Origin of the sequence: Nocardia sp. No.11 (assembly GCF_038752175.1) — a bacterium.
Classification (GTDB): Bacteria; Actinomycetota; Actinomycetes; order Mycobacteriales; family Mycobacteriaceae; genus Nocardia; species Nocardia canadensis.
The window spans coordinates 1-115343 of record NZ_JBCGFB010000001.1 but is presented as its reverse complement, the minus strand read 5'-3'; the positions used below and the strand labels follow the sequence as shown (position 1 = coordinate 115343).

Sequence of the window (115343 nt, the reverse complement as noted above, 5' to 3'; positions counted from 1 at the left end):
GGCAGTGACCTGCTGTTCTACGAGGGATTGCACGGAGCGGCGGTCACCGACGCCGTCGACGTCGCCCAATACACCGATCTGCTGGTGGGGGTGGTGCCGATCATCAATCTCGAGTGGATTCAGAAGGTGTACCGGGACAAGACCCATCGCGGGTATTCCAGTGAGGCGGTGATCGACACGATCTTGCGGCGGATGCCCGATTACGTGAAATACATCTGTCCGCAGTTCTCGCGGACCTATGTGAACTTCCAGCGGGTGCCGACCGTCGACACGTCGAATCCGTTCATCGCGCGCAGTATTCCGACTGCTGACGAGAGTTTCGTGGTGATCCGGTTCGCCGATCCGAAGGTGATCGACTTCCCGTATCTGCTGTCGATGCTGCACGATTCGTTCATGTCGCGGCCGAATTGCATCGTGGTGCCCGGCGGCAAGATGGAACTGGCCATGCAGCTGATCTTCACCCCGCTGATCCTGCGGCTGATGGACAAACGGCCCAAACGGCTCGTGTGAGGGCGGCCGCCGTCACCGGATGGCTACCGGGCTGTGGCGGTGGTACTCGGCGACAGCGGTGAAGGCGGCTTTGGGCTCCCAGTGCAGGTTCGGGTAGGTCCGGCCCGGGTGGTCGAGGACGGCGACGATGCCATAGCTGGCGAGGTCGAGGTCGTCGCGGGGGTCGCCGTCCGCGCGGTGCGGCATGTCGTAGAGAGCGAAGAGGAACACGAACGTCGTGTCGATGCCGCTGTCGTCGAACAACTCCAGCAGCTCGGCGAGATAGGCGGCCTGGCCTGCTTCGTCGCGGTCGACGTCGGCGGTGAGGCGGATCGGGCCGGGGTTGTACTCGACGATGTCGAGGCCGTTGGCGCCGACATCGCCGGCGCCGCGGAAGGTAGCGGCGCCGAATTCGGTGACGGCCACCGGCTTTCCCTGGGCGACGATGTCGCGGATGCCGTCGGCGAAGCGATCGGCCACCTCGGCGGAGCGATAGAGGTCCAGGGAGACCATATCGAACAGGTCCCAATCGACGCGCTCGAGCGGGATCGCGGCATAGGTCAGCGTGCCGCCGAACCGCTGGCGGATCAGCGGCACCGCGGTGTGGAAGAAGTCGTTGAGCCGGGCGCCGACCTGCAGTACCACCTTCGGGAGCGCGTCGGACGCGGTGAGGCCGGCGACTCGCTCGCGCACGGTGGCGCCGGCGAGGAAGCCGATGTTCATGATGCTGATCTCGGCGCCGGTGACGAAGACGACCTCGGCTCCGCGACGCCGGAGTCGCTCCGCGCGGTCGGCGCAGTCGAGCAGGAGCGCCACCATCTCCTCGGCGGTCTGTTCCAGCGGATAGGGCGAGAACCACACCTCCAGACCGAGGTCGGCGGCCAAGCCCGCAGCGATCTCGAGGCGGTCGGCGTCGCCGCCCACGAGCCGGACCGCGAGGACGCGATCCTGCGTGCCGCGGCGGCGGAGCTGAGCGAGGGCGGCTACGCCCGGCTGACCATGGACAAGGTCGCCCAGCGCGCGGGGACCAACAAGAACGCCCTCTACCGCCGCTGGCCGAATCGGCTCGCCCTCGGCATTGCGGCCTACCGGCTCCTGACGACCACCGTCGACATCCCCGACACCGGCGACCTGCGCGCCGACGCGCTGGAACTGCTGCGCCGAGCCAATCGGCACTGGAGTTCGGCACTCGGTGCGATCATGCGCGAACTACTCGCGGCGGCGGGCGGCGCCGCCGAACTGCTCGCCCAGCTGCCCGAACAGTCGGTCGACGCGACGGCGGCCACCTGGCTGACCGTGCTGGGCTTCGCGGTGGCGCGCGGTGAGGCGGCCCCGGAATGTCTGCATCCGCGAGTCGCCACCGTGGCGATCGTGCTGCTGCGCAACGAGTTCGTGCTGCGAGGCGTGCCGACCGCGCCCGACGACGTCCTCGTCGAGATCATCGACGAGGTGTATCTGCCGCTGGTCCGCCGGCGCGGTCGCGGGTGAGCGCGGTCAGTCGGGGAGCATCGGAACCGACAGGCCTTCCCCGGTGGTGAGCAGTGTGGCGCGGGTGACGGCGGCCGAGCCGAACCGGCGGCGCAGATCGTCGAGGGTCGCGTCGAGCGTGTTCTCGGCGCGGGGTTCCAGCGGGAGGGTCAACTGCATGGTGTCGGCGTCGTCGAGATTGGTCAGCGACAATCCGATGAGTGTGATTCCGCGTTCGGCGATCAGCGGCTGCGCGGTGTCGAGCAGCAGGCGGGCGGCGTGGCGCAGCGACACGGTGGCGTCGGTGGCCTCGACCAGGGTGTGTGAGCGGGTCGCGCGGGTGAAGTCGTCGAAGCGCAGTCGCAGGATGACGGTGCGGCACACGCGATCCGCGGCGCGCAGCCGTCGGCCCAGCCGGTCGGTGAGACCGTCGAGGTAGGCCGCGATCTCCTCCGGGGTGCGGTGGCGGCGGCCCAGCGCGCGCTGCGCACCGATCGAGCGCCTGCGCTTGCCGGTCTCCACCCGTCGCGGATCGCGGCCCCACGACAGCGCGAACAGATGCCGTGCCGCGCCCGGCCCGAGGATGGCGCGCAGATGCGGTTCACCGAGTTCGGCGAGCTGCCCGACCCGGGTGATGTTGTTCTCGTGCAGGGTCGCGGCGGTCACCGCGCCGACGCCCCAGAGTCGTTCCACCGGCAGCGGGTGCAGGAAGTCGAGCTCGCGGCCCGGCTCCACCAGCCGCAGCCCGTCGGGTTTGGCCACCGCGGAGGCGACTTTGGCGAGGAACTTGTTGCGGGCGATGCCGACGGAGATCGGCAGCCCGACCTCGCTGCTGATCCGGGCGCGCAGAGCACGGGCGATCTCGATCGGCTCGCCGCTGATCCGCCGCAACCCGCCCACGTCGAGGAAGGCTTCGTCGATCGAGATGCCCTCCACGATCGGGGTGGTGTCGTGGAAGACCGCGAACACCGCCTTACTCGCCGCGGCATAGGCCGACATCCGCGGCGGCACCACCACCGCGTGCGGACACAGGCGCAGTGCCTGTCCGGCGTTCATCGGTGTCCGGATGCCGAACGCCTTGGCCTCGTAGCTCGCGGCGAGCACCACCCCGCCGCCCACGATGACGGGCTTGCCCCGCAACCACGGCTGATCGCGTTGCTCGACCGAGGCGTAGAACGAATCCAGATCGGCGTGCAGGATCGACGCCTCGGCGCGGGTCTGGATGCGCTGGCGGCGGGGCGTAGCGGAGTCGGACACGAACATATGTTCGCATCGGGGTCCGACAGGTGGGGTTGCCGCGCGATAGCGGTCTCACCGAGCCTCACCCGGTAATGTGAAGCCGGTTTCGGCGAGTCGGCGATGATGAGGGAGACGGTAGGCGGTGCGTGGTTTCGGTGATCTCGAGGCGGTGCTGATGGACCGCCTCTGGGATCGCGATGTGGACTCGACCACCGTGCGCGAACTGTTCGACGAACTCGCCGCCGAACGCGATATCGCCTACACCACGGTCATGTCGACCATGGACAACCTGCATCGCAAGGGATGGCTGGCCAGGGAACGCGACGGTCGCGCCTACCGGTATTGGCCGACGATGACCCGCGAGGAACACAGCGCCCAGCTCATGCACGAGGCGCTCGGGATCGGCGGCCGGTCCGATCTCGTGCTGAGTCATTTCGTCGACCGGATCAGTGACGACGAATTCGCCGGATTGCGGGCCGCGTTACGCCGGGTCGCCACCCGGCGCGCGGAGGAGAACTAATGCTCGAAGTCGGGTGGGACCAGGTTTTCGCCTGGCGGTTGCGCAGGCAGTTCGTCGCCGAGCCCAGCACAAGCGGGGTCGAGACGATCGCTGCCCGGCTGGCCGGGGTGCAGGCGCAGGTCGCCTCGGCGGCGGAGACGGCCGTCGCGATCCGCAGCGGTGACGCGGCGCCGACCGCGGTGGCCGACGCGCTCGGCGCGGGCACGCTCGTCAAGACCTGGGCGATGCGCGGCACCCTGCACGCGATGGTCCCCGACCAGGCCGCGGCAGCGCTGTCGCTGATCGGCGCGGCGCGCACGTGGGAGAAGCCCTCGTGGCAGAAGACCTTCGGCGCCACCCCCGAGCAGGTGGCGGCGCTGGTGGAGGTGGTCTCCGCGGTCCTGGCCGACCGGGTCCTCACCCGGGAGGAACTCGTCGACGCCGTGCTCGCCGAGCCCGGCTTCGCCCACCTCGGCGAGCAGCTGCGCTCCGGCTGGGGCGCGGTGCTCAAGCCGCTGGCCTGGCAGGGTGCGCTGTGCCATGGTCCCGCACGCGGGACGAAGATCACCTTCACCAGTCCCGGGCATCTGGTCCCCGGTTGGACCGGCGTTCCCGACCCCGAACTCGCCGCGCCGACCCTGATCAGTGCCTACCTCGGCGCGTACGGTCCGGCGACGCCGGAGGTCTTCGATGCCTGGCTCAGCCGCAACAGCCTGCGCAAGACCGTGGTCCGCGGTTGGTTCGCCGCGCTGGGCGACGCGCTGACCGAGGTCGACGTCGAGGGCCGCCGCGGCTGGATCCCGACCGAACTCGCCGACGAACTGGCCGATACGCGCCTCGACGGCGCCGTTCACCTGCTCGGGCCTTTCGATCAGTACGTCCTGGGTCCCGGCACCGCCGATACCGCGCTGCTGCCGGCCGAGCATCGGGCGAAGGTCAGTCGCACGGCCGGTTGGATCTCGCCGCTGGTCGTGGTCGACGGGCGGGTCGCGGGGACCTGGGATCGCGTCGACGGCGAGGTCGTGGTGTCGATGTTCGACGGTGGACAGCTGCCCGCGCGGGCGCTGTCGTCGGCGGTGGCGGCGGTGCGAGAGGGCTGATCAGAGGCCGGATTTCGGATAATCCGGACACCGAACCAAGCGCTTGCTACGCTCGCGCGATGATCCCCACGATCGTCTGGGGCACCGGCAACGTAGGCCGAGCGGCCCTGCGTGCCGTGGCTGCCCACCCGGCGCTGGAACTCACGGGGGTGCTGGTGCACAACCCCGACAAGGTCGGGCGTGACGCCGGTACGCTCGCCGGACTCGACTACGGGCTGGGGGTGGCGGCCACCGACGACATCGACGCGCTGCTGGCCACCGGGCCGCGCGCGGTCGTCTACGCCGCCTCCGGCGATATCCGTCCCGACGAGGCCCTCGCCGACATCGTGCGCGCGATCCGCGCCGGTGCCGTCGTCGTCACGCCGGCCCTCTATGCCCTCTACGACCCGCGCAACGCACCCGCCGAGCTGCGTGACCCGGTGCTGGCCGCGATCGCCGAGGGTGGCGGTTCGCTGTTCGTCTCCGGCGTCGATCCCGGCTGGGGCAACGATGTGCTGCCGCTGTTGATCAGCGGGCTCTCGAGCACCGTCGAGGTGGTGCGCTGCCAGGAGATCTTCGACTACTCCACCTACGACCAGCCCGACTCGGTGCGTTATCTGGTCGGCATGGGACAGCCGATGGACTACCAGCCGCCGATGCTGCTGCCCTCGGTGCCCACCATGGTCTGGGGCGGGCAGGTCCGGCTCATGGCCAGGGCGCTGGGGGTGGAACTCGACGAGATCCGCGAGACGCTGGACCGGCGTGCACTCGATGCGACGGTGCAGACCGTGCAGATGGGCGACTTCGATGCGGGCACCCAGGGCGCGGTGCGCTTCGAAGTGCAGGGCATCGTCGACGGGGAGCCACGCATCGTCATCGAGCACGTCACCCGGATCCATCCCAGCTGCGCACCGGACTGGCCCACACCGCCCGACGGCGTCGGCGCGCACCGCGTGATCATCGAGGGCACACCCCGCATCGAGGTCAGCGTCGAAGCCGCCGACGAGGGTGGCAACCGATCGGCGGGCGGCAACGCCACGGCGGTGGGCCGCTTGGTGAACGCCATCGACTGGCTGGTCGAGGCCGAACCCGGCCTCTACGACGCACTCGATGTGCCGCTGCGGGCAGCGGTCGGCAAACTCGGAAGGAAAACACCATGATCATCGACATTCCCGAAGGCAAGGACCCGATCGGCTACGTCTGGGGCGAGATGGTTCCCGGGATCGGTGTCGCCGCCGCTGCGTTCTCGCTGTCGGTCTACGAGCACTCGACCCTGGGGCTGCGCGAGTTCGAGGCGGCCAGGCTGCGGATCGCGCAGATCAACGGGTGCCTGTTCTGTCAGGACTGGCGCACCGAACGCGACGGGCAGAAGGTCGAGGCCGAGTTCGCCGACGCCGTCACGAACTGGCGCACCACCGAACTGTTCGACGAGCGCGCTCGGCTCGCCGCCGAATACGCCGAGCGCTACGCCACCGACCACCACAGCCTCGACGACGAGTTCTGGGCCAGGATGTTCGAGCACTACACCCAGACCGAGGTGGTCGAGCTCAGCATGAGCATCGGGTCGTGGCTGGCCTTCGGCCGACTCAACCGGGTTCTCGGCCTGGACACCGTCTGCGTGCTGCCCGGCCACTGACCGAGGCGCAGTAGGCTGCGGGCCGTGGTGGACTCTCCGGTACAGCAGCTGATCGACACCGTGGCCTGGGTACTGATCGACGACGGGCGCATCCTGTGCGCGCGCCCCCGGGGCAAGGACGTCTTCTTCATCCCCGGTGGGAAACGCGAGGGCGCCGAAACCGATGTGGAGACGCTGGTGCGTGAGGTCGCCGAGGAGCTGAGCGTGGATCTGGCGCCGGAGAGCGCGGCCCATGTCGGCACCTACGAGGCCGCGATCTCCGATGGTCATCCCACCGTCGTGCGGATGGCTTGTTACACCGCCGACTATCGCGGTGTTCTCACCGCCAGCAGCGAGATCGAGGCACTGGCGTGGTTCGGCTATCGCGATCGTGACCTGGTGCCGCCGGTCGACCAATTGCTCTTCGACGACTTGGCGGCAGCGGGTTCGCTACGGTGAGCGCGCTCGGGCGGACGATCATCTACGCGCTGCTCGCGCTGCCCCTGGCCGTGTCACCGGTGCGGACCCGGCTCCGGGTGCCGCGCCTGCTCCTGCACGAACCCGTTTCCGCCCGGCGGGTCTCGGCGCTGCGCTGTGTGGTCCACTCCGTCCTGTCCGCAGGGGCCGGCGTGGTCGCCTGGTTTCTCACCCTGCTCGCCGGTCTGGTCCTGGTCCGCGGCCTCGCCTACCCGCTGGTCGCCGCGAACGCCTACGAAACCTCGTGGGGCGGGCCCACACTCGCCGGAGCCTGGGCCGTGCACGCCGCACTCGGCCTGCTGCTGGCTCCGGCCTTCCTCGGTGTCGTGGCTCTGCTCGGCCGCCTCGAATTACGGCTGACCCGCACCGTCCTCGGCCGCGACGGAACCTGGTGGACCATCCCGATCAGCCTCGCCCTCACCGCCGCGGGCGCGGTGTTCTTCGTCGCCTGGACCCACCAGATCTGATCGCGCTCAGGCGAATTCGCGGTCTCGTGGTGCGTCCTCGGGCATCATCACCGGATAGCGCACCAGCCGAAACCCGGTGACCGTGATGTCCCTGACGTGCGTGAAGTCCGACCACAGCAGCTTGCCGCCGCGCATCGGCCGCACCCGGCGGCGCACCTCGTCCAGTTCGTCGGCGGTCGCCGGGCGCCTGGCGCCGCCGATCGCGAGGTTGCCGCGTCTCGGTGCGGGCAGCAGGATCAGGTATCGCGCCGCTGCGCGGAGCCGCGACCCCGTTCTCGGTTCGACCTCGACCGGGAGCCGGTCCGCCTATCCGTGCGGTGCCGGTTCCAGCTCGGTGTCCTGCTTGGTCTCGGTCGGGTTCGTGGTGGGGCGGATGCCGAGGCCGATCAGGCCGGCCAGGACCGCGACTGCCGCGGTCACGTACCAGGCGCGGTGGAAGGCGTCGAGTGTGGCGGCGGGTGTCTCGGGGGAGCCGAGCAAGGCGACCAGGAGGGCGACGCCGACCGCGAGGCCGAGCTGGCGGGACATGCTCAGGACGGCCGACCCCGTCGCGAAGCGATGCGGGGCGAGGGTTCCCGCGCCCGCGGCGAAGGCGGTGGGCAGGGTGAGGCCGACGCCCAGGCCGGTCAGCAGCATTCCGCCGAGCAGTCCGGACGGGTAGTCCGGTGTCAGCTCGGCTGCCCGCGCCCACCACAGCAGTCCGCCGCCGAAGGCCAGCCCGCCGGCGGCGATCACCGGGCCCGCACCGACGCGGCCGATGATCCGGCCCGCCGCGATCGCGACGAACGGGACGAGCAGCGGCCCCGGCGCGATCGCGAGCCCGGTCCGCAGTGCCGACCAGCCCCACACGTTCTGCGCCCACAGTGTCACCGACAGCAACATGCCCGCGAACGCGATCTGGAACACGAGTGAATTGGCGCTCGCCAGCGTGAAATTCGGAGCGTGCAGCAGTGCCGGGTCCACCACCGGACTGTGGTGCCGCGCCGAGGACACGGCGAATACCCCACCGAGGACGGCCGCCACCGCGAACGCGGCCAGCACTCCCGTCGACGTCCACCCCCACTCCGGGCCCTGCACCACGGCCAGGATGAACGACCCGACGGCGCCGATCAGCGTCACCGCGCCCAGCAGATCGGGCAGCGGGCCGCGCTCGGCGGCCGGGCGCGGCAGCGTGCGCGCACCGACCGCCAGGGCGGCCAGCCCGATCGGCACGTTCACCAGAAACACCCAGCGCCAATCGAGTTCGACGAGCAACCCACCGATCACCGGCCCCAGCGCGGCACCGAGACCACCGAACGCGACCCACAACCGCACCGCGCCCGCGCGCCGCTCGGGTGGTGTCGCGGCCAGCACCAGGGCCAGCGAAGACGGTGTCAGCAGCGCGCACCCGACGGCCTGGACGACGCGGAACCCGACGAGCGAGCCCACATCCCAGGCCACCGCGCACAGCGCCGAACCCGCGACGAAGACCGCGAGGCCGATCAGGAAGGTCGCGCGATTGCCGTTGCGGTCGCCGAGGCGGCCTGCGGGCACGAGCAGCGCGGCGAAGACGATCGCGTAGAGGTTGAGCACCCAGGACAGCCCGGTGAGCCCGGCGCCGAAATCGGTGGCCATGGCGGGCAGGGCGACATTGACGATGAACAGGTCCAGGCTCGACAGCAGGACGCCGGTGGAGACGACGGCGAGCACCACCCGGGGATCGGTGGGGCGCGCGGTGGCAACGGAATTCATGCGGAAGCTCTCGATCAGCCGAGGACGCGGCGGGTTTGGCGGGCGGTGGCGAGCAGGACTCCGTCGCGGTCCCAGATGTCGGTGTCGTCGACCGTCCAGCCGTCGCCGGCGCTGACCGCGGCGGCACCCACCAGTACGGGAGCCTCGGCGCGGCGGGCGGTGTCGGTGTGCAGTTGCAGCGACAGGGTGACGGTGGGCACCGCCACCGGGGCGGTGAGCAGTGGGAACAGTCCGGGCGGGAGCGCGTCGGCGAGCACGGCCAGGCTCGGCGCGTCCAGCGGCAGGGCGGGATCGAGCGCGATCCAGGCGCACATCATCGCCTCGTCGGCGCCGCTGAGCGGTAGCGGGCCCGCGGCGGGCCGGATGACGAAATGCGCACCGACCGGGACGATCTGCGGCGGCAACTGGAACAGCGCGCACTCCTGCGGGGCCGCGACGGTGGGTGCGGGCCGGGCGGAGTGGGCGGCGATCGCGGTCGTGCTCGCCGCGCCGAGGGTGATCGAGGCCGCGGCGACGGCCACGCCGTTCTGCTCGGCGACCACGTCGAGGATCGTCGTGCTGCGCCCGACGACGTGCTCGGTCGTGCGCAGGGTGAACGCGCCGGTCGCGGGCCTGCCGAGGAAGCGGATCTCGGCGGCGCGCACGGGCTGGTCGCGGGTGCTCGCGCGCTGGGCGGTCTCGATCAGCAGTCCGGCGAGCGCGCCACCGTGCGGGCCGGTCCAGCCCCGCCAGGAATCGTCGACGACGGCGTGCCAACGCCCCGATTCGGCGGCGGTGAGGGCGAATTCCGCACCCAACCGCCCAGTGAGTTTCATCATGAAACTTACGGTAGATGGGTGAGTTCTATGACGCAACCCACTAGACTCGGGGTATGCGCCGCACCAGTTTCGAGGACATGAACTGCTCCCTGGCCCAATGCCTGGAGGTGGTCGGGGAGTGGTGGACGCTGCTGATCGTGCGTGACGCCCTGTTCGGGGTGACTCGTTTCGACGAGTTCCGCGACCGGCTCGGTATCGCCCGCAACGTGCTCACCCAACGCCTCGACGGCCTGGTCGAACACGGGATCATGACCAAGGAGCCCTATCAGGACAACCCGGTCCGCTACGACTACCTGCTCACCCCCAAGGGGCGCTCGCTGTGGCAGGTCGTCACCGCGATGCGGCAGTGGGGCGACGAATGGGCCGCGCCCGACGGCGCGCCGGTCGTGGCCGTGCATCGCGCCTGCGGTCACGTCGCCACCGTCGAACCGGTGTGCTCGCACTGCGGCGAGCGGGTGATCGGCCGGGATCTGACGCCGGTCGACGGGCCCGGAGCCGGTCCGGTGTCGCTGCTGCCGACGCGCTGACCACGCCGGGGCGGGTTCGGCCGCGGCCCGCGGAGCGCGTGCGTACCGGGCGACGCCACTGTGAAGTGTGCCAAGGTGTGCGCGGTGTGGCGAGGAGTCCGCTAGCCTGCCGGGTGTCCGTTCCCCGAACGAAGGTGATCGAAAAGTGACTTCCGTGGTCGATGCCCCTGATATCGCGTCGAAGGTTGGGCATTACTACCGGGTCGACGACGTCTACGAGGTCGGCCGCGAGAAGATCCGCGAATATGCCCGCGCGGTACAGGATTTCCACCCCGCGCACTGGGACGAGGACGCGGCGCTCGCGCTAGGCTATCCGGGCCTGGTCGCGCCGCTGACCTTCGTCTCCATCCCGGCCATGGCCGCCAACCGGCCGCTGTTCGAGTCGGTCGTCGTCGGCTACGACATGTTCGTGCAGACCGAGCAGGTCTTCGAACAGCACAAGCCGATCGTCGCCGGTGACCGGCTGGTCGTCGACGTCGAACTGTCGTCGGTGCGCCGGATCGCGGGCAAGGACCTGATCACCGTCACCAACACCTTCGCCGACGAATCCGGCGAGACGGTGCACATCATGCACACCACGGTCGTCGGCATCACCGGCGAGGGCGTCGATCCCGAGATCACCAGCGCGGTGGAGAACGTGATGGTCCACGGCGTCAAGGTGTTCGGCAACAGCGACGCCTCGGCCCAGGAGCCGGTCGAGACCACCCTGCGCCCGGAAGGCGAGCTCCGGCTCTCGGTCGCCGGCGCGGCCCGCGTCCCCAGCACGACACTGGCGTTCGAGGAACTCACCGTCGGTGCCGAGCTGCCGCTGCGCGACGCGCACCTCTCGCGCGGTGACCTCGTCAACTACGCGGGCGTCTCCGGCGACAACAACCCGATCCACTGGGACGAGAGCATCGCCCGCCTCGCCGGCCTGCCCAACGTGATCGCACACGGCATGCTCACCATGGGTCTGGGCGCCGGTTTCGTCTCGACCTGGTCCGGCGATCCGGGCGCGGTGACCCGTTACGGCGTGCGGCTGTCGAACTACACCATCGTCGACTTCCAGAGCGGCGGCGGGGTGGAGTTCACCGGGCGGGTGAAGTCGCTCGACGCCGACACCAAGACCGCGGTGATCGCGATCGTCGCCAAGTCCGGTGGCCGCAAGATCTTCGGCCTGGCCACCACCACCCTGCGCGTCCGCTGATCCGATCGTGGTGAACCCGGACGGCCGGGTTCACCACGACGGGCGCATCAGCCGGACACGCCGATCCGGGCGTCCGCGGGGTCGGCCACGTCCTGCTCGACCACGACCGGGCCGACCCGCACCCAGGTGTTGTTGACCGCCGCGGTCCCGGTCAGCGGGTCGGCGCGGGACGGATCGTGCAGCAGATTGACGTTGACGCCCGGCTGCGCGGCGGCCACCTGCCAGCCGACGCCGGGTTCCTGATGGCCCCAGCCGTGCGGGATGGCGACCACGCCGGGGCGGATGTCGTCACTGACCTCCACGGGCACGACGATCGTCCCGACCGGCGACTCGACGCGCGCCGGATCACCGTCGCGCAGACCACGGGCGGTGGCGTCGTCGGGGTGGACCAACACGGTGCACCGGTCGCGGCCCTTCATCATGGACGGGATGTTGTGCAGCCAGGAGTTGTTGCTGCGCAGGTGGCGTCGGCCGATCAGTTGCAGGTCGTAGCCGTCGGTCGCCGCGGTGACGGTCTCGTCGAGGACGGTGCGGAGCGCGGCGAGGAAATCCGGCGGCGTCAGGTGCACTTTGCGGTCCTCGGTTCCGATCAGCTCGCGCAAGCGCGGCACCAACGGCCCCAGATCGACACCGCCTGCGGCGGCACGAATCCTGTTGACCGTCAATCCCTTCCGGCCCTTGCGCAGGATGCCGTGCGGTCCGGTGGCGATGGCGGCGGCGCTCAATCGCAGTGGGCTGAGCTGTTCGAGCACGGCGGTGAGCGCGCGGCCGGTGACCCACCGTGCGGGCAGCGGCACCACCTCGGCGAGCAGGCGGGCCAGGATCTGCCAGTCCTCGAGTCCGTCGGCGGGCGGCTCGAACACGTGGGCGTCGAAGCGCGCGTTGTTGCGGACACTGAACACCGGGAACAGCAGGTTGAGATCCTCGCGTTCCAGCGGCGAGACCGGCGGCAGGATGATGTCGGCGTGGCGGGTGGTCTCGGTGATGTACATGTCGACGGCGACATAGAAGTCCAGTGAGTCCAGGGCCTCGTCGAGGCGGCCGCCCTGGGGTGTGGACAGCACCGGGTTGCCCGCGTAGGTGATCATCGCCCGGATCCGGTCCGGGCCGTCGGCGAGGATGTCCTCGGCCAGCACCGACACCGGCAGCTCGCCGCGGAAGGATTTCCGGGTGCCGGAGCGGTCGGTCCACGCGCCGTAGCCCATCGGCAGGTATTTGCCGTAGCGGGCGACGTCGACCGGCGGGGTCGCGAACATCTGCCCGCCCGCGCGATCGAGATTGCCGGTGACGGCGTTGATCGTGTTCACCAGCCAATGGGTCAGCGCGCCGGTGGTCTGCAAGCAGACACCGATGCGCGCGTACAGCACCGCCGAGGGTGCCGCGGCGTGGTCGCGGGCCAGGCGCCGGATGGTGTCGGCGTCGACGCCCGCGTGCGGTGCCATCCGGTCCGGGGTCGTGTCCGCGACCAGGTCGGTGAGCTGGTCCCAGCCCGCGCACTGCGCGCGGACCACCCGCTCGTCACACAGCCCCTCGGTGACCAGCACGTGCAGCATCCCCAGCAGCAGGTAGAGGTCGCCGCCGGGCCGCACCGCGACGTGCTCGTCGGCCAGCCGGGCGGTCTCGGTGCGCCGCGGATCGATGACCACGACGGTGCCGCCGCGTTTGCGCACATCCCGGATGCGCAGCTTCGCGCCGGGCATGGTGGTGATCGACCCGTTGGACACCGCCGGGTTGGCACCGAGCACCACCAGCCGGTCGGTGCGGTCGATATCGGCGATCGGCATCAGCACATTGGCGCCGAACATCCGCCAGGCGACGAATTCCTGCGGGAACTGGTCGATGGAGGACGCGGAGAAGAAGTTGCGGGTCGCCAGCGCGGTCCGCAACGCGATGCCGTAGATCACCGAGGAGCTGTGGGCGGCGGGATTACCCATGTACATCCCGATCGCGCTGGGACCGTGGGCCGCGCGCACCGCCCGCAAGCGCTGTCCGATCTCGCGGAACGCCTCGTCCCAGCCGATCGGTTCGAAGGTGCCGCCGACGCGCCGGACGGGGGTGCGCAATCGGTCGGGATCGTGGTGCAGGCCGCCCATGGCGGTCGCCTTGGGACAGATGTAGCCCTTCGACAGTACGTCGTCGGGATTGCCCTCGATCCGCGTGACCTGCTCGTCTCGCACCGTCACCAGAATTCCGCAGTGTGCCTCGCACAGTGTGCACTGCCTCGCGATGGTCTTGCTGTTCACAGCTTCCCCGCCTTTCGCCGAACCGCTCGATCCACGCTAACCCGGCCGCAGCCCCCGCAGATCCGTCTACGGGCGGAAATTTCCGAGTGGTCACAGGTGGGTGGGCGTCGGCCTCGTGCGTTCGACTCGAATCACGGTGCTCGATCCGCCTGCTCGACACGGTTGGCCGCGCCCGCGAGGATAGGTCGATGTCGACACGCGAACTGGTCGTGCTCGGGACGGCGGGGGCTGTGCCGACGCGACGTCGTAACCACAACGGGTATCTCCTGCGCTGGGACGGCCGGGGCGTGCTGTTCGATCCCGGTGAGGGTACGCAGCGGCAGATGTCGCAGGCGGGTGCGTCGGCGACGGAACTGCGCTGGCTGTGCGTTACCCACTTCCACGGCGATCACTGCCTCGGGGTGCCCGGCATCGTGCAGCGGTTGGGGCGGGACGGCGTCCCGCATGACGTGCACGCGGTGTTTCCCGCCGACGGCGCCGACTACTGGGAGCGGCTGAAGTACGCGACGAGCTACTACGACGAGCCGCATCTGGTGGAACATCCGCTCAGCGGGCCCGGTGCAACGCTGCAGGGCGACGGTTTCACCCTCACCGCGCTGCCACTCGACCACAGCATCACCACCTACGGCTATCGACTCGCCGAGCCCGACAGCCGGACGTTTCTGCCCGAACGTCTACGCGCGCACGGGATTTCCGGTGCGGCGGTCCGGGAACTGTCCGGGCCGCTGCTCGAGGAGTGCACGGTGCCCAGGCCGGGCCAGAAGGTGGCGTTCGTGATGGATACCCGCCTGTGCGACAACGTCTACGCGCTGGCCGAGGGCGTGGACATGCTCATCATCGAGTCCACGTTCCTGGACTCCGAGACCGACCAGGCCCGGGAACGCGGCCACCTCACCGCGCGGCAGGCGGGTGAGGTGGCCCGGTCGTGTGGGGTGCGAACCCTGGTCCTGACCCACTTCTCGGAACGCTACGGCGAAGGCGACGACCCGCTGTTCCTCGCGCAGGCCGATTTCCCCGAGGCCGTACTCGCGCACGATCTGGACCGGATCCCGTTGCCGGCCCGGCGGCCGGCTCGCTGAACCGTTACCGCTGGTAGTCCCGCACGAACGGCGTGTCCACGCCCAACGGCCCGAGCGCGGTCGCACCACCGGGCTCCCCCAGCGGTGCGTCCCGCCCGGACAGCGGTTCGGTGAAGAATCGGGCGTCGGCTCGGCGGGTAGTAGGCCCGTGCCTATCACCCCATCAGCGCCACTGATGGGTTCGTGATCGTCACAGCCACTCCCGCAACACCTTGGCGATCGACTCGAGCGCGCGGCTCTCGGTCATCCGCCAGTGCGTCGCGTCCACGAGATGGTTGCGCACCGGGCGGCTGGCGGCCTCGGTCCAGGACGCGGCGCCGGTGGAGCCGGTCGGATCGTCCTGGGCGGCGGTGAAATAGGTGATGGCACCGTCGAATCGGCGTGGCCGGTAGGCCGCGTCGAGTGCCGCCGAAGCGATCGCCGCGTCGACGACGCGCTCGATCCGGGCGGAGTCCAGCGATGCCAGCGGTGCGGCCAGCCGGCCGAGGACCTCGGCCAGACCCTGCGCGTCGGCCACCTCGTCGAAGGTGCCGTCGGCAGCGAGGTCACCGGCGAACCCGCCGAGCAGATCGGCCGCCGTGACCGGGCTCGCCGTAGCCTGCGACGCGGCGCTGAGCGTGCTGTCCAGCATGCCCAACAGCGCGACCTCCTCACCGTCTTCCTGCAGTTGCACCGCCATGGCGTGCGCGAGCACTCCGCCCAGTGACCAGCCGAGCAGGTGGTAGGGCCCTTCGGCTTGGATCTGTCGAATCTGCTTGAGATAGAGCAGCGCCCATTCCTCGATCGAATCCGGCAGCGGCTCGGCCGAGCTCAGCGCCGGCGACTGCAGACCGTAGATCGGCCGGTCGGGATGCAGGTGCGCGGCGAGCCCACCGAACGACCAGGCGACACCGCTGATCGGGTGCACGCAGAACAGCGGCTCGCGGGTGCCGACGGTCCGCAACGGCAACAAGACATCGAACGCCGCGTCGGCGCCGGTGCTGTCGGCTCCGTCGGCACGCAGCGCGGCGAGGATCCCCGCGGGCGTCGGGGTGGTGAACAGCCACGTCACCGGGATGGTCGCGGCCACCGCGGCACCGAGTTGGGTCGCCAGACGGGTAGCACTGAGGGAGGTGCCACCCAGTTCGAAGAAGTGGTCGTCCATGCCGACCCGGTCCAACCGCAGGACATCGGCGAAGATCTCGCACACCGTCTGCTCGATCGCGGTGCCGGGGGCACGGTAGGCGCGGGTCGCGACTTCGGGTGCGGGCAGCGCGGCGCGGTCGAGTTTGCCGACCGAGGTGAGCGGCACCTCGTCGATGACCATGATCGTGGCGGGCACCATGTGCGAGGGCAGCGACCGCGACGCCCACTCGCGCAGATCCTCGACGACGACCATCCGATCCGGCGCGGCGACCACATACGACACCAGCACCGTCGCGCCGGTCTGGTTCTCCCGGCCCATCGTGACCGCGTAGCCGACATCGGCGTGCGCGGCGAGCACCGCGTCGATCTCCTCCAGCTCGATGCGGAAGCCGCGGATCTTCAGCTGGAAATCGGTGCGCCCGCGATACTCCAAGGCCCCGTCGGCATTCCACGCCGCCAGGTCACCGGTGCGATACAACCGGGTGCCGGCGTGGAAGGGATTCGCCACGAAGCGTTCGGCGGTCAGGTCGGGCCTGCCGAGGTAGCCGCCTGCCAGCTGGGCGCCGGCCAGATACAGCTCACCCGGCACACCGACCGGCACCGGCCGCAGACGGGCATCGAGCACGTAGACCTGACTGTTCCACACCGGCTTGCCGATCGGGACCGTCGCGGTGTCCGCGGCGCGGACCTGGTGGCTGGTGATCGAGACCGCCGCCTCGGTCGGTCCGTACACGTTGAACAGCGTGGCCTGCGGTGCCGCGGATTCGACTCGACGGGCCAACGCCACGGGCAGCGTCTCGCCGATCGCCAGGACCCGGCGCAGCGAGGCGGGCAGCCCATCGGCGGGCAGCGCGTCGAGCATCGACGGCACCGCGTGCAAGGTGGTGACAGCCTCGCGGCGCATCAGCTCGGCGAGGTAGGCCGGATCGCGGTGACCGTCGGGTGCGGCGATGACCAGGCGACCGCCCGAGACCGCCGTCGACCAGAACTCCCACACCGACAGGTCGAAGGTCGCCGCCGTCTTCAACAGCACGACGTCCTCGGCGGTGAGGCCGAATCTCTCGGCCTTCCACCGCAACTGGTTGACCACGGCCGCGTGCGAGACCACCACACCCTTCGGACGCCCCGTCGAGCCCGACGTGAAGATCACATAGGCGGTATTGGCCGCCCGCAGCGGAGCGCGCCGGTCGCGATCGGTGAGCGGGGCGGCACTCAGCGCCGACAGCTCGAGCTGGTCGACCCGCACGACCCGGATCCCGGCTGCCGCGAACCCGGTGTCGGTGTCGGTGAGCACCAGCATCGGCAGCGCCGTGTCCAGGATGTACTCGGTACGCGCGAGCGGCTGATCGGGATCGATCGGCACATAGGCGCCACCCGCGGTGGCGACCGCGTACATCGCGATCACCAGCTCGACCGAGCGCCGCATGGCCAGCGCCACCCGGGTCTCCGGGCCGACCCCCGCGGCGACGAGATACCGGGCCAGCCGGTTCACCCGGGCGTCGAGCTCGGCGAAGGTCCACCGTCGGTCCTCGGCCACGAGCGCCACCGCATGCGGGTCCGCGGCCACGGTCTCGTCCAGCAGCGACACCAGGGTCGCGGCCGGATCGGTCTGACGCGCGGTGCGATTCCACCGTTCGACAATGCGGGTCCGCTCCGCCGGAGCGAGCAGATCGATCGTGTGCAGCGGTGCGCCGGGCGCGGCGACCACCGCGGCGATGATCCGGGTGAAGCGCTCCAGGAATCCGCGCACTGTCACGGCGTCGAACAGATCGGTGGCGAAAGTGCAGTAACCGCCGATCCCGGCGGCCGCGCCGTCGCCGGTGTAGCGATCGGCCAGAATGAAATGCAGGTCGAACTGCGAGAGCTCGCGGTCGGTCTCCACCGAGGACACGCTGATGCCGGGCAGGTCCATCCGTACTTCGGCGAGGTTCTGGAACGACAGGCCCACCTGGAACAGCGGATGCCGAGCCGTGGAGCGGACCGGATTGAGCACTTCCACGAGCCGCTCGAACGGGACGTCGCTGTGCGCGAACGCCTGCAGGTCGATCTCGCGCTGGCGGGCGAGCAGTTCGGCGAAACTCTCGTCGCCGTCGACCTCGGTGCGGAACACCAACGTGTTGACGAACATGCCGATCAGATCGTCCAGCTCGGCCTCGCCACGTCCGGCGACCGGGGTGCCGATGGCGATGTCGGTGGTGCCCGACAGTCCCGCGAGCAGGACGGCCAGCGCGGTGTGCACGGCCATGAACAGCGTCGCGCCTTGCGTGCGGGCCAATTCGGTGAGCGCGGCATGGGTGGCGGCGTCCACGGTGAACGGCACCCGGCCACCGGCATAGGACTGCACCGCCGGGCGGGGACGGTCGCGGGGCAGGTCGAGCTGGTCGGGCAAATCGGCCAGCGCCCGGCGCCAATAGGCGATCTGTTCGGCGCCCACCGAGGTCGGATCGGTGTCCTCGCCCAACAGCGTCTGCTGCCACACCGCGTAGTCGGCGTACTGCACGGCCAGCGGAGTCCACGTCGGGGCACGCCCGTCGACGCGGGCGCCGTAGGCGGTCACCAGGTCGCGGGTGAGCGGGCCACCGGAGAAGCCGTCACCGGCGATGTGGTGGATCGCCATGGCCAGCACGAAGTCCTCGGGTCCGGCCTCGAACAGCGTCGCCCGCAGCGGCACCTCCGCGGTGACGTCGAAGACCGTCGACACCAGTTGCAGCACAGCGGGTTCCACCTCGGCGGTGGAGCGCACAGCCAACCGGGGCAGATCCGGATGGCCGACGGGCAGGACAACCTGCACCGGCGCGTGATCCACGACCGGATACACGGTGCGCAGGATCTCGTGCCGGGCCACCACATCACCGAACGCCGCCCGCAAGGCCGCGACATCGAGCGCACCGCCCAAGCGCAACACCACCGGAATCGTGTAAGCGGAGGTCCGGGTATCGAAACGGTTGAGGAACCACATGCGCTGCTGGGCGGGCGAGAGCGGGAGCCGCTCGGGCCGAGCCTGGGCGCGCAGCGCGGGACGGCGGCCCGCCCGGGTCAGCCGGGAGACCTCCGCGGCGCACTCGGCGACCGTCGGTGCCGCGAACAGCACCCGCACCGGGACCCGGACCGCCACGGCCGCGCTCAACCGGGCGGACAGCCGGGTCGCCAGCAGCGAGTTGCCGCCACGCTCGAAGAAGTTGTCGTCGGCGCCGACCTGTTCGATGCCCAGCACCTCCGCGAACACCCCGGCGACGGTACGTTCGAGGCCGTTCGCCGGCCGCCGGTAGGGGCGGGCCGTGAAGACGGGCGCGGGCAACGCCTGCCGGTCGAGTTTGCCGGCGGAGGTCAACGGGATCTCGTCCAGCACCATCACGGCCGCCGGAACCATGTGCGCGGGCAGCATCGACGACGACCACCGCGCCACCGCACCGGGATCGATGTCACGGCCGGTCACATACGACACCACCGTCGTCTCGCCCGCCGGATTCTGCGCGCCGACGGTGACCGCGAAGGTGACCTGCGGATGCCGGGCCAGCACGGCGTCGATCTCGCCCAGCTCGATCCGGAAGCCCCGGATCTTGACCTGGAAATCGGTGCGGCCCAGGTACTCCAGCTCGTCGGCGGCCTCCGCGCCACGCACCCAGCGCACGAGATCGCCGGTGCGGTACATGCGTTCGCCCGGCGCACCCCACGGGCAGGCGACGAACCGGTCGGCGGTCACGGCACCACGCCGGTGATAGCCGCGGGCCAAGGCCGGACCGGCCAGATACAGCTCACCGGTGACACCGACGGGCACCGGATGCAACCGCTGGTCGAGCACCATCGCGCGCAACCCCGGCACCGGACGGCCGATCGTGACCCGGTCACCGGCGCGCAACCGCGCGTAGGTCGCGCCGATCGTGGCCTCGGTCGGTCCGTAGCCGTTGAGGAAGCGGCGCCCGCGCTGCCAGGCGGTCAGCAGCTCGGCGGTGGTCGCCTCACCGCCCGCCGAGACACAGCTCAGCTCGGGCAGCCCGGCCGGGTCGAGGGTGCCCAGCAGGGCGGGGGTGATGATCGTGTGGGTCACGCGTTCCCGGCGCAGCAGCTCGTCGAGTTCGACACCGCCGACGGTGCCCGGGGGCGCGATCACCAGGGTGGCGCCGCGATGGAAAGCGGTGCCGATCTCCTCGATCGACTGGTCGAAGCTGGGCGAGCAGACGTGCAGCATCCGGTGGTCGTGCCGCAGGCCCATAATGGTGGCCGAGTGCGCGATCAGCGCGCCGAGGCCCGCGTGGGTGACGGTGACACCCTTGGGCCGCCCGGTGGAGCCGGAGGTGTAGATCACGTAGGCGGCGTGGTCGCGCCGCAGCGGAGCCGTCCGGTCCCGGTCCCGCACCGCGGTGGCGGGGTGGGTGGCGATGCGGGCGCGCACGGCGGGATCGTCGAGCACCAGCCAGCGCGCCGACTCGCCGAGTGCCGCGGCGTGACCGGCGACGGTGACGCCCCTCGTGGCGCCGGAATCGTCGAGCATGTGCCGGACCCGGTCCGCGGGGTAGTTCGGGTCGACCGGCAGATACACGCCACCGGCCTTCGCGATCGCCCAGAACGCCAGGATCGACTGGTAACCGCGCGGGATCGCCGAGGCGACCACGGTTTCCGGTCCGACGCCGTCGGCGATCAACAGCCGGGCCAGGCGTGAGGAGTCGGCGTCCAGGTCACCGTAGGTGTGGCCGCGGCCGTTGTCGCGCACCGCGATCCGGTGCTGGCCGTAGTCGGTGCCGCGCACCAGCAGGTGCGGCAGGGTCGCGGCGGTCGAGGGTGTGCCGCCCTCGCCGATCCGGGTCAGGAAGACGTCCTCGTCGCGATCCGACAGGGGCAGGTCGCCGACCGGTGTGCCCGGTCGCTGGGCGAGCGCGGTCAGGATCCGCACCAGGCGCCGGCCGAACGCGAGCGCTTCGTCGTCGTCGAACACTGTTCGTGCGAAAGACATTTCGATGATCGAACCCGCGTCGTGCTCGACCACGGCCAGGGCCAGTTCACCGGCTCCGGGACCGTCGAACCCCAGCGTCACCTGGTCCAGGTGATCGGCACCGACCAAGGCGGCCAGGTCCGCCGACGGAACTCCCGCGTGCGCGAGCGCCTGGGCCTCACTGCGCTGGGCCCGGGCCAGCAGCGCGAGGAAGGGCTGGCCGAGGTCGACCCGGGTGCGGACCACCATGGTCTGCTCGGGCGCGGCGAGGACGATGTCGTCGGTCCCGGTCAGCCGAGCCAGCAGCACGGCGACAGCGCTGCGGATCAGCGCCGACCAGCCGACTCCGGCCGCATCGGCGAGCGCACGCAGTTCCTGCTGCACCGCGGCCGGAATCGGCAGCCGGGTCTGTCCCCGCCCGCCCCCGCTCTCGCGAGTCGCCGTGGGCAGCGTGAGCCGACCGGGCGGATCGGCCAGGGTCTCCCGCCAGAAGCGGGCACGCGCGATCGGATCGCCGGGTGCGGTCGCGAGCCGCTGCGCGATCGCGCCCGCCGTGGTGTCCGCGCCGGCGGTGATCACGGCGGTCAGGGCGGTGCGCAGCCGGTCGGTCACCGCCTGCGCGGTGGCCTCGGCGACGAGATCACGCCGGTACTTGATCTGCACCTGGGTGCGCGCCCCCAGGAACACCAGGATGGTGAGCGGATAGTGCGTGTAGTCGGCCCCGCGCAGACCATCGATTCGCAGGTTGTCGAGCGCACCGCCCGCCTGCTGGAGCCCTTCGGCGTCGACCGGGTAGGACTCGAAGGCCAGCATCGTGTCGAACAATTCACCGCGCCCGGCTACCCGCTGGATCGCACCGAGACCGAGATGATGGTGATCGAGCACCGAGGCCTGCTCGGCCTGCACCGCACGCACGAGATCGGTGACGGTGCCGGTCGGGTCGAGCCGGACCCGCACCGGCACCGCGTCGACGAACAAACCGATCATGTCGCCGACACCGTCCAGTTGCGGCGGACGGCCGGAGACCGTGGCGCCGAAGACGATGTCGTCGCGCCCGCTGGTCCCCGCGACGACCAGACCCCACGCCGCCTGGAAGACGGTGTTCGCGGTGACCTCGGTGCGGGCGGCGAACGCTGCCAGCTCGGCGGTGCGGTCGGCATCGATGTCGAACTCGCACAGGCCGAATCCGGTGCCGGTGGCCGGCGGCCACGTCAGCTCCGGTGCCAGCATGCTCGGCTCCACCCCGGCCAGCACCGTCGACCACGCGTGCTCGGCGACCCCGCGATCCTGCCGGCTCAGCCAGCGCAGATAGTCACGGTAGGGGCGCACCGGCGGCAGGGGCGCCGCGTCACCGTGCGTGGCGTACAGGACCAGCAGCTCCTTCATCAACAGCGGCATCGACCAGCCGTCGAGCAGGATGTGATGACCCGTCAGCACGAGATGGCTGCGTCCGGAACCGCTGGTGTAGACGGTGAATCGCAGCAGCGGCGCGACCGCCGGATCGAAACCGGCCTCCTGATCGGCGGCCAGCAGCGCGGACAGGTCGGCGTCGTCGACATCGCCGACGACCCGCAACGGCGCCTCGATCGCGTCGGCCACCACCTGCACCGGCGTGCCGTCCGCGGCGGTGACGAACGCCGAGCGCAGGTTCGCGTGCCGGTCCAGCACGGTGGCGGCCGCCCGGCGCAGCCGCTCGGTGTCGAGATCGCCGGAAAGTTCGGCGACGAGCTGGATGACATAGGCGTGCACCGAGTCGTCCAGGAGTTCACCCAGTGCCAGCAGCGACTGCTGCAGCGGGGACAGCGGCAACACCTCCGTCAGCCCGGGGTGGGTGCGGCGCCACAAGTCCAGATCCGCCTGCGACACCCGCACCAACGCGACATCGGACGGAGTCAGACCGCCCGCGTCCGGATGCCGGGTGTGCTCGGCGAGCGCGGCCAGCTGCCCGCGCCACTCGTCGGCCAGCTCCAGCACCTCGTCAGCATCGAGAATGCCGGTGGCGTAACGGAAATCGGCGCGCAGCTGGAGACCGGCGTCGGTGGGCACGGCGATCACGTTGATGTCCACGACGGTGTGCGCCGGCAGCGCGGGGTCGAAGTCGACATCGATGTCGCCGAGATCGGCGGCGGGCAGCCAGGCCGCGTCCGCGGCGGGGTCGTTACCGGTCGTCGCACGGCCCAGATAGTTGAAGCCGACCTGGCCAAGGCCGCCGGTGAGCTGATGCGCCGGGTCCAGGCGCAGCACCCCGAACCCGATGCCGTTGTCCGGCACCGCCAGTAGCTGTTCCTTCACCGACCGCACCGCCGTCGCGAGCGCGGCGTCGTCGACGCGCCCCGGAACCGCGGACAGGTCGAGCACGACCGGGTGGACGCTGGTGAACCAGCCGACGGTCCGGGTCAGATCCGCGCCGGGGACGACGTCTTCAGCACGCCCGTGTCCCTCCAGCCTGATCCGCAGGGTGTCGGCGTCCACGCCACGACGCGCCCGCCATGCGCGCACAGCCAGCGCGAGCGCCGCGAGCAGAGCGTGGTCGGCGCCGGCCCGGTACTGCGCGGGCAGCGTGGTGAGCAGCGGCTCGGTGACCACGGCCGGAACCTGCACCGTGATCGACCGCATCGTCGCCTCGGTGTCGACCGCACTGTCGATGGCCCGCGTCCCCAGCAGCGGATCCGGGGTGGACAGCAGCTGCCGCCAGTAGTCGAGCTCGCCGGTGCGGTCGGCAGCGACCAGCCCGTGGGCCCACCGGCGGAACGAGGTACCGACCGGCGGCAGAACGATCTCCTGCCCGGCGTCGTACTGCGCCCACGCGACGACCAGATCGGGCAGCAGGATCCGCCACGACACACCGTCGATCGCGTAGTGGTGAGCCGCCACCACGAGCAGGTCCCTGGCCTCGCTCCGGCGCACCCAGGTGAACGCGATCATCCGGCCGTAACCCGGGTCGAGCGCCGACAGCGCCGAATCCATGGCGGCACTACCGATCCGGGTCAGCTCCTCGCCGTCGGCAGCCGCCGCGTCGACCTCGCAGACCAGCGCGTCCGCCGACACCGACTCGGGAGCCAAAACCTCGAACCGCCACCGCAGGCCATCGTGACGCAACCGCGAACGCAGCATGTCGTGACGGCGCAGCACCGCGGACACAGTCGCGACCAGACCGGCGCGATCGATACCGTCCGGCAGCGCCAGAACCATCGTCTGCGCGAAGCGATCACTCGAGCCGGTGGCCAGGAACTCGGCCAGCACCGGCGTCAGCGCGACCTCGCCGACCCCGCCACCGGGCAGTTCGGCCAGAGTCACGGCAGGACTGTCGACAGCGGCGACCGCGGCCAGCTTCGCCACGGTGCGGTGTTCGAACACCTGCCTGGTCGTGAACACGATGCCCGCCGCACGGGCCAGCGAGACCAGCTGGATCGACAGAATGCTGTCGCCACCGACGGCGAAGAACGAATCGTCGACCCCCACCGACTCGACCCCGAGCACCCGGGCGAACAACCCAGCCAGCACGGTCTCCCTCGGCGTCGACGGCGCCCGGACGACCGCCGACGCGGCCACCGGCTCCGGGAGCGCGGCACGATCGAGTTTGCCGTTGGAGGTCAGCGGCAGCGCGTCGAGCACGACGATCGCCGAGGGCACCAGATACGACGGCAAGCGTTGCGCGGCGTACTCGGAGAGCGCCGCCGGATCGGCGATCCGGCCCTGCGCGGCAACGACATAGCTGACCAGGACAGTCGACCCCGATGCCGCCGACCGGCCCACGGTCACCACCACCTCGACCTCGGCGCGACCGGTGAGCACCGCGTCGACCTCGCCCGGCTCGATCCGGAACCCGCGCACCTTCAGCTGGGTGTCCGCACGACCCACATAGTGCAGTTGCGCATCGCGCACGCGCACGAGGTCGCCGGTGCGATACATCCGCGCACCCGGGGCACCCCAAGGATCGGGGACGAACCGGGTCGAGGTCGTACCCGGCTGATTACGGTAGCCGCGCGCCACCCCGCGACCGGCCAGATAGAGCTCACCGGTGACCCCCGCCGGCACCGGATGCAACCGCGCGTCCAGGACCATCGCGTACGTGCCGGGCACCGGCGCACCGATCGTGACCGGGCGGCCCGCGGTGAGTTCGGCGTAGGCCGAGATGATCGTGGTCTCGGTGGGACCGTACCCGTTGAGATAGCGGCGACCCGGCTGCCATCTCGCCAGCAGCTCCGGTGTCGTCACATCACCGCCGACCGACAACAGCTCCAGCGCGTCCAGACCCCCGGGATCGAGAGTGCCGAGCACAGCGGGAGTGATGATGGCGTGGGTGACGGCTTCGGCGGCCAGCAGATCGCTCAGCTCGACACCGCCGAGGATCTCCGACGGCGCGACGACCAGCGTCGCCCCCGTCGTGAAGGCACACAGCCATTCCAGGACCGACGGATCGAACCACGGCGCGCAGATGTGCAGGAACCGGTGGTCCCCGGTGAGGCCGTAGCGGCGGACCGCCTCCTCGACCAGCAGACTCAGGCCCGCATGGGTCACGGTGACGCCCTTGGGGACGCCGGTCGACCCGGAGGTGTAGATGACATACGCGGGATGCTCCGCCCGCACCGGCGCACGCCGATCCGCATCCGTGACCGGCGTCGCGGCAGCCGACCCCGCCACCTCGTCGAGAGTCAGCCAATCCACACCCACCGGCACCCGATCGAGATACTCCGGCGCGGTGAGACCCAGGGCGGCCCCCGCATCGGCGACCACGTGAGCGAGACGCGGCGCGGGCTGGTCCGGGTCCAGCGGCACGAACAGCCCGCCCGCCTTCGCGATCGACAAGGCGGCGACGACCATCTCCACCGACCGTGGGAAGGCCACCGCGACAGCCACTTCGGGTCCCACGCCCCGCGCGATCAGGGCACGCGCCACCCGGGAAATCCGCGCGTCGAGTTCGCCATAGGTGACCGAGCGACCCCGGTACCGGATCGCCACTCGATCGGGACCGAGCGCGACACCACGGGAGACGAGATCCGGCAACAGCACCGGGGGAGCGTCGAGCTCGGCCGGACGCTCCGTGAGCTGCTCAGCCGCGTCGAGAAGGGGCAGGTCACCGATCGCGGACTGCGGATGTTCGACGATCGCGGTCAGCAACCGGACGAGTCGTTCGGCGAACACCGAGACGGTTTCCCGGTCGAACAGGGCACTGGTGAAACCGAATTCGGCGCGGACCGGCTCCGCCGATTCGGTGGGGACGGTCAGCGCCAGGTCGAACCCGGTGACGTCCGCTCGCGGGCCCGTCAGCAGCGCGATCCGCGCAGCCGAACGTTCGGCGACACCCAGGGCCGCCGACTCCGCCGCCGACAATTCCGGAAACACGCAGGCCTGCCGCGCCAGCGCGGCCGCATCGGACAGCAGCGCGTCGACGGTCCGGCCGCCAGGCACCGATAGTCGCAGCAGCACCGCCGGATCCCGCGGGGCGAACACGTCCATCGCGATGTCCGCACTGCCGGACAGCCGCGCCAGCAACACCGCGTACGCGACATGGACAACCGTGCGCACCGAAGTCCGCCGCGCCTGCGCGACTTCCCGCATCCGCCCGAACAAATCAGCCGGGATCTCGAACCGCACGTGATCGTCGATAGCCACCGGCCCGGCGGACCGGAGACGATCCGCCGGAAGGTTCAGCTCCGCGGGCAGATCGGCGAGTACCGCACGCCAATAGGCGAATCGGGCCACCGGATCATCGTGCCGGGAGAGCTCCGCGAGCACCGCACCCACCGGGCGATCCGGCGTATCGCGGAGCGCGTCGAGAACCACACGCAGCCGGTGCGTCAGCGCTTCGGCGATATCGGCGCCGACCACCTCGAGCCGGTACTGCAGGCCGACCCGGATACCGTCGCCCACCTCGACCCCGACCGCCACCGGATAGTGCGTCGCATTGGCCGCCTCGACATCGACGATCTCGAGACCGTCGAGGGAACCATGCGCGCGCCGCATCCCCTCGGTATCCACCGGATACGACTCGTAGGCCATCAGCGTGTCGAACAACTCGCCCGCGCCGGCGGCCCGCTGGATATCGGCCAGCCCCAGGTAATGCCCGTCGAGCAGCGCGACCTGCTCGGACTGCACCCGCGACAACACCGCGCGCAGCGACGCGGCAGCGTCGAGCCGCACCCGCACCGGAATGGTGTTCGCGAAAAGACCCACCATGGCGTCGACCCCGTCCAGCTGCGGCGGCCGCCCCGACACCACCGCACCGAACACGACATCGGCCCGGCCGACGACACCGGCCAGCACCACCCCCCACGCCGCCTGGAACAGGGTGTTCAGGGTGACCTCGTGCGCCGCGGCGGCCGCCGACAAAGCCTCCGCCTCGGTCGCCGACAAGTCGAGCGCGCACATCCCGTAACCTGCCACCGCATCCGCGGGCGGTGCGACAGCCGCCGTGAGCAGGGTCGGCTCGTGCCCGGACAGCGCCACGCGCCAATCGTCCAGCGCCGCCGAACGATCCCGGCCGGCCAACCACGCGAGATAGTCCCGATAACCCCGCACCCGCGGCAACAGCGACGGGCCGCCGTCGGTGCCGTAGGAAACCAGCAGTTCGCGCATCAGCAACGGCATCGACCAGCCGTCCACCAGCAGATGATGCGCGGTCAGCACCAGATGCAGATCACCGGAACCGCGGCGGTACACCGTGAACCGCAGCAGCGGCGCCGTCGACAGATCGAAACCGACCCGCGCCTCGGCCGCCAGGAACTCCCGCGGATCGCTGCTCGCGGTGTCGACGATCCGCCACGGCACCGCCACACCCTCGACCACGAAACCGACCGGCGTACCCGACGCCGCCGACCCGAACGAGGTGCGCAGAATGGCGTGCCGATCGAGCACCACCTGCGCGGCCCGCCGCAGTCGCTCGAGATCCACCGCACCCGCCAACTCGACGGCCAACTGGACCAGATACGGATCCGCGTCGGGGGAGACCTGCGCCAGATACAGCAAGCCGAGCTGCAACGGCGCCAACGGCACCACATCGCTGAGCCCGGGCAGCTCGCGATGCCAGGCATCCAATTCGTCCTGGGAAACCCGCACCAGCGCCACATCGGCGGGGGAGAGACCACCGGCCGCCGGGTCACGAAGATGATCGGCGAGCAGCGCCAACGCGTCGGTCCAGCACTCGGCGAGCGCACGCACCGACGCCTCGTCGATGACCCCCGAGGCATAGGAGAACGACGCCCGCAGCACCACACCATCCGCCGAACCGGCCGCCAGCGCGTTGACATCGACCACCGCGGCCGCCGGCAACGCCGGATCCTGGTCGGCGACAGGCTCACCCCACGCATCGGTGGGCAGCCAACCGTGATCGGCCAGCGAATCCGGCACGTCGCCGGCGGACACCCGACCCAGATAGTTGAATCCCACCTGGCCCAACGCACCCGTGAGCAGCGGACCCGACTCGAGGTCCAGATGCCGGAGCATGCCGAAACCGATGCCCTTGTGCGGCACCGCGAGCAGCTGCTCCTTGACCGCCTTCACCAGCGACGCCGTCGCCGCACCACCCCGCCACGCGGCCTCGGTGTCGATCCCGCCCAGCTCGAGCGCCACGGGATACATGCTGGTGAACCAGCCGACCGTCCGGGTCAGATCGGCGCCCGCGAGGGCCGATTCCGTACGACCGTGGCCCTCCAGACGGATCCGCGTCGCCGAGGCATCCACGCCACGGCGAGCCCGCCACGTCCGCACCGCCAGCGCCAGCGCGGCGAGCAGACCGTCCTCGGCGCCCGCACGATACCTCGTCGGCAGGTCGGTCAGCACCGCCCGAGTGACGTCGGCGGGCACCGTGACAGTGAAAGTCCGCACGGTCGACGCGGTATCGACCGAGCGGTCGAGCGCACGCGTACCCAGCAACGGGTCCGGCACCGCCAGCACCCGCCGCCAATGATCGAGTTCGTCCCGGCGGCCGGCCGCCGCCTCGGTCAGGCCGTGCGCCCACCGGCGAAACGACGTCCCGACCGGGGGCAAGCTCACCCGCTGCCCGGCCGCGTACTGTCCCCAGGCGGTCACCAAGTCCGACAACAGGATGCGCCAGGACACCCCGTCGATCACCGCGTGGTTGGCCGCCACGATCAGACCGTCCGGACCGTCCTCACGGCACAACCACACGAACGCGACCATCCGCGATGCCGCTGGGTCCAGCGACGCCAGCGCGGAATCCAGCGCCGCACTCGCGATCTCGGCGCGTTCCCGCTCGGTCCGGCCCGCCGCGACATCGACCCGGGTGAGCAGTTGGTGCGCCGCCACCGAGCCCGGCGGCAGCGCGTTCAGCTCCCAGCGACCGTCCACCTCCCGCACGCAGGCACGCAGCATGTCGTGGTGATTCAGTATCGCGGACAGGGTGTCCACCAACCCGATCCGATCGATACCGGCGGGCAGCGCCAACACCATCTGCTGGCTGAAACGGCCGAACACCCGGCCGCCCGACAGCGAGGCCGCCAGCACCGGCGTCAGCGGCATCGTCCCCACACCACCACCGGGAAGTTCGGCCAACGTCGGCACCGACTCCCCACCGACCACCGCGACCCGGGCCAGCCCCGCCACGGTCCGCTGCTCGAACACCTGCTGCGGAGTGAACGAGATGCCCGCCGTCCGCGCCCGCGAGACCAACTGGATGGACAGAATGCTGTCTCCACCCGAGGCGAAGAACGAATCCTCCGCACCGATCTCGCGCACCCCCAGAACCTGGGTGAACAGCTCGGCGATCGCGACCTCCACCGGACCCTCCGGCGCGCGCGAACCGGCCGCGCCGAAGACCGGCGCGGGCAGCGCCCGGCGGTCCAATTTGCCGTTGGGCGTCAGCGGGATCTCGTCCAGCACGATGAGCACCGACGGGACCATGTGCCCCGGCAACGACGTACCGACGAAACGCCTCACCTGCTCGGTGTCGACCGGAACACCTCGGCGGGGCAGGACATAGGAGACCAGCACCGTCGCCCCCGAGTCGGCCTTCACCCCCATCGTCACCGCGTACTCGAGGTCCGGATGAGCCGTCAGCGCGGCGTCGATCTCTCCGAGCTCGACGCGGAAACCCCGGATCTTCACCTGGAAGTCCGAGCGGCCGAGATACTCGAAGTCACCCTCGGCCGTACGGCGGACCAGATCACCGGTCCGGTACATCCGCGCACCCGCGGCCCCCGCGAACGGCGCGGCGACGAACCGCTCCGAGGTGAGCCCGGGCCTGCCCAGATAACTCTGAGCAAGCGCGGGACCCGACAGATACAGCTCACCGGCCACACCCGCCGGAACCGGCCGCAACCGTGCGTCCAACACCACCGCCCCGACACCAGGAAACGCCGAACCGATCGTGATCGGCGCGCCCGGCCGCAGACCGGCGCTGCCCGTGGCGAGAATCGTGGCCTCGGTCGGGCCGTACCCGTTGAAGAACGCACGCTCGCCGACCGCCCAACGATCGACCAGCGCCGGGCCGAACGCGTCACCGGCCACCACGACCACCCGCAGCTCGTCGAGCCCCTCGGCGTCGACCGACTCGAGCGCGGCAGGCGTGATCAACAGATGGGTCACCCGCTCCCGGCGCACCAGCGCCGCCAGCTCGGGGCCACCGAACACCGTCGGCGGCGACACCACCAATGTCGCACCCGCGTGGAAGGCCACCAGCAGCTCGAGCACCGAGACGTCGAAGTTCGGCGAGCACACGTGCAGCACCCGGTCGCCCGCGTGCACCCCATACCGGTCCCGCGCGGCCGTGACCAGCGCGCCCAGACCGGTGTGCGTGACCACGACGCCCTTGGGCCGCCCGGTCGACCCCGAGGTGTAGATGACATAGGCCGGATGCTGATCGGTGAGCGGACGCACCCGATCGAGATAGGAGATCGGATGCGACGGCCACGCCGCGATCCGGTCCCGGTGCCGGGGCGCGTCGACCTCGATCCACGCGAGCGCCTCGCCCAGGGCGCTCCGGTACGCCGCCGCGGTGAGCCCGAGCACCGCACCCGAGTCCGTCACCAGGTACGCGATCCGTTCCGCCGGCAGGCCGGGATCGACCGGAACATAGGCCGCGCCGGTCTTGGCGACCGCCCACACGGCCAGCACCGACTCGATCGAACGCGTGAATCCGAGCGCGACCACATCACCGGGCCCGATCCCGCGATCCAGCAGCTCCCTGGCCAGCCGCGACGACGACTCGTCGAGCTGGGTGTAGGTGAGTTCGATCCGGTCGCCGTCGGCGGGGGAGAAGGACAGGGCGATCGCCTCGCCCGCCGTGTCGACCGCCGCCGTCAGCAGCTGCGCGAAGAGGGGAGTGCTCGCCTTGCGATTGCCTCGACCTCGCGCCGCGCGACGAACCTCACCCATCCTTGTACAACATCCTTCATCCGTCCGGCCCACAGCTCTGCGATGACCCACGAACCCTGTCGGATTCTGGGCCTACCGGGCGGCGGACCAGTGTCGAACAAGCAAGAAGGAGTCGATATCGGGGCGTTCGGCGACCATGACACCACACGTCACGCTGTCACGACCACACACCCGGCCCGGACAACCACGTCCAGCACCTTGCCCAGCCAGAATTTGTGCGCATGGCACAATATCGGCGGCGGTTTTTGTACAACGGACGGAGCGGGCGGTGGCGGCGTACGGATCCCTCGTCTGGGTCGGTCAGGCACTGGGCCCACTCACCGACGCGATCACCGAGGATCTGATTCGCGTCACCGAGCAGATGATCCCGGTGACCGACATCGCCTTCGATCTGGCGGACCTGCGCGCCGCCAGCATCGCGGAGAACATCGCCGTCGTGCAGTACGTCCTGGCCAACAACATCGACCCGGCCACCGTCAGCCCGCCCGCGGGCGCCGCCGCCTACGCCCAGCGGCTGGCCCGGCGCGGCGTGCCGCTGACCGTCCTGCTGCGTGCGTACGGCCTGGGCCAGTATCGCCTCCTCGACGCGGCCATCGGGCTGATCCTCGCCGTTCCCGGCCCCGACCAGGCCGCCAGAATCGCCGAGTTGCTCCGCTTCGCCGGCACCTACCTGGACCGCCTCAACTCGTCCATGGGCCGCATCTACGAAGCCGAACGCGACCGCTGGCTCAGCAGCCGCCAAGCCGCCCGGCAGCAATGGATCGCCCGCCTCCTCGACAGCGACGACGTCGACGTCCCGGCTGCCGAAGAAGCACTCGACTACCGTCTCGACCGCCGCCACCTCGCCGCGGAGGCCTGGACTCCACCGGACACCCCGGGCGCGGACGCGGCACGCGCGCTCGACCAGACCCGCCAACTCCTGTCCACGGCGATGGGCGCCAGGGGAGCCGAACTGGCGGCGGCCACCGGGGAACGCGCGCTGCGCATCTGGTTCCCGGTCACCGAGGACCACCGCACAGCGCCCGACGACATCGGCGACCGGATCGCGGCGTCCGGCCTGCCCGTCAAGGTCGCTCTCGGCACCGTCGGCGCGGGACTACCGGGATTCCGGACCTCCGCCCGCAGCGCGGCCCGCGCCAAGAACCTCGCCGTCACCGCCGGGCCGGACGCGCCGCCGGTGGTGGACTTCGACACCGTCGCCCCGTTCGCGCTCCTGTCCGACGAACCCGACGAGCTCGCCGGACTGGTCCGTCGCGTTCTCGGCCCCCTCGCCGCCGACGGCACCAAGATGGCCATGCTCCGCCACACCCTGGACGTCTTCCTCGCCGAGGGCGGCAGCTACTCGAGCACCGCCCGCCTCCTCGACGTCCACCGCAACACCGTGCAGTACCGCATCCAGCAGATCACCGGCCGCTACGGAATCACGTTGGACGCGGACAACTTCCGTCTACGGTTCGCCCTCGGTGTGTGCCGCTGGTATCGTCACGTGCTTTTTCGGACAATCTGACTCCCGGTGGTTTGTGCCCGACGCACAGTCCCGAAGAGCGAGACAGGTGCGGCGACGTCGTGAACTCCCGAACCCGGGGGGAGTGCCGGCTCGGTATCGACGCCGTGTTCGCGCACCTTCGACCGGAGTCGGCGGGGGTAGAGTTGGTTACCCGGGTGACAGGAGTTGACGATGTCCACACATGCCACACCATCAATGATCCGGACCGCTGTGATCGCGGTGGCCGTGGGCGCCGCGTCACTCGTCGCCACGGCCGGTCCAGCGTCGGCCGACGTCGAACCCGGCAACTACACGTCGACGACATTGTCGGCGGGCATCGTGCTCCTGCAACGTGACGCGCGCGTCGAAGGCGGGGAGCTGGTCTTGATCGGGCGTTACCCGATTCAGCCGACACCCGACGGTGGTTACGTCGACATCTTTCCCGGCCACCGCGTCGTACTGATCAGTGACGGACGCGGCGGGTACACAGGTCCGGCGTATTTCGGTGGGGTGGAGATCGGCAGCATCACCCTGACGCCCCGATAAGGGTGACCGGGGAGAAGATCCCGATACCGCCGTCGGGTCTGCTGGTAACCCTGCGTATTCGTTTTCTGCATATTCGTCAGATCCGTGCCTGGGGAGGGGAGTGGATCGACGCTGCTAGCCCTGGACAGGCATGCAAGTCCGTCTGGCGGAACTGACTTCCTTCCAACACGACGACTCGCGATCCTCACGGACCGCCCTGCGTCGATTACATCGCGGGTGCCAGCGCTAGGCTATGCGTGGGGCTGAGTATGGACCACGGCCTCCAGCAACTTCTCTGCGATGTGGAGGTTCCTCGACGTGGCTCACGGATCAGTAGTTAGGCGTGTCGCCTTGCCGACAGTTGTGTCGGGCCTTGCCACAACCGCTTTGGCCATCGCGATCAACGTCGCAACCGACGGCCGCTACGGGGTGTTGGCGTGGGTCGCGGTCGGAGTGCTGACGCTAGTTACGCTCGGGCTGACGCTGTGGCTCTACAGTAGACAGAATCCGAGCACTCCAGGCGACCCGGATCGTGTACACATCGGTGGCAACGCAAACGTGCGAGCTGACAATCAGTCGGTGGCAGCGCTGGCAATCGACACGGTCAATATGGGTGGTGGTCCGTCGGCCGTCACCCCTCCCCGGGAGCCCGGACAGCAGGGCCCGTGAGGTTCGAAGGTCCTGTAGGCAGGCCTCCTGCACCTCCTGTTTCGATACTCGCGGACCATGGATCGGTCGCGGCCGCCAATATCGAGCACTTCCACTACCACGCTCCGGAAAACCGGCGCAGCGCTGCGGTCGTTCAGCTACTCGCTGCTGGTAGTCTCGGCGTGCGCCTCGTTGGCCGGGGGGACGAGCTGGCAGAGATCGCGAGCGTACTTGCGCTGCCAGCGAGCGGCAATCTCCGCGCAGCGATCCCGGTGGTGTCAGGCCCTCCTGGCGTCGGTAAGTCGGAACTCGCCCGGCACGCAGGAGTCGCGGCCGCCGAACTGGGCACGTTTGCGCAGGTCGCGTTCGTTGATATGCATGGCTACGATCCGGACCCAGATGTCCGGGTCCAGCCAGCATCGGTATACGCGGCCGCCTTAGTTCAGCTGGGGTTCAATCGCTCTGACCTGCCGAATGGCACGGTCGAGCTGGCTGCGGCATACCAGATACATTTGGCGGGCTTGGCCAAGACAGCGCACCGAGTGCTGCTGATACTCGACAACGTCGGCGACGTCGCGCAGATTGAGTCGCTACTCCCCGACGATTCGGCGCACCGTGTTGTTGTGACATCGCGTGAGACCTTGGCCGCTATACCTCAGGCTCGGATCGTGGAAGTCGAGGTCCTATCGCAAGACAGCGCGGTAAGCCTCGTCGTCGAAGCGGTGGCATCTCGAATTCCGGGTGACAGCCGACTCGGCGACGCCACCGTCCTAGGCGAGCTCGTCTCGCTCTGCGGGCATTTGCCACTGGCGCTGCAGATCGTCGCTGCGTTGCTTGCAGATGAGCCTCAAAGGCAGGTTGCTGATCTCGTCGTCGAGCTTCGGGCGGAAGGCACGAGACTCAGCGGTCTGGATTACGACGGCAACTGGTCGGTACGTGCAGCGTTCGAGTTGTCCTACCGCAGGCTTGGAACTGATCTAGCCGTCTTGTTCGCGCTCCTTCCTGCCGTCCCCGGCGTGGACACAGGATTGGTGGCGGCAGCGGCCTTGACGCAGGACTGCGAAATTGCGGTCCGACGCAAGCTTATGCGCCTGGTGCGAGCGCACCTCGTTGAGCGACCGATCGATGAGCGCTGGCATCTGCACGACCTGATCCGGCTATACGCCAAGGAACTTTCCGATGCGGATCCGTCGGCAACTCTCGCAGCCTTCGTCCGCGTGGCATTCCGACTCGGCCTCCGGATCACCATTGCCGGAGCCCAGGCTATGGGAGAGCCGAGGCCAGCTTTGCCGGCGCGGCTCCCGGTCTTGAATGCGGCGGAAGTCGCCGCCCCGTTCCCGGACGCGGAGAGGGCTGCAGCCTGGCTTGTCGCGGAGCGGCAGACAATAGTTGCCCTTATCGAACGGCTGGCCGATCGCGAAGAGTGGCGTCGCCACATTCGTGAAACTGCCTATCCGATCTGCGTGATCTTCGATCGGCTCCGATTCCTCGACGAATTGATCGCCGTGGCCACCACATGGTCCGTAGCAGCCGCAGCGGTCGGCGATCGCGAGTCGGAAGCCAATGCATTGGACCAGCTCTCGGCAGGGCTGCGAAAAGCCCGCCGATTCGACGAGGCACTCGACGTTATTGTCCAGGCAAGAAAGATCTACCGAGAGATGGGAAATCGCGTCGGCGAGGGCGCAGCGTTGAACAATCAAGCGAACATATTGCAGGAATTTTCGAGGTTCGACGAGGCAATCGAGCTCTATCGGACCGACATCGAGATTTGTTGCCAAACCGGCGAACTAGCTGGCGAGGCTCGCGCGTCGAATAACCTGGGTGGCGTTCTGATCAAAGCAGGACGTCCGATAGAAGCTGCCGCTGCTATCGAGCGAGCGGCAAACCTGTTCGCGCAAGTCGGTGATCGGCGTGGTACAGCTCAGGCGTTGAACAACGCGGGGTCGGCGCTGCAATCAGGTCGCCATTGGGACGACGCTGGTCGTCTACACCGGCGTGCAGCAGCAGCGTTTCTGGAGGTCGGAGACCGGCATGGCGAATTAGGTGCTCTGAACAATCTGGCTGTCGCGATGATGATGGATGGTCGAAACAACGAAGCGATCGAAATCCTACAAGGGGTCCGGCGGACTGCATCACAGATGAACGATCAGCGTCTGGAAGCGGACGTGCTGGACAACATTGGTCTAGCGCATCAGCATGAAGGGCGACCTGCAGCCGCGATCAGCGCGCACACCGAATCAAGTGCTGTTGCCGCTGGAATCGGTGATCTGTTTGCCGAAGGCCGGGCGCAGTATCTTCTCTCAGATGCGCTACTCGCAGACAGCAGCCGCTCCGAGGCAATAGATGCATCGCGGCGCGCAATCAGACTGTTCGACCAAGCTGGAGCACCTGAGATCGCTCAAGCACGTGAGCAACTTCTAAAACTCGAGACCGACAGTCATGACTAGTACCGCTTCGGGAAAGCGTTTTTGCTGGTAAGCCTGAATATTCGATGTCGTTGATTCGCTGGGCACGCGGACTGCTACAGGCCCAGCTGGGTCGTGAGCCTACGCACAGCTGAGTGTCGACGGCGCCGGCGCACCGAGCACACCTCATTTACTCGCGGCTCCGGCTAAGCTTACGCCGTGGAAGCGAGTGAGATCTTCGATGCGTCACAGGTCGAAGCTGAACTGGCGGCAGCACGACGTGCTGCCCGAACGATGCTCAACGACGCCTTATCATCCTTGCGGGAGGGCGGAGCTCTTTACTCCGATGACTTGCCGTACCTGGGGTTTATTGAGCGAGCGCAGGCCTTCCATCTTGGGGTTATCTCGCTTGTCGAGCAGGGGAATCCGCTTGGCGCCGTCACCCTGCTGCGAGCCTACGCAGAGAATGCTGCGGTCGCCTTCTGGATTGATAAGAAACCCCAAGACCTGGACAAACTACGCCCAGGAGCACCTCATGGACTACCGATTGGCCGAGTGGTAGCAGAAGCAGAGCGACAACTTCCTGGTTTCAAAGCACTCTATTCTCTGTGGAGCGACCATGCACATCCCTCTGGCTCTGGAGGTTTCCATACGCTGAAGATCTCCGCCGATGGTCAATTCACATGGCAATCCCACCCCAACTTCAAGTCGGCTGCCGACGCTCGGCAGGTGCTCGACTGGCTCGATTCAATCTGCACTCTCACCACGCAAGTCATCAGCCATACGGGCAAGAATCGAACGTAGGATTCGCTAATAAGCTCGAAGTTCAACCGGTCAGCGAAACTGCGACGTCGACCGTCGCTCATCGAATTCGATGCTGAACATTCGCCCGGGCTCACACCACCCACGCGTTCTCCTCGACAGTCGGCGCAGTCCTGGGGTAGACCTCAGCTATCTGTGGTTTGATCCAGGGATGACCAGCGAGGAAGCGATGCCTGCCAGCGACGAGCTGATGTCAGACGAAGAGGTTGCCGCCAAGTGGGCCGAGCTCGCGCCGCTGATCGACAGGGTGACCGCCCGCATCGCTGATCCGAACGACTTCCAGGTCAGTGCGGGCTCAACGCTCGCCGCTGATGACCTTCGGAGTAGTCCCTTTCAGGTAACGCACGGAGCGAGAACGAGCATCGTCGCAGCCGTAGACCACTTACATGCCGTGAACTGCTGGTCGCGGAGCCGTTTGCCGAGAGCGTTCCAAGGCTGCCCGAGCGAGATGGAGGTCACCCGTAGCCGCGGTCGCCTCCTCATTCACGCAAATGCCCAGGTAGATGCATAATCTCGGTCCAACGTGCGAGGAGCGGTCCTGCGCCCACGGGGAGGAGGCGATGATTCATCTGATGCAATACGCAGACGTTTAGTTGACATAATGTGCATTATCGGCGTTTGAACGGCGCCGGTCGGGCGGGTGTTTTGCATTATTGATGCACTACGTGCCGTGTTGCGTTGCGTGCCGATTCGTCAGCGTTCCACCACCGCGGCGACTGACACCGCGCCGTCGTATCGCGCGCAACAACTCGCGATGTCCATGTCGACGTTTTGCGATGTGACGCGGAATTCGGCGTTTTCCACCTGGTGGCCCATTCATGACCACTCGCGATGAATGCCTGCATCTGCAGCATGCGGCCCCATATGTGGCGAAATGAAGAATTCGTGGGCCTCGGGGTGAACAGGTTCGCACTCCCCCTCCACTTCCCCAGTGCCCTTATTTCGTCACTGTGACGAAATAAGGGCACTGGGGAAACTCAGGAATACATCGCATCGACGTCGGCGGCGTACTTCTTCATGACCTCCGCACGCCTCAGGGACATCTTCGGAGTCAGCTCACCGGTCGCTTCGGTCCATTCGCACGGCAGAATGCGAACCTTCTTGATGCCCTCGGCGTGCGACACGTGAGTATTGGTGGCGGCGACCGCCGCATCGATCTCGGAGACGAGGTCGGGATCGTCGATGAGCGTTTCTACCGAAGTGTCGGCGGGAAGATTGTGGCGGAGTCGCCAATCCGGAAGAACGTCCGGGTCGAGGGTGATCAGGGCGCCGACAAAAGGTCGGCCGTCACCGACGACCATCGCTTGACCGATCAACGAATGTGAACGAAGAGAATCTTCCAGCAGGCCCGGCGAGACGTTCTTACCGCCGGCCGTGACGATGATTTCCTTCTTGCGGCCGGTGATGGTCAGGTAGCCGTCACGGTCGATGGCACCCAGGTCACCCGTGCGGAACCAGCCGTCGGTGAATGCCTCGGCGGTCGCGTCGGGGTTGCCCCAGTACTCGCGGAACACCACCGGGCCACGCAGCAGGAGCTCACCGTCGTCGGCGATCTTGATTCCGTGGCCGTCGGTCGGGCGGCCCACGGTGCCGACCCGGGTGTTTCGTGGGGTGTTCACGGTGATCGCGGCAGTGGTCTCGGTGAGCCCGTAGCCCTCGTAGATGGGAATGCCCACACCGCGGAAGAAGTGGCCGAGGCGGGCGCCGAGCGGTCCGCCACCGGACACCGCCGCACCGCAGCGGCCGCCGAGCGCGCCACGCAGCTGCCGGTACACCAGCTTGTCGAACAGGGCGTGCTCGAGCTTGCGCAGGAGTCCCGGTCCGCCGCTGTCCAGCGATTCGCTCCAGGCGATGGCGGTCTCGGTGGCGCGGTCGAAGATCCGGCCCCTGCCGCCGGAATGTGCCTTCTGCTGGGCACCGTTGAAGACCTTCTCGAATACGCGCGGCACCGCCAGGATGAAGTCCGGCCGGAAACTGCCGAATTGGTCGACGAGCGTGGACCAATCGGAGCTGAACGCCACGATCACTTTGGCGTCGAGGGCGGCCAGGGTGACCGCGCGGGCGAACACGTGCGCGAGCGGCAGGAACATCAGCGACCGGTTGCCTTCGGTGACGAACTCCGCCAAGGCGATCCGGTCGGACTTCGACTCCGCGTAGAGGTTCGCGTGGGACAGCAACACGCCCTTGGGGCGTCCCGTGGTGCCCGAGGTGTAGATCAGGGTGGCCGGGGAGCTGGCGTAGACCTGGGCGCGACGGGTGTGGACCGCCTCGTCGTCGAGGTCGGCGCCGCGCGCTGTCAGCTCCGCGACGGCGCCCTGGTCGATCTGCAGGATTTCGGTCAGCTCGGGGAGAGCGGCGCGGTCGATCTGGTCGATGACCCGACGGTGCTTGTCGCTGTCGACCACCAGCAGCTGGGTCGCGGAGTCCTGCAGGATCCACTTGGCCTGCTCGGCGGCGGAGCTGTCGTAGATGGCGACGGTGCAGCCGCCCGCGGCCCAGATGGCGTGGTCGAGGACCACCCACTCGTAGCGGGTGGGTGCCATGATGGCGACCCGGTCGCCGAGTCCGACGCCGGAGGCGATGAGACCCTTGGCGACATCGGTGACGGTGCGGGCGAATGCCGCGGCGGTGACGTCGGTGAGTCCGCCGTCGCCGGTGTCGACGTTGAACAGCACCGTGTCCGGCGAGTGCTCGGCGTGCCGGAACACGCTGTCGGAGTTGTTCGCGTGTTCTGGAACGGTGTAGGAAGCCGGGGCTTCGAACTCGCGCATCGGGTGCCTTCCGCGTGGGGGTATCGATTCGAGGTGTGCGCTACTGCGCGGTGGCCGGTTCCTGGCGCTGGTCGAGGCCGAGGCGATGCAGGCCGCGCAGGTCGTAGGTGTGGGTGGCGACGGCGCCGAGGATCAGTCCGATCGCGAGGCCGACGAGGGTCATCCACAGGCCCTGGCTCATGCCTGCTTCGAGGTGGCCGTCGAAGAACAGGATGGCGCGCACGGCGAGGTAGATCTGATGCATGGGTTCGAAGGCGGCCAGGTCGGCGATCCAGCGCGGGGTGGCCTCGAGCGGGATGGTGCCCGAGGACGACGGGATGCCCAGGACGACGAAGACGATGAGGTTGATCATCAGGCCGGCGGTGCCGAAGGCGGCCATGACCGACAGTCCGGTGACGGCGATGGCGGTGATGGCGAGGGTGCCGTAGAGGAACAGCATCAGCGGTCGTTCGATGGTCATGTCGAGCAGGGCGCCGACGCCGAGGAACACGCCGGAGGCCAGGGGTGCGCTGATGGCGGCGATACCCCATTTGATGAGCAGGGTGCGCCAGCGGCTGATCTGGGCCCGGGCGGTTCGCTTGTGCCAGGGGCCGTATTCGGCGGGGACGAAGCCGAGGGAGCCGTCGACGAGGGAGTTGATCATCATCGCGCCGCTGAAGCCGACGATCAGCAGGACGAGGGTGTAGAAGAACGCCGCGAGTCCTTGGCCGGTGCCTTCGGGCAGGGGGTGGTACGGAGTGACGACGACGTCGATGGGCTGGGTGAGCTGCAGCTGGGCGGCGCCGCTGAGCGGTGCGGTGCCGATGGCGCCGCGGACCTGGTCGGTGAGCTGGGTGCCGACGGTGGTGTTGACCTGGGTCATGGCCTGGTCGGCGATCGTTTCCATGATCTGGGCGGCGAGGGTGCCCGCGCGGGGGTTGGTCAGGACCGAGATGATCGGCTGTTCGACGGTGCCGGGGACAATCGATGCCGTGCCGAGGATGGCGACGCGTTTGGTGAAGTCGCCGGGGATGACGATGGCGCCGTACACCTCGCCGTTGCGCAGTTGTCGTTGCGCTTCGTTGAGGCCGACGGCGCGCAGGTCGATCTTGTCGGCGGGGATGTTCTCCCCCAGTGCCGTGCTGATCTGGGCGCCGAGGTTGGTGGGCTGGCCGGCGAGGGTGTCGCCGACGTCCTGGTTGACGACGGCGATCGGGAAGTCGTGCAGGTGCTTCTGGGGGTCGGCGGTGTAGCCGAGGTACATGGTGCCCAGGAGCGCGGCCAGCACGGTGACCAGCGTGATCGGTGCCAACCACTCGCGGATCGGCATGCTGCTCGGCGGGCGCGTCGGCGCGGTGTTGTCAGTCATGGCACCCGTCAATGTAGTCAGCGACTACAAAGTAGTCAATGCAAACATTCGGCGCGTGTCGGATATCCTGCTACCACCATGTCCTTGCACTCGCGCTACCACCACGGAGACCTCCGGGCCGCACTGCTGCAGCACGCCGAGGCGGCGCTGCGCACGGTCGGCGCGGACGGCTTGTCGCTGCGTCAGCTGGCCCGCGACACCGGTGTCAGCCACGCGGCCCCGAGCCGGCATTTCCGCGACAAGCAGGCACTGCTCGACGCACTGGCCGTCAGCGGCCTGGAACGGCTCGGCGACTGCTTCGAACAGGCCGTGACCGCCGGGCCGATCACCACGCGGCTCCAGACCTTCGCCCGGGCCTATCTGCGGTTCGCGCTGGACAATCCGGAGTTGCTGCCGCTGATGTTCGCGCGCAGGCACAGCTCCACCGACACCGAGATCCAGGCGGCCGCGGAGCGTGCCTTCGCCATCCCGATCGCGCTCATCGCCGAAGGCCAGGCCGCCGGGGAGATCGTGCCCGGTGACCCGAAACGTCTCGGTGTCACCGCGCTCGCGGCCGTGCAGGGCCTGGCGACCTTCGTCGGGTCGGGCTATACCGCCGACTACGACTCCGAGCAGCTCCTCGACGATCTGGTCCGGCACATGACCCTGGGGCTACTCCCCCGGTCGTGACGAGACCTTCTATTCGGTGCCCGCGAGGATGACAGGGCGGCCGTTGCGCGGCTGCGTGGGCCGGTTGCTGTGCGGGAACAGGGCGCGATACCGGTCGACGTCGGCCACCGCGACAGGACTCGGCGTGCGCAGCACGATCCACGCCACGCCCTCGGTGCACGGCGGCGTGGTGAGTGAGCCTTCGTAGCGGAACTGGGCGAGCTCCGCGGGCAGGAACGTGCGGGGGTCGACGTTGCTGAGCGTGCGGGTGGCGCCGACGCGATCGGGTGCGACGGTGAGGACCCGACTCACCGCCGCCGGTGCCTGCTGGGCGCGCAACATGATCGCGAGCACGGCCAGCCGCCCGGCCCGGTCGGTGTGCACGAGGTGCAGTTCCATGGCGGTCTCGGCGCCGACGACGGTGTGTTCGCTGGGTAGATGGAAGTGGTACTGGGTCAGCGAGAACGGGGTGCCGTCGACGATGATGCGGTTGCCCGAGTCGGCGGGCACGGCGGTCTGGATGGTGTGGCCGGTGTTGGTGATGGTGGCCGTGGGGGTGGGCCCGTAGACGATCTCGATGTGGTCGGCGGGGTGCGTCTCGGCAGCGTCGGGGAGATCGATCGGTGACTGGGCGTGGCCGTTGCGGCAGGTGGCGAAGTGCTTGTCGAGGTCGGCCCAGTGGTCGGGACCTTCGGCGTCGTAGTCCCAGTGTGGCGCGGTGGCGGTGGTGTCGGCGGCGCCGCACCCGGCGGTCGCGAGCAATGCCAGGGCGGCGAACGCCTTGCGGCGGTTCAGGACGACTCGATGTGTCACCGGCGCGACTCCTTGCCACGATTCGGCCGCCGGTCCGGTGCCGGGAAGTCGGCGCGTCCGCAGCGGCGCAACGATCAGAGCGCACGCGGAGATCGGCGCATCATCGAAGGCCATCGGAATGTCCGATTGGTACCGAATATCCCTCTGGTGCAGGTGATTTCGCGCGTGCAACGGACTCTCAGGCTAGGCCGGTGGGTACGGTGCGGACCAGAGCGCGCGGCGGCGAGATACGTCACATCGGACGGGGTGCCGAAGAGGTGGTCCTCCCCCAGGACCGTTGCCCTGAGGGAGGATTCGGGCGAATCAGGCGCCGACGTAGTCGGCGAGGTGCTCGCCGGTGAGGGTGGATCGGGCGGCGACGAGATCGGCGGGCGTGCCTTCGAAGACGATCCGGCCACCGTCGTGACCGGCGCCGGGGCCCAGGTCGATGATCCAGTCGGAGTGGGCCATCACGGCCTGGTGGTGCTCGACGACGATGACCGACTTGCCCGCGTCGACGAGCCGGTCCAGCAGGCCGAGCAGCTGTTCGACATCGGCCAGGTGCAGGCCGGTGGTCGGCTCGTCGAGGATGTAGACGCCGCCCTTGTCGGACATGTGGGTGGCGAGCTTCAGGCGCTGTCGTTCACCGCCGGACAGGGTGGTGAGCGGCTGGCCGATGGTGAGGTAGCCGAGGCCGACCTCGGTGAGGTGGGTGAGGATCTTGTGGGCGGCGAGGGTCTTGGCCTCCCCCTCGCCGAAGAACTCGCGAGCCTCGTCGACGGGCATCGACAGCACCTCGCTGATGTTCTTGCCCGCGAAGGTGTACTCGAGCACCTCGGCCATGAACCGCTTGCCCTCGCACACCTCACACACGGTGGACACCCCGGCCATCATGGCCAGGTCGGTGTAGACGACGCCGGCGCCGTTGCAGTTCGGGCACGCGCCTTCGGAGTTGGCACTGAACAGGGCAGGCTTGGCGCCGGTGGCCTTGGCGAAGGCCTTGCGGATGTGGTCGAGCAGGCCGGTGTAGGTGGCGGGGTTGCTGCGCCGGGAGCCCTTGATGGGTGCCTGGTCGATGGAGATGACGCCCTCGTCGATCGGGATGGAGCCGTGCACGAGCGAGCTCTTGCCCGAACCCGCGACCCCGGTGATCGCGACCAGTACGCCGAGCGGGATGTCGACATCGACCTCGCGCAGGTTGTTGGCCGTCGCGCCGCGGATCTGCAACGCGCCGGTGGCGGTGCGGACTGTGTCCTTGACGGCGGCCCGGTCGTCGAAATGGCGGCCGGTGACGGTCTTGCTGGCGCGCAGGCCGTCGACGCTGCCTTCGAAGCAGATGGTGCCGCCCTTGGAGCCCGCGGCGGGACCGAGGTCGACGATGTGGTCGGCGATGGCGATGGTCTCGGGCTTGTGCTCGACGACCAGGACGGTGTTGCCCTTGTCGCGCAGGCGCAGCAGCAGGTCGTTCATGCGCTGGATGTCGTGCGGGTGCAGGCCGGCGGTGGGCTCGTCGAAGACGTAGGTGACGTCGGTGAGCGAGGAGCCGAGGTGCCGGATCATCTTGACGCGCTGGGCTTCACCGCCGGAGAGGGTGCCCGAGGGCCGCGACAGCGACAGGTAGCCGAGGCCGATCTCGACGAACGAGTCGAGGGTCTGGCGCAGCGATTCCAGCAGCGGGGCGACCGAGGGGTCTTCGATGCTCTTGACCCATTCGGCGAGATCGGTGATCTGCATCGCGCAGGCGTCGGCGATGCTGACGCCGTCGATCTTGGACGAGCGGGCTTCGGCGGACAGGCGGGTGCCGTCGCAGTCGGGGCAGGTGCCGAAGGTGACGGCGCGTTCGACGAAGGCGCGCACGTGCGGTTGCAGTGCTTCGACGTCCTTGGACAGCATGGACTTGCGGATCTTGGGGATCAGGCCCTCGTAGGTGAGGTTGATGCCGTCGACCTTGATCTTGGTCGGTTCCTTGTAGAGCAGGTCGGCGAGCTGCTTCTTGGTGTACTTCTTGATCGGCTTGGCGGGGTCGAAGAAGCCGCTGCCCTTGAAGATCCGGCCCATCCAGCCGTCCATGCTGTAGCCGGGGATGGTGAGGGCGCCCTCGTCGAGGGATTTGTTCTCGTCGTAGAGCTGGGTCAGGTCGATGTCGTTGACGGTGCCCTTGCCCTCGCAGGTGGGACACATGCCGCCGGTGATGGTGAAGCTGCGGCGTTCCTTGACGGTGACGCCGTGCTTCTCCACGGCGACCGCGCCGGAGCCGCTGATCGAGGCGACATTGAAGGAGAAGGCCTGCGAGGAGCCGATGTGCGGGTCGCCGAGGCGGCTGAACAGGATGCGCAGCATGGCGTTGGCGTCGGTGACGGTGCCGACGGTGGAGCGCGGGTCGGCGCCGAGGCGGGACTGGTCGACCAGGATGGCGGTGGTGAGGCCCTCGAGGACGTCGACGTCGGGGCGCGACTGGCTGGGCATGAAGCCCTGCACGAAGGCGCTGTAGGTCTCGTTGATGAGGCGCTGGGATTCGGCGGCGATGGTGCCGAAGACGAGCGAGCTCTTGCCGGAGCCGGAGACGCCGGTGAAGACCGTGAGCCTGCGCTTGGGGATCTCGACGCTGATGTCGCGCAGGTTGTTCACGCGGGCGCCGTGCACCCGGATCAGGTCGTGGGCGTCGGCCGGCTCCACGGTCGCGGTGCTGGACTTCTTGGCCGTGCTCATGGATCTCCCTCAGGTCGGTCGGCGTCGCCGGTTTCTCGAATCTACCGGCGGGGGTGCCTACTTGGTCTGCTGGATGCGGACCATGTTGCCCGCGGGATCGCGGAAGGCGCAGTCGCGGATGCCGTAGGGCTGATCGGTGGGCTCCTGTACGACTTCGACGTCGCCCGCTTGGAGCTTCTCGAACAGGCCGTCGAGGTCGTCGGTGGCGAGGTTGATGCCGGCGTAGGTGCCTTTGGCCATCATCTCGGTGATGACGCGGCGTTCCTCGTCGGTGATGCCGGGGTCGGCGGCGGGCGGGTGCAGCACGATGGAGGTGCTGGGCTGGTCCGCCGGGCCGACGGTGATCCAGCGCATGCCGTTGTAGCCGACGTCGTTGCGGACTTCGAAGCCGAGCGCGTCGCGGTAGAAGGCGAGGGCGGCGTCGGGGTCGTCCTGGGGCAGGTAGCTCTGGTGAATGGTGATGTTCATGGCGACCACGCTAATTGTCGCGGGAGACCGGCGCTTCTCGATTCCTGATCGGTCTGGTCACCTTCTTGACCACGCACGACGGCATGCCCTGGGTCGCCAGCGCCTCCTGCCGGTAGACGCTCGGCGGGACGCCGACGAGTTCGGTGAAGCGGGTGCTGAAGGTGCCCAGTGACGACGATCCGACGGCGAAGCAGACCTCGGTGACGCTCAGGTCGCCGCGGCGCAGCAAGGCCATGGCGCGTTCGATGCGGCGGGTCATCAGGTACGAGTAGGGCGATTCGCCGTAGGCGAGGCGGAACTGGCGGCTGAGGTGCCCGGCGGACATGTGCACGCCGCGCGCGAGCGCCTCGACATCGAGCGGTTGCGCGTATTCGCGGTCGATGCGGTCGCGGACCCGGCGCAGCAGGGCCAGGTCCCGCAGGTGCTGGGGCCGCTCCGGCGTGCTGGTCACATGCGCGATCGTCTCATGTCGGGGCAGGGTTGCCCAGCAGGGCCGGGTGCGCCGCCCTCGGCGATCGGACGGCGGCGACCTGGTCGCGGAAGTGCGGGCAGGTGCGGAAGTCCTCGGCGTCGCAGTCGAGGACGTGGGTGACGGCGTCGAGGGCGGCGCGGGTGCGGGCCAGCTGGTCGGCGAGGCGGGCCCGGTGGGCGTGCAGTACCTGCCTGCGGGTGGCCCGGTCGGGTGCCTGGGTGAACAGGAGGGCCAGGTCGTCCAGGGACAGTCCGGCCTTCTTGCCCAGGACGATCATGGCGATGGTGTCGAGGTCTGTTTCGCGGTAGCGGCGTCGGCCCGCCGAGTCGCGGCCCGGGGTGAGCAGCCCGCGGTCCTCCCAGTGCCGGAGGACGTGGGTGGCGAGTCCGAACCGGGCCGCGGCTGTGCCGATCGTGGTGTGCTCGCCCGTCATCCGTCGAGCCTAGGCGGTGGCGAGGTAGCGGGTGACGACGGCGACGGGATGCCAGGGCAGGCGGATCGCGGTGGACTCGACGGTGCCGAATCGTGCGCGCAGCGAGTCCTGGACGGCCGCGGTGCGGGCGAATCGGAAGTCGTAGACGGCGAGGGTGGCGCCGGGGCGCAGGATGCGGTGCAGTTCGTGGGCGGCCGGGTCGAGGTCGGGCCATTCGTGCATGCTCAGGCTAGACACGGCGAGGTCGATGCTCGTGTCGGGATACGGGAGATCGGTGACGTCGGCGACGGCCAGCTCGACGGTGTGAGCGGACAGGTGCCGGCGGGCGATCTCGATCATGTGTGGGGACAGGTCGATGCCGTGCAGGCGCAGGTCGGGGCGTCGGGTCGCCAAGCAGGACAGCAGCTTTCCCGGGCCGGTGCCGATGTCGGCGACGGTGGCGCCGGGTGTGGTGGCGGCGTCGATGTCGGTGGCGATGCGCCGGTAGAGGCTGCCGAGCAGGCGGGTGGCGCGGCGGTCGTAGCCGAGGCTGCGGGCGTGGTCGAAGGTGGTCATGGGACCACCGTGCCGGTTCAGGTCGACCTGAAGTCAAGCTCCGCGGTCGGGCGGACGGCGGCGGTGCGCCCGGGCGCCCGCTGGTACTGCCAGTAGAGGTTGGTGTGGGCGATGACCTCGGCGGGTTGCGGTGCGCCCCAGGGGGTCTTGTCGAAGGTGGTGTGGGCGTCGGCGACGAGGGTGACGTCGTAGCCGCGCACGAACGCGCCGTGGATGGTGGAGCGGACGCACGCGTCGGACTCGGCGCCGGTGACGACGAGGTGCCCGGCACCGGCCGCGGCGAGCAGCGCTTCGAGGGGCGTGTCCTCGAAGGAGTCGCCGTAGCGCTTGGGGACGAGGGGTTCGTCGTCGCGGCGGGTCAGTTCGGGGACGTACCGCCAGGCCTCGGTCCCGGTGACCAGATCTTCGGCGGAGTGCTGGATCCAGATCACCGGCACCGAGGCGGTGCGAGCCCGGTCGACGAGTGCGGCGATGTTGGCGACCACCTCGTCGCGGCGGATCGCCGCTTCGACGACGCCGTTCTGGACGTCGACGACGAGCAGGGCGGTGCCGGGGCGGTCGGGCAGCGTGGTCACGGCGGATTCCTCGGTGACGGTGGGGTGTTCAGAGCGGACGCAGGACGACGATGCCCGGCGTGGTCCGGACGTAGTCGGCCAGCGGGGTGTCGACGACCTGGTAGGCGGCCAGCGAGGAGGCGTTGCGGAACATCGGGCCGTCGGCGGTCTGGACGATGATGCCGACGTGGGTGACGTCGAGGCCGGCGTCGGGGGTGTAGGCGCCGACGAAGTCACCGGTGCGCAGTGCGGCCATCACTGCCCCGTCGACGGCGGCCGCGGGAATGTGGGTGATCGCGCGGTCGACGACGGGCAGGCCCGGCAGGTAGGTGCCGCCGTCGGCGGTGGCATTGAGGTGCTTGGTGACGGTGACCGCGGCGGGACTCAGACCGGCGGTGATATCGGTGGCGGCGATGCGCCCGGTGCTCGCCCAGTCGGTGAAGAAGTGCTTGCGCTGGGTGAACTCGACGCGGCTGTCGACGTAGCGGGTGGCGACGAGGTTGGCGACGAACTGGTCGCGATCGGCCGAGCGGGACGCGGCGTCGAGATAGTCGAGGTAGGTGAAGCAGTCGACGCGGCGCAGGTCGATGACGAGTTGTTCGGGCTCGGTGGCCGATCCGATGAGCATGTTCGGGCCGTAGGGGGTGCCGAGCAGGTGGCCGGAGAGCCGGGCGAGCAGCTCGGCTCGGCTGATCGCGCCCGCTTCGGCGCGCACGGCGAGCAGTTCGTCGATCTTGCGGCCGGTGGTGTCGTCGATGGCCGGGGTGGCCAGGGCGGGCGCGGCGGCGCAGACCAGGGCGGCGAGCACGAGCAGGATCCGGACGATGATGCGCAAGACGCCTCCCAGCAGCCAAACGGTCGATCGGTGCGAGCGGTCTCCACCGTAGCCGACCCGGTGTCGTCGTCTCAGGCGTCGGGAACGATGACCGCGCGTCCGGTGATCTGTCCCGCGTGCAGGCGCTCATAGGCCAGCGGGGCTTCGTCGAGGGTGAAGGTCTCCACGTGGACCGACACCTCGCCACGGCGGGCGATCTCGAGGACTTCGATGAGTTCGGTGCGGGTGCCCCAATACGGTGAGCGCACGGTCGTCTCGTAGGGCGGGGAGCCGAAGCCGACGGCGACCGTACCGCCCCCGAGCCCGACGACGGTGATGTCGGCGGCGATGCCCGCCGCGGCGGCGGCGGTGGCGGTCGTGGCCGGCGCCCCGACGAAGTCGAGGACGACCTGGGCGCCTTCGCCGTCGGTGAGGGCGCGGATCTTCTCGGCGGCCGAGGCGTCGGACAGGACGGTGTCGTGGGCGCCGACCCGGCGGGCGAGGTCGAGCCGGTCCTCGGAGACATCGAGGGCGATGACGCGGGTGGCGGTCATGGCCCGCAGTAGCTGGATGGCGACGTGGCCGAGGCCGCCGGCGCCGATGACGACGGTGGTGCTGCCGGGCACGAGCTTGGGCAGCGACAACGTGATCGCGTGGTAGGGGGTGAGTCCGGCGTCGGTGAGCGAGACGTTCTGGACGGGATCGAGCTCGCCCATCGGCACGAGGTGGCGGGCGTCGTCGATGATCAGGTACTCGGCCATCGCGCCGGGGGCACCGAGGCCGGGCGGGAAGATGCCGAGTTCCGCGGCGCGCAGGCAGTAGTTCTCGGCGCCGCGGGTGCACATGCGGCACCGTCCGCATCCCCACGGCCCGTACACCGCCATCATGGCGCCGATCTCGACACCTTCCACGCCGGCGCCGACCGCGGCGACGGTGCCCGCGCCTTCGTGGCCGAGGGTCAGTGGCAGCGGGAAGCCGAGGTGGTCGGCGGGCAGGCTCATGACGGCGATGTCGGAGTGGCACACCCCGGCGGCGGCGACTTTCAGCAGGATCTGGCCTGGCCCGGGTTCGGGGTCGGGCACGGTGACGACTTCGGGGGCTGCGCCCGGGGTTCGGTACTGCACGGCTCGCACGGTGACCTCCCACGTCGACGGGGCTGCTCTCGTCGATCGTCGCAGCAGGTCCGGGGAGATTGCAAGCGATTCGCGATCATCGCGCTACTGCGGGAGATGAACCGCTTCCCGTACCGTTGGCGCAGGTGGTGCGTATTCTCCGCGGGTTCGCGAACGAGTTGCTCGTGCAAGTTTGTCGACAGCATCGCCCGGTGCGGCGGAAGGGAAAGCGACATGCGTGCTTTGACCGTTGTTCCAGATCAGCCCGGTTCGCTGAGCGTGCAGGATGTGCCGGATCCGGTGGCCGGGCCGAACGAGTTGCTGGTGGACGGGGTTTCGCTGGGCATCTGCGGCACCGATCGCGAAATCGCGTCGGGAGTGTACGGATGGGCGCCGCCGGGTCGGGAACGGCTGATCCTCGGACACGAGTCGCTGGGCAAGGTACGGACCGCGCCGGCCGGAAGTGATTTCGCGCCGGGCGATCTCGTCGTCGGGATCGTGCGCAGGCCGGACCCGCAACCGTGCGGGGCGTGTGCGCGTGGGGAATTCGACATGTGCCGCAACGGCCAGTACGTGGAACGCGGGATCAAGCAGATCGACGGGTACGGCTCCACCGCGTGGGTCGTCGACGCCGACTACACGGTGAAGCTGGATCCGTCGCTGGCCGAGGTCGGGGTACTGATGGAGCCGACGACGGTGGTGGCCAAGGCGTGGGATCAGATCGAGCGGATCAACAACCGGGCCTGGTTCGAACCGAAGACGGTGATGGTCACCGGCGCGGGGCCGATCGGCCTGTTGGCGGCGATGCTCGGCGCGCAGCGGGGGCTGGATGTGCATGTGCTCGACCGATCGACCGACGGGCCGAAACCCGGTCTGGTGGCCGATCTCGGGGGCACGTTCCATACCGGGCCCGCCGGTGAGGTCGCCGAGAAGATCAATCCGGACGTGGTGATCGAGGCGACGGGCGCGGCGGCGGTCACTTTGCAGTTGATGCAGCTCAACACTCCGGGCTCGATCGTCTGCCTGACCGGGGTGACGGCGGCGGGCAAGGATTCCCCGGTCGACGTGGGTGCGCTCAACCGCAATATCGTGCTCGACAACGCCGTCGTGTTCGGTTCGGTCAACGCCAACCGGCACCACTACCAGCTGGCCGCGGAGTCGCTGGCGAAGGCCGATCCGGCGTGGCTGGCCCGGTTGATCACCCGGCGGCTGCCGTTGGAGCGCGCGCTCGAGGCGTTCGATCCGGGTGATCACACCGATATCAAGGTCGTCATCGACCTGTAGTCCGTCAGATCGCGCAGCCGTCCGGGCCGCAGGTGTCGCCGTCGGCGTCGGTGGCCGGCACCAGCGGTGCCGGACGGTCGTTCCAAGCAGTGGTCAGGGCCTGGGTGAAGACCTCGGTGGGCTGGGCGCCGGAGACGGCGTACTTGTTGTCGAAGACGAAGAACGGCACGCCGGTGGCGCCGAGCTGGGCGGCTTCGCGTTCGTCTTGGCGGACGGCGTCGGCGTAGGCCCGTGGGTCGGCCAGGATCTCGCGCACGGCCGTCTCGGCGAGGCCGGCGCGGACCGCAAGGGTGACGAGGCGCTCGGTGTCGGCGAAGACCGGCTCGGCTTCGGCGAAGTTGGCGGCGTACAGGGCGTCGAGCAGCGCGTCCTGCTTGCCCTGGTCGAGGGCGAAGTGCAGCAGCCGGTGCATGTCGAAGCTGTTGCCGTAGTCGCGACCGGAGGTCTGGTAGGGCAGGCCGAGCTGGGCGGCCTGGGCGCCGATGTTGCGCTCGTTGGCGGCGGCCTGGTCGACGCTGATGCCGTACTTGGCGGCGATGCGCGGGATCACCGGTCCGGTCTCATCGGCGGGCAGGGCGGGATCGAGTTCGAAGGACCGGTGCACGACCTCGACGTCGTCGCGATGGTCGAACTCGGCCAGCGCCTGCTCGAAGCGCGCCTTCCCGAGGTAGCAGAACGGGCAGTTGATGTCGGTCCAGATCTCTACTCTGGTGGTCAAGCGGGCCTCCTCCGGCACACGAAATCCGGCGGCGATCCGCCGAAAATATCTGGACAGGCGTTCAAATTCTCGGGGTGCAACGTCGGCGACGAAGCCGCTATTCCCTGGCGCGTCCGGGCACGACAGGACGAGCACGAAGGACATCGATGGGGTTCGAACAGCGGAGGGGGTGGGTGCAGGTGCCCGAAGGATTGACGGTGCCGCGCGCGCTGGCAGGACTGTGGGCCGTGCGGCACGCCCAGAGCGTGGCCAACGCCTGGTACGCCGACCCGGCGACCGAATTGCGTCCGATGCGCGGCACCGACGCCGAAGTCGAGCTGACCGAGCTGGGGCACTGGCAAGCGCAGTGCCTGGGCGAGTGGCTGGCCGGTCTGGCCGGTGTGCAGCGGCCCGACCTGGTGGTCTGCTCCCCCTATCTGCGGACCCGGCTCACCTGGGCGGTGATGGCCGAGGCCGCCGTCACGCGCAATCGGCATCTGCGCCCCATCCGCACCCTGGTCGACGAGCGGCTGCGCGATCGCGAGATGGGAGTGTTCGAACTGCATCCGCACAAGGCGATCCGGCGCCGCTCCCCCGAGGAAGCGGCCCGGCGCGCCCGGGTCGGCGACTGGGTCTACCGGCCGCCCGGTGGCGAGTCGCTGGCCGATGTCGCCTTGCGGGTGCGCAGTTTTCTCGACGAGCTGGACGTGGTCGCGGCGGGTGAGCAGGTGCTGGTGGTCACCCACGACGCGGTGGTGATGTCGATGCGCTACATCCTCGAGGGCATGGGTACCCCGGTGCCGGACACCCTCGAGCCGGTCCCGAACGCGTCGGTGTCGCAGTGGCGCCGGGAGGGCACTCGGCTGAGCCTGCGGGTGTGGGGCGAGGTCGCCCATCTCGGGGGTGCCGAGCAGGTCGGCTGAGTCCGGCCGTGGCGCCGCGGCCGTCGCCGGTGTGGCCGCGATGGAAGAATGCTGGTCGTGCATGTGGCGATCGGTCTGGTGGTACTCGTCGGCTCGGCGACCGCGCTCGCGGCGCTGGCGCGGCGGTTCGGGGTGTCCGAACCCCTCGTGCTGACGGTCGCCGGCGTCGCCGCGTCCTATCTGCCGATGGTGCCGCAGGTGCATCTCGAGCCCGAGGTGGTGCTGCTGGGGCTGCTGCCGCCGCTGCTCTACACCGCGGCGCTGCGGACCTCGCTGGTCGACTTCAAGGACAATTTGCGCACCATCGCATCGCTGTCGGTCGGGTTGGTGCTGTTCAGTACGTTCGCGGTGGCGCTGGTGGCCTGGTGGCTGCTGCCGATCCCGTTCGCGGCCGCGGTCGCGCTCGGCGCGGTGGTCGCGCCCCCGGACGCCGTGGCCGCCACGGCGATCGCCCGCCGCACCGGCATGCCGCGCAGCATCGTGACCGTCCTCGAGGACGAATCGCTGTTCAACGACGCGACGGCGCTGGTGTCGCTGCGCGGCGCGATCGCCGCGATGGCGGGCGCGGTGACGGTGTGGCAGATCGGCGGGGACTTCCTGCTCGCCGCCGTCGGTGGCGGTGTGGTCGGCGGGATCGTCGCGGCGGCACTGGTGCTGCTGCGCAAGCGGATCACGGACCCCGTACTCGACACCTCGGTGTCGCTGCTCGCGCCGTTCGTGGCGTATCTGCCCGCCGAACACTTCCACGCCTCGGGCGTGATCGCGGTGGTGACGTGCGGGATGATCCTCGGCCACGGCGCGCAACGCTGGCAGGGCGCGGCCTCGCGCGTCGCCGAGTCGACGAATTGGCGGACCATCCAGTTCATCCTGGAGAGCGCGGTCTTCCTGATCATCGGCCTGCAGGTGCGCTGGATCGTCGAGGCTGCCTGGCACAGCGGTCTCGACCGTCGCACGCTGCTGATCGCGGCGGTGGCGGTGCTGGCCGCGGTGATGCTGGCTCGTCCGCTCTGGGTGTTCACGCCGGTGCTGGTGGCGCGGTTGTTCGGGCGCGCGACCGAGCCGCTGAGCCACGCCGCGGTGGTGTCCTGGGCGGGCATGCGCGGGGTGGTGACCCTGGCCGCGGTGCTGCTGCTGCCCGAATCGACCCCGCAGCTGCCGGTGCTGGAACTGCTGGCGCTGGTGGTCGTGGGCGGCACTCTGCTGGTGCAGGGCACATCCCTGCCGTGGCTGGTGCGCCTGCTGCGGCTGCGGGGGCCCAGCCGCGCCGAGGACGCGCTCGCCAAAGCCGATCTGCTGCAACAGGCGTCGAGTGCGGGGCTGGCCGAGCTGGACAAGCGGATCGGCCCGAACACCCCGGAACCGGTGATCGAATCGCTGCGGCAGCGGCTGATCTGGCGCACCAACGCGGCGTGGGAACGTCTGGGCAGGCCCGAGGCCGAACTGGTGACGCCCACGGCGGAGTACCGGCGGCTACGGCTGGCGATGCTGGCCGCCGAACGCGACGCGGTGCTGGCCGTCCGCGACGCCGGTTCGGTGGATTACGAAGTGCTGCAGCATGTTCTCGCGCGCCTGGATCTCGAGGAATCGATGATCGACCGCTTCGACGAGGCCGACGAGGAGCCGGGCACCGAACCGCTGTCCGGGGCCGCGCCCGCCGACGGCTGTACCCATCTCGAACACGCGCCGCTGCTGCGGGAGCCGGTCGGTGACCTGGTGTGCCGGGAGTGCGTCGCCGAAGGTCTGCGCTGGGTGCATCTGCGGATGTGCACCGACTGCGGCAACATCGCCTGCTGCGAGTCGTCGCTGGGCAACCACGCGAGCGCGCATTTCCAGTCCTCGGCGCATCCGGTGATGCGCAGCGTCGAGCCCGGCGAGGTATGGCGCTGGTGCTACGTCGACGAGTTGCTCGGCTGAGGCCGGTGCGAGTAGATCAGCCGCGCGTACTCGGCGAGCAGCTGGTCGAGTTCGGTGGGTTCGCCGGTGGCGGCGAGTTGCTGGTAGCCGATCAGCATCGCCATGCCGAATTCGGTGACCACCGTGGCGGTGGCCGGGTCGCCGACGACACTGTCGATCACGCGATGCACGGTGCGGCGGCGGGATTCGTCGACGCGCTTGACCGTCACGTGGACCGACTCGTCGTTGGCCGCCCAGGCGCGCAGCGCCGCCTCGGCGCCGTGTTCGAGGCCGCCGGCCAGCGCCGACATGGCGCGCACATCGGCGTCGGGATCGCCGTGGCCGACATCGAGCGCGCGTAGCTCGATCATCTGCCGGTTCTCCCAGTGCTCGAGCAGGGTGTCGACGAATCCCTGCCACGATCCGAAGTGGTGGTAGAACGAGCCGCTGGTGACACCGAGGCGACGGCACAGCACACCGATGTTGAGACCTTTGAAGCCGAACTCGGCGAGCACCGCCACGGCGGTGTCGAAGTACTGCTCCTTGGTGACGACTCGGGACATCGCGATGCCGATCTGTTCGTGCGGACAGGACCGAAGAATGCGAACAGTACCCGATCGTAACGAGGGCTCGCGCGAGCGTAACGAAGTCTATGCTGTGGCGGAATCGTCGAAAATGAGATCGAAATACCAAGCGCTGGAACAAAATCCGTGCACTACCAGGTGACAAGTGCACCCGAATGGAATAACAGAGCAGACGCTCTGTAAACTATTGTTCATGCCGAGACCGCGAACTCACGACCCGGAGACCGTGCTGGACGCCGCCGAGAACCTCGCCGCGCGCGCCGGTTCCGCCGCGGTGACCGTGCGCGCCGTCGCTGCCGCGACCGGTGTGTCCAACGGCGCGCTGTACCACACCTTCGGTTCTCGCCAGGAAGTGCTGGCGCGCACCTGGTTACGCGCCGCTCGCCGCTTCCTGGCGCTGCAGGCCACCGACATCGACCGCGCCGTCGCGGCCACCGACCCGGGCGCGCGGATCGACGCGGTCGTCGACGCCGCCGAGACACCGGCCCGCCTGGCCGACGTCCACCCCGACTCGGCCCGGCTGCTGCTGCTCGTCGACCGGGCCGAACTCCTCGACGGCGACCTGCCCGCCGAGCTGGCCCGCGAGATCGCCGACACCGAGAAGGCGCTGCTGACCGCGCTGTCACGGGTCGCGCGAGCACTGTGGGGCCGCGCCGACCGGCGCGGCGTCGCCACCGTCACCACCTGCCTGGTCGACCTGCCGACCGCGCTGCTGCTGCGGCGTGACCGGCTCACCGATCCCGTGGCCCGCAGACACCTGCGCGCCGCTGTCCGTGCCGTGCTCGAACTCGGCCCCCGCTGAAAGGAACCCCCTCCATGCCCACCCTGCGCCACCACGACGCGATCGCGATCCTCGACCTCGGCGACGGGGAGAACCGCTTCTCCCCCGACTTCATCACCGAGGTCCACGCCCATCTCGACACTGTCGTCACCGAGGGCGCCGCGGCGCTGGTGACCACCGCGACCGGCAAGATCTACTCCAACGGGCTTGACCTGGACTGGTTGTCGGCCAACGGCGATCGCGCCGCCGAATACGTCGAAGCCGTGCACACCCTGTTCGGTCGGATGCTCACCCTGCCGATGCCGACCGCCGCCGCCATCGGCGGCCATGCCTTCGGGGCGGGTGCCATGCTCGCCGTCGCCCACGACTACCGCGTCATGCGCGCCGATCGCGGCTTCTTCTGCTTCCCCGAGGCCGACATCCGCATCCCGTTCACCAACGGCATGGCCGCGCTGATCCAGGCCAAGGTCCCGCCCAGGACCGCGATCGCCGCCATGACCACCGGGCGCCGCTTCGGCGGCACCGACGCGCTGGCCTACGACCTGGTCGACGCGGCCGTCGGTGAGCACGAGGTCCTCGACACCGCCCTGGCGACCGTCGCCCCGTTCGGCGGCAAGGACCAGCCGACGCTGACCGCGATCAAATCGGTGATGTTCGCCGGCGTGCTGGACGCGTTGCGCGGCAAGGACTGACGCGGTTCACGGCAGCCGGGGGCCCTTGCCCAGATAGACGTCACCGCGATCGTCGCTGGCCCAGCCGCCCCCGGTGTAGTCGCCGAGCACGAAGCACGCGTCGCAGAACTGCTTGCCGAACACCGTCAGGTAGATGCTGCGGTAGGAGCTGATCGCCCGCATCTTCACCGACTTGTAGGCGGCCTGCGCGCTGGGCTGGGCTTCCAGGAACGCGTACCGGCGGAAGTCGGCGACCGGTTCGGTGGAGAACCGCACCAACCCCAGCCTGCTGAGATTGCCCAGATAGTGGTGATCGCGTTCGGGCAGCGCGCACCCGGCCATGGAGGCGATCATGTTGATGCCGTCGGCCAGGCGCTGCGAGCCGATCCCGAACGGCGCCTTGGTGCGGATGTCGATCGCCGGTTGCGGACCGGCGACGGCCAGGAACCGCAGGATGCGGGCTTCGTCGGGGGTCAGGTCGTGCAGGATCGGCACGAACGAGGGATGCAGGTCGCGGGGCTGCTGCGCCGAATCCCAGCCCTCGGTGATCATCGCGTCGCCCATGGCCTTGAGATCCTCGGCGCCGACACCGGATTCGACGTGCCCGTACACGCCGGCGGCGGTGCTGGTGAGACCGAGCGCGCTCAGCGCGATCTTGCGCAGCGAGTCGATCCGTTCGTCGATGATCTGCGACATCGGCTCGCCGGCACGGATGTCGTCGGCGAGATCGGTGGCGGTGTGCAGCGCTCCCCTGGTGACCGCGCCGACGATGTGGCGCAACGACAGTCCCGCGATGCGCGCCAACCCGACCAGGTCGGTGGGGATCCCGGGCTCGGGCGTCGGTTCGGGGAGGTTCTCGCGCTCGTCCATCTCACACTCCGAAGACCAGTAGGTGCAGGGCCCCGACGATCACACCGAGCGCGCCGCCGTGCGCGTAGAGCAGCCACGCGTCCTGTTCGATGGCGGTGTAGAGCATTTCGACGAACTCCTCCGGCGGCAGTTCGCGCAGTTTCTCGGTGGCGAGGCGATCCACGCTGGCGGCGGTGGTCTGCGAGAACTCGACGTCGTCGACCAGCCACGGCTTCATCTCCGTCGCCAGGCTCGCGCCCGCGGTGGCCTGGATGGCGTCGAACTGCCGCGGCCCCACCGCCAGCCGGGTCACCGAGCGCAGCGGCCCGAGCACCCGGTCGATCTCGGCTTTGAGGAAGTGCGCGATGACCGCGCGGGTCTTGTCACCGCTGGGCCCGTCGAGGAGCTGTTCGGCGACGACGTCGAGGGTGACGATCTGATACCCGATCGCGTGTCCCAGGTCGGCCGCGGCCTGATGCTGGCGTTTGGCGAATTTCGCGACACGCCACGGATATTTGTAGCGCGGTTGCGGGGTGGCCGGCTCGAAGACCACCTTGATGGCGATGATGTTGACCAGCACGCCCACCACGGCGCCGCCGAGGAGCACCCACGCCCACGCGGGCAGGAAATGGAGGATGTCGTAGAGCCAGCCGGGCAGCGAGATCAGCGCCGGGGTGTCACCGTGTGGGGTGCTGTAGTGCAGCAGCGACAACCACAGCGCGACGACGACGCCGAACGGGAACCCGATCACCCCGCTGCGGGTCATGAACCGCAGCTCCGGTGCGCCCAGCCCGTAGATGACGTCCTTGAGCAGTTCCGGGCGCCGCCGCAGATAGCCCACGACCATCAGCTTCACATCGAGCAGCTGATCGATGTTGGCACCGATGAAGTCGAAGGCACGGTCGGTGATCGCCGGCAGTTCCGCCTCCACCCGCGAGTACACGACTTCGCGTGCGCGCGGCGGCATGTCGGCCCACAGCTGCGGATGCTCGGTGTCCATGATCGAGTCGACCATCGACCGCACGTTCGGCAGCGCCACCTGGGCGACCTGCGCGGAGATCTTGCGCGGATCCATCTGATCGAAGAAGTCCTTGGCCGTACCGATCTTGGCGACGGCGTTGTCGACCATCAGGCTCGCCATCTTCTCGGCGCGAGCCGGGATGAAACCCTGGAAGCCGAGGATGCCGCCGGGGGCGAAGGTCGGCAGGATCTGCACCTTGCGCGGCAGCAGTGGGAAGATCGTCTTCAGTCCCGGCACATAGAACCCGGTGAACCGCACCGGCGCGAACAGCATGATCACGCCCGTCCAGTTGGTGATCAGACCGGCCATCGCGCTGAAGATCGGAATGCTGATCATGTCGACCCAGAACTTGCTCAGGCCGGTCGTCTTCTCCCAGTCGAGCAGGCCGAAGAAGCCCGCCGCTTCGATCCCAGCATTCATCCGGCGTCCACTCCGTCGTGTTCCGAACCTCGCGCGTTCGGGTCATCATAAGTGACCGACCAGGTGGTTTCGGGCAGCTTTCGCGGTTACCCGCTAAACCGGAGCAAACTCGAAATCAGGCGTGGGTGGTGTTGACCAGCAGCAGGTTGGTGTCGATGTCGTGGGTGACCTTGTTGGCGACCGAGCCCAACAGCCGTGCGGGACCGCTCATTCCGCGATTGCCGATCACGACGAGGTCGTACTTCCAGGCCGCGTTGCAGATCGCCTCGGCCGCGGGGACTCCGGTGAGGACGTCGTGACCGAACAGCTCCGGATCCTCGACGTGGACCTGGCCCTCCACCTCGATCAGGGTGACGGCGCCGTCGTCGTCGGTCTTGGCGGCGGTCACCAGGAACGGGCGCGCGCCGAGCGCGACGGCGACCTCGTAGCCACGGCGCACCGCGGTGATCGAGCTCGCCGACCCGTCGGTGGTGAGCCCGACCGTGGTCCACCGCTTCGGGATCTTGTGGGTGAACACCACATCGGATTCGCTGTGGTGGGACACGTGATTGGCGGTCGACCCGAGCAGGCGCGCCTTCGAACTGCCCAGCCCACCACCGCCGACGACCAGCAGCGTGCCGGGTTCGGCGGCGGCGACCTCGAGCAGGACCGCGCCCGCCGTGCCGGGCAGTTCCCTGCGGCGCACCTCGGTCACCCCCGCCTCGACGAGAAAGGCGGCCGCCGCCGCGGTGATCTCCGCGGCCCAGGCGGCATCGGTCCCCGCCTTCAGCGTGGCTTCCTTCCAGACGCTCACGACGGTGACCCCGACACCGAGCTTGACCGCCAGTTCCCCCGCGACGACGACCGCCGTCTGTCCGGACTCCGAGCCGTTGGTCCCCACCACGATGCGCTGGTACCCCATGTGACGCTCTCCGATCGACGGCAGGTCAGCTGCGCTTGGCCACAGTATAAACGCCGCACACTCCCGGCAACCGTGGTGCGCGGCTCACGCGCCGGTGCGCAGGTGCCGGTCGAAGAAGGCGAAGATGCGCTGCCAGGCGTCGTCGGTGGCGGCCGCGTCGTAGCCGATGCCGATGCGTTCGAGCACCGCGTTTCCCGGCAGGACATTGGCGAAGCTGTGGGTGGCGTTCGGATAGGTCTTGATGTCGTGGTCGACTCCGCCCGCCGTCAGCGCCGTCTCGAGCTTGTGCGCGGCACCCGGCAGCGCCGGATCGAGTCGTCCGTAGCTGGCAACCACCGGGCACGCGCCGTCGAGCAGGGTCCGGTAGTCGCCGTAGAGGCTGCCGTAGAACGGTGCCGAGGCGTGGAACCCCTGGGGCGCGGTGAGCAGTGCGAAACCACCGCCCAGGCAGAAGCCGAGCACGGCGATCCGGCCGGTGCAGTCGGGGTCTTCGGCGAGCCGGTCGCGGGCGGCGAGGATCTCCCCCACCGCGGGCCCCTTCCCGGTGAACGCGACCGCGCGGAACGCCTGCTGGATGCAGCGGACCCGGCCGCGCGCGAACAGATTCGGCGCGATCGCCAGGTAGCCCGCGTCGGCGACGATGTCGAGCTGGTGGCGCAGGTCGGCGTTGATGCCGAGGGCGTCGTGGAGGACGACCACGCCCGGCCACGGGCCTTCGCCCTGCGGGCGCGCGATCAGCGCGTCGATTCGGCCGGTGGGAGTATCGATCTCGATCGATTCCATCGTTCGAATGTAGGCGTTCGGCCCGCGGTTCGCGGCCAGTCGGCCGGTTACCCGGCGGTGCGTCGCCCGTCCGGCGAGTCGGGCAGCGGCAGGCGTTTGAGGTGCAGCGCGTTGAGGGCGACGATCAAGCTCGATCCCGACATGGCCATAGCCGCGATCTCGGGGCGCATGGTCAGGCCCCACGGGGCGAACACCCCGGCGGCGATGGGCAGCGCGATGCCGTTGTAGCCGATCGCCCAGGCCAGATTCTGGTGTTCCTTGCCAACGGTGCCGCGACCGATGCGCAGCGCGGTCGACACGGTGAACGGGTCCGAGCGCATGAGCACGACGTCGGCGGTCTGAATGGCCACGTCGGTGCCCGCGCCGATGGCGATGCCCAGATCGGCCCGCGCGAGGGCGGGCGCGTCGTTGACGCCGTCGCCGACCATCGCGACCTTCTTGCCCGCCCGCTGCAGCTCGGCGATCCGGTCGGCCTTGTCGCCGGGCAGGACGTCGGCGATCACGGTGTCGATGCCGAGGTCGGTGGCGATGCGCTGGGCGGTCGCCTGGTTGTCGCCGGTCAGCATGACCACGTCCACGCCGAGCTCGTGCAGGGCGGCGACCGCGGCGACGGAGGTGGGCCGCGGGGCGTCGGCGAGGGCGATGACCGCGACCGCGGCGCCGTCGACGGCGACCAGGACGGCGGTGTGGCCCGAGGCCGCCAGGTCCTCGCGCCGGGTCGCCAGCTCGCCCAGGGCGATGTGTTCCCGGTCGAGCAGCCCGCGATTGCCGACGACGACGCGGTGACCGTCGACGGTGGCGATCGCCCCGCGCCCCGGCACATTCCGGAACTCGGTCGCCGACAGTGCCAGGGCGCCCTGGTCTTTCGCGTACTCGACGATCGCCTCGGCCAGCGGATGCTCGGACTCGCGTTCCACCGCCGCGGCCACCGCGAGCATCCGATCGGTGTCGACGCCGGGTGCGGGCACCACGTCGGTGACCTCCGGTGTTCCCTTGGTGAGGGTGCCCGTCTTGTCCATCACCACCACGTCGATGCGGGCCGCGTCCTCGAGCGCCGTCGCGTTCTTGAACAGCACACCGCGTTTCGCGCCGAGCCCGGTGCCGACCAGGATCGCCGTCGGTGTCGCCAGGCCCAGTGCGTCGGGGCAGGTCACGACGACCACGGTGATCGCGAACAACAGCGCCCGGCTCAGCGAGGCACCGGCGAGCAGCCACACCGCCAGCGTGGTCACACTGCCGATCAACGCCACCAGGGTCAGCCAGAACGCCGCCCGGTCGGCGAGCCGTTGACCCGGCGCCTTCGAATTCTGCGCCTGCTGGACTAGGTCGATGATCTGGGCGAGCGCGGTGTCGGAGCCGACTTTGGTGGCCCGCACCCGCAGACTGCCGGTGGTGTTGATGGTCGCGCCGATGACCGGCGAACCGGGTTCCTTGTGCACCGGCAGGCTCTCGCCGGTGACCATGGATTCGTCGACCTCGCTGGATCCGTCGAGCACGGTGCCGTCGACGGCGATCTTGGCACCGGGGCGCACCAGCAGCACGTCACCGACAGCGACGTCGGCGGTGGGGATCTCGACCTCGCTCCCGTCGCGCAGCACCACCGCTTTCGGCGGCGACAGGTCCAGCAGCGTGGAGACCGCGTCGTTGGCGCCGCCGCGCGCTCGCATCTCGAACCAGTGCCCGAGCAACACGAATGTCGCCAGCATGGTGGAGGCCTCGTAGAACACCTCGCCGCCGCCGGTGAGCGTCACGTACAGCGAATACAGCCAGCCGGTGCCGATGCCGACCGAGACCAGCACCATCATGTCGAGGGTGTGCGCCCGCAGCGCCTGCCACGCGCCCGTGAAGAAGATCGTCGACGAGTAGCAGATCACCGGCAGGCTCAGGATCAGCATCCACACGTCGGCGCGCAGGCCGAACGGGACCGCCAGGTGCAGACCCAGCATGTGGGTGGCCATCGGCGACCACAGCATGACCAGGGTGGAGAAGACCAGCGCGACCAGGAAGCGGTTGCGCATGTCGCGGGCCATGTCGTCCATGGACATGGCCGCGTCGCCGCCGTGATGGTGGCCTGCCATCGCCGTGTCGTGGTCGGCGGTACGGCCGCCGGGTGGGGTGGTGGCCGCCGGGGTGTGCTCCACGGCGGAGGGTTCGCTCGCCGGATCGCAGAGGTGGGTGGGCACCGAGCGGCCCGCGCAGTGGTAGCCGCAGTCGCGGATCCAGGTGCGCAGATCGGTGACCGAGGTCACACCCGGGTCGTAGGTGACGGTGGCGGTCTGCGTGAGCGGGTTGGCCTCGACCGCGAGAACTCCGGGCCGATGTCGCAGCGCGGCGGCCAGGGTCTGCCGGGAGCCGGCGCGATGCAGGCCGCCGACGTGCAGGACCGTGGTCGCCGAGGCGGTGACGGGGTGGTGCGTGTCAGGCATCGCCGCTCCTGTCGCCGGTCGAGCGCACGACGCGACAGCGCGCCGCGCCTCACTTGCCGGCGACAGTACCCGGTGCGGGTCACGAGACGACCAATGTCGCCGGGTGACCCGCGATTGTCAGAGCGTGATACCCAGCAGCGCGTCCACGGCGTCACGTACCAGCGCGGGCGCGGCCGGATCGGCCCCACCGTAGGTGAGTGCCTGCTCGACCCAGTTGTCGACGGCGTCGAGCGCCTTCGGGGTGTCCAGGTCGTCGGCCAGGTGCTGGCGCAGCCGGGCGACGGTGTCGGCGGCCGACGGGCCGGTGGCCAGGGCGGCGGCTTCGCGCCAGCGGGCCAGGCGGGCCTGGGCCGCGGTGAGGACGTCGTCGGTCCACATCCGGTCCTCGCGGTAGTGCCCGGCGAGCAGGCCGAGGCGGATCGCGGCCGGGTCGACGCCGGAGCGGCGCAGCTTCGACACCAGCACCAGGTTGCCCTTGGACTTCGACATCTTCTCGCCGTCGAGGCCGATCAGCCCGGCGTGCACGTAGTGGCGGGCGAAGCGGCGCGCGCCGGTGATCGCCTCGGCGTGCGCGGCGGAGTATTCGTGGTGCGGGTAGATCAGGTCCGAGCCGCCGCCTTGGACGTCGAACTCGGTGCCGATGCGGTTGAGCGCGATCGCCGCACATTCGATGTGCCAGCCGGGGCGGCCCGCGCCGAACGGGGCCTGCCAGGACGGTTCGCCCGGGCGCTCGGCCCGCCACAGCAGCGCGTCGATGACGTCGCGCTTGCCGGGACGGTCGGGGTCACCGCCGCGCTCGGCGAACAGCTGCTCCATGGTGGCCCGGTCGTAGCCGGACTCGTAGCCGAACTGCTCGGTGGCGTCGGTACGGAAGTAGATGTCCGGGAACTCGGCGTCGTCGACGATGTAGGCGGCGCCGGCGGCGAGCAGCTTCTGCACCAGCTCCACCACCTCCTCGACGGACTCGATCGCGCCGATGTAGTGCTTCGGGGGCAGCACCTGCAGGGCGGTCATGTCCTCGCGGAACAGCTCGATCTCCGAGCTGCCGAGGTCACGCCAGTCGACGCCGTCGCGGGCGGCGCGCTCGAACAGCGGATCATCGACGTCGGTGACGTTCTGCACGTAGTGCACGTCGTGGCCCGCGTCGCGCCACAGCCGGTTGATCAGGTCGAACGTGAGGTAGGTGGCGGCGTGGCCGAGGTGGGTGGCGTCGTAGGGAGTGATGCCGCAGACGTACATCTTCGCGGTCGCGCCGGGGGTGACCGGGCGGACCTGGCGGTCGGCGGTGTCGAACAACCGCAACGGCGGCCCTGCTCCGGGGACGGTCGGTAGGGCGATATCGGACCAGGACTGCATGATTCGAGGGTAGAGCCCCCGTTGTGGCGCCCGGCCCGCGGGCCGGTCACGCGGTTGCCCGCGGTGTCGCCGGAGCGGCCCGCTACCTGCACACAAACGTGTTCCGGGGGTTGCGTCAAGGGTTGTGCTCAGGCAGATCCGCTGGTCACGGCGGTGGCGGGCGACCTACCGGCCCGAACCCACCCCACCTGGGCAGATGGTTGCCGATGCGGATTCTCCGCGATCATTCTCACACGTCGGACGCTGCTGAATCCCGGACGTCCTCGAAGTGGAGTCGACCTTTCCGGCGCTTCTCGCCGTGCACCGACCGGTTACCGTTCTCCGCCGACGTGGACCTGCGCGCGATGGACGTGCCGGCGCTGGGCGTCGGCGACGTGCTCGTCGATTCGGCGCGCGGTGCCGAGCGGGCGCGGGCTTGCTTCGCGTGGGGCGAGGTGCGTGCGCTGCCCGAGGTGGGTCACGCGGTGCTGGGGCAGTCCGCGGCCATCGAGCGACTCCTCAGCGCGCACTCCGGCTGGGCCGGGGGCTGGGCGACGGCCCGGTGTCGCCGCGCGTCGGGAGCGGCGACACCGAACTCATCGTTCGATCACGCCTGCAGGTAGCACTGCACGTTCGCGCCGTCGACGTCCGGGCCGAACTGCGGCAGCGCGTAGAACGAGGCACCGACCTGATCGGCGGCCTGCACGGTGACGTCGGGCAGCGGAGCACCGGTGTTGCGGTCGGTAGCCTTGCACACGTAGGTCTTCTCGGCCCACCAGCCGCTGGGGAAGGCCTGCGCGGGCGCGGCCACGGCGGCGACGGCGCCGGTGAGTAGCAGCGCGGCGGCGGAGGTGGTGACGATCGATCGGGTCGACATAGATTTCCTCTGATCTTGCGTGGAATGACGAAAGTGCTTGGAGCACACTAGCACCGGCCCCGACCCGGAAAAGCAGCCTCAAGATACCCGACGTCAGCGGATCCGTGGGCCGGAATCGTCGACATCGACGCGGTCCACCGCGGCGCCGTAAACCATCGGGCTCGCATCACATTCGGCGACGAAATCGGCCGGGAAGCCCCGGTCGAACGGCACCGCGTCGTCGAGCACTCGGACCGCGTCGGCGGGCAGGCGCAGTCGCGCCGCCGCCAGATTGCCCGCGAGTTGCTCGGCGGTGCGTACCCCGAGGATCGGCAGCACCGCGCGACTGCGCTGCCGTGTCCAGGCCAAAGCCACCTGCTCGGCCGCGACGCCCAGTCCCGAGGCCACGTGTGTCACTGCCGCGACCGCGGCCAGTTCCGAGGGCGTCGTGGCCCGGCCCGCCCCTGGCGAGAGAGCGCCCCCGGCCAGCGGTGACCACGCGGTGACGGTGAGCCCGAAGGCTTCGGCCATCGGCAGCAGTTCCCGTTCGATGCCACGTTCGAGCAGGTTGTAGGGCACCTGGACGGCGGCGAACGGGGTCCGATCGCGGGACTGCGCGAGCGTGTTGGCGCGGGCGATGACCCAGGCGGGTGCGTCGGAGATGCCGATGGCCAGCGCTTTTCCAGCCCGCACCACGTCGTCGAGGGCGCGCATCGTCTCCTCGATCGGCGTGTGCCGGTCCCACACGTGCACCCAGTACACGTCGACGTAGTCGGTGCGCAGCCTGCGCAGGCTCTGTTCCAGTGACAGCACCAGGTTCTTGCGGTGGTTGCCCGCCGCGTTGGGGTCGGTGGCGTCACGGCTGAGGGTGTACTTGGTGCCGAGCACGAAGCGGTCCCGCGCGCGCAGCACCCGGCCGAGGATCGCCTCGCTCTCGCCGTAGGCGGAGGCGGTGTCGAGGAAGTTGCCGCCCACCTCGGCATAGGTGTCGATGATCCTGGCGGCCTCGACGGGGTCGTCGAAACGCATGGTGCCCAGAGCGAACTCGGAGACGCGCAGGCCGGTATGGCCGAGCAGGCGGTAGCGGAGCATACGGTCAGTCTGGCGGGGAATCGCCGACGCAGGCAGACCGTGACAGGGCCACCCTGGGATCAGAACGCGGGCCAGGGAATCGGGCGCGACGAGTTGGGCAGCGGCATCACCGGATCCTCGAGCAGCGCCTTCGTGCGTTCGGTCAGCGCGGTGATCTCGGCGTCGGTGATGTGCTCGGCCAGCGAATCGGCCACGGCGCCGGGCAGATTCGCGGCGAACGCGGTGATGTCGGTGATCAGTGATTCGTGCACTGGGCGCCCGGCCCAGCCCCACAGCACCGTGCGCAGTTTCGGCTCGGAGTGCAGGCAGATGCCGTGATCGACGCCATAGACCTGCCCGTCGACGCCTTCGAGCGCGTGCCCGCCCTTGCGATCGGCGTTGTTGAGCAGCAGGTCGAGCACCGCCATCCGCTGTAGGCGTGGATCGTCGGCGTGAATCAGTGACACCTCGTTGCCCTCACCGTCGAGAGCACGCAGGACTTCGCAGAAACCGTCGGGCACCGTGCCCGGTCGGCACAGGTCGACCAGATCCAGGCGCGGCTTCGTCTCGGTGTGGTGGTCGACCGAGGTCACCCACCGCTGCACCATGCCGGGCCCGAACGGCCCGTCGCGCAACACCGTCTCCGGGATGACACCCCAGCCCAGCTGTTCGGAGATCAGGTAGGAGGCGACTTCCCGGCCAGCGAGGGTGCCGTCCGGGAAGTCCCACAGCGGACGCTCCCCGCGCACCGGCTTGTACACCACGCGCAGCGGTGCGCCGTCGGGCTCGGGCGCGGCGATCTCGCACACCAGCGTCAGGTTGCTGGCGACGCCGACACGGCCGACGATGTCCAGCTCGCCTTCGGTGAGTGCGGTCACCGGATCACTCCTCGTCGATCTCGGCCGCGCCGAAGATCTCGCCGCGCTTGTAGCCGTTGGTGCGCACGCACATGTGACCACGCGCGGACAGCGGTTCACCGCACAGCGGACACGGCGGCCTACCCGCCGCGATCACCCGCGCCGAGCGCAACGCGAATTCACGGGCCTGGATAGGGGTCAGGAAGACCCGCACGGCGTCGGGGCCTTCCTCGGTGTCGTCGAGCACCACCGATTCGTCGACCTCGGTCTCGGTGATCGCCAGCAGTTCCACCACCACGGCGCCCGCGTCGGCGTCCCAGCCCAGACCCATGGTGCCCACCCGGAACTCGGTATCGATCGGGGTCACCAGCGGCGCGACATCGCGGACGTCCTCGCCCTCCGGCGGCACCTCGGCGCCGAAGCGACGGGCCACCTCGTCGAGCAGCAGTCCCATCCGGTCGGCGAGCACCTTCACCTGCTGCTTCTCCAGCAGCACGCTGACCACGCGCGGTTCCTGCACAGCCTGCAGGTAGAACGAACGATCGCCCGGCTCACCGACGGTACCGGCGACGAAACGATCGGGGGTGCGAAATACATGGATTGCGCGTGACACATGCACCTCCTGCTACGTGACCCTGTTCGACACTCACGAACACCCTCCCTCTAAGGAGAATCGCGGTGTCCCGCATTCCCATTATCCGCGCCCGCGGCATTCGTCACCTCTCCACCGGGAGTCGGCGACGCGGTGACGGCGAGGGCGGACAGGTCGGCACCGGTGTCGTTGAACTTCCACACCGACGGCCCGACCGGGCTGTACCGGACGACGCTGATCGAGGCGGGTTCCACCGCGATCCGCTGGAAACTGTCCAGATGCAGGCCGAGTGCGTCGGCCAGGATCGATTTGATGATGTCGCCGTGCGCGCAGGCGACCCACAGCACGTCACGGCCCGCCTGCTCGGACAAGCGGCGTTCGGTGTCGCGGACCGCGGCGACCGCACGCTGCTGGACCTGAGCCAGGCCCTCCCCACCGGGGAACACCGCACCGGAGGCGTGCCGCTGCACGACCTTCCACAGCGGTTCGGTGAGCAGTTCGGCCAGCGGGCGGCCGGTCCAGTCGCCGTAGTCGACCTCGATGAGCCGTTCGTCGTGCTCGGGTTCGAGGCCGAGTTTCTCGGCGAGCGGGGCGACCGTGCGCTGACAACGCAACAACGGTGAGCTGGCGATGTGTTCGATCGGCAGCGTCGCCAGCCGGTCGGCGACCGCGGCGGCCTGCTCGGTACCGCGGTCGGTGAGTTCGACACCGGGAGTGCGGCCGGCCAGGGTCCGCGCGGTGTTCGACGTGGACACTCCGTGCCGGAGCAGGATCACCGTCATGGGACCAGCCTAACCATCAGTGCCCGGCGGCTCAGGTCGCCGAGACGACGCCCGCGGCGAGCAGGCCCATCACGACCAGGCCGAGGATGATCCGGTAACCGACGAACCAGTAGAACGAATGCTTGCCGACGAACTTGAGCAGCCAGGCGACCGAGGCGTAGCCGACGACGAAGGCGATGATCGTCGCGACCAGCAGCTGCGGACCGCTGGCGTTGAGGCCTTCACCGGCGGGTTCGAAGGCGTCCGGCAGGCTGAACAGGCCCGAGGCGGTGACCGCGGGAATCGCGAGCAGGAACGAGAAGCGGACGGCCGCTTCGCGCTGCAGGCCGAGGAACAGACCCGCGGTGGAGGTGGCGCCGGAGCGCGAGACGCCGGGAACCAGCGCCAGACACTGCGCCAGGCCCATGATCAGGCCGTCGCGGGTGGTCAGCTGCTCGATCGGACGGGTCTTGCTGCCGAAGTGCTCACCGGCGGCGATCACCAGCGCGAACGCGACCAGCATGAACGACACCAGCCACAGGTTCCGGGCGCCGGTGCGGATCTCGTCCTTGAACAGGAACCCGAGCACGCCGATCGGGATGGTGGCGATGATCACGTACCAACCGATGCGGTAGTCCAGTTCGCGCTGGGTGTCACGCTCGTAGGCGTCGCGAGCGCTGCGATCCATCACCGGCAGTTTGGTGGTGACCCGGTCGGCGACCGCGACTTCGCGCTGGGATCGTTCGCGCAGCCGCATACCGAGGGTGGTGAACCAGGCGACGATGATTCGCCAGATGTCCTTGGCGAAGTACACCAGGACGGCGGCCTCGGTACCGAGCTGGGTGACGGCGGTGAACGAGGCGCCGGCGTCGTCGCCGAAGAACACGCCCGAGACGATGCGCAGGTGCGCCGAAGAGGAGACCGGCAGGAACTCGGTAAGTCCTTGCACAAGCCCGAGTACCAATGCCTGTATCCAGGTCATCGACTCGCCCACCGCGTCCTCCTGCTATCTCGTGCCCGAAAGACCGCGTCCTCCTGGGCTTTTGCTTCACGTGCGGCCGGGTGGGGCCGCGATCCCGCAGCGACCCTACCCGCCCGGCTGCGCCGGTGCCGCCCGCCCACCTTGGGATCTGCTGAGAGTGCGCGACGCCACGGGTCGTCGGCGAAGGCGGCCGAGGGCGGCCCATTAGGCTGGTCGACGTGACGAAAACGCGGGCGCGGTGATGGAACAGCGAACGGTGGGACGCAGCGGCCTTCGGGTGTCGCGAATCGGGTTGGCGACCCATACCTGGGGGACCCATACCGACGCCGACGAGGCGTCGGTGCAGTTGGCGGCGTTCACCGAGGCCGGTGGCACTCTCGTCGATCTCTCCCCCGTCTACGGCAACGGCGCGGCGCAGCGGATCCTGGCCGATCTGCTCGGCGATCTGGTCGCCCGCGACGAGCTGGTGCTCAGCGGCAGCGCGGGTGTCGTGCTGCACGCGCCCGGCGCCGGTGTCGGCGATTCGGTGCCGGCCCCCGCGGCGACGGGCCCGGTGGTCGACGCCTCGCGACGGACGCTGCTCGCCCAGCTCGACCGCACGCTGCGTGAGCTCGGCACCGACCATCTCGATATCTGGAGCATCGCCGCCTGGGATCCCTACACCCCGCTCGACGAGGTCGCCGCGACCTTGGAGACCGCGGTCAGGACCGGCCGGACCCGCTACGCGGGCGTGCGCGGATTCGCGGCCTGGCAGCTGGCCAGTCTGGCCGCGATCGCGCCGATCACCGTGGCGCAGACGCCGTATTCGCTGCTCGCGCGGGGCACCGAGTCCGATGTGATCCCGGCCGCCCGGCACCACGGGGTCGGCATCATCGCCTCGGCGCCGCTGGCCGGAGGCATTCTCACCGGCAAGTACCGCGACGGCGTGCCCGCCGACTCGCGGGGTGCCGACGAGGCGACGGCCGCCGAGATCCGACGCAGGCTCGACGACGAGCGGGCGACGCGGGTGGTGGACGCGTTGGTCACCGCGGCTGATGGCCTCGGCACCTCACCGCTGGCGGTCGCGCTGGCCTGGATCCGCGACCGGCCCGGCATCGCGAGCATGATCGTCGGTGCCCGTGACATCGGTCAGCTCACCGGCGTGCTGGCCGCCGAGACCCTCGAGTTGCCGCGCGCGATCGCGGCGGCCCTGGACGATGTGAGCGCCCGTTCCGAATGATGGCTAGCCTTACCTGCATGAGACTGCGTGGTGTGCTGACGGCGATGCTCGCGGCGACGGTGCTGACCGGCGCCGTCGCCTGCACGGGAAGCAACCCCGCATCGACTGCCACCACCGGCGGCCCGGTGACCGCACAGCTGACCGACCTCGACCCGGTCCCGATCGGTGCCGCGCCCACTCCGCAGCTGCCCGTGACCGCACGGTCCTTCGACGGCACCGAGGTGACCGTCACCGACACCTCGCGGATCATCGCCGTCGACCGCTACGGCACCCTGGCCCAGACCGTGTACGCCCTCGGGCTCGGCGCGAACCTCGTCGGCCGCAGCACCTCTGCCTCTTTCCCCGCCGTCGCGAACGTGCCGAACGTGGCCGGCGGCAACGGCAGCCTGAGCGTCGAAGCGGTGCTCGCGCTGCGCCCGTCGGTGTTCCTCACCGATACCACCAGTGCCGCACCCGCCGTGCGTGAACAACTGCGGGCGGCGGGCGTCACCGTCGTCTACTTCGACCCGCAGCGCACCATGGACGGCGTCGTCCCGCAGATCGAGGCCGTCGCCGGCGCACTCGGTGTGCCGGAGGCGGGAACCCGGCTGGGCCAGCGCACCCGCGACGAGATCGCCGCCGCCACAGCCCGCGTGCCGAAGCAGGACCCGCAGCCCACCATCGCCTTCCTGTACTTGCGCAGCAGCGCGATCACCATGATCGCGGGCCGCGGCTCGGGCGCGGACTCGCTGATCACCGCCATCGGCGCCGTCGACGCGGGCACCGCGTCCGGGGTCGGCGAACCGTTCACCGCGATCACCAGCGAGGCGATGATCGCCGCGGCGCCCGATGTGCTGCTGGTGATGTCGGACGGGCTGAAGTCCGTCGGCGGGGTCGACGGCTTGGTGAAGGTGCCCGGCATCGCCCAGACTCCCGCCGGTCGCAATCATCGGGTCGTGGACATGGCCGACGCGGTGGTGCTCAGCTTCGGCCCCAACACCGGCCGCGTCATCACCGCCCTGGCCGACGCCGTCTACGGCAAGCCGGCATGAGCGATGCCCCCGACCTGACGAAGTCCGCGGACGCCCCGCGGATCGACGACGCGACGCCGGACCCGTTACCGCACCCTCGGCACCGGACCGCCCGGGTCGCTGTCGTCTTCGCCGTCGCGCTGCTCGCGCTGGTCGCGCTGGCGCTGGTGTCGTCGGTGCTGGGTCAGGTGCCGACCACCGCGGCCGAGGTGCTGGGCAGCGTCGCCCACCGGATCGGGCTCGATCTCGGCCCCCTGCCCGCCCATCCGGCGGGCGAGGTGACGCTGTGGGAGGTGCGATTCCCCCGGGTGGCCCTCGCGATCCTGGTCGGCGCCGCGCTGGCGACGGCGGGAGCGTTGCTGCAGGGCGTGTTCGCCAACCCGCTCGCCGAACCCGGCGTGATCGGTGTGTCGGCGGGCGCCGCGGTCGGCGCGGGCACGGTCATCGTGGTCGGTGGCGCGTTCGTCGCGGCCTGGTCGGTGGCCGCCGCGGCGTTCGTCGCGGGCCTGCTCACCACAGTGCTCGTGTACCTGCTGTCCCGGTCGGGTGGGCGGACCGAGGTGGTGACGCTGATCCTGACCGGTGTCGCGATCAACGCGTTCGCGGGCGGTCTGATCGCCCTGCTGCTGTTCGTGGCCACTCCCGCCGCGCGCGATCAGATCGTGTTCTGGCAGCTGGGCAGCCTCAACGGCGCCACCTGGCAGGCCGTGGCGATCGTGGCCGTACTCACCGCGGCAGGGGTGCTCGCCGCCGTCCTGATCGCGCCACGCCTGGATCTGCTCGCCCTCGGCGACTCCGCCGCCCGGCACCTCGGTGTCGATGTCGAGCGGTTGCGCAGGCAGGTCATCGTGGTGGTGGCCGTGCTGACCGCCGCGGGTGTGGCGTTCAGCGGCATCATCCTGTTCGTCGGGCTCATCGTGCCGCACGTGGTCCGGATGCTGGTCGGGCCGGGCCATCGAGTGCTGGTGCCGCTGAGCGCGATCGTCGGCGCGGTGGTGCTGCTCGGGGCCGACGTCCTCGCGCGCACCCTGGTCGACAATGCCGACCTGCCCCTGGGCATGTTGACCTCGCTCATCGGCGGCCCGTTCTTCTTCTGGCTGCTGCGCCGCACCCGGGCCCGCGCGGGAGGCTGGGGATGACCGACATCCGACCCCACGATCCGGCGGTGGCCACACCGGTGACGCCCCCGCGCCGCGCCCGGTCCTGGCGCAGCCTGTTCGCCCGGACACCCGATGTGCCGCACCGGCCCGCACCCGGCACGGTGACCCTGCGCGCGGCCGGACTGACCGTTCGGCGGGGTAGCCGGACCGTACTCGAGAACATCGACTTCCAGGTGGCGGCGGGCGAGATCGTCGCCCTGGTCGGCCCGAACGGGGCAGGCAAGTCGAGCCTGCTCGCCGCGCTGGCCGGGGAACTCGAACCCGATTCCGGCGCCGTGCGGCTCGAAGGGCACGCGCTGTCCCACTGGACCCCTGCCGACATGGCTCGCCGCCGCGCGGTGCTGCCGCAGTCGCACGCGGTCGGATTCCCGTTCACCGCACGCGAAGTCGTCGCGATGGGCCGCGCACCGTGGCTGCACACCCCCGCCGCCGACCACGACGACGAGCTCATCGCCGCCGCGCTGGCCGCCACCGACGTCACCCACCTGGCCGAGCGGATCTTCCCGTCGCTGTCCGGCGGCGAACGCGCCAGGGTCGCGCTGGCGCGAGTTCTCGCCCAGGACACCGCCACCCTCTTGCTCGACGAACCCACCGCCGCTCTCGATCTCGGCCACCAGGAGGCCGTGCTGCGCTTGGCCGCGACCCGCGCGACCGAGGGCGCGGCCGTGGTGGTCGTCGTCCACGATCTCGGGGTCGCCGCCGCTTACGCCGACCGGGTCACGGTGCTGGATGCCGGACGGGTCGCCGCAGACGGCCCACCGCGCACGGTCCTGACCCCCGCACTCCTCACCGAGGTCTACCGTCACCCCGTCGACGTCTTCGATCACCCGGTCACCGGCGCCCAACTCGTCCTGCCCGAGCGTGGTCAGCACTGATCGCGAATTCGGGTCGAGTTATTGACCCAGAGGTATAGAACCTCTACGGTGACAACATGGCCAGGCCACGCAACTTCGACGCCGACACGGTGATCGATCGCGCCATGGACCAGTTCTGGTCCTACGGCTACGCCAACACCTCCCCCGCGCAACTCGCCGACGCCACCGGCATCGGCAAAGGCAGTCTCTACAACACCTTCGGCAGCAAGCGCGCGCTGTTCGATCAGGCGCTCGAACGCTACGGGCACAACGGCGTCGCCATGGCCGAGGACTACATGTCGCGCCCTGGCACCACCCGCGACTGTCTGCGTGCCTACCTGCGCGCCGCCGTGGATCTCGACTTCACCACACCGGTCCGGCGCGGCTGCCTGGCGGTCAATACCGCCGCCGAGTTCGGTGGCCAGGACCCGGCGATCACCGAGACCCTGTGTGGCATCGAGCGCCGCATCGTCGCGACACTGGCCGCCCGGATCGACCGAGGTCGCCGCGACGGCGATGTCGACGCCGCCGTCGATCCGGGCGCGGTCGCCGCCCTCCTGTTCACCACCAGCGCCGGCTTGCGCATCATGGCCAAGACCAACGACGCCCCCGAGCTCTACCGTCTCGTCGATGTCGCGCTGACCGTCCTCTGATCTCCCACTCGGCCATCGAGTGGCTTCCGCCTGTCCAAATATTTGACCTGTAGTTCAAGAAAGGTAGTTCCATGGATCTCGCACTCACCGGCAAGACCGCGGTCGTCACCGGGGCCTCCCGTGGCATCGGCTTGGCCGTCGCCGAAGCCTTCGCCGAGGCAGGCGTCCGCGTCGTCGGCGCGGCCCGCACCATCACCCCCGAACTCGAGAAGGTCTCGGCCGCTACGGTTTCCGCCGACCTCAGCACCCGGGACGGTGCGGTCACGGTCATCGGCACCGCGCTCGAGGAACTCGGCGGCATCGACATCCTGGTCAACAACGTCGGCGGCGGCGACCCGGAATGGCTCGACCTGGACGGGTTCCTCCACAGCAGCGACGACCAATGGCGCCACTACCTCGACCTCAACCTCTTCAGCGCGATCTGGGCCACCCGAGCCGCCCTGCCCAGCCTCCTCGACCGGCGGGGCGTCATCGTCAACGTGTCCTCGATCAACGCCCACGTCCCCGGCTCCGGTCCGGTCGGCTACAGCGAGGCCAAGGCCGCCCTGGCGTCGTTCGGCAAGCGTCTCAGCGAGGAGTTCGGTCCGCGAGGGGTGCGGGTCAACACGGTCTCCCCCGGCCCGGTCGGGACCCGGATCTGGCGCGACGAGCATCGCATCGGCGCCAAACTGGCCTCCGCCCAGGGCGTATCGCAGGAGCAGTTCCTCGACGCGCTGCCCGCACAGTTCGACATCGCCTCCCGCCGCATCACCGAACCCGAGGAGGTCGCCGCCCTGATCACGTTCCTCGCCTCCGGCAGAGCCGCCAACATCGTCGGCGCCGACTTCGTCATCGACGGCGGCATCATCAAGACCACCTGATCCCCACCCGGCGGCTGGCCCGTACTCACGCGTCCGCCGCCCGGGTTCAGCCTCACAGCTCGCATGCGCGCCACCACTCGTGCGCAATGGCGATGTCCGCTGAGGTCACGGCGTGACCGACGGATAGCACACGATGGGTCACCGGCGCACCCGCACGACGCAGCCGTCCGGCCAATCGCCGACCGTCGCCAGCTGACCTGCGGTCGTCGTTCGCGCCGTCGACGATCAGCACCGGCGTGCGATCCGACCGGTAGCGATCGTCGTCGGCGAACGGCGACAGTGGCCGGAACAGAATCGCCCCCGCCAGCAACTCGGGGCGGGCCATCAGCAACGCCGCGGCCATGATCGCACCGTTGGAGAACCCGATCACGACCGGCAGGCGGGTGAGATGGAGTCGGGAGCACGACGTTTCGATGAACTCGGCCAGCACCGGCACCCGGGCGTCCAGGTCCGTTTCGTCCACCCGGCGATCCGGAAAGCGACGGAAGAAGGCGTACCCGCCATCCGTGACGACGGTTCCACGGATACCCAGTCGCGCCGCTCCCGGCGCGATGTCCTCGGCCCACGGCAGCAGGTCGGATTCGGTGCCGTCCGAGCCGTGTAGCAGAACGAGCGGAGCACGAGCGGTGTCGATACCGGAGAGGAATCGGTAGGCATGCGACAGTTTCGGCACGGAACCATCCAACACCTCGGTGCCGGCGAGACCCTGGTCAGCGCCGGATGATCTCGAGCAACGCCGGGTGCGGACCGTGCTGGGGTGTGCCCGTGGAGGGGAGGCTCTTTCGGCACCGAGGTCTGTGACAAACGGCCCTGCCTTCGCCAGCGACGCGGGGAGTGTAGTTGGAGGCATCCACGGTGAAGAGAAACACTCGCGGCGGCGTCGGCAGGGCCGGTTCGCATGATCATCGCGTCGTTGCGGTCATGCAGAGGGAGGTGGGTGCGATCAAGACGGTGACAGGGCTCCTGCCGCTGGCGGTCGTTCTCTTGGTGGTGGTCGTCCTGGTCTGGTGGTTGCTGGACCGCGACAGTCCCATGGGTGCGTGGTTGGTCGCGGCGATCCTGTTCGCACACGGCTGGGTGCATCTGGTCTTTCTGTTTCGGGCACCCCCGCGCGGGTCCGCTGACACGGATGCGGACAACTCGTTCGATACGGATCACTCGTGGTTGATCGGTCGGGGAATCGACAGCCGACTCGTGTACTCGGTGGGTCCGGTGCTGGCCGTGGTCACGTTCGTAGCACTGGCCGCGGCCGCGCTGGCGGTGCTCGGATGGCTGGTCCCGGACACCTGGTGGACCGGTCTCACATCGGCCGGAGTCGCCGGTTCCACAGTGTTGCTCGTGTTGTTCTTCGCGCCCACCCTCGTACTCGGGTTCATCATCAACGCCGGCCTGATTGCCTTGGCGTTCCAGACAGCCTGGGTGGTGCCGCGGTGACATCGACCCGCACGCCGCGATGTTGTCTGGAACGGCACCCGCAGCGGCGGGATTCGTCGCGATAGCCGCGCGATTTGTGGGCACGAAACCCGTCGGTGCATCGGCGAAGATTTTCCGGCCCGAGGAATCGGTAGGCATGCGACGGTTTCGGCACGGGGACATTCAACCGGCACGGGCTCGCCGGCAGGAAGATGCCGGCGAGCCTGCGATCAGCGCCAGATGATCTTGAGCAGGGCCGGGGTGAGGACCATGCGGATGATGGTCGCGTCGATGATGAGGGCCACGATCATGCCGTAGGCGATGTACTTCATCAGGACCAGATCGGAGAAGCCGAACGCACCGGTCACCACGATGAGGATCGCCGCGGCCGAGGTGATCACGCCGCCGGTGTGGGCGACGCCGTAGCGGATGGATTCGGTGGCGTCGGCGCCCGATGCCCGTTTCTCCGCGATCCGCGACAGCAGGAACACCTCGTAGTCGGTCGACAACCCGAAGATCACGGTGACGATCAACGCCACCACCGCGAACATCAGCGGGCCGGGCGTGAACTGGAAGGTCCCGGCGCCATGGCCTTCCACGAAGATCCAGGTGAGCACGCCCAGCGTCGAGACCAGGCTCAGCGCGCTCATCGCGACGGCCTTCACGGCCAGGATCACCGACCGGAACGCGATCACCATCATCGCCAGCGCCGCCGCCATCAGAATCGCCAGCAGCAGTGGCAAGCCGTCGATGAGGCCGTTGATACTGTCGCGTTCCAGCGCCGGGATACCGGCGACCATGATCCGCACGCCCGGTGGTTCGGGCAGGGCCCGCAGGGTGTCGATCACCCGGTCGGCGTCGCGCTTGTCGCCCAGCCCGGCCGAGAGCACGTTGACCCCGTCCTTCGTCGGCGCCGCGGGTTCGAACCGCCCGGTCAGCCCGGGCACCTGATTGGCCTCGTACCGGATGTCGCTGAGCTGCTGCGGCGTCGCGTTCACCACGACCAGCTTCAGCGGTTCGGTGCGGAACCCGGGAAACAGATGGTCGAAGTCCTCCTGCGCGACGCGCGCCGGATTGTCCGCGGCCAGGTACTTCTCGCTGATCCCGCCGAACTCGATATGGCGCAGCGGGATGCTCAACGCCAGCAGGCCGAGCACGATCGGGATGACGACCGCCCACGGCCGCCGCATCGCCCACTGCGCCAGCCGGGAGAAGAACCCGGCATCGATCTCGGCCTCGGTCTTGCTGCGGGAGAACCGCTTCCAGCCCAGCCAGTCGATGCGGCGGCCCGCGATGCTCAACGCGGCGGGCAGTGCGGTCACCGACAGCAGCGCCGCCAGCATCACCGCGGAGATGCCGCCGTAGGGCACCGACCGCAGCACGCCGTTGGGGAAGATGAACAACGCGCCGAGACTGATCGCGATGATCGCGGCGGAGAACAACACGGTGCGGCCCGCGGTCGCGACGGTGCGCGCGGTCGCCTCCTCCACGCTGCGCCCCGCCGCCAGCTCCTCCCGGAACCGGGTGACCGTGAAGAGCCCGTAGTCGATCGCCAAGCCGAGGCTGACCAGCGTCATCACCGCGCTGGCGAACACGTTGACCTCGATATGGGCGGTGAGGAACCGCAGGATGCCGGAGGTGCCGAGGACGGTGAGCCCGCCGATCATCACCGGCAGCAACGCCCCGATGACGCCGCCGAACACGAAGTACAGCAGGATCGCCACGATCGGCAGCGCGATGATCTCCGCCCGTCGGATGTCGTGCTGCATACCGATATTGATGCCCTCGACCACCGGCTGGAGCCCGGCCAGCTGCACGGTCGTGCCGCCCGGTCCCGCTCCGGGAACATCGGCGTTCAGATGCGGTTTGAGGGCCAGGTAGTTGTTGACCGTCGCCGTTCCGCCGCCACCGGCCAGACCGATACTGGCGAAGGCGTGCTGCTTGGTGGGGTCGGAAGCGTTCGCCGAGAAGGGACTGTCCCAGTAGCTGTCGATCTTGTGGATGCGCTCGCCGTAGCGTGCGCGCAGGTCCGCCAGCGCGGCGACGACGGGGCCACGCACCCCGGGATCGTCGACGGTGGTGCCCGGTGGCGCGGTGTAGATGACGATCAGGTCGCCGTCGGTGTCGCGGCCGAAGATGTCGTCGGCCAGCTTCGAGGCCGCCACCGACTCGCTGGACTCGTCGAACCAGCCCTCCTGGGTGTAGCGGCCGGCCATATCGCGGCCGAACCAGCCCGAGATCAGCACCGTCAGGACGAACACGCCGAGCACGAGGTAGCGGTGGCGGTGGACGAATCGGCCCCACCGCATCGCGCGCGATTCCCGCATCGTCAGCCGCAGGCGGCGGTGCGGTAGTCGGCCGAGCGCAGGATGCCGCACAGATCGGTGCGCGAGATCTTCCACTTCCCGTCGAGCAGCACGAAATGCACGATAGTGGTGCGGATGTTGGTGCCCGAACCGTCCTTGTCCAGGCGCATGGTGGCGGTCAGGGTGCCGTCACGATTGTCGAAGACCGGGTCGACGACGCCGTACACCGCGTGCGGGTTGTCGCGCAGCGCTTTGTACATATCGGGGATGGCGTCTTTGAACGCGGCGCCGTCCTCGATCAGGTCGGTGCGTTCGACATCGGGCAGGTTCGGGTCGAGCGCGCGCTTGATCTGCGCGTCGAGTTCCGCGGCGGTCGGCAGCGGCACATTGGCCTTGCTCGACGACACCGCGATGGAGGCGGACAGGGAAGCGTTGGCCGAAGACCGTGCGGCGTCGACCGAGGCCTCGTCGGTGCCTCCACCGCATGCGGTGAGAGCGACGAGGGCCGTGAGGCAGGCGGTGGCCGCAGCGGCCCTGGCGAAAAATGTGGAAGACATCACCATCTACATACCATCAATGACGGCACTGATCCGGCCCAGGATGCTCCGCACGGTCGTGGTGTCCCGCGGCGCGGCCCTCGGGACCGGGATCGCGTCGTGGATCAGATCGCGGACGAACGCGGTGACACTGCGCTCGTCCCCGAGGTCGATATCGGTGACCGGTGCCTGCGCGGTGGCGACCACATCGTCGGCGCCGGGCACGGCTTCACCCAGGTCGGGGCGGTAGATCTGCAGCGTGAGGGTGGCGCGGCGGGTGCGGAAGGCGAACAGGCGGCCGTCGTCGGTGGTGCCGAAGCCGTGGGCGAACGGGCCCACGGTGATGTCATCGATGCCGAACCCCGCGGTTGTCCGGTCGGTCATCGCGATGATCTCCTGCCGTTCGCCGGTAACGGATTGTCGACACGTCAACAGTAACCCCCGTCACCGACAGGCCCGACGTGCGCCACCCGGTCGGAGCTACCGGTGAGTCATCATGGTCAGATGGTGATCAGCGGTCACCTCGTGAGATTAGGAGTTCGGTGCATGCGCCCTCGCGGCTCGGTCGCCTCAGCGCTGGTCGGCGCGGCGGCACTGGTATTGCTGACCGGATGCGCCGGTGAGGACGGCGCCCCGGACGTACCGACCAGAGAACCCGCCACCGCGGCCGTCTCCCCCGCCACCGCTACCGCCCCGGCGGGGCAGGTCGTCCCCGCCGCCGCCACGAAAGCCCTGCTGGCCGAACGCGAGACCGGCCGTCTTGCCGCGCTCGACACCGCGGGCACCACACTGTCGCTGATCGACCCGGCCGCGCCCACCGCCGCGCGGACCGTCACCCTGCCCGCCGCGGGCGCCGCCCTCGCCCAGGGCAAGCCGGGCGAAGTCCTCGTCGCCGCGCCGAACCGCGTGCTGCGGGTGGACGCGAGCGCGGGCACCGTCACCGAGGTCGCCGTCGACGGTGACGTGCACAGCGTGCAAACACGCACCGACGGCAACCTCGTGGTCGGCACGGCCGATGGCACGATCGTCGAACTACGCCCCGACGGCAGCGTCGCGCGCACCGTCACCGGCCTCGTCTCGGCCGACGCGATCGCGCTGACCGGCGAGCACATCACCGTCCTCGACCGCAAGCAGACCGCCGTCGTCAGCGTTCGCGACGACGCCCTCGGCCTGATGCTGCGCGCGGGCGACGGCGCCGCCAACGCGATCGCCGACCCGGAGGGACGGATCATCGTCACCGACACCGCGGGCGGCGAACTGCTGGTCTACTCGGCCGGTCCGCTCGTCCTGCGGCAGCGTTTCCCGGTAGCATCATCGCCTTACGCGCTCGCCTACGATCCGCGGTCCAGCACGGTGTGGGTGACCTGCACGCAGAGCAACGAGGTGGTCGGATACGACCTGTCGACCGGGATCGGCGTCGAGGTGGGGCGGTTCCCCACTCTGCGACAGCCCGACGCGGTGACCGTCGACCCCCGCACCGGCGACCTGTTCGTGGCCTCGGCCACGGGCGACGGTCTGCAGCGGATCGGCGCGGACGAGCGGAAGAGAGGGCAGTGATGGCCGCCAGATCTCACGGTTCGCGCTCGGCGGTACCGCCGAGCTGGGAAACCAGCAACGACGACTACGAATACGTCCCCCTGCGTCTGCCACCGGAGGTCACCCGGGTCACCGCCTCGATGCGGTTGGCCATTCAGGCCGAGTTCGGTGGCTGGGAGTTGTCGCGCGTGCGCGCCTACACCGACGGCAGCCGCCGGGTGTTGTTGCGCCGCCGCAAGAATGCCGTCCTGCCTGTGCCCGAGCCCGGAATGTGAGCCGACCCATGTACGCCCTGCTACTACGCCTGATGTTCCTGATCCCGCCGGAGCGGGTGCACCACCTGGTGTTCTCCGCCCTGCGGTTCGCCACCTGGTTCCCGCCGACCCGCTGGCTCGCGCGCAAGTTGACCGTCGTCGACGATCCGATCCTGGCCACCACGGCCTTCGGTGTCGACTTCCCCGCCCCGCTGGGACTGGCCGCCGGTTTCGACAAGAACGCCGACGGCGCGAACACCTGGGGCTCGCTCGGATTCGGTTTCGCCGAGATCGGCACCGTCACCGCGCACGCGCAGCCGGGTAACCCGGCCCCGCGCCTGTTCCGGCTGCCCGCCGACCACGGTCTGATCAACCGGATGGGTTTCAACAACCACGGTGCCGCGGCCGCCGCCGCCCGCCTGCACGGCGCGCACCCCACGGTCCCGATCGGCGCGAACATCGGCAAGACGAAGGTCACCGAACCCGAGGCCGCGGCCGGCGATTACGCCACCAGCGCCCGGTTGCTCGGCCCGCTCGCCGATTTCGTGGTCGTCAACGTCTCGTCCCCGAACACGCCCGGTCTGCGTGACCTGCAGGCGGTCGAGTCGCTGCGCCCGATCCTGCAGGCCGTGCTGGACAGCGTCAGCGTCCCGGTGTTGGTGAAGATCGCCCCCGACCTGTCCGACGACGACATCGACGCGGTCGCCGACCTGGCCGTCGAGCTGGGTCTGGCCGGCATCGTCGCCACCAACACCACCATCCGCCGCGACGGTCTGGCCACGCCTGCCGCCGAGGTGGAGGCGATGGGCGCGGGCGGCCTGTCCGGTGCGCCGGTCGCCGAGCGCTCCCTGGAAGTCCTGCGCCGCCTCTACGCCCGTGTCGGCGACCGGCTGGTCCTGATCTCGGTCGGCGGCATCGAAACCCCCGAGCAGGCCTGGGCCCGTATCCTCGCCGGCGCCACCCTGCTGCAGGGCTACACCGGCTTCATCTACGGCGGCCCGTTCTGGACCACCCGGATCCACCGCGGCATCGCCGCCAACCTGCGGGCGGGTGGTTTCCGTTCGCTGGCCGACGCGGTCGGCGCCGAGCACCGCGCCCCCTCGGCCTGAGGGTCTATCCGTAGTACGCCCGGGGTGCCCGGTCGTCGCTTCCCAGCAGCCGCGTCGGCCGCAGCCTGCTCGGGAAGTGGGCGGGCGCCGGTGGGTCGTGCACGGAATCGCCGGCCGCTCGGGATCGCTCGTCGACACGTTTGGCGAGCTTGATCAGCGCCTGCTGCCAGATGATGCCGAGCACGTCCGCGCGGGCGCTGATCTCGGCGTGCGCGAGGCGATCGTGGGCGGCCGCGAGGTCGCTGACGAGTTCGTCGAGTTCCATCCCCGCCCACGCCTGTTCTCGGGTGACGGTGTACTCGGGCAGCCAGCTCAACCGCCAGGTATCGGGTCCGATGCGTTGTGCGAATTCCGGCGTGCGGTCGCTGCGCAGCGTGTCGTCGGTGCTGTGAATAGTCATCGCGGACCTGCCTTCCCCGGCGGGGAGTCACACCCTCCGAGAGTCTGGCGGGGCATGCGCTCCCCGTATCCCAGTGTGGCATTTGCCTTTTGTTGCGGTCAATTGCCATTGTAGAGAGGTAATTGCCGCAAACCGGGCGCGGCAAACCCGGCATTGTGGCGATCGCAGTACGGCGTCCGCCGCCTCACCGGGGCGCGGGGCCGCCGTCAGGTCATGGGAGGCAGCATGCCGATGGTCCCTCAGGATGCTCGCGTCGCCGCCATTCGCAGCATCCTGACCAGGCTGGGCAAGTACTCGGGCCTGAGCGCAGAACGGCTGCGGCACACCGAGATCGACGCCGCGCCCCTGCTCGAGCTGCTGTCGGTGCGTCGACACGCGCGGCGAACCGGGGCCGGTCCCGAGGAGTCGATCCTGCCGGTGGTGCGTGAGGTCGCGCAGTGGCTGCCCCCGACCGACCGGCTGATCGTGGACGCCGCGCTCTCGCTCGGCCTGTTCCGTGACCGTCCCGGCGTCGGTATCGATGTCGAACGCCTCTATGCGGACAACCTCGGCGAACGTCGAGAGGCCTTGACCGAGCAGTGGGTCGCCCTGCACACCCAGCTCGACGTGGACCCGGTTCCCGAGGCGCCGACCGTCAAACGCCTGCGCACGGTGTCCGAGCACGGCGCCTTCACCGCGCTGGCCGGTCTGCTGGCCACCGACTCCGGCTATCCGATGGCCGGACCGGTCACCGGTCAGCCCGCGGAGGCGGTGTCGGCGCCGCGTGGTGTCGTCACCGTGCTCGGCGACGCGGTCATCGACCACCTCTACCGGGTGGATGCCTTCCCCGCCGCCGACGGCGCGGCCAACGGCAGTTTCACCGGGCATCCCGGCGGCAAGGGCCTCAACCGGGCCGTCGCCGCCGCCCGCCTCGGTATCGACGTGCATCTGGTGGCCGCGGTCGGCGGCGACGAGTACGGGCGCCGGATCCTGGAGTTCATCGAGGCCGAACGGGTCCGGCTGGATCTGATCAAGGTGGTGCCGTTCGCGCCGTCGCTGGTGACCGCGGTGGTGCTGACACCCAACGGCGAGTCCCGCATGATCGGCTGCCGCGACAGCCGGGTCCAGCTCCAGGACGAGGACGTACACCGGCCCGAACTGCGGTCCGCACTGGAAGCCTCCGACGTGGTGATCCTGAGCTTCGAGCCGCCGACGGCGATCATCGAGCAGGTGCTGTCGGTGGTGGCGCAGATCCATCCCAAGCCGCCGGTCATCGTGTGCCCGACGCCGTCGATGGCGGTGCCGCAGAGCCTCTATCAGTACCTGGGCGTGGTCGACTATCTGGTCGGCACCGCGGGTCAGCTCGCGGCGATGCTGCCCGACGTTCCCGCCGAGTCCGCCGACGACATCGCCCGGCTGCTGCGCGGCCTCGGCGTCGGCACCGTGTGCACGGTCGAGAACTTCCGCTGCGCCGTCTCCTCCGACACGGTCGAGACCGTCGTCGACCACTTTCCGCAGGTGCTCAAAGCCTCGGTGGGTGCCGCGGCGGCGTTCACCGCCGCCCTCGCCTACCGGCTCGTCAACGCCCGAACCCCGCTGGTCGCAGCCGATTACGTGTGGACGACGGCGGCGATGATCCCGACGCAGAAACTGGGCGCGGTGGCGGTATCGATGCCCAGTGTCGACGAGATCGACCGCATCGTCCGGCTGTACGCGGCCCCGGGACCGGACCAGGGGTAAAGTCGCGGCGTTCATCTCGCACGCCCAGTCCGACGACGGCGGTCGCGCCGCCCTGTCCCCGCACGGAGGATCGTTGACCATACTGTCGTTCGGCAGTGCCAGAACCGGGCGTGCCGGTGCCGACACCGCGCACCGACTGAGTCGCCGGGGCAGCGACCTCCCGGTCCGGGTCATCGAGATCGCCGATCCCACCGACGGCGGCTATCTGCTCGTCTTCGGCGAACCACGCGACGGCTGCCTCGTGCGGGTGCATTCGCGCTGCCTCTACGGCGAAGGCCTGGGCTCCGACGACTGCGATTGCGGTGCGGAACTGGCGACCTCGATGGACCGGATCCAGGCCGAGGGCGCCGGTGTCCTCGCCTATCTCGAGCAGGAGGGTCGCGGCGCGGGCCTGCTGTGGAAGGCCCGCGGATATCGCGAGAGCGAACGCACCGGCGCCGACACCTTCGACAGCTATCAGCGCTTGGGTCTCGACCCCGACACCCGGCGCTACGACGCCGCCGCGACCGCGGTACGCGAACTCGGGCTCACTCGAGTCCGGCTGCTGACCAACAACCCCGACAAGTGTCGTGCCCTGGACCGCGCGGGCATCGCCGTCGACCCCGTGGCCCTGACCATCACCTTGCATACGGCCCGTGGCAGGCAATACCTGCAGGCCAAGCGCCGACATCGCGCCCACACCATCCCGGCCGATCCGCTCGCCGAGGCGGCACCGAACGCCGCGTCCCCGTCTCGGTGGTGGCCACGTCGTCGGCGGTAACCGCCGCCACAATCCCGTATGTCCGGTTACGATGAGTGAGCTGTGCCACTGTGATGCCCATCGCTCGAGATGATGAGAGGGATTCACTCGCATTGGCTCGGCATCCGGAACGGCCTATTCGGGAACAGGGATATGACAGACATCGGTTTCGCGCACGCCTCGGGCGTCACGGTGCACACCGTGCCCGCCGCCTTCCAGCAGACCGCCGCGTTGCGGCCCGACCAGATCGCCTTGCGCACGGTCGGCGGCACCCAGCAGATCACCTGGGCGGAGTACGCGACACGGGTGCGGGCGCTGGCCGCCGGCCTGGCGAAACTCGGTGTGCGCCACGGTGACGCGGTCGGCATCATGCTCACCAACCGCCCCGAGTTCAATCTGATCGACACCGCGGCCCTGCACCTGGGCGCGACGCCGTTCTCGGTGTACAACACCAGCTCCCCCGAGCAGATCGCGCACGTGTTCGCCAACGCGGGCAACAAGGTGGTGGTCACCGAGCAGGCCTTCCTCGACGTCATCCGGGAATCCGGCGCCGAGGTCGAGCACACCGTGCTGGTCGACGGCACCGCCGAAGGCACCCTCGGCCTGGCCCAGCTGGAATCCGATCCGGAGCCCGACTTCGACTTCGACGCCGCGTGGCAGGCCGTGCAGCCGGGCGATCTGGCCACCCTGATCTACACCTCCGGCACGACCGGCCCGTCCAAGGGCGTCGAGCTCACCCAGAGCAATGTGATCGCGCAGGTCGTCGGCCTGGTGTCCGGTCCGCTGCCGGTCGGTTTCGACGACCGCGCGGTGTCGTACCTGCCCGCCGCGCACGTCGCCGACCGCATCTCCGCGCACGCGATGAGCCTGCTCACCGGCATCCAGATCACCACCGTGCCCGACCCGCGCGAGATCGCCGCCGCGCTGCCCGACGCCCGCCCCACCGTGTTCTTCGGTGTGCCGCGGGTGTGGCAGAAGATCAAGGCGGGCATCGAGAACAAGCTCGCGGTCGAGCCGAGCCCGGTGAAGAAGGCGCTGGCCAACTGGGCGATCGGGGTCGGCGTCGCGCAGGCCAAGGCCAAGCTGTCCGGTGAGGGCGGCTCGCTGCTGCTCGGCGTGCAGCACAAGGCCGCCGACGCCCTGGTGCTGTCCAAGCTGCGCGAGGCGCTCGGTTTCGGTGAGCTGAAGGTCGCCGCTTCCGGTGCCGCCCCGGTGCCCGCGGAGACCCTGGAGTACTTCCTAGGCCTCGGATTCGCGGTCAGCGAGGTGTGGGGCATGTCCGAGACCACCGGTGTCGGTACCTTCACCGATCTGGACAAGCCGCGTCCCGGCTCGGTCGGTCGCGTCATGGACGGCGTCGAGCTGCGGCTCGACGCCGACGGTGAGGTACTGATCCGCGGACCGATCGTCACCCCCGGCTACCGCAACATGCCCGACAAGACCGCCGAGGCGATCGACGACGCCGGCTGGCTGCACACCGGCGACATCGGCACCCTCGACGCCGACGGGTACCTGCGCATCGTCGACCGCAAGAAGGAACTGATCATCAGCGAGGCGGGCAAGAACATCGCCCCCTCCAACATCGAGAACGCGATGAAGGCCGCGTCCTCGATGATCGGTCAGGCCGTCGCGATCGGCGAGGCCCGCCCCTACATCACCGCGCTGATCATGCTCGATCCCGATGTCGCGGCATTGCGCGCCAAGGAGTTCGGTGCCACCGACGCGACCCACGCCGAGCTCGCCCGGCGCAGCGAGATCGTCGAGGAGGTCAAGGCCGCGGTGTCGGCGGGCAACCGCAAGCTGTCCCGGGTGGAGCAGATCAAGCGCTTCGTGATCGTGGAAACCCTGTGGGAGCCGGGCGGTGACGAACTGACCCCGAAGATGTCGCTCAAGCGCACCCCGATCGCGGCCAAGTACGCCGAGCACATCGAGCAGCTGTACGCCGCGACGCCGGCCGAACACGTCGTCAATGTGAAGTAGCACGAGAACGGCGGTGGCCCTGGGAATTCCGACTCCCGGGGCCACCGCCGTACGTGCTCAGTTCTGCTCGTAGGTCCCGATCAGGGTGGCCCGGCCGAGCGTGTGGAAGAACAGGTTGAACCCGAGGTAGGCCGGCGTCGCGTCCGGCCCGACTTCCAGCTCGGGCACGTCGACGGCGTGCACCACCACGAAGTACCGGTGCGGGCCGTGGCCCTGCGGCGGCGCGGCGCCGACGAAGCCCGGGAAACCGCCGTCGTTGCGCAGCGTGACCGCGCCCGTGGGCAGGGTGCCACCTTCACTGCCCGCGCCGGCGTCGAGCTCGGTGACCGAGGCGGGGATGTTGGCCACCGCCCAATGCCAGAAGCCCGAGGCGGTCGGCGCGTCCGGGTCGTAGACGGTGACCGCGAAGCTTTGTGTGCCCTCGGGGAAACCGGACCAGCTCAGCTGGGGCGAGACGTCTTTGCCGCCCGCGCCGAACACGCCGGACACCTGGTCGTTGGCCAGCGGCTGACCATCGGTGATGTCGGCGGAGGTGACGGTGAACGACGGAACCTGCGGCAGTGCGTCATACGGGTTGTAGCTCATGGGGTCTCCGATTCGTGGCGTCGGTGCTCAGCTGTGCAGGAGGAAGTGTTCCAGGACCCGGGTGCCGAATTCCAGTGACCGCACCGGGACCCGCTCGTCCACCCCGTGGAACAGGGCGGTGAAGTCCAGTTCCGGCGGCAGCTGCAGCGGCGCGAAGCCGAAGCAGCGAATACCCAACCGCGCGAACGCTTTCGCGTCGGTGCCGCCGGAGAGCATGTAGGGCACGGTGCGCCCGTCGGCGTCGTGGGCCAGCACCGCGTCGTTCATGGCGTCGACGAGGTGGCCGTCGAAGGTGGTCTCGTAGGAGTCGAGCTTGGTGATCCACTCGCGTTCGACGTCCGGGCCGATGAGCTCGTCGACCTCGCGTTCGAACGCGGCCTGCCGCCCCGGCACCACGCGACAGTCCACCACGGCCTCCGCGGTCTGCGGGATGACATTGGCCTTGTAGCCCGCCTGCAGCATCGTCGGATTGGCGGTATCGCGCAGGGTGGCGCCGATGATGCGGGAGATGGTGCCGAGCTTGGCGAGCTGACCCTCGATATCGGGGCCCTCCGGGTCGAACTGCAACCCGCTCTCCTCGCTGACCGCGGCGAGGAACTCGGCCACCGAGTCCGACAGCACCACCGGGAAGGTGTGCCTGCCCAGCCGCGCGACGGCCTCGGCGAGGATGGTGACGGCATTGTCGTCGTGCAGGAACGAACCGTGCCCGGCGCGGGCCTTGGCCCGCAACCGCATCCAGCCCAGACCCTTCTCGGCGGTCTCCACCAGATAGAGCCTGCGTTCGGTGCCGTCGGGGCGCGGCACGGTCAGCGAGAAGCCGCCGACCTCGCCGACCGCCTCGGTGACCCCGTCGAACAGGTCGGGCCGGTTGTCCACCAGCCACTGCGACCCCCATTTGCCGCCGTTCTCCTCGTCGGCGAGGAAGGCGAACACCAGGTCGCGTGGCGGGACGGTGCCCTCGGCCTTGAGCTGACGGGCCAGGGCCAGCGTCATGCCGACCATGTCCTTCATGTCGATCGCGCCGCGGCCCCACACGTAGCCGTCGCGGACCGCGCCGGAGAACGGGTGCACGCTCCAGTCGGCGGCCTCGGCGGGCACGACGTCGAGGTGTCCGTGGATCATCAGCGCGCCCCGGCTGGAGTCGGCGCCCTTCAATCGCGCGAAGACGTTGCCGCGACCGGGCGCGCCCGACTCGACGTACTCGGTCTCGTAGCCGACCTCCTGCAATTGCGCGGCCACCCACTCCGCGCACTCGCGTTCGCCTTTGGTGGTCGCCAGCTCACCGGTGTTGGAGGTGTCGAACCGGATCAGCGCACTGACCAGCTCCACCACCTCGTCCACCGCGCGGGACCGTTCGTTCGAACCAGAACTCTCGCCAGATGCCGACACGTCCCCTTTCCTACCACCCCGGCGGTGTCCCCCGCGCCGACTCCCCTGGCTCACGCGGATTCCGCCGCTGCTGGCGACTACTTCTCGTGCTGAGCCGAATTCCCCGGATTCGCGTGTCCGCTGCCCGGCGTGTTTGGCTGTGGCGATGAGATCGCAGGTCGTTCGGGTCGGGACGCTGCTGCTGGCGGGCGCCGCGACGGCGGCGGGTGCGCTGGGTGTGGTGTTGCGTTACCTCGACTGGTCGGCGGAACCGCTGGTGCTCGCCGCGTCCGGCGCGCCCTACCTGATGGGCGGGGCGATTCTGGGCGCGGTGGGGTTCGCGGTGACCCGGCAGTGGGTCGCGACCGGCGCCGCGGTCGTGGTCGCCGGACTCGGTGTGGCGACGCAGGCGCCGTTGTACTTCGCCGACGGCGGGGGCGAGGGGCCGGCGATCACGGTGATGCAGGCGAATCTGCTGTTCGACGGCGCCGACCCGGGCGCGCTGGTGGCACAGGTGCGCTCGCGCGATGTCGCGGTGCTCACCGTCAACGAACTCACGCGTACCGCCGTGACCGAACTGGGGCGCGCGGGCCTGGACGAGGTGTTGCCGTACCACTATCTCGCCCCGGGGCAGACCGCGAGCGGGACCGGGATCTGGAGTCGATTCCCGTTGTCGGACACCGTCGAATACGACGGGTATGTCCTCAATCAGATCTCGGCGACCGCCATGATTCCGCAGGTCGGGCCGGTCTCGGTCTACGCGGTGCATCCGGTCCCGCCGGTCTACGACACCGGAGTGTGGGCCGACGAATTGTCCCGGCTCGGCGAGGTCCTACGCCGGTCCCCGGCCGATCGCCCGGTGATAGTGGGCGGGGATTTCAACGCTACCTACGACCACGCGCGGTTCCGGGCGCTGGCATCGGGCCGGTTCGCCGATGCCGCCGCGCAGGCCGGTGCCGGGCACCTGGTCACCTACCCGACGGATAAACGTCTGCCGCCACTGATCGGCATCGACCACGTGCTGCTCGCCGGGGCGCACGCCACCGCGGTGACGACCGTCGCGCTGCCCGGCGCCGATCACAAAGCGCTGGTGGCTCGCGTCGTGCTCGTCCGCTAGCGGGATCGCTCAGCCCGCGGCATGGTCGCGGGCCGCGAGGAGCGCGTCGATCCGTGCTCCGACCGCACGGCCGGCCGCGTGCAGCGGTTCGGCCGAGCGCATGGTTCTGGCCAGCACGAACGCGCCTTCCAGGGAGCTGAGCAGGCCGAGGACGAGGTCGCGGGCGTCGGCGGTGTCCAGACCACGGCGCACGAAATAGGCGGTGCCCTGGTCGATCCAGTCCGCGACGACCTCAGCGGCGACGGCCCGCAGCTCCGGTTCGCTGTCGGCGATCTCCCCGGCGACCGTGCCGACCGGACACATGTTGATCCACCCCGACTCGGCCATCGTGCGCGCGGCATCGTCGAACGCCGCGGGCACCGCGATCCGCAGATCGGGGTGTGGGTCCATCAGCAGGGGCAGCAGCTGGATGTAGGCGGCGCCGGAGCTGCGCAGCGCCTCCGCCGCGATCTGCACCTTGCCGTGCGGAAAGTGGTGGTAGAGCGACCCCATCGGCGCCTGTGCGGCGGCGGTGATCTGTTTGACGGTGATCGCGCTGTAGCCGTGCGTGCGCATCAGCTCGGCGACCGCGACGACCAGCCGATCCCGGGTAGCCGTTGACATCTTCTCGCTCACCACACCAGACTAGAGCAAACACACTAGAGCGAACACTCTAACACTGGAGGGTCTCATGCCGACCGTCGATCTGCCCGCGGGCCGCATCCACTTCCACGAACGCGGCGAGGGCCCACCGGTCGTGCTGCTGCACGGTCTGCTGATGAACCACACCGTGTGGGATCACATCCTGGACCTGCTCCCGACCGGCTTCCGCTATGTACTGCCCGATCTGCCGCTGGGCGCGCATCCGGAACCGTTGCGGCCCGGCACCGACCTGAGCCTGCGCGGCCTCAACCAGCTCGTCGCCGACTTCCTCGCCGCCCTCGACCTGCGCGAGGTGACCCTCGTGCACTCCGACTGGGGCGGCGCCCTGTTTCTCACCGCCTACGATCTCGACGAGCGCGTCGGCCGGCTGATCGTCTTCCCTAGCGAGGCGTTCGACAACTTCCCGCCCGGCCTGCCCGGCAAGACCGCGACACTGGCCGCCTACCTGCCCGGCGGTGTCACCCTGGCACTGCGCCAGCTCCGCATCCGATGGTTGCGTGACAGTCCGCTGATGTTCGGCTGGATGGCGAAATACCCCCTGCCCGACGATCTCGTCCACGGCTGGACCGAACCGGGTCTGCGCGATCGGGGCATCCGCGCCGACGTGCTCGCCTACATGAGGTCGGGGTTGCGCTAGCCCGACCGCGGCACCGCAACCGAGGCGCTGCGCCGCTTCCGGGGCGAGGCCCTGATCTTGTGGTCGTCGGCGGGCAAGGTCATGCCGCGCGAGCACGGCCGTCGCCTGGCCGACCTCATCCCGCGCGCCCGGCTGGTCGAGATCGACGACGCCTACGTCCTGTCGATGCTCGACCAGCCCACCGCGGTCGCCGCCGCCGTCACGGAGTTCCTCGCCACCACCTCGGCGCAGCCGACCGAGCGCTGAGGTCGCTCAGGTCTGCTGCACCGGGTCGTAGGCGTCGGCGCCGAGCCCGAACGTCCACGCGACGCCTTCGCGGGCAGTGCGGGTGGTCGGCGGGACGCGCAGCCAGTACACGCGATGCGTACCGTCGGGCTCCGGCGTCGAATTCACCACCTCGACCATGACGACGTCCTCGTCGCCGACGAGATCGATGCGCCACAGAACGCCGGTCTCGTCGCGGTGCACGGGCCGAGCGTCGGATTCGGTCAGGTACCGGTCGTAGCCGTAGTGCTCGAGCATGACCCGGCGCAGTTCGGCGTTCTCTTCGTCGCGGATGCGCTGCGGCGTCAGCGAGTTCAGGCTGTCCAGGAACTCGGCGGGCACCGGCATGCCGCGCCACGCGTGCAAGGCGAAGCCGTCGGCGTAGGCCAGGGCGGGTCCGTCAGCGCGGTCGAGTCGCCCGGCCTCGTCGCGATGCAGCGCGATCGGGCGTTCGGAGATCACCGCGATCTTCGCGTAGGGCCACCACCAGCCCGCGTGCCGCGCCACCTCGGCCACGCCGTCGAGCGGGTGCCCGGGCGCGGTGTCGTAGGCGCTGAGCCAGGCCGCCTCGTGCTGACCGAGCACGGCATCGAGCAGCAGCACACGAATCCGCCGCTCCTGCGTGCGATCACCGCCGGCCGCCTCGACGACGCCGGCGCGGATCCGGTCGATCACCATGGCGGTGACCTCCCACAGGTCGGCGCCGGTGGCCCGCCAGTGCGCGCTGTAACCGGGCGCGCCCAGTTCGGCGTGCAACCGGGCGCGTTCGGCCGCCCACGGTCCGCTGCGCACGGCCTCCCGTACCGGTGCGCCCGGATCGATCCCCGAGGTGAGGATGCGCACGGCTTCCAGCGGCGAACGCGCCCAGCGGATCTGCTCGGGTTTGGGCAGGCCCGCACGCGAATAGGCCAGGCGCACGCCCGCTTCGGCGGCCGCCCGGTCGCCGGGTCCGGTCGCGGCGGCGATCGCCCGCCAGTGGTCGTCCGTCCTCGTGGGCTCCCCGCTCATCAGTCGGCCACCACCCGCACGGAGCCGGGGAGGTACTCACGCTGGCGCACCACCCGGTACCAGCCCTTGGGCAGGCCGATGGACGCGTGCTCCTCGTGCACCACCCGTCCGCCTTCGGGCAGGTGCAGCAGCATCGGGCCGAAAGCCCCTGCCTCCCTGATCAACCGACCGGGCGCGGCGATCGCATGCGCGTGCCCGGTCACCTCCCCGAGCGCCAGCACGAGCCTGCCCCGCCCGTCGCGGTGCTCGCCCCGCGCCGCCAGAGCACCGGCGGGGACCGCCGTCTCGGCCAGCGGCACGATCAGGACATCGCCTTGTCGATACATGAATTTCCTCCCGTCACGGCCCGCGACCGCAGCCGTGGCGAGGACGGTAGCGGCAGGTGCCGACAACTCGGCCCGCCGCGCGGATTGTCGGTGCCGCTTGGTAGAAACGCAGCAGTCACCACGGAGTCACTACGCCAGAAGGGGCGGGAACAGCTATGTCCATCGGAGAACATCTGCGCGGGTGGGGCGGTCTGCCTGCCTATCCGTTCCCGGACCCGGAGAAGGACGACGAAGCGCGGGAGACGGCGGTGCGGCTGCTGCCCGCCGCAGACGGTGTGGCGTGGCGGATCGGTGTCGATTCCTATGAGGCCGCGGAGACCTGGCCGGAGGCTTTCGCCCGGTTCCTCGACACGGTCGATACGGCGCGGGTGCGCGCGATCGTCGTCGGCTCGTGGGCCGACGCCTACGACAATCGCCCCGATGATGTGATCGACGCGATCATCGCCGCCCGCGCGCGGCTACCGATGCTGCGGGCGCTGTTCATCGGCGACATCATCGGCGAGGAGTGCGAGATCTCCTGGATCAATCAGGGCGAGGTCACCCGGCTGCTCGACGCGTTCCCGCGGCTCGAGGAGTTCGGCGTGCGCGGTGGCGAGCAGCTGGAATTCCCGGCGGTCCGCCACGAGCACCTGCGCAAGCTGAAGGTGCAGGCCGGTGGTCTGCCGGTGGCCGTCGTCCGCGGCATCGCCGCCAGCGACCTGCCCGCACTGCACGACCTGGAACTGTGGCTGGGGACGTCCGAGTACGGCGGCGACGCCGATGTCAGCGACCTCGCGCCGATCCTGTCCGGCGACCGGCTGCCGAACCTCAAGCGGCTGGCCTTGCGCAACAGCGAGATCCAGGACGCGGTGTGCGCCGCGGTGGCCTCGGCGCCGGTGGTCGCCCGGCTCGAGGTGCTCGACCTGTCGATGGGTGTGCTCACCGACGACGGCGCCGCCGCGCTGCTCGGCGGTCAGCCGCTGACCCACCTGACCTCACTGGATCTGCACTACAACTACGTGAGCAAGGAGATCGGCGCCCGCCTCGCCGACACCCTCACCCCGGCGGGCGTGGCACTGAATCTGGACACCGACGACGCCGAATCCGACGAGGACGACGATGGTTCGGTGTGGCGGTTCGTCGCGGTCGGCGAGTGATCCGACGTGCGCTGGGTGGTGGTCGGCAACGCCGAGAACCGGCGGGTCCGGCTGTGCACCGACGCGGCCCGCGCGGCCGGGTTTCCGGCACCGCGGGTGGTGGAATGGCTGTCGGTGCTGACCGAGGGCGGCCATGATTTCGCCGCCGACGAGCTCGTCCGGCTGGATTCCCCCGGTGAGAATCTTGCAGTCGATGCACTGTTGCGTGGGGTGAATGATCCGACCCGCGTGGAGGGTTCGGCCCGGTGGTACGCGGGCTTTCTCGCGGCGGTGGGGTCGCTGCGCGGCGGGCACCGGCTCGACGATCCGGCCGACCTCGCGGTGTTGTTCGACAAACGGCGCTGCCATGCCCACCTCACCGCGGCCGGGGTGCCGGTCCCGCCGTCACCGGTCACGGGCCCGCTCCACGGCTGGGTCGACGTGCGAGCGCAGATGCGGGCGGCGGGCATGGCGCGGGTGTTCGTGAAGCTCGCGCACGGTTCGTCGGCGTCGGGGGTGCTGGCGATCGAATCCACCGCGTCGGGCCGCTGGCAGGCGACAACCTCGGTCGAAATCAGCGCCGAAGGCGCCCTGCACAACTCCTTGCGGGTGCGCCGGTACCGCGACGAACGCGAGATCGCCGCGATCGTCGACCGGCTCGCGCCCGACGGCCTGCATGTCGAACGCTGGATCCCCAAGGCCACCACCGGTGGCCGCTGCGCGGACCTGCGGGTCGTGGTGATCGCGGGCCGGGCGACCCACGTCGTCGTCCGCACCAGCCGTGGCCCCCTGACCAACCTGCACCTCGGCGGTGCGCGCGGGGATCTGGCCCACGTCCGTGCAGCGATGGGTGACCGGTGGGCCGAGGCGATGGACATCTGTGAACGCGCCGCCGCCTGCTTCCCGGCGACCCTGTGCGTCGGTGTCGATCTCCTGCCCGGCGCGCACTGGCGACGGTTCACCGTCGGCGAGGTCAACGCCTTCGGTGACCTGCTCCCCGGGCTGACCGGCCTGCCGGGAACACCGGCCGAGGGATTGGACACTTACACCGCACAGCTCACCGCCGCGGCCGCGATCGGAGCGTCTCGATGACTTTCTCGACCGGGTCGCGTCCCGATATGACCGAGGTCGTCGGCCGCGACGACCTGTTGCTGCTCACGCTCGACACGCTGCGCTACGACGTCGCGACCGAACTCGCGGCCGCGGGCAGACTGCCCACCCTGGCCGCCCACCTGCCGCAGGGCCGCTGGGAAAAGCGCCACGCGCCGGGCAGTTTCACCTACGCCTCGCACCACGCGATGTTCGCCGGCTTCCTGCCGACCCCGGCCGCGCCGGGTCCGCATCCGCGCCTGTTCGCGGCTCGGTTCGCGGGGAGCGAGACCACCGCCGAGGGCACCTTCGTTTTCGAGGAGCCCGATCTGGTGACGGCTCTGACGGCGCGCGGCTACCACACCGTGTGCATCGGTGGTGTCGGCTTCTTCAACAAGCAGGGGGCGCTGGGCAGCGTGCTGCCCGGGTTGTTCACCGAAAGCCATTGGGCGCCGGAGTTCTCGGTGGCGTCGCCGACCTCGTTCGAGGCGCAGGTGGCCTGCGCCGAACGTGTCGTCGCGGCCGTGCCCGCCGACCAGCGGCTGTTCCTGTTCCTCAACGCCTCGGCCCTGCACCAGCCCAACTGGTTCCACCTGCCGGGCGCGACCCGCGCGGCGGGAGACAGCCGCGACACCCACGCGGCGGCACTGGAATACATCGACGCCCATGTCGGCAGGCTGTTCGACGCGATGCGGTCGCGCCGACGGTGTTTCGCGATCGTGTGCTCCGATCACGGCACCGCCTACGGCGACGACGGGTACACCGGCCACCGGCTCGGCCACGAGTCGGTGTGGACGGTCCCCTACAGCCACTTCTTCCTGGAGCCCGACGCATGATCGATACCGCGCTACCGCGCCCCTACCAGAACTACGTCTACGCCTACCCGCACAAGACGGCCTATCGGCCGCTGCCGGACCGGCCACCGCTGGCGCGGGTGTGGGCCGGTGAAGCCCGGTCGGCGCTGTCGCTGTATCTGCACATCCCGTTCTGTGAGGTGCGCTGCGGTTTCTGCAATCTGTTCACGCGGGTCGGCGCACCGGAGGGTCTCACCGGCCGCTATCTCGACGCGCTCGCCCGCCAGGCGAGCGCGGTCCGGGACGGTCTCGGCGATGCCGAACGACCGCGCTTCGCCAACGCGGCCTTCGGCGGCGGCACCCCGACCTTCCTCACCGCCGACGAGCTGACCAGACTCTGCGATATCGCCGAGGCGATCATGGGCGCCGACCTGCGCGCGATCCCGCTGTCGGTGGAGGCCTCGCCGTCCACCGCCACCGCCGACCGGCTGTCGGTGCTGGCCGAGCGCGGGGCGACCCGATTGAGTCTGGGCGTGCAGAGCTTTCTCGACGACGAGGCCAAGGCGGCGGTGCGGCCACAACGTCGCGCCGAGGTCGAAGCGGCCCTGGGCCGGATCCGGGACGCGGGCATCCCCGTGCTCAATATCGACCTGATCTACGGCATCGACGGCCAGACCGCCGCGAGCTGGCGCGTCTCGCTGGACGCGGCCCTGGCCTGGCGGCCAGAAGAGATCTACCTCTACCCGCTGTATGTGCGGCCGCTGACCGGTCTGGCCAGGCACGCCGATCCCGCTGTCGCCGAACAGGACTGGGACCGCGATCGCCTCGCGCTGTACGCGTACGGGCGCGACCATCTGCTCGCCGCCGGCTACGAGCAGGTGTCGATGCGGATGTTCCGCCGCGCCGACGCCCCACCCCAGGGCCCCGACGACTACGCCTGCCAGACCGACGGCATGATCGGGCTCGGCTGCGGCGCCCGCTCCTACACGAGCACGCTGCACTACTCGTTCGACTACGCCGTCGACCTGCGCGAGGTACGCGGCATCATCGACACCTACATCGCGACCACAGATTTCACGTCGGCCCTGCACGGCCGGGTGATCGACGCCGACGAAGCCGCCCGCAGGCACCTGCTCCAGTCGCTGTTGCAAGCCGACGGACTTCTCCTCACCGACTACCGCGCCCGCTTCGGCACCGATCCCTGGGACGACTTCGGCGCCGAACTGCACACCTTGGCCGAGCGCGGCTGGCTGGCCGACACCGGCACCGATCTGCTGCGTCTGTCGCCGCAGGGCCTGGCGTACTCCGACGCGATCGGCCCCGAGTTCTTCTCCCCCGCCGTGCGCGCCGCCATGGCCGCCTACGAGCTGCGCTGACCATGGACCTGACCCTGCTGTATCGGGGGCCGCTGGCCTCCTGCGACTACGACTGCCCGTACTGCCCGTTCGCCAAGCGCCGCGACTCCACCGACCAGTTGCGCACCGACCGAGCCGCACTGCGCCGCTTCACCGACTGGGCGCACGCCCAGACCGAGGACCGGCTGTCGGTGCTGTTCACGCCATGGGGGGAGGGCCTGGTGCGGTCGTGGTACCGGACGGCACTGATCGAGTTGTCGCACCGCCCGCACCTCGATCGGGTCGCCATCCAGACCAACCTGAGTGGCCGGATCGACTGGACCGCCGACGCGGACCGCGACACCCTCGCCCTCTGGTGCACCTACCATCCCGGCCAGACGCCGTATCGCCGATTCCTCGACAAGGTTGAACGGCTGGCCGAGGCAGGCATTCGGTTCAGCGTCGGCATCGTCGGCCTGCCCGACCATCTCGACCACGCCCGCAGGCTGCGCGCCGACCTGCCCGACCACGTGTACCTGTGGATCAACGCCGCCGAGGGCCACACCTACACCGACGACGAGGCCGCGTGCTGGACCGCGATCGACGCGCTGTTCCCCTTCAGCAGGCACCCGCACCGCTCGGCCGGAGCACCGTGCCGCACCGGGGCGTCGGTGATCTCGGTCGACGGTGACGGCGAGGTCCGCCGCTGCCACTTCGTGCGCACGCCGCTGGGCAACCTCTACGACGGCTCCTACCGTGCGGCGCTGACCCCGCGCCCGTGCCCGCTGTCGGTGTGCGACTGCCACATCGGCTACGTCCACCTGGAGACGCTGCCGCTCTACGACGTGTTCGCCGGTGGTGTGCTGGAACGGATTCCCGCTCAGCCGACGTCGAGTGTGGTGCTCACCGGGGTGGCACCGGTCGACAGGTCGAGCACCGGGCAGTGCGCGTCGACGGCCTGCTGCAGTTCCGCGTAGCGCTGCGCGGACTCGGGTCCGGTGATCCGCACGTTCACCCGCACCGCCTGGAAGCCGGGGCGCACGGTGTCGTCGATGCCGAAGAAGCCGCGCACGTCCAGATCGCCCTCGGCGGTGATCGCGAGGTCGTCGACGGTGATGCCGAGCCGTTGCGCCCAGAATCGGTAGGTGACCACCTGGCAGGAGATCAGGGCCGCGAGATACACCTCGACCGGATTGGCGGCGGCATCGGCGCCACCGAGAGCGGGTGGTTCGTCGACGGCCACGCGGTGCGAGCGTGCGGTGACGACACTGCCCACCGTGCCCTCGGTGGTGCCTGCCGCCCGGAAGACGAAGCGCGCGTTGGCCGGATCGGCCGCCACCGCCTGCGCGGTCGTGTCGGAGATCTCGTTGAGCGTGGTGAGCTGACTGGTCATGCCGGGACGCTATCGCCGCGACGGCGGTCCGCCCACCCATGTATTCGGGCTGATTTCAACCTGCCTCGGGGCGACCGCCGAACAGGATCTGGACGGCTCGCCGCTGCGCTTCCTCGGGTGCGAGTGGCTCACTACCGGGCGGATAGATCGGCTCCGGGCGATCACCGAGCAGGTAGTCGCGGAAGGCGCACAGGTATTCGTCGAGATCGCGCTGATCGGCGAACCTGGTCCCGGTCGGATCGAACCACTCGTCGGGAGTCGGGCGCCAGGCGATCATGTAATCGAGAGATCGACGCAGCAGTTCGCCGTAGGTCGGGTCCCTGACGCAAGCGGCCCGCAGTGTGGGGACGCTGCCACGCATGCCGCGGCGGTACTCGGCGCTGTGCAGCGTCAGCAGCGGCCACGTCAGGCCGTCGATGTGCGGGATCTCGTCCCACCAGGTGCCCTTCGTGGACGGGGTCGCACCCGCTCGCACCCGGCGTGAGTCGGTGACGGGTGCCGGATAGTCGGTGGGCGCGCCGCGGCGGTCGATGCCCCGGGTCGGCCCGATTCCGAGATTCACCGGTGGATACCACACCCCGCGCCACACCGGGACTCCGAGACAGCGATTCAGCCGCATCGGCTCGGCCAGGGAGATGTCGGCCGTGATGCGGCGGACGGGCGGCAGCGGACCGTCCGCGACCTGCTCCGCCACCATCGACAGACAGTCCGGGACGTCGAATCCGGTCACGCCGACGCCCTCCCGGAGTCGTGTGTACGCAGACTCGTGCCGGTCGAATTCGATCCAGAACCGTCGCGGTGTGCTCACGCGAGATCGTCCTTCTGCCGCATCGTGCCGAGGTCTTGCGGGGTCAGCGCGCGATACCCAGCGACAAGGCGGCGAAGGCTTTCGGGGCGCCCGGCTGGTAGAAGCGATCGAGTTCGACGGTCTCGAATCCGGCGTCGGTGAGCAAGGCGGGGATGTCGCGCACGAGGTGGCAGCCGCCGGCGATCCGCTGCTGGATCGGGTCGAGCCGGTGCTGCCAGGTCCGCACCGAGGCATCGGGGGCGAGCCCGTGCTCGACGAAGTGCAGTGTGCCGCCGGGTTTGAGCACCCGGCGGATCTCGGCCAGCGCGGCCCCGACGTCGGGAATCGTGCACAGCGTGAAGGTCGAGAGCGCGGTATCGAAGGTGGCGTCCGGGAACGGCAGTGCCTGTCCGTCCAGTCCGGCCCGCTCGATCGGCACCCGGCTCGCCGCCACCCGCTTCGCCGCGATCTTCCACGCGGTGTCGGCGGGTTCCACCCCGCTGACGCGCTCCACCGCCGCCGGATAGAACCCGACATTGGTCCCCGACCCGAACCCGACTTCGAGCACGGTCCCGTGCAGACCCGCGCAGGTGCGCCTGCGCAGAGGATCGTTGTTGGCCACCCCGCACACCGTGTCGACGATGTGGGGCAGGATCCGCTCGCTGTAGAAGCCCATGCCTCGATCATCCCCCGCTGTCCGGCCGCGCGCCGCCGAACGCACGACCGCCGGGTCCCGGCGGCCGTGCGGGGTCCCTACTTGCCGGGGAACGGCGCGGTGATCGTGGTGAAGTACTGGATCGCGGCCCCGATCGCGACGGGCGCGGTCACCAGCAACTGACCCGCCACCGTGCCGAGCGCACCGACCGCGAGTACGCCGCCGAGGCAGCCGACGGCGGCCGCGGGCAGGAACGGACCGAACAGCCCGATGATGGTCGCCGCGGCCACCGTCGCGCCGACGACCCCGCCGAGGACACAGCCCACGGCGGCACCGCCGAGACCACCGATCAGGGTGCCGACCGCGGCGCCGGTGGAGATGGTCGTGGTCATGCGCGCCCACGCGGCCTGTTCGCGGTCGTATTCGGACTTCCACGGCGCCTTGTCCTCGAACGGCAGCGCGACGGGCCGGTAGACCGCCTTGTCCATGGCCAGCTCCGGCGTCAGGGTCGCGGTGCGGCCGTCGATGTGCGCGGCGATCGGGAAGACGAAGTCGTCGACGGCGAAGTGCAGCGGGGTCGCGGCGACGACGGTGCCGGTGTCGGTCCTGGCGGTCAACGTGCCGTTCTCGACGGTGAGGGTGCCGGAATCGATCGCGATGATCGAGGCCGAATCGGTGGCGTGGGCGGTGAATCCGAGCGGTGCGGGGTCGGCGCGCTCCGCGTGCGCGGTGCCGCTCGCGGCGAGCACCGTGAGTGCGGCGGCGGCCAGGGTCTTGCTCATCATGGTGTTCCTCGTTCTTCAGTGCAGGGGTGCCGCGGTGACGGCGCGGACGTGGTCTTCGCTGACACCGGGCGCGCATTCGCGCAGCACCAGCCCGCAGGGTTCGATGTCGACGACGGCGAGTTCGGTGATCACCCGGTGCACGACGCCGACACCGGTGAGCGGCAGGGTGCAGCGCGGCACGAGCTTCGACGCACCCGACTTGTCGGTGTGGGTCATCAGCACGATCACCCGGCGGGCACCGTGGACCAGGTCCATCGCGCCGCCCATGCCCTTCACCATCTGTCCAGGCACCATCCAGTTGGCGAGGTCGCCGGTGGCCGAGACCTGCATGCCGCCCAGGACGGCAGTGTCGATGTGGCCGCCGCGGATCATGCCGAAGCTCAGTGCGGAGTCGAAGAAGGCGGCGCCGTCGGTGACGGTGACCGTCTCCTTGCCCGCGTTGATCAGGTCGGCGTCGATATCGTCGGCGTGCGGGTAGGGGCCGGTGCCGAGGATGCCGTTCTCCGAGTGCAATGTCACCGCCACACCGGCGGGGAGCTGGTTCGGGATCAGCGTGGGCAGGCCGATACCCAGGTTGACGTACTCGCCGGGTCGCAGTTCGCGGGCGGCGCGGGCGGCCATCTGGGTCCGCGTCCACCCGGCGGTCACGGTCGGGTTCACGAGACGGTCCGCCTTTCGATCGGTTTGGTCTGCGGGCCGGTGTGCACGATGCGGTCGACGAAGACCCCGGGCAGGTGCACCTGTGCCGGATCGAGCGTGCCGGCGGGGACGAGGTTCTCGACCTGGGCGATGCATACCTTCCCCGCCATCGCGGCGAGCGGGTTGAAGTTGCGGGCCGCCTTGTTGAACACCAGATTTCCCGCGGTGTCCCCGACCAGGGCGTGCACCAGGGCGTAGTCGGCGGTGATCGATTCCTCGAGCACGAATCGGCGCCCGGCGAAGGTCCGGACCTCCTTGCGCGGCGAGGCGACCGCCACCGAGCCGTCGGGGTGATACCGCCACGGCAGTCCACCCTCCGACAGTGGCGTGCCTACCCCCGCGGCGGTGAAGAAGGCCGGAATCCCGGTTCCGCCCGCCCGCAGTTTCTCCGCCAGTGTGCCCTGGGGCGTCAGTTCGACTTCGAGTTCCCCGGCCAGATACTGGCGCGCGAACTCGGCGTTCTCGCCGACATAGGACGCGGTGACCCGGCGGATACGCTTCTGCGCCAGCAGGATTCCCAGGCCGTGCGCGTCGGTGCCGCAGTTGTTGGAGAAGATCTCCAGGTCGGCGGCATTGCCCGCCGCCAGCGCGTGGATCAGTGCGTCGGGGATGCCGCACACTCCGAATCCGCCGACGGCCAGCGAGGCGCCGGAGCCGATATCGGCGACCGCCTCGGCGGCAGTGGCGAACACCGTCGTCATCGGGCGAGCTCCGCGCTCTCGGTCATGGCGAGCAGGTCGTCGAGCAGTTCCTGCGCGCGCGGCCACGGACCGTAGCCCGCCGCCGGATTCAGGTGCCCGACGTCGCCGAGGTCGACCAGGCTGCTGCCCCACGCCTCGGCCATCCCGGCGACCCGGCGGCTGGTGGCCAGGGGGTCGGTGCTGCTCGCGGCGACGATGGTCGGGAACGGCAGCCGGCGGCGCGGCACCGGGGTCCAGCCGTGCGCGGCGAGGTCGGCGGCGCTGGGATACCCGGGTGGCAGCGGTGTTTCGAAGTCGGGCGGTGTCGCCAGCAGCGCGCCGCGCACGGCCCGGGTGGACTGCTGGGCCCAGTGCACGGTGATCATCACGCCCGCGCTGTGCGCGACCAGCACGACGGGCCCCTCGATGTCGGCGAGGACGGCGTCCAGGGCGGCGATCCGCGCGGGCAGGCTGAGTCCGTCGCGTTCCAGCGGCGGCACGACGGCCACCTTGTCCAGGGTCGCGGCCAGCAGGCTCTGCCAGTGGTCGGCGACGTGATCACGCAGGCCGGGCACGATCACGACGGTCGGGGTGGGAAGGGAATTCATCGGTGCGGTCATCCTTTTCGACGAGATTCAGTGCGGTGCCGCGGCGTGCACCGCGGCGAGTGCGCGCAGCCCCAGGGGGTAGACGCGCCTGCCAAGGAGCAGGGCGGCGACGGCGAGTACCGACACCACCGGTGTCACACGCAGCGCGTCCCACAGGCCGAGGTGGTCGGCGAGCACCCCGACGACGAACGGTCCGAGGGCCAGGCCGAGCAGACTGTTGGCCAGGGTGAGGGTGCCGAACGCCGAGGCGCGTACGGAGGCATGGGTGAGATTGGCGACCATCGCCACGGTCGGGCCCGCCGAGCCGCCGGAGAAGAACGCGCCGATGCCGAGCAGAACCAGTTGCGGCACACCGGTGTCCAGGCTGAACCCGAGCCCGAGGCTGACGAGCGAGATCAGGCAGAACACGATCGCGGTGAGCCATTTGCGGCTCATATCGGCGCGACCGACCCGGTCGGTGATCACCCCGCACACCACCATGCCGGTGCCGACAAGGGTCACGATGACCGCCGCCAGTCCCGCCGCCCGATCGGGCGCCAGCCCGTAGTAGCGGTTGAAGAAGCTCGGCATCCACGACAGCAGCACGGCGGCGGTGAACATCTGCAGGCCGCTGCCGACGTACGCGCACAGCACCGCCGGATTGGTGAACAGGGTCGAAATGGGGGCGCGGTAGGCGATCTCGGGTGCGGGATCGGTGGTGTGGCGGGCGGTGCGCTCCTCGGTGACCACCGACCGGAACGCCACCGCCAGCACCAGCCCGAAGATCGCCATGGTCGCGAACGACCACCGCCAGCCCAGGTGCACCGCGATGACGCCGCCCGCGGCGACCCCGAACACCGAGCCGAACGAGCCGCCCGCCATGAACGCCCCGCTCAGCGCCGCATGCCTGCGCGCGGCGAACACGCTGAGCACCAGCGCGATACCGACGCTGCCGTAGGCGGCCTCGCCGACGCCGACGAAGAAGCGGGCGGCCAGCATCTGCGGGTAGTTGTCGGCGAGCGCGCACACCAGGGTCGCCGCGCTCCACACCAGGGCCATCAGCACCAAGCTCTTGACCCGGCCCCACCGGTCGGCCAGCACCGACAGCGGGAGCGTGAGCAGTCCGACCATCAGGGCGACGACGCTGCTCAACGACGCCAGCTGCGAATCCGACAGCACCCATTCGGCTTTCAGGAACGGGAAGACCGCGCTCAGCACCTGGCGCGACATGTAGTCGGCCAGTAGCAGGCCGAAGGCCAGCGCGAACACCAGCCACGGATAGGTTCGGGAGACGGACGGTGTTCGATGCGGCGCCGCGACGGCGGTCGTGGTGTGGTCCATGAGTGCTCCTGCGAACCGGTGGACGTCGTCGCTGACGTCCACCGGGTTGTCGAGACCGGGGAGGCTGATTCCCCGGGAAGGGGTCAGGCGTGGTGGGTGAACCCGACCTGGCCCGGCTTGCGGTTCGGGGCGAACCCGATCTTGGCCAGCGTCTCGTCGGCGTCGGCGTAGCGCTCGTCGAGCTTGTAGATCTCGCGCGCTTCCTTGCCGGTGGCGACTTCGCGACCGAGTTCACCGGCGATCCGGACCAGCTGCCGGATCTGCTGGACGGAGGTCATCTTCTCGCCCTTGCGGCCCCACAGGGTGTCCTCGTTGCCGCAGCGGGCGTGCAGGCCCATCGCGATGGCCATCGTGTTCACCGGCAAGACGCTGCGCATCAGCGTCTCCAGGGTGAGCACGGCCCCGTCGGGGGTGCGGCGGATGAACTCCATCATGTTGTAGGGGTTGGGGCCGTCGAAGCCGCCGCCGATGCCGACCCAGGTCAGCATGAGCGGGCCGGTGTAGACGCCGCGCCGGATCAGCCGCTCGACGGTCTCCAGCTGCGGGATGCTCGACAGCTGGAAGTGCGGTTGGATGCCGTTGGCCTGCAAGCGCTTCAGATGCTCGGCGACCCAGCTCGGGCCCGCGGGCACGTACATCTCCCGGTAGGCCTCGTACACCTCGGGCCGTTCGAAGGAGGTGCCCGCGATGTCGTCCTCGGTCATCAGCTCGACGATGTTCATCTGGCTGGTGTTGATCGCGATGGTGACCTGGTCGGGCTTGGGGTCGAGTTCGGCCAGCATGTGCCGGGCGTCGTCGGGCAGCCACAGCGCGTCGGCGCCCTCACCTTCGGGCGAGAACGAGATCGACCCGCCCACCTGCAGGATCATGTCCGGCACGGCCTCGCGCAGGCGGCCGAGCAGTTCGTTGAACTTCGACAGGCGCTTGGAGCCCTTGCCGTCGAGTTCCCGCACGTGGATGTGCAGCACGGTGGCGCCGGCCTCGTAGCAGTCGACGGCCTGCTGGACGTGTTCGTCCATCGTCAGTGGAAGGTCTTCGCGGAAATCATCGAGTTCCCATTCCGGGCCGTACGGCGCGGCGGTGATGACCAGCTTCTCCTGGTTCTCGGGGAACAATGCGTCGTCGTGAAAATGCATGGGGGTACTCCGATCGGAATTGCGCGGATGAATAGGAAAAGGGAGTTAGGCGTCAGAAGGGACGGTCGCCGACGATGCCCGCCCGCTCCATCTTGCGGACCGCGGGCCAGTAGTCCTGGACGGCGTAGTGCTGGGTGGACCGGTTGTCCCAGATCGCGAAGCTGTTCTCGGTCCAGCGCCAGCGGACCTGATATTCCGGAATGCTCGCCTGGCGCATCAGATAGTTCAGCAATTCGCTTGCGCCGGGCGCGTAATCGGCGCCGAATCGCACATTTTCCGGCGTATGGAAATTCACCAGATGAGTGGTGAAGGAATTGACGAACAGGATCTCCTCACCGGTTTCCGGGTGAATACGCACCACCGGATGTTCGGCGTCGGGGAATCGGTCGTGCAGTGCGAGCCGGTCCTCCTCGAGCATGGCCGCACCGAAACTCGCCTCGATGCTGTGCCGGGCCCGCAGATGCGCGATCCGCGAGCGCACCGACTGCGGCAGCCGCCGGTAGGCCTCGACCATGTTCACCCAGATGGTGTCGCCGCCGACCGGCGGCGTCTCCACACATCGCAGTACGGCACCCATCGGCGGATTCACCCGCCAGGTGGCATCGCAGTGGTAGGCGTTCTCGTAGTGCTCGGGTCGGCTGTCGAGGTCCTTGTAGATGCGGACCAGGCCCGGATGGTCGGGGTCGCCCGCGGCGACCGGGTGATCCTCGAGCGGGCCGAAACGTTCGGCGAGCGCGACGTGTTCGGCCCGGGTGATGTCCTGGTCACGGACGAACAGCACCTTGTGGCGCAGCAGCAGGGTGCGCAGTTCGGCGAACAGGGCGTCGTCGGCGGCGACCTCGGCGAGGTTCACCCCGTGCAGTTCGGCACCGATGGTCGCGGTCAGCGGCACCGCGTGCAGGGCGGTACGGACGGTCATGGCTGGTTCCTTTCCGGTGGACGCGTCAGAGCGTGAACACCGACGCGCCGACGCTGCGGCCGGCTTCGAGGTCGCGGTGGGCCCGCACGGCGTCGGCGAGCTCGTAGCGCTGGTTGATCTCGACGCGCAGGCGGCCCGCGGTGAGGTGGTCGAAGAGTTCGCCGGCGAGTTCGGCGCGTTCGGCCGGGTCGGCGATGTAGTCGGCCAGGGCGGGCCGGGTGACGAACAGCGAGCCCTTCACGGCGAGCTGCATCGCCTCGATCGGCGGCACCGGGCCCGACGCGGTGCCGAAGCACACCAGCAGGCCACGCCGGGCCAGCGAGTCCAGCGAGGACTGGTAGGTGGTCTTGCCGATGCTGTCGTAGACCACGGGAACGCCCGCGCCGTCGGTGATCTCGCGCACTCGGGTCGCGACGTCTTCCCTGGTGTAGATCACCACGTGCGCGCAGCCGTTGGCGCGGGCGACGGCCGCCTTCTCCTCGCTGGAGACGGTGCCGATCACCTGGACGCCGAGCAGCGTGGCCCACTGGGTGAACAGCTGGCCGACTCCGCCCGCCGCGGCGTGCAGCAGGACGGTGTCGCCCGCCCGCAACGGATGGATCCGCCGCAGCAGGTAGGCGGTGGTGAGCCCGCGCATGGTGGTGGCGGCCGCGGTGTCGAAGGCGATGCCGTCGGGCAGCGCGATCAGGTGCTCGGCGGGCATGACCCGGGCGGTGCTGTAGGCGCCGAGCGGGCTGCCGGTGTAGGTGACCCGGTCCCCCGGCGCGAACCCGGCGACTCCGGGGCCGACCGCCTCGATGACGCCGGCGGCCTCGACCCCGAGTCCGGCGGGCAGGGCGGCGGGGTACAGCCCGGTGCGGAAGTAGGTGTCGGCGAAGTTGAGTCCCACGGCCTCGTGGCGGAGCCGGACCTCGCCGGGCCCCGGATCGCCGACCTCGGTGGTCTCCCACCGCATGACGTCGGGGCCGCCGATCTCGGCGAAACGAATTGCGTGTGCCACTGCATCTCCTTCGGTGTGATGGACATAACAGTAGGGACGCCCGGCTCGCAATGCTTATCCTGACGGGACAGAAAACTATTCATCTCGGGACTTGGAGGAGGTGGTCCGGTGAAGCCGTTGTCCCGGTACGCGTCGTTGAACGACTACGTCGAACTGGCGCGATCGCTCGGGCTGGAGCCCGCGCGGCTGATCCGCGACTGCGGCCTCGACCCGGCCGGTTTCGGCACCCAGGATCGCTGGGTGCCGGCCGAGGCCGTGGCCGAACTGCTGGAACGCTCGGCCGCCGAATCCGGTCGGGAAGACTTCGGCCTGCGGTTGGCGCAGCTGCGGCGCTTCGCCAACCTCGGCCCGCTGAGCCTGGTCATCCGCGAGGAGCCCGATGTGCGCAGCGCGCTGCGGCTGCTCTCGCGCCACGAGCACATGTACAACGAGGCGCTGCACACCGAGATCATCGAGGCCAACGGCGTAGCCACGCTGCGGGTCTCGGTCGATGTAGGCAGGCAGGTGCCCGTGCGCCAAGCCGTCGAGCTCACGACCGGGGTGTTGCACGGACTGCTGCGCGGCTTCGCCGGGCCCACGTGGCGGCCGATACAGGTCTGCTTCTCCCACCCCGCGCCGCGCGATCGCGCCACCTACGTCAAGATGTTCGGTCCGCACGTGGAGTTCGATCAGGATTTCGACGGAATCCTCACCTACAGCACCGATCTCGACGCCCCGAACGCCATGGCCGATCCGCTGCTGCGCACCTACACCCAACAGCTGGTGGGCACGCTGACCCCGACGCGGGAGGCCACCGTCACCGACCGGGTCCGCGAACTCGTGGAACTGCTGCTACCGACGGGACGCTGCACCGTCGATCAGGTGGCCCGCAGTCTGGGTGTCGACCGGCGCACCGTGCACCGCAGGCTCGCCCAGGACGACACCACGTTCACCGCGATCGTCGACCAGACCCGCGCCGCGCTGGCCGAACGCCTGGTCACCACCCGCCGCCACTCCCTCACCGCAGTCGCCGATCTGCTCGGTTTCTCCTCGGTGAGCAACTTCTCGCGCTGGTTCCGCGGCCACTACGGCACCAGCCCCCGGCAGTGGCGCGAGCAACGCCCACGCCACTGACCGGCCGCGCTCAGGCCAGGCGACGGTCGAACACCTGGGTGCCGACACCGGAGGCGGCATCGACGGTGACCACGCGCAGCGTCACCTTCTCGGGGCTCAGGTCCATCACCATGAAGCCCAGTTCGTGCTGGGTCTCGTAGAGCGCGGGATGCGCGGAATCCTTGGGCGTCGCCGGACGACCGGCGGCCGTCTTGCCCGCCGCGCCCGAGACGATCTGGCGGGTGCCCTTCGACGCGGCGGTCGGTTCGAGCACCTGGAGGGTGTGGTCGTGCCCGGACAGCAGGAACGAGACCTTGCCCAGCACATGGTCTTCGAAGAATCGCTTGGCGTGCACGCCGTTGATCGGCTCGATCGGCAGACCCTCGTAGTTGCCCGCGTCGCCGTGTGGTCCGTTGCTGAGGTAGGGGTGGTGGGTGCAGGCGATCTTCCACGGCGCGGTCGATTCCGCGAGCGCCCGGTCCAGCCAGGCGCGCTGCTCGTTCATGTACTGACCGTCCACCGACCAGTACGGGTCGAGCAGTGGCGGGATGTAGGCCGCGAGCGGGTTGACGTCGAGCACGAAGAACTCCACCACCGGGCTCTCCTCGGGCACCCGCACCGAGTAATAGCGGCTCGGCATCCACCAGCGACGCGATCTCGCGTGGTATTCGACCTCGTGGTTGCCGCGCAGCAGCCAGCCGCCGTCGCCGGGGAACACCGCGGAGGTGTCGTGGTTGCCCAGGACCATGGCCCACGGAAAGTCCAGTCCCGCATTGGGATCCTCGAACTTCGTGGCGAATTGCACGTCGTCGGGTCCGTCGGGACCGGACTCGTAGATATTGTCGCCGAGGCCGACCGCCATCGTGAACGGTTCGCGCGCGTGAAAGGCGCGGGCCGCGTCGGCGACCGCCCACTGGGTGCGGCTGCCGGTGCCCGCGTCGCCGGTGATCAGGATCCGGGCGGTGCGCCCGGCGCCCGGCGCGAACTTGGGCACCTCGGCCGGGACCGCCGCCGCGGGCGTGAGCCCGACGAGGGTGATGCCGGCGACGACGCCCGCGGCGCCGGCCAGAACTTCGCGTCGGCCGATACCGGCCGGGGTGGAGCCCGGGATGGAGTGCGACACGTGGATGCTCACCTTCTGGTCTGGGATCGCTGGAAACTTACACCGCGCACATCGACTGGATGACGCCGCGCACGATCGGTGCGCCGTAGTCGGTCGGCGCGAAGGCCAGCTTCTGCACGATCGACAGGGGCGTGAGGACCGCGTCGGCGACCCCCGCGTACCCGGCGAGGGAGGTGCCGGCCGAGAACAGCAGGCTGGTGATGTCGAGGGTCAGGGTGGCCAGGTCGAAGGCGTTCTCCACCTGCACCTGGGCCAGCGGCACGGTGTCGAGGGCCGTGCCCGCGGCGACGTCGGCGCCGAGGTTGGCCAGGAAGGTCAGCGGACCCAGGTCGAGGGCTTCCACCAGCGGCCCGAGCTCGTCGGAACGGCGCATCAGCATCACCTCGGCCACCCGATTGCTCGCCAGGAACACCTGCAGGTCCGCGGCGGCCTGGTCGACCGCGGTCTTGTCGACCTGTACGGCGCCGCTGGTCAGGAATGTTCGCGAGCGTTCGACGACAGCCGCGATGGTCAGGTCGGCGATCGGAGTACAGGTGCCGTCGGCGGTCATGACCAGGGCGGCCAGGTCCTCGATCGGTCGCGGTACGTCGACGGGTTCGATCGCGACCGAGGCCGGGTCCAGCGGCGGGTAGACATTCGGGGCCACGCAGCCCGCGTCGATCGAATTCTGTACCGCCCGGGCCAGGGCCTTGGTGCCGGTGAAGGCGGCGCCGACGATCGGTTTCAGGAAGATCCCCACTGTGGGGGCCATCCCGGCGGCGAGCTTGGCCGGGATCTTCACGATGCCGGTCGCGAGGATGAACACTTCGATCGCGTCGTCGACGGTCAGCTGCGAGACCGACATCGTCTGGTCGATCCGGCCGGTGCGCACCGCGTCGAGTCCGTTGACAAGGTAGGTGACGATCGGGTCGTCGAGCTCGGCGAGTCGGGTGCCCACCCGCTCCGGCCGCATCGGCAGCCCGTCCCGATGCACTCGCACAGCGGCGATTTCGGCGCGGAATCCGGCGACCTGCTGGTCGTAGGCGGCCAGCTGCGCGGGTCCGACCATGCCGCGCAGGACCGACGCGGCCGCGGTGACCACATCGTCGAATGTCGGCGCGCCCGTGGTGCACAGCACCGCCGCGTCACCGATCGGGGTAGCCGCGAGGGTGTCCTCGGTGCTCGCCCGTGCGGTGCCGGGCGCGAGCAGAATGCCGGCCGCCACGGTGAGCGCGGTGAGGGAACCGACGCAGGGCGCGGTGACGCGGGACAGGGACAGAGGCATGCGCTGTGATCTCCGGCTGGGCGGGCGCTCGGCGCACCGCCGAGGGCATCGGGTGAGGGTGCGACACGAACCTAGGCCGCACAGTTTCCGAAACAGTGCTGTTTACATGAACAATCAGCCAACTTGGACGAACGTTCAGTTAATCTGCACTCACCGAAAAGGGCGTTCGCCACGATGTAGCGGCCCGAGTGCAGGCCATCGTGAGGGCGAGCCCGCGTGGCCGCCGCGCATGGGCGAGCGTCGCGGAGGTGGTCGCCGAACCGGCACGCTCGCGGTCGTGGCCGTCATCGACATCCGAGGACAACCTGGGTTGCCCGATGGATACTGGGTCGATGCCCGACCGGTTGTCCCCCCTGGTGCTCAGCACCGAGAGCGTCTCCCCCAGGGAGGCTTTCGACTTCTGGCGCGACAGCGTGTGCGCGATGTATTTCCGTATGCAGGTCGACCCGATGACCACCGCCGATTACCACGCGCGCATCGAGTACGCCACTTTGGAGAACGCCGTCGGCCTGTCCCGTGTCCGCGCCGACGCGCAGCGGGCGCGCCGTCGCCACGTCGACCTGAGCGCCGACACCGAGGACTGTGTGCTGGGCGTGATCACCCTCGACGGGAGCGCCGTGCTCGAACAGGACGGCCGCACCGTCGCAGCCGAGCCCGGCACTCTGGTTTTCCTCGACAGCACCCGCCCCTATTCCGCGACCTGGACCTCCACCTTCGAGGAACTGGTCGTGCAGGTGCCGACGCGGCGGATCTCGGTCGCCGACACCCGCTCGCTCACCGCCAGGGCCTACGGGCCCGGCACCGTCGCCCCGACTGTCATCTCCTGCTTCACCGCCCTGTTCGACCTCGTCGCCGCCGATCCGGCGCAGGCGGCGCCGCTGGTCCCGCACGCGCTCGGACTGTTCGGTGCCGCCGTGGCGACCGCGGCCCGCCGCAAGAGCGAGCCCGAGGAGATCACCGCGGTGCTGCGGCAGCAGGTCTTCGACTTCCTGCGCGCCAACGCCTGCGATCCCGAACTCAGCGCCGACACGGTCGCCTCGGCGTGCGGGGTCTCGCGGCGCACGCTCTACCGCCTCGTCGGTGGCGGCGGGATCGCCCACCACATCAAGCTGATGCGCATCGATCGCGCCAAGAAACTGCTGCAGCGCGAGCGGTACCAGTCGATGGGCGCGATCGCCGCCGCCTGCGGATTCGGCAGCGAATCCGGATTCCATCGCGCGTTCCGGGAGACGGTCGGCGCGACACCGGCCGACTACCGGCAGATGGTGCGGCCCTAGCGATCAGCCCGCCGACGCGGGCCGTCCGACACCGGTCGCGGCATCCATGTCCTCGAGCGACATCCCCTTGGTCTCGGGCACGAACCGCGCCACGAACACCAACGACAGCAGCGCGAACGCCGCGTACATGCCGTAGGCGAAGCCGAGCGAGAAACTCTTCAGGCTCGGAAAGGACACGGTGATCGCCCAGTTCGCGGCCCACTGCCCCGCCGCCGCCAGCGACAGTGCGGCGCCACGGATCCGGTTCGGGAACATCTCCCCGAGCAGCACCCACACCACCGGGCCCCAGCTCATGCCGAAGAACACCACGAACAGGTTCGCCGCGACCAGCGCGATCGGCCCGCTCGCCCCGGTCAGCTGCGGCTCCAGGGTGCCCTCGGAGTTGGGCACCTGGTCGGCGGTGCCGAAGCACACCGCCATCGTCGCCAGGGTGACCGTCATGCCGATCGAACCGACCAGCAGCAGCGGCCTGCGCCCGATCCGGTCGATGAGCATGATCGCGACGATGGTGGTGGCGATGTTGACCACCGAGGTGAACACGCTGATCTGGAACGACTGGGACTCTTCGAATCCCACGGCCTCCCACAGCACGTTGGAGTAGTAGAAGATCACGTTGATGCCGACCGCCTGCTGGAACACCGACAGCAGCAGACCGACCCAGACGATCGGATAGATCCCGCCCGCCGGGCGGCGCAGGTCCTTCCAGGACGGCTTCACATCGCCCTTGAGGCTGTCCTCGATCCGGCCGATGGTCAGTTCGAGGTTCTTCTCACCGAACAGCAACGCCAGCACCTTGCGCGCCTCGGGGATGCGATGGGTGGCCACCAGATACCGCGGGGACTCCGGAATCGTCGAGGCCAGCACGCCGTAGACGACCGCGGGCACCATCATCGACAGGAACATCCACCGCCAGGCCTCGAGACCCAGCCACAGCGTCTCACTCGCGCCGCCGGCGATCTCGGCGAGCACATAGTCCACGAGCAGGGCCAGGAAGATGCCGAGCACGATCGCGAGCTGCTGCAGTGAGCCGAGCCTGCCGCGGATGCGGGCCGGTGAGGTCTCGGCGATGTAGGCGGGGGCGATGACCGAGGCGACGCCGACCCCGAGGCCGCCGATGATGCGCCCGATCACCAGGAGCCACACGCTGGGCGCGAGCGCGGTGAGGACCGCGCTGAGGAAGAACAGCACGGCCGCGATCTTCATGACCTTGATCCGGCCGATCCGGTCGGCGATGCGGCCCGCCGTCATCGCGCCCGCGGCGGCACCGAGCAGCGCCGAGGCCACGGCGAAGCCGAGAACGGCGTCGTCGACACCGAATTCGTCCTGGATCGCCGCCACCGCGCCGTTGATCACCGCGCTGTCGAAACCGAACAGCAATCCACCCAGCGCCGCGACGGAAGCGATCCGGATGATGTGGCTGCCCGGCGCGCTCTCGTCGTCGGGAGCGGCGGACTGGTCGGTGAAAGAACCTCCGTCGGACATCGGCGTCGTCCTCTCCGCGGCGCGGCATCCCTGCCACGCTGGTCGCTGTGTGGTCTGGTCGCAGTATGCCCCGACCCGCGGGTCGCTCCGTCCAGGACACGCACACCACCGACGCGGGCCGAAGGCCCGGCCACGACCCGGTGCGCCGCGGTCCCACACCGCACGTTCACCTCGCCGTCACGCTCGTGGCTTAGCGTCCGCGAGATGACCGATGTCGAGACGCGTCAGATCCCCCGCGAGGTCAGCGAGATCGCCGATCTCGCCACCGCTGTGAACCTCGCCGACACCACGGCGTTCACCGTCGACGACAGCGACGACGACGATCCCGTGCTGCTCACCGCGCCCGGCGGGCTGATCGTCGACACCTGGCGCGAGGGCTACCCCTACGACGAACGCCTGTCGCGCACCGAGTACGAGCTGGACAAGCGGCTGCTGCAGATCGAGCTGCTGAAACTGCAGAACTGGATCAAGGCGACCGGGCGGCGCATCGTCATCGTCTTCGAGGGCCGTGACGCCGCGGGCAAGGGCGGCACCATCAAGCGGTTCATGGAGCATCTGAATCCGCGCGGCGCTCGGGTGGTGGCGCTGGAGAAGCCCTCGGCCCGCGAATCCACCCAGTGGTATTTCCAGCGGTATGTCGAGCACCTGCCCGCAGCGGGGGAGATCGTGCTGTTCGACCGGTCCTGGTACAACCGGGCCGGTGTGGAGCGGGTGATGGGCTTCTGCACGCCCGAACAGCATCGGCGGTTCCTTGGCCAGGCCCCGCTGTTCGAGAAGATGCTCGTCGACGACGGCATCGACCTGGTGAAGTTCTGGTTCTCGGTGTCGCCGCTGGAACAGCGCACCCGCTTCGCCATCCGCCAGGTCGACCCCGTCCGGCAGTGGAAACTGTCCCCGATGGACCTGGCCTCGCTCGACAAGTGGGAGCAGTACACGGCGGCCAAGGAAGAGAACTTCGAGCACACCGACACCGACCACGCGCCGTGGATCGTGGTCAAGAGCAACGACAAGAAGCGGGCCCGGCTCAACGCGATGCGGTACGTGCTCAACCGCTTCGAGTACGACACCAAGGACGCGGAGATCGTCGCGACCGCGGACCCGCTGATCGTGGGCCGCGGTCGCGACGTGATCGGTTCCTAACGGACCAGGGCGGCGGTGTGCGCGGCCGACATCAACGCGGCCAGTTCGTCGCGTTCGGCCGCGTCGAGGGCGTCGAAGCAGGGTGCGACGAGTTCGTCGGTCAAGGTCTCCGCGGCATCCCAGCGGGCCCGGTGCTCGTCGGTGATCGGCTCGAACGGTTCGGACCAGCCGAGCATGCGCGCGTGAGTCGGACCGTCCGACACCGGGGATCCCGCGATCAGGATCGCCTGCAACGGGGTGAGCCCCTGGGCCAGCACCGCGATCAGGTGCAGGCCGCCGCGCAGTTCCCGCAGCACATGGGTCAATTGCAGGGCGGCGGCGCGGCCGTCGGTGGGCAGCGGCATCGCGCGCCAGCCGGCGAACAGCGGCAGCCCGGTCGACGGCGCCGCGGCGACGACGCG

General features: G+C 69.6%; 101 protein-coding genes and 2 pseudogenes (1 of these 103 running past the window's edge). 46 read left to right on the top strand and 57 right to left on the bottom strand.

The window, feature by feature from the left end; all coding sequences use genetic code 11:
• On the top strand, window positions 1-510 hold the 3' portion of the coding sequence (locus V8688_RS00515) for a phosphoribulokinase (protein ID WP_218720169.1). 369 nt of this gene lie to the left of the window's left edge; 510 of the gene's 879 nt are visible here — the last part of the coding sequence; its start codon lies off the left edge, out of view; the stop codon is at window positions 508-510.
• A 12-nt stretch (window positions 511-522) separates the two neighbouring features.
• On the opposite strand, the gene V8688_RS00510 is transcribed toward V8688_RS00515, so the two are convergent.
• Entirely contained in the window at window positions 523-1413 is an 891-nt protein-coding gene (locus tag V8688_RS00510) for a hypothetical protein (protein ID WP_342799880.1), read from the bottom strand.
• A gap of 75 nt (window positions 1414-1488) precedes the next feature.
• Between V8688_RS00510 and V8688_RS00505 the strand changes: the two genes are divergently transcribed.
• A complete protein-coding gene (locus V8688_RS00505) occupies window positions 1489-1977 on the top strand; it encodes a TetR-like C-terminal domain-containing protein (protein ID WP_255588261.1) in 489 nt (162 codons plus the stop codon).
• 6 nt (window positions 1978-1983) lie between these two features.
• Here the strand turns inward: V8688_RS00505 and dinB are convergent, their stop codons facing one another.
• Window positions 1984-3219: a DNA polymerase IV gene (dinB, locus tag V8688_RS00500; protein WP_218720171.1), complete on the bottom strand. Its 1236-nt coding sequence runs from the start codon at window positions 3217-3219 to the stop codon at window positions 1984-1986.
• Between the two features lie 118 nt (window positions 3220-3337).
• On the opposite strand from dinB, the gene V8688_RS00495 reads away from it, so the two are divergent.
• Genes V8688_RS00495 through V8688_RS00470 form a run of 6 tightly spaced genes read left to right on the top strand, consistent with a single transcriptional unit; the run spans window position 3338 to window position 7332 of the window.
• On the top strand, window positions 3338-3715 hold the full coding sequence (locus tag V8688_RS00495; RefSeq protein ID WP_308248596.1) for a BlaI/MecI/CopY family transcriptional regulator: 378 nt from the start codon (window positions 3338-3340) through the stop codon (window positions 3713-3715).
• Window positions 3715-4794 (top strand): winged helix DNA-binding domain-containing protein, encoded by a 1080-nt coding sequence (locus V8688_RS00490; protein WP_342799879.1) that lies wholly within the window; start codon window positions 3715-3717, stop codon window positions 4792-4794. The genes V8688_RS00495 and V8688_RS00490 overlap by 1 nt, the downstream gene beginning before the upstream one ends.
• A 59-nt stretch (window positions 4795-4853) precedes the next feature.
• On the top strand, window positions 4854-5933 hold the full coding sequence (locus V8688_RS00485; RefSeq protein WP_218720173.1) for a dihydrodipicolinate reductase: 1080 nt from the start codon (window positions 4854-4856) through the stop codon (window positions 5931-5933).
• Window positions 5930-6409: a carboxymuconolactone decarboxylase family protein gene (locus V8688_RS00480; protein ID WP_218720174.1), complete on the top strand. Its 480-nt coding sequence runs from the start codon at window positions 5930-5932 to the stop codon at window positions 6407-6409. Before V8688_RS00485 ends, V8688_RS00480 begins: the two co-directional genes overlap by 4 nt.
• A gap of 24 nt (window positions 6410-6433) precedes the next feature.
• On the top strand, window positions 6434-6847 hold the full coding sequence (locus V8688_RS00475) for an NUDIX domain-containing protein (RefSeq protein WP_342799878.1): 414 nt from the start codon (window positions 6434-6436) through the stop codon (window positions 6845-6847).
• Complete coding sequence (locus tag V8688_RS00470) at window positions 6844-7332, top strand: hypothetical protein (RefSeq protein WP_218720176.1); 489 nt, start codon at window positions 6844-6846, stop codon at window positions 7330-7332. The genes V8688_RS00475 and V8688_RS00470 overlap by 4 nt, the downstream gene beginning before the upstream one ends.
• Before the next feature lie 6 nt (window positions 7333-7338).
• Here the strand turns inward: V8688_RS00470 and V8688_RS00465 are convergent, their stop codons facing one another.
• The 3 genes from V8688_RS00465 to V8688_RS00455 all read right to left on the bottom strand — a co-directional run bounded on the left by V8688_RS00465 (window position 7339) and on the right by V8688_RS00455 (window position 9881).
• Entirely contained in the window at window positions 7339-7476 is a 138-nt protein-coding gene (locus tag V8688_RS00465) for a hypothetical protein (protein ID WP_342799877.1), read from the bottom strand.
• Between the two features lie 162 nt (window positions 7477-7638).
• Window positions 7639-9063 carry an MFS transporter gene (locus V8688_RS00460; protein WP_342799876.1) on the bottom strand — a complete coding sequence of 475 codons (1425 nt, stop codon included), beginning with the start codon at window positions 9061-9063 and terminating at the stop codon, window positions 7639-7641.
• A 14-nt stretch (window positions 9064-9077) separates the two neighbouring features.
• Window positions 9078-9881, bottom strand: a complete 804-nt coding sequence (locus V8688_RS00455; RefSeq protein WP_342799875.1) for a thioesterase family protein — start codon at window positions 9879-9881, stop codon at window positions 9078-9080.
• A 53-nt stretch (window positions 9882-9934) separates the two neighbouring features.
• On the opposite strand from V8688_RS00455, the gene V8688_RS00450 reads away from it, so the two are divergent.
• Entirely contained in the window at window positions 9935-10408 is a 474-nt protein-coding gene (locus V8688_RS00450; protein ID WP_342799874.1) for a helix-turn-helix domain-containing protein, read from the top strand.
• Window positions 10409-10553: 145 nt separating this feature from the next.
• On the top strand, window positions 10554-11594 hold the full coding sequence (locus V8688_RS00445; RefSeq protein ID WP_342799873.1) for a fused (3R)-hydroxyacyl-ACP dehydratase subunits HadA/HadB: 1041 nt from the start codon (window positions 10554-10556) through the stop codon (window positions 11592-11594).
• Between the two features lie 47 nt (window positions 11595-11641).
• Here V8688_RS00445 and V8688_RS00440 read toward each other — a convergent pair whose 3' ends face one another.
• Window positions 11642-13837: a molybdopterin oxidoreductase family protein gene (locus tag V8688_RS00440; protein WP_342799872.1), complete on the bottom strand. Its 2196-nt coding sequence runs from the start codon at window positions 13835-13837 to the stop codon at window positions 11642-11644.
• A gap of 188 nt (window positions 13838-14025) precedes the next feature.
• Here V8688_RS00440 and V8688_RS00435 point away from each other — a divergent pair, with 188 nt between their 5' ends.
• A complete protein-coding gene (locus V8688_RS00435; protein WP_218720183.1) occupies window positions 14026-14916 on the top strand; it encodes a ribonuclease Z in 891 nt (296 codons plus the stop codon).
• Between the two features lie 190 nt (window positions 14917-15106).
• Here the strand turns inward: V8688_RS00435 and V8688_RS00430 are convergent, their stop codons facing one another.
• Entirely contained in the window at window positions 15107-31306 is a 16200-nt protein-coding gene (locus tag V8688_RS00430) for an amino acid adenylation domain-containing protein (protein WP_342799871.1), read from the bottom strand.
• Window positions 31307-31574: 268 nt separating this feature from the next.
• On the opposite strand from V8688_RS00430, the gene V8688_RS00425 reads away from it, so the two are divergent.
• From V8688_RS00425 to V8688_RS00405, 5 genes are all read left to right on the top strand, one after another.
• Window positions 31575-32813, top strand: coding sequence for a helix-turn-helix domain-containing protein (locus V8688_RS00425; RefSeq protein ID WP_342799870.1), 1239 nt, complete (start codon window positions 31575-31577; stop codon window positions 32811-32813).
• A gap of 210 nt (window positions 32814-33023) precedes the next feature.
• Window positions 33024-33338, top strand: a complete 315-nt coding sequence (locus tag V8688_RS00420; protein WP_342799869.1) for a hypothetical protein — start codon at window positions 33024-33026, stop codon at window positions 33336-33338.
• A 644-nt stretch (window positions 33339-33982) separates the two neighbouring features.
• Window positions 33983-36412 (top strand): tetratricopeptide repeat protein, encoded by a 2430-nt coding sequence (locus tag V8688_RS00415; RefSeq protein ID WP_342799868.1) that lies wholly within the window; start codon window positions 33983-33985, stop codon window positions 36410-36412.
• Window positions 36413-36589: 177 nt separating this feature from the next.
• Entirely contained in the window at window positions 36590-37174 is a 585-nt protein-coding gene (locus tag V8688_RS00410; protein ID WP_342799867.1) for a hypothetical protein, read from the top strand.
• Window positions 37175-37343: 169 nt separating this feature from the next.
• Window positions 37344-37703, top strand: coding sequence for a hypothetical protein (locus V8688_RS00405; protein WP_342799866.1), 360 nt, complete (start codon window positions 37344-37346; stop codon window positions 37701-37703).
• Between the two features lie 466 nt (window positions 37704-38169).
• On the opposite strand, the gene V8688_RS00400 is transcribed toward V8688_RS00405, so the two are convergent.
• Together V8688_RS00400 and V8688_RS00395 are read right to left on the bottom strand one after the other, a co-directional pair.
• Window positions 38170-39963, bottom strand: coding sequence for a long-chain fatty acid--CoA ligase (locus V8688_RS00400; protein WP_342799865.1), 1794 nt, complete (start codon window positions 39961-39963; stop codon window positions 38170-38172).
• Window positions 39964-40003: 40 nt separating this feature from the next.
• Window positions 40004-41311, bottom strand: coding sequence for an ABC transporter permease (locus V8688_RS00395; RefSeq protein ID WP_255588262.1), 1308 nt, complete (start codon window positions 41309-41311; stop codon window positions 40004-40006).
• A 78-nt stretch (window positions 41312-41389) separates the two neighbouring features.
• Between V8688_RS00395 and V8688_RS00390 the strand changes: the two genes are divergently transcribed.
• On the top strand, window positions 41390-41980 hold the full coding sequence (locus tag V8688_RS00390; protein WP_316574815.1) for a WHG domain-containing protein: 591 nt from the start codon (window positions 41390-41392) through the stop codon (window positions 41978-41980).
• A gap of 9 nt (window positions 41981-41989) precedes the next feature.
• Here V8688_RS00390 and V8688_RS00385 read toward each other — a convergent pair whose 3' ends face one another.
• The 9 genes from V8688_RS00385 to V8688_RS00345 all read right to left on the bottom strand — a co-directional run bounded on the left by V8688_RS00385 (window position 41990) and on the right by V8688_RS00345 (window position 49889).
• Window positions 41990-42772, bottom strand: coding sequence for a carbonic anhydrase family protein (locus tag V8688_RS00385; RefSeq protein ID WP_218720189.1), 783 nt, complete (start codon window positions 42770-42772; stop codon window positions 41990-41992).
• A 303-nt stretch (window positions 42773-43075) separates the two neighbouring features.
• Complete coding sequence (locus V8688_RS00380; protein WP_218720190.1) at window positions 43076-45460, bottom strand: excinuclease ABC subunit UvrA; 2385 nt, start codon at window positions 45458-45460, stop codon at window positions 43076-43078.
• A gap of 57 nt (window positions 45461-45517) precedes the next feature.
• Window positions 45518-45928, bottom strand: a complete 411-nt coding sequence (locus tag V8688_RS00375; protein WP_218720191.1) for a VOC family protein — start codon at window positions 45926-45928, stop codon at window positions 45518-45520.
• A 10-nt stretch (window positions 45929-45938) separates the two neighbouring features.
• Window positions 45939-46379, bottom strand: coding sequence for an AraC family transcriptional regulator (locus V8688_RS00370; protein WP_218720192.1), 441 nt, complete (start codon window positions 46377-46379; stop codon window positions 45939-45941).
• Between the two features lie 13 nt (window positions 46380-46392).
• Entirely contained in the window at window positions 46393-46833 is a 441-nt protein-coding gene (locus tag V8688_RS00365) for a MerR family transcriptional regulator (protein ID WP_342799864.1), read from the bottom strand.
• 9 nt (window positions 46834-46842) lie between these two features.
• The gene (locus tag V8688_RS00360; protein ID WP_342799863.1) at window positions 46843-47388 is read right to left on the bottom strand and encodes a class I SAM-dependent methyltransferase; all 546 of its coding nucleotides are present in this window, start codon (window positions 47386-47388) and stop codon (window positions 46843-46845) included.
• Window positions 47389-47405: 17 nt separating this feature from the next.
• Window positions 47406-47963, bottom strand: coding sequence for an isochorismatase family protein (locus V8688_RS00355; protein WP_342799862.1), 558 nt, complete (start codon window positions 47961-47963; stop codon window positions 47406-47408).
• 28 nt (window positions 47964-47991) lie between these two features.
• Window positions 47992-48777, bottom strand: a complete 786-nt coding sequence (locus tag V8688_RS00350; RefSeq protein WP_218720196.1) for an N-acetylmuramoyl-L-alanine amidase-like domain-containing protein — start codon at window positions 48775-48777, stop codon at window positions 47992-47994.
• Between the two features lie 71 nt (window positions 48778-48848).
• The gene (locus tag V8688_RS00345) at window positions 48849-49889 is read right to left on the bottom strand and encodes an NAD(P)-dependent alcohol dehydrogenase (protein WP_342799861.1); all 1041 of its coding nucleotides are present in this window, start codon (window positions 49887-49889) and stop codon (window positions 48849-48851) included.
• A gap of 213 nt (window positions 49890-50102) precedes the next feature.
• On the opposite strand from V8688_RS00345, the gene V8688_RS00340 reads away from it, so the two are divergent.
• On the top strand, window positions 50103-51152 hold the full coding sequence (locus V8688_RS00340; protein ID WP_218720198.1) for a glucose 1-dehydrogenase: 1050 nt from the start codon (window positions 50103-50105) through the stop codon (window positions 51150-51152).
• 4 nt (window positions 51153-51156) lie between these two features.
• On the opposite strand, the gene V8688_RS00335 is transcribed toward V8688_RS00340, so the two are convergent.
• The gene (locus V8688_RS00335) at window positions 51157-51870 is read right to left on the bottom strand and encodes a DsbA family oxidoreductase (RefSeq protein ID WP_342799860.1); all 714 of its coding nucleotides are present in this window, start codon (window positions 51868-51870) and stop codon (window positions 51157-51159) included.
• A gap of 173 nt (window positions 51871-52043) precedes the next feature.
• Between V8688_RS00335 and V8688_RS00330 the strand changes: the two genes are divergently transcribed.
• Window positions 52044-52772, top strand: a complete 729-nt coding sequence (locus V8688_RS00330; RefSeq protein WP_342799859.1) for a histidine phosphatase family protein — start codon at window positions 52044-52046, stop codon at window positions 52770-52772.
• 48 nt (window positions 52773-52820) lie between these two features.
• Window positions 52821-54686, top strand: coding sequence for a Na+/H+ antiporter (locus tag V8688_RS00325; RefSeq protein ID WP_316574822.1), 1866 nt, complete (start codon window positions 52821-52823; stop codon window positions 54684-54686).
• On the opposite strand, the gene V8688_RS00320 is transcribed toward V8688_RS00325, so the two are convergent.
• A complete protein-coding gene (locus V8688_RS00320) occupies window positions 54662-55228 on the bottom strand; it encodes a TetR/AcrR family transcriptional regulator (protein ID WP_218720202.1) in 567 nt (188 codons plus the stop codon). The two genes, V8688_RS00325 and V8688_RS00320, sit on opposite strands and share 25 nt — an antisense overlap.
• A 214-nt stretch (window positions 55229-55442) precedes the next feature.
• Here V8688_RS00320 and V8688_RS00315 point away from each other — a divergent pair, with 214 nt between their 5' ends.
• Window positions 55443-56051 (top strand): TetR family transcriptional regulator, encoded by a 609-nt coding sequence (locus V8688_RS00315; protein ID WP_316574823.1) that lies wholly within the window; start codon window positions 55443-55445, stop codon window positions 56049-56051.
• 14 nt (window positions 56052-56065) lie between these two features.
• The gene (locus V8688_RS00310; protein ID WP_218720204.1) at window positions 56066-56722 is read left to right on the top strand and encodes an enoyl-CoA hydratase-related protein; all 657 of its coding nucleotides are present in this window, start codon (window positions 56066-56068) and stop codon (window positions 56720-56722) included.
• Window positions 56723-56728: 6 nt separating this feature from the next.
• Here V8688_RS00310 and V8688_RS00305 read toward each other — a convergent pair whose 3' ends face one another.
• The 6 genes from V8688_RS00305 to mshC all read right to left on the bottom strand — a co-directional run bounded on the left by V8688_RS00305 (window position 56729) and on the right by mshC (window position 64457).
• Entirely contained in the window at window positions 56729-57571 is an 843-nt protein-coding gene (locus tag V8688_RS00305) for an Abi-alpha family protein (RefSeq protein ID WP_218720205.1), read from the bottom strand.
• Window position 57572: 1 nt separating this feature from the next.
• On the bottom strand, window positions 57573-58991 hold the full coding sequence (locus tag V8688_RS00300; RefSeq protein WP_218720206.1) for a hypothetical protein: 1419 nt from the start codon (window positions 58989-58991) through the stop codon (window positions 57573-57575).
• A gap of 115 nt (window positions 58992-59106) precedes the next feature.
• Window positions 59107-59892, bottom strand: coding sequence for a universal stress protein (locus tag V8688_RS00295; protein ID WP_342799858.1), 786 nt, complete (start codon window positions 59890-59892; stop codon window positions 59107-59109).
• Between the two features lie 84 nt (window positions 59893-59976).
• Window positions 59977-60675 (bottom strand): dienelactone hydrolase family protein, encoded by a 699-nt coding sequence (locus V8688_RS00290; protein WP_218720208.1) that lies wholly within the window; start codon window positions 60673-60675, stop codon window positions 59977-59979.
• A 47-nt stretch (window positions 60676-60722) separates the two neighbouring features.
• Entirely contained in the window at window positions 60723-63101 is a 2379-nt protein-coding gene (locus V8688_RS00285) for a heavy metal translocating P-type ATPase (protein ID WP_342799857.1), read from the bottom strand.
• A gap of 117 nt (window positions 63102-63218) precedes the next feature.
• Entirely contained in the window at window positions 63219-64457 is a 1239-nt protein-coding gene (mshC, locus tag V8688_RS00280; RefSeq protein WP_218720210.1) for a cysteine--1-D-myo-inosityl 2-amino-2-deoxy-alpha-D-glucopyranoside ligase, read from the bottom strand.
• A gap of 344 nt (window positions 64458-64801) precedes the next feature.
• On the opposite strand from mshC, the gene V8688_RS00275 reads away from it, so the two are divergent.
• On the top strand, window positions 64802-65059 hold the full coding sequence (locus V8688_RS00275) for a hypothetical protein (protein ID WP_218720211.1): 258 nt from the start codon (window positions 64802-64804) through the stop codon (window positions 65057-65059).
• Here V8688_RS00275 and V8688_RS00270 read toward each other — a convergent pair.
• The 6 genes from V8688_RS00270 to V8688_RS00245 all read right to left on the bottom strand — a co-directional run bounded on the left by V8688_RS00270 (window position 65044) and on the right by V8688_RS00245 (window position 69567).
• A complete protein-coding gene (locus V8688_RS00270; RefSeq protein WP_218720212.1) occupies window positions 65044-65313 on the bottom strand; it encodes a hypothetical protein in 270 nt (89 codons plus the stop codon). The two genes, V8688_RS00275 and V8688_RS00270, sit on opposite strands and share 16 nt — an antisense overlap.
• A 93-nt stretch (window positions 65314-65406) precedes the next feature.
• The gene (locus V8688_RS00265; RefSeq protein ID WP_218720214.1) at window positions 65407-66384 is read right to left on the bottom strand and encodes an aldo/keto reductase; all 978 of its coding nucleotides are present in this window, start codon (window positions 66382-66384) and stop codon (window positions 65407-65409) included.
• Between the two features lie 59 nt (window positions 66385-66443).
• The gene (locus V8688_RS00260) at window positions 66444-67241 is read right to left on the bottom strand and encodes an SCO1664 family protein (RefSeq protein ID WP_342799856.1); all 798 of its coding nucleotides are present in this window, start codon (window positions 67239-67241) and stop codon (window positions 66444-66446) included.
• A 4-nt stretch (window positions 67242-67245) separates the two neighbouring features.
• The gene (locus V8688_RS00255; protein WP_218720218.1) at window positions 67246-67833 is read right to left on the bottom strand and encodes a DUF3090 domain-containing protein; all 588 of its coding nucleotides are present in this window, start codon (window positions 67831-67833) and stop codon (window positions 67246-67248) included.
• A gap of 50 nt (window positions 67834-67883) precedes the next feature.
• Window positions 67884-68594 (bottom strand): histidine phosphatase family protein, encoded by a 711-nt coding sequence (locus tag V8688_RS00250; RefSeq protein WP_218720219.1) that lies wholly within the window; start codon window positions 68592-68594, stop codon window positions 67884-67886.
• 31 nt (window positions 68595-68625) lie between these two features.
• Window positions 68626-69567 carry an undecaprenyl-diphosphate phosphatase gene (locus V8688_RS00245; RefSeq protein ID WP_218720221.1) on the bottom strand — a complete coding sequence of 314 codons (942 nt, stop codon included), beginning with the start codon at window positions 69565-69567 and terminating at the stop codon, window positions 68626-68628.
• Between the two features lie 229 nt (window positions 69568-69796).
• Between V8688_RS00245 and V8688_RS00240 the strand changes: the two genes are divergently transcribed.
• The 6 genes from V8688_RS00240 (at window position 69797) to V8688_RS00215 (ending at window position 75311) form a co-directional block, all read left to right on the top strand.
• Window positions 69797-70774, top strand: coding sequence for an aldo/keto reductase (locus tag V8688_RS00240; RefSeq protein ID WP_218720222.1), 978 nt, complete (start codon window positions 69797-69799; stop codon window positions 70772-70774).
• A gap of 17 nt (window positions 70775-70791) precedes the next feature.
• The gene (locus tag V8688_RS00235) at window positions 70792-71805 is read left to right on the top strand and encodes an ABC transporter substrate-binding protein (protein ID WP_218720224.1); all 1014 of its coding nucleotides are present in this window, start codon (window positions 70792-70794) and stop codon (window positions 71803-71805) included.
• A complete protein-coding gene (locus tag V8688_RS00230; RefSeq protein ID WP_218720225.1) occupies window positions 71802-72923 on the top strand; it encodes an iron ABC transporter permease in 1122 nt (373 codons plus the stop codon). The genes V8688_RS00235 and V8688_RS00230 overlap by 4 nt, the downstream gene beginning before the upstream one ends.
• Window positions 72920-73819: a heme ABC transporter ATP-binding protein gene (locus V8688_RS00225; RefSeq protein ID WP_218720227.1), complete on the top strand. Its 900-nt coding sequence runs from the start codon at window positions 72920-72922 to the stop codon at window positions 73817-73819. Before V8688_RS00230 ends, V8688_RS00225 begins: the two co-directional genes overlap by 4 nt.
• Window positions 73820-73875: 56 nt before the next feature.
• Window positions 73876-74451 carry a TetR/AcrR family transcriptional regulator gene (locus tag V8688_RS00220; RefSeq protein ID WP_342799855.1) on the top strand — a complete coding sequence of 192 codons (576 nt, stop codon included), beginning with the start codon at window positions 73876-73878 and terminating at the stop codon, window positions 74449-74451.
• A gap of 71 nt (window positions 74452-74522) precedes the next feature.
• The gene (locus V8688_RS00215) at window positions 74523-75311 is read left to right on the top strand and encodes an oxidoreductase (RefSeq protein WP_342799854.1); all 789 of its coding nucleotides are present in this window, start codon (window positions 74523-74525) and stop codon (window positions 75309-75311) included.
• A 52-nt stretch (window positions 75312-75363) separates the two neighbouring features.
• Here the strand turns inward: V8688_RS00215 and V8688_RS00210 are convergent, their stop codons facing one another.
• On the bottom strand, window positions 75364-75984 hold the full coding sequence (locus V8688_RS00210; protein ID WP_218720231.1) for a hypothetical protein: 621 nt from the start codon (window positions 75982-75984) through the stop codon (window positions 75364-75366).
• A gap of 167 nt (window positions 75985-76151) precedes the next feature.
• On the opposite strand from V8688_RS00210, the gene V8688_RS00205 reads away from it, so the two are divergent.
• A complete protein-coding gene (locus V8688_RS00205; RefSeq protein ID WP_342799853.1) occupies window positions 76152-76745 on the top strand; it encodes a hypothetical protein in 594 nt (197 codons plus the stop codon).
• Window positions 76746-76954: 209 nt separating this feature from the next.
• On the opposite strand, the gene V8688_RS00200 is transcribed toward V8688_RS00205, so the two are convergent.
• From V8688_RS00200 to V8688_RS00190, 3 genes are read right to left on the bottom strand one after another with little or no spacing between them, the layout of a single operon-like run.
• Window positions 76955-79051 carry an MMPL family transporter gene (locus V8688_RS00200; RefSeq protein WP_342799852.1) on the bottom strand — a complete coding sequence of 699 codons (2097 nt, stop codon included), beginning with the start codon at window positions 79049-79051 and terminating at the stop codon, window positions 76955-76957.
• Window positions 79052-79053: 2 nt separating this feature from the next.
• Window positions 79054-79587, bottom strand: a complete 534-nt coding sequence (locus V8688_RS00195) for a hypothetical protein (RefSeq protein WP_316574832.1) — start codon at window positions 79585-79587, stop codon at window positions 79054-79056.
• A 6-nt stretch (window positions 79588-79593) separates the two neighbouring features.
• Window positions 79594-79950 carry a hypothetical protein gene (locus V8688_RS00190; RefSeq protein ID WP_218720236.1) on the bottom strand — a complete coding sequence of 119 codons (357 nt, stop codon included), beginning with the start codon at window positions 79948-79950 and terminating at the stop codon, window positions 79594-79596.
• Between the two features lie 162 nt (window positions 79951-80112).
• Between V8688_RS00190 and V8688_RS00185 the strand changes: the two genes are divergently transcribed.
• From V8688_RS00185 to V8688_RS00175, 3 genes are read left to right on the top strand one after another with little or no spacing between them, the layout of a single operon-like run.
• Entirely contained in the window at window positions 80113-81123 is a 1011-nt protein-coding gene (locus tag V8688_RS00185) for a hypothetical protein (RefSeq protein ID WP_218720238.1), read from the top strand.
• Window positions 81123-81377 (top strand): DUF5703 family protein, encoded by a 255-nt coding sequence (locus V8688_RS00180; RefSeq protein WP_218720240.1) that lies wholly within the window; start codon window positions 81123-81125, stop codon window positions 81375-81377. Before V8688_RS00185 ends, V8688_RS00180 begins: the two co-directional genes overlap by 1 nt.
• 8 nt (window positions 81378-81385) lie before the next feature.
• Entirely contained in the window at window positions 81386-82465 is a 1080-nt protein-coding gene (locus V8688_RS00175; protein ID WP_218720242.1) for a quinone-dependent dihydroorotate dehydrogenase, read from the top strand.
• A gap of 4 nt (window positions 82466-82469) precedes the next feature.
• Here V8688_RS00175 and V8688_RS00170 read toward each other — a convergent pair whose 3' ends face one another.
• On the bottom strand, window positions 82470-82865 hold the full coding sequence (locus V8688_RS00170) for a hypothetical protein (RefSeq protein ID WP_342799851.1): 396 nt from the start codon (window positions 82863-82865) through the stop codon (window positions 82470-82472).
• A 225-nt stretch (window positions 82866-83090) separates the two neighbouring features.
• On the opposite strand from V8688_RS00170, the gene V8688_RS00165 reads away from it, so the two are divergent.
• From V8688_RS00165 to V8688_RS00155, 3 genes are all read left to right on the top strand, one after another.
• Window positions 83091-84584, top strand: a complete 1494-nt coding sequence (locus V8688_RS00165) for a PfkB family carbohydrate kinase (RefSeq protein WP_218720246.1) — start codon at window positions 83091-83093, stop codon at window positions 84582-84584.
• A 73-nt stretch (window positions 84585-84657) separates the two neighbouring features.
• The gene (gene ribA, locus V8688_RS00160) at window positions 84658-85344 is read left to right on the top strand and encodes a GTP cyclohydrolase II RibA (protein ID WP_218720248.1); all 687 of its coding nucleotides are present in this window, start codon (window positions 84658-84660) and stop codon (window positions 85342-85344) included.
• Window positions 85345-85476: 132 nt separating this feature from the next.
• A complete protein-coding gene (locus V8688_RS00155; RefSeq protein WP_218720249.1) occupies window positions 85477-87303 on the top strand; it encodes a long-chain fatty acid--CoA ligase in 1827 nt (608 codons plus the stop codon).
• Between the two features lie 57 nt (window positions 87304-87360).
• Here the strand turns inward: V8688_RS00155 and V8688_RS00150 are convergent, their stop codons facing one another.
• Window positions 87361-87888 (bottom strand): YbhB/YbcL family Raf kinase inhibitor-like protein, encoded by a 528-nt coding sequence (locus V8688_RS00150; RefSeq protein ID WP_218720251.1) that lies wholly within the window; start codon window positions 87886-87888, stop codon window positions 87361-87363.
• Between the two features lie 27 nt (window positions 87889-87915).
• Complete coding sequence (locus tag V8688_RS00145) at window positions 87916-89277, bottom strand: M20/M25/M40 family metallo-hydrolase (protein ID WP_342799850.1); 1362 nt, start codon at window positions 89275-89277, stop codon at window positions 87916-87918.
• A gap of 145 nt (window positions 89278-89422) precedes the next feature.
• Here V8688_RS00145 and V8688_RS00140 point away from each other — a divergent pair, with 145 nt between their 5' ends.
• A complete protein-coding gene (locus V8688_RS00140) occupies window positions 89423-90373 on the top strand; it encodes an endonuclease/exonuclease/phosphatase family protein (protein ID WP_342799849.1) in 951 nt (316 codons plus the stop codon).
• A gap of 9 nt (window positions 90374-90382) precedes the next feature.
• Here V8688_RS00140 and V8688_RS00135 read toward each other — a convergent pair whose 3' ends face one another.
• Window positions 90383-90988: a TetR/AcrR family transcriptional regulator gene (locus V8688_RS00135; protein WP_342799848.1), complete on the bottom strand. Its 606-nt coding sequence runs from the start codon at window positions 90986-90988 to the stop codon at window positions 90383-90385.
• A 55-nt stretch (window positions 90989-91043) separates the two neighbouring features.
• Here V8688_RS00135 and V8688_RS00130 point away from each other — a divergent pair.
• Window positions 91044-91898, top strand: a pseudogene (locus V8688_RS00130) (alpha/beta hydrolase).
• A 6-nt stretch (window positions 91899-91904) separates the two neighbouring features.
• Here the strand turns inward: V8688_RS00130 and V8688_RS00125 are convergent.
• Both V8688_RS00125 and V8688_RS00120 read right to left on the bottom strand, forming a co-directional pair.
• Complete coding sequence (locus V8688_RS00125; protein ID WP_342799847.1) at window positions 91905-92924, bottom strand: DUF6745 domain-containing protein; 1020 nt, start codon at window positions 92922-92924, stop codon at window positions 91905-91907.
• On the bottom strand, window positions 92924-93250 hold the full coding sequence (locus V8688_RS00120; RefSeq protein ID WP_342799846.1) for a hypothetical protein: 327 nt from the start codon (window positions 93248-93250) through the stop codon (window positions 92924-92926). Before V8688_RS00120 ends, V8688_RS00125 begins: the two co-directional genes overlap by 1 nt.
• Window positions 93251-93405: 155 nt before the next feature.
• Between V8688_RS00120 and V8688_RS00115 the strand changes: the two genes are divergently transcribed.
• The 5 genes from V8688_RS00115 to V8688_RS00095 are packed head-to-tail and all read left to right on the top strand — an operon-like array spanning window position 93406 to window position 98559.
• Complete coding sequence (locus V8688_RS00115) at window positions 93406-94386, top strand: STM4015 family protein (RefSeq protein WP_218720262.1); 981 nt, start codon at window positions 93406-93408, stop codon at window positions 94384-94386.
• A gap of 6 nt (window positions 94387-94392) precedes the next feature.
• Window positions 94393-95457 (top strand): STM4014 family protein, encoded by a 1065-nt coding sequence (locus V8688_RS00110; RefSeq protein ID WP_342799845.1) that lies wholly within the window; start codon window positions 94393-94395, stop codon window positions 95455-95457.
• A complete protein-coding gene (locus tag V8688_RS00105; protein WP_255588264.1) occupies window positions 95454-96290 on the top strand; it encodes an STM4013/SEN3800 family hydrolase in 837 nt (278 codons plus the stop codon). Before V8688_RS00110 ends, V8688_RS00105 begins: the two co-directional genes overlap by 4 nt.
• Window positions 96287-97624 (top strand): STM4012 family radical SAM protein, encoded by a 1338-nt coding sequence (locus tag V8688_RS00100; protein ID WP_316574838.1) that lies wholly within the window; start codon window positions 96287-96289, stop codon window positions 97622-97624. The genes V8688_RS00105 and V8688_RS00100 overlap by 4 nt, the downstream gene beginning before the upstream one ends.
• A gap of 2 nt (window positions 97625-97626) precedes the next feature.
• Entirely contained in the window at window positions 97627-98559 is a 933-nt protein-coding gene (locus V8688_RS00095; RefSeq protein ID WP_316574839.1) for an STM4011 family radical SAM protein, read from the top strand.
• On the opposite strand, the gene V8688_RS00090 is transcribed toward V8688_RS00095, so the two are convergent.
• From V8688_RS00090 to V8688_RS00040, 11 genes are all read right to left on the bottom strand, one after another.
• Complete coding sequence (locus V8688_RS00090; RefSeq protein ID WP_218720269.1) at window positions 98463-98975, bottom strand: OsmC family protein; 513 nt, start codon at window positions 98973-98975, stop codon at window positions 98463-98465. The two genes, V8688_RS00095 and V8688_RS00090, sit on opposite strands and share 97 nt — an antisense overlap.
• A 55-nt stretch (window positions 98976-99030) precedes the next feature.
• Window positions 99031-99783 carry a hypothetical protein gene (locus V8688_RS00085; RefSeq protein WP_342799844.1) on the bottom strand — a complete coding sequence of 251 codons (753 nt, stop codon included), beginning with the start codon at window positions 99781-99783 and terminating at the stop codon, window positions 99031-99033.
• Between the two features lie 43 nt (window positions 99784-99826).
• The gene (locus V8688_RS00080) at window positions 99827-100438 is read right to left on the bottom strand and encodes a class I SAM-dependent methyltransferase (RefSeq protein WP_218720272.1); all 612 of its coding nucleotides are present in this window, start codon (window positions 100436-100438) and stop codon (window positions 99827-99829) included.
• A 77-nt stretch (window positions 100439-100515) separates the two neighbouring features.
• Complete coding sequence (locus V8688_RS00075; protein ID WP_218720273.1) at window positions 100516-101202, bottom strand: hypothetical protein; 687 nt, start codon at window positions 101200-101202, stop codon at window positions 100516-100518.
• Between the two features lie 15 nt (window positions 101203-101217).
• Window positions 101218-101862, bottom strand: a complete 645-nt coding sequence (locus V8688_RS00070; RefSeq protein WP_308248597.1) for a 3-oxoacid CoA-transferase subunit B — start codon at window positions 101860-101862, stop codon at window positions 101218-101220.
• Window positions 101859-102602, bottom strand: coding sequence for a CoA transferase subunit A (locus V8688_RS00065; protein WP_316574843.1), 744 nt, complete (start codon window positions 102600-102602; stop codon window positions 101859-101861). The genes V8688_RS00070 and V8688_RS00065 overlap by 4 nt, the downstream gene beginning before the upstream one ends.
• Complete coding sequence (locus V8688_RS00060) at window positions 102599-103201, bottom strand: alpha/beta fold hydrolase (RefSeq protein ID WP_218720276.1); 603 nt, start codon at window positions 103199-103201, stop codon at window positions 102599-102601. The genes V8688_RS00065 and V8688_RS00060 overlap by 4 nt, the downstream gene beginning before the upstream one ends.
• Window positions 103202-103216: 15 nt before the next feature.
• Window positions 103217-104509 (bottom strand): MFS transporter, encoded by a 1293-nt coding sequence (locus V8688_RS00055; RefSeq protein WP_342799843.1) that lies wholly within the window; start codon window positions 104507-104509, stop codon window positions 103217-103219.
• 83 nt (window positions 104510-104592) lie between these two features.
• Window positions 104593-105645: a 3-keto-5-aminohexanoate cleavage protein gene (locus V8688_RS00050; protein ID WP_218720279.1), complete on the bottom strand. Its 1053-nt coding sequence runs from the start codon at window positions 105643-105645 to the stop codon at window positions 104593-104595.
• Between the two features lie 52 nt (window positions 105646-105697).
• Complete coding sequence (locus V8688_RS00045) at window positions 105698-106564, bottom strand: TauD/TfdA family dioxygenase (protein WP_218720280.1); 867 nt, start codon at window positions 106562-106564, stop codon at window positions 105698-105700.
• A gap of 25 nt (window positions 106565-106589) precedes the next feature.
• On the bottom strand, window positions 106590-107564 hold the full coding sequence (locus V8688_RS00040) for a quinone oxidoreductase (protein WP_218720282.1): 975 nt from the start codon (window positions 107562-107564) through the stop codon (window positions 106590-106592).
• A 108-nt stretch (window positions 107565-107672) separates the two neighbouring features.
• On the opposite strand from V8688_RS00040, the gene V8688_RS00035 reads away from it, so the two are divergent.
• Window positions 107673-108677: an AraC family transcriptional regulator gene (locus V8688_RS00035; protein ID WP_342799842.1), complete on the top strand. Its 1005-nt coding sequence runs from the start codon at window positions 107673-107675 to the stop codon at window positions 108675-108677.
• A gap of 10 nt (window positions 108678-108687) precedes the next feature.
• Here V8688_RS00035 and V8688_RS00030 read toward each other — a convergent pair whose 3' ends face one another.
• Together V8688_RS00030 and V8688_RS00025 are read right to left on the bottom strand one after the other, a co-directional pair.
• Window positions 108688-109779: a metallophosphoesterase gene (locus tag V8688_RS00030; protein WP_342799841.1), complete on the bottom strand. Its 1092-nt coding sequence runs from the start codon at window positions 109777-109779 to the stop codon at window positions 108688-108690.
• Window positions 109780-109816: 37 nt separating this feature from the next.
• On the bottom strand, window positions 109817-111043 hold the full coding sequence (locus tag V8688_RS00025; protein WP_342799840.1) for a hypothetical protein: 1227 nt from the start codon (window positions 111041-111043) through the stop codon (window positions 109817-109819).
• Window positions 111044-111375: 332 nt separating this feature from the next.
• Here V8688_RS00025 and V8688_RS00020 point away from each other — a divergent pair, with 332 nt between their 5' ends.
• Complete coding sequence (locus V8688_RS00020) at window positions 111376-112320, top strand: AraC family transcriptional regulator (protein WP_342799839.1); 945 nt, start codon at window positions 111376-111378, stop codon at window positions 112318-112320.
• Window positions 112321-112323: 3 nt separating this feature from the next.
• Here V8688_RS00020 and V8688_RS00015 read toward each other — a convergent pair whose 3' ends face one another.
• Window positions 112324-113802, bottom strand: coding sequence for a sugar porter family MFS transporter (locus V8688_RS00015; protein ID WP_218720288.1), 1479 nt, complete (start codon window positions 113800-113802; stop codon window positions 112324-112326).
• Window positions 113803-114006: 204 nt separating this feature from the next.
• Here V8688_RS00015 and ppk2 point away from each other — a divergent pair, with 204 nt between their 5' ends.
• The gene (gene ppk2, locus V8688_RS00010; RefSeq protein WP_218720290.1) at window positions 114007-114942 is read left to right on the top strand and encodes a polyphosphate kinase 2; all 936 of its coding nucleotides are present in this window, start codon (window positions 114007-114009) and stop codon (window positions 114940-114942) included.
• On the opposite strand, the pseudogene V8688_RS00005 reads toward ppk2, so the two are convergent.
• Window positions 114939-115343 (bottom strand): annotated as a pseudogene (locus V8688_RS00005) (hypothetical protein); the annotation flags it as partial. The gene ppk2 and the pseudogene V8688_RS00005 overlap by 4 nt on opposite strands.

What these genes read in the sequence shown, in the direction of transcription:
- V8688_RS00505 (WP_255588261.1), top strand. Translation starts at nt 1,489, where the DNA reads ATGGACAAGGTCGCCCAGCGCGCGGGGACCAACAAGAACGCCCTCTAC.
- dinB (WP_218720171.1), bottom strand. Translation starts at nt 3,219, where the DNA reads ATGTTCGTGTCCGACTCCGCTACGCCCCGCCGCCAGCGCATCCAGACC.
- V8688_RS00490 (WP_342799879.1), top strand. Translation starts at nt 3,715, where the DNA reads ATGCTCGAAGTCGGGTGGGACCAGGTTTTCGCCTGGCGGTTGCGCAGG.
- V8688_RS00485 (WP_218720173.1), top strand. Translation starts at nt 4,854, where the DNA reads ATGATCCCCACGATCGTCTGGGGCACCGGCAACGTAGGCCGAGCGGCC.
- V8688_RS00480 (WP_218720174.1), top strand. Translation starts at nt 5,930, where the DNA reads ATGATCATCGACATTCCCGAAGGCAAGGACCCGATCGGCTACGTCTGG.
- V8688_RS00460 (WP_342799876.1), bottom strand. Translation starts at nt 9,063, where the DNA reads ATGAATTCCGTTGCCACCGCGCGCCCCACCGATCCCCGGGTGGTGCTC.
- V8688_RS00455 (WP_342799875.1), bottom strand. Translation starts at nt 9,881, where the DNA reads ATGATGAAACTCACTGGGCGGTTGGGTGCGGAATTCGCCCTCACCGCC.
- V8688_RS00450 (WP_342799874.1), top strand. Translation starts at nt 9,935, where the DNA reads ATGCGCCGCACCAGTTTCGAGGACATGAACTGCTCCCTGGCCCAATGC.
- V8688_RS00435 (WP_218720183.1), top strand. Translation starts at nt 14,026, where the DNA reads ATGTCGACACGCGAACTGGTCGTGCTCGGGACGGCGGGGGCTGTGCCG.
- V8688_RS00430 (WP_342799871.1), bottom strand. Translation starts at nt 31,306, where the DNA reads ATGGGTGAGGTTCGTCGCGCGGCGCGAGGTCGAGGCAATCGCAAGGCG.
- V8688_RS00405 (WP_342799866.1), top strand. Translation starts at nt 37,344, where the DNA reads ATGACCAGCGAGGAAGCGATGCCTGCCAGCGACGAGCTGATGTCAGAC.
- V8688_RS00400 (WP_342799865.1), bottom strand. Translation starts at nt 39,963, where the DNA reads ATGCGCGAGTTCGAAGCCCCGGCTTCCTACACCGTTCCAGAACACGCG.
- V8688_RS00395 (WP_255588262.1), bottom strand. Translation starts at nt 41,311, where the DNA reads ATGACTGACAACACCGCGCCGACGCGCCCGCCGAGCAGCATGCCGATC.
- V8688_RS00390 (WP_316574815.1), top strand. Translation starts at nt 41,390, where the DNA reads ATGTCCTTGCACTCGCGCTACCACCACGGAGACCTCCGGGCCGCACTG.
- V8688_RS00380 (WP_218720190.1), bottom strand. Translation starts at nt 45,460, where the DNA reads ATGAGCACGGCCAAGAAGTCCAGCACCGCGACCGTGGAGCCGGCCGAC.
- V8688_RS00375 (WP_218720191.1), bottom strand. Translation starts at nt 45,928, where the DNA reads ATGAACATCACCATTCACCAGAGCTACCTGCCCCAGGACGACCCCGAC.
- V8688_RS00365 (WP_342799864.1), bottom strand. Translation starts at nt 46,833, where the DNA reads ATGACGGGCGAGCACACCACGATCGGCACAGCCGCGGCCCGGTTCGGA.
- V8688_RS00360 (WP_342799863.1), bottom strand. Translation starts at nt 47,388, where the DNA reads ATGACCACCTTCGACCACGCCCGCAGCCTCGGCTACGACCGCCGCGCC.
- V8688_RS00340 (WP_218720198.1), top strand. Translation starts at nt 50,103, where the DNA reads ATGCGTGCTTTGACCGTTGTTCCAGATCAGCCCGGTTCGCTGAGCGTG.
- V8688_RS00325 (WP_316574822.1), top strand. Translation starts at nt 52,821, where the DNA reads ATGCTGGTCGTGCATGTGGCGATCGGTCTGGTGGTACTCGTCGGCTCG.
- V8688_RS00320 (WP_218720202.1), bottom strand. Translation starts at nt 55,228, where the DNA reads ATGTCCCGAGTCGTCACCAAGGAGCAGTACTTCGACACCGCCGTGGCG.
- V8688_RS00315 (WP_316574823.1), top strand. Translation starts at nt 55,443, where the DNA reads ATGCCGAGACCGCGAACTCACGACCCGGAGACCGTGCTGGACGCCGCC.
- V8688_RS00310 (WP_218720204.1), top strand. Translation starts at nt 56,066, where the DNA reads ATGCCCACCCTGCGCCACCACGACGCGATCGCGATCCTCGACCTCGGC.
- V8688_RS00305 (WP_218720205.1), bottom strand. Translation starts at nt 57,571, where the DNA reads ATGGACGAGCGCGAGAACCTCCCCGAACCGACGCCCGAGCCCGGGATC.
- V8688_RS00300 (WP_218720206.1), bottom strand. Translation starts at nt 58,991, where the DNA reads ATGAATGCTGGGATCGAAGCGGCGGGCTTCTTCGGCCTGCTCGACTGG.
- V8688_RS00295 (WP_342799858.1), bottom strand. Translation starts at nt 59,892, where the DNA reads ATGGGGTACCAGCGCATCGTGGTGGGGACCAACGGCTCGGAGTCCGGA.
- V8688_RS00290 (WP_218720208.1), bottom strand. Translation starts at nt 60,675, where the DNA reads ATGGAATCGATCGAGATCGATACTCCCACCGGCCGAATCGACGCGCTG.
- V8688_RS00285 (WP_342799857.1), bottom strand. Translation starts at nt 63,101, where the DNA reads ATGCCTGACACGCACCACCCCGTCACCGCCTCGGCGACCACGGTCCTG.
- mshC (WP_218720210.1), bottom strand. Translation starts at nt 64,457, where the DNA reads ATGCAGTCCTGGTCCGATATCGCCCTACCGACCGTCCCCGGAGCAGGG.
- V8688_RS00275 (WP_218720211.1), top strand. Translation starts at nt 64,802, where the DNA reads ATGGACGTGCCGGCGCTGGGCGTCGGCGACGTGCTCGTCGATTCGGCG.
- V8688_RS00270 (WP_218720212.1), bottom strand. Translation starts at nt 65,313, where the DNA reads ATGTCGACCCGATCGATCGTCACCACCTCCGCCGCCGCGCTGCTACTC.
- V8688_RS00265 (WP_218720214.1), bottom strand. Translation starts at nt 66,384, where the DNA reads ATGCTCCGCTACCGCCTGCTCGGCCATACCGGCCTGCGCGTCTCCGAG.
- V8688_RS00250 (WP_218720219.1), bottom strand. Translation starts at nt 68,594, where the DNA reads ATGACGGTGATCCTGCTCCGGCACGGAGTGTCCACGTCGAACACCGCG.
- V8688_RS00240 (WP_218720222.1), top strand. Translation starts at nt 69,797, where the DNA reads ATGGAACAGCGAACGGTGGGACGCAGCGGCCTTCGGGTGTCGCGAATC.
- V8688_RS00235 (WP_218720224.1), top strand. Translation starts at nt 70,792, where the DNA reads ATGAGACTGCGTGGTGTGCTGACGGCGATGCTCGCGGCGACGGTGCTG.
- V8688_RS00230 (WP_218720225.1), top strand. Translation starts at nt 71,802, where the DNA reads ATGAGCGATGCCCCCGACCTGACGAAGTCCGCGGACGCCCCGCGGATC.
- V8688_RS00225 (WP_218720227.1), top strand. Translation starts at nt 72,920, where the DNA reads ATGACCGACATCCGACCCCACGATCCGGCGGTGGCCACACCGGTGACG.
- V8688_RS00220 (WP_342799855.1), top strand. Translation starts at nt 73,876, where the DNA reads ATGGCCAGGCCACGCAACTTCGACGCCGACACGGTGATCGATCGCGCC.
- V8688_RS00215 (WP_342799854.1), top strand. Translation starts at nt 74,523, where the DNA reads ATGGATCTCGCACTCACCGGCAAGACCGCGGTCGTCACCGGGGCCTCC.
- V8688_RS00200 (WP_342799852.1), bottom strand. Translation starts at nt 79,051, where the DNA reads ATGCGGGAATCGCGCGCGATGCGGTGGGGCCGATTCGTCCACCGCCAC.
- V8688_RS00195 (WP_316574832.1), bottom strand. Translation starts at nt 79,587, where the DNA reads ATGTCTTCCACATTTTTCGCCAGGGCCGCTGCGGCCACCGCCTGCCTC.
- V8688_RS00190 (WP_218720236.1), bottom strand. Translation starts at nt 79,950, where the DNA reads ATGACCGACCGGACAACCGCGGGGTTCGGCATCGATGACATCACCGTG.
- V8688_RS00185 (WP_218720238.1), top strand. Translation starts at nt 80,113, where the DNA reads ATGCGCCCTCGCGGCTCGGTCGCCTCAGCGCTGGTCGGCGCGGCGGCA.
- V8688_RS00180 (WP_218720240.1), top strand. Translation starts at nt 81,123, where the DNA reads ATGGCCGCCAGATCTCACGGTTCGCGCTCGGCGGTACCGCCGAGCTGG.
- V8688_RS00175 (WP_218720242.1), top strand. Translation starts at nt 81,386, where the DNA reads ATGTACGCCCTGCTACTACGCCTGATGTTCCTGATCCCGCCGGAGCGG.
- V8688_RS00170 (WP_342799851.1), bottom strand. Translation starts at nt 82,865, where the DNA reads ATGACTATTCACAGCACCGACGACACGCTGCGCAGCGACCGCACGCCG.
- V8688_RS00165 (WP_218720246.1), top strand. Translation starts at nt 83,091, where the DNA reads ATGCCGATGGTCCCTCAGGATGCTCGCGTCGCCGCCATTCGCAGCATC.
- V8688_RS00155 (WP_218720249.1), top strand. Translation starts at nt 85,477, where the DNA reads ATGACAGACATCGGTTTCGCGCACGCCTCGGGCGTCACGGTGCACACC.
- V8688_RS00150 (WP_218720251.1), bottom strand. Translation starts at nt 87,888, where the DNA reads ATGAGCTACAACCCGTATGACGCACTGCCGCAGGTTCCGTCGTTCACC.
- V8688_RS00140 (WP_342799849.1), top strand. Translation starts at nt 89,423, where the DNA reads ATGAGATCGCAGGTCGTTCGGGTCGGGACGCTGCTGCTGGCGGGCGCC.
- V8688_RS00125 (WP_342799847.1), bottom strand. Translation starts at nt 92,924, where the DNA reads ATGAGCGGGGAGCCCACGAGGACGGACGACCACTGGCGGGCGATCGCC.
- V8688_RS00120 (WP_342799846.1), bottom strand. Translation starts at nt 93,250, where the DNA reads ATGTATCGACAAGGCGATGTCCTGATCGTGCCGCTGGCCGAGACGGCG.
- V8688_RS00115 (WP_218720262.1), top strand. Translation starts at nt 93,406, where the DNA reads ATGTCCATCGGAGAACATCTGCGCGGGTGGGGCGGTCTGCCTGCCTAT.
- V8688_RS00105 (WP_255588264.1), top strand. Translation starts at nt 95,454, where the DNA reads ATGACTTTCTCGACCGGGTCGCGTCCCGATATGACCGAGGTCGTCGGC.
- V8688_RS00100 (WP_316574838.1), top strand. Translation starts at nt 96,287, where the DNA reads ATGATCGATACCGCGCTACCGCGCCCCTACCAGAACTACGTCTACGCC.
- V8688_RS00095 (WP_316574839.1), top strand. Translation starts at nt 97,627, where the DNA reads ATGGACCTGACCCTGCTGTATCGGGGGCCGCTGGCCTCCTGCGACTAC.
- V8688_RS00090 (WP_218720269.1), bottom strand. Translation starts at nt 98,975, where the DNA reads ATGACCAGTCAGCTCACCACGCTCAACGAGATCTCCGACACGACCGCG.
- V8688_RS00080 (WP_218720272.1), bottom strand. Translation starts at nt 100,438, where the DNA reads ATGGGCTTCTACAGCGAGCGGATCCTGCCCCACATCGTCGACACGGTG.
- V8688_RS00075 (WP_218720273.1), bottom strand. Translation starts at nt 101,202, where the DNA reads ATGATGAGCAAGACCCTGGCCGCCGCCGCACTCACGGTGCTCGCCGCG.
- V8688_RS00065 (WP_316574843.1), bottom strand. Translation starts at nt 102,602, where the DNA reads ATGACGACGGTGTTCGCCACTGCCGCCGAGGCGGTCGCCGATATCGGC.
- V8688_RS00060 (WP_218720276.1), bottom strand. Translation starts at nt 103,201, where the DNA reads ATGACCGCACCGATGAATTCCCTTCCCACCCCGACCGTCGTGATCGTG.
- V8688_RS00055 (WP_342799843.1), bottom strand. Translation starts at nt 104,509, where the DNA reads ATGGACCACACCACGACCGCCGTCGCGGCGCCGCATCGAACACCGTCC.
- V8688_RS00050 (WP_218720279.1), bottom strand. Translation starts at nt 105,645, where the DNA reads ATGCATTTTCACGACGACGCATTGTTCCCCGAGAACCAGGAGAAGCTG.
- V8688_RS00045 (WP_218720280.1), bottom strand. Translation starts at nt 106,564, where the DNA reads ATGACCGTCCGTACCGCCCTGCACGCGGTGCCGCTGACCGCGACCATC.
- V8688_RS00025 (WP_342799840.1), bottom strand. Translation starts at nt 111,043, where the DNA reads ATGCCTCTGTCCCTGTCCCGCGTCACCGCGCCCTGCGTCGGTTCCCTC.
- V8688_RS00020 (WP_342799839.1), top strand. Translation starts at nt 111,376, where the DNA reads ATGCCCGACCGGTTGTCCCCCCTGGTGCTCAGCACCGAGAGCGTCTCC.
- V8688_RS00015 (WP_218720288.1), bottom strand. Translation starts at nt 113,802, where the DNA reads ATGTCCGACGGAGGTTCTTTCACCGACCAGTCCGCCGCTCCCGACGAC.
- ppk2 (WP_218720290.1), top strand. Translation starts at nt 114,007, where the DNA reads ATGACCGATGTCGAGACGCGTCAGATCCCCCGCGAGGTCAGCGAGATC.